Genomic DNA, 107,037 nt, shown 5'->3' with positions numbered 1-107,037 from the left:
TTAGCACTTCGTTTTTCGTTTGTCAAGAACTTTTTTCAAGTTTTTTCAGAGCTTTTCGCTCCGAATCGCTTGATTTCTGTCCTTTTCAAACTCGTTCGTATCTTCCGACGCGAACTCATTTAGTTTACCACACGCCCTCGAGTTTGTCAAGCACTTTTTTCTGATTCTTTCGGAAGTCCGTCCAGGTTCTACCTCGGTCTCTTCCTCAATTTCTCAGTTTTCAGTGCCCTCTCGTGAGGCGCTCAGATAGAATACCAGCTTTCCTCCCTTTTGTCAACACCTTTTTTCCGTTTTTCTTCAACTTTTTTTATAGCTCCAGGTATACACAATATATACCCGGTTTCCTCCGCTAGTTTCCCCAAGATATGCTCTCTTTATACCTGACGGCGCAGCCGTTTGGTCAAAAGCGTCAAAGCAGGCAGCAAAAAGCCGAATATCAGATTGCCAGGCAGGATGATCCAACGGGTGATTTTGTCCAGAAGAAATACGTCAGGAAACAGCAGCAGTGCGCCCAGCAATGCCACAATTACAATAACCACGGTTCCCCACCGGCGGCTTGGTCTGGCAAAGGTACTCTTTACCAGCGAGGCGCATGCGCTGGTAAGGAACGCCAGCAGTGCCAGATCAGAGAGCACCCATAGAGAAATAAAGAGAGATTCCACCCTCTGAAAGGTCCCTTCCACACCGATTCCTTTGACCATCATAAAAAAGGGACTGTCCATCCGTATAGTAAGGCCGGGGCCAAAACTGCCCAGGCACACCAGCTGCAGCGCAGTGAGTACCACGCAGAACACTGCGGCCCAGCGCAAAGCATGTCGGCGGTCTCCCGCTCGGGGACGCACATGTTCACTCATAAAGGCGGCAAAGACTGCATATCCCAGCAGCCCCAGTACGGGCACCGCCCCGGAGAGCACGCCGGGCACATCCTCCACCCAGACAGGCAGCACATTTCTGGGCCGGATCTGAAATGCGCCGAAGAACAGGGCGGCCCCCAGCCCAATGGCCAGCGCCAGGTAGAAGATCTCCCCCACCCGGGCTAGAACCCGTACAGGCTTCAAGGTCAGCCAAAGGGTGACCGCCAGCAGCACCACCATAAAGAGCCCCAACGGGGCGTTGCGGTAGCTGGTGGAAAGAAAGCGCAAGGCCACCAGCCTGGTATTGGCACACAGCAGGAAGATCCCCCACAGCAGATAGAGCACGCACAGGGTCTTGCCCACCGGCCGTCCGAACACCTCCACCAACACCCCCGCCAGGCCCACCGGGGGCTTTCCCTCCGCCGGACGCAGCAGGAAAAAAAGCACCCAACACAACCCCAGCAGCACCGGCAGGGCAGCCAGAGAGGTGAGCCAGGCCGCCGTGCCCGCCGCCTCCGCAGTGCGGCCGGGCAGCAGACGGATTGCTGGTGAGAGCAGCGCAGAAAAAAGGAGCGTCAGCACCTGGCGCATGGAAATGTGATCGTCGGACATGGGGCCACTACCTTTCTTGTATCGTCTCAGCGCGCTTCATAGCTGCGCTGCAGGTCCGCCGTGACGGACACCTCCCAGCTCAGCCCATCCAGCGTATCCCGGCCGGTCAGCTGGTCTTTGAGCCAGGGGCGGACCAGCGCCGCCGTGCGCAGCAGGCCCAGATAGTCAGCATCCAGCTGCCAGGCCAGCTCCAGCGCCGCCCGGATACGCTGGCTCTCCCGCTCCTCCAGGGCCTTCTCCAATGCGGCATGGAGGCTCCGCTCTTCCAGATTGGCCTGTCCTTCGGCCAGGTTGGCGTCCACCCGGCATTCCACACGCAGGCCAGTGAGCGTCCCGTTTTCACATACAGGGCGCACCGAGGTGCGGGCGCCCACCACCCGCAAGGCCGCGGTACCGCCATCGGGCAGAGGGAGCTCCACCACGTCGGCGTCCATGCGGCTTTGAAGCAGATTGATGCCCAAGGCAGCCTCCCCCTCGGCCCAGCCGACCAGCTTTCCATCTTTTAAAATGCCATACCCCACGGCGGTCAGGCTGCTGTCGGCCTGAATGGCAGGCGCAAAGGAAGCACCCTGTTCCGTCAGATCAGAGAGGACTTCGTTCACCGTCCGCGGCATGGACCAGGCCAACAGTCCCGCATCCTGGGCCATGGCTTCCAGCCGCCCTGCGGCCGAACCGTCCTGAGCGGCAGCCTCAATGGCCTGCCGGGCAGTGCCGCCCTGCACCAGATAGAGGGCGGTGTCCAGCCGGGTCTCCACGTCCCGCAGCACATAGTCCAGGCACTCTCCCGCCCCCCGGCCGGCCAGTTCCTCCCCCAGCAGCAGCTGGCCTACATGGCCAAAGTAGAGGTAGGAGGACCCCTCGGCCTGCATGGAGAGCACCGCAGCACTGATGGTCCCGGCCTCGCCGGAGACCACCTGAGCTGCCTGGCCATCCCACTGCCCGCTGGAAGCAGTAACGGCTACCCCCTGCTCTCCGTCGCCGTCCACCCCAAGGGTCTGCATGAGCTGCATGTCCTCGATCTCCCGGGCATAGGGCAGCATCCCGGCATACCGCCGGCATCCGCTGGATGAAAGCATCAGCAACCCGGCCAGCAGCAACACACCTGCCCGCCTCATCGCTGATTCCTCCGGTTGCGGGTGCGCAGGGCCGCAGGGCGCTGCTTAACCTGAGGCAGCGGCTCCCGCAGGACGGCGTGCCCCTCCACCTGCTCACCTGCATTGGCGGCAAAGGGGGTCAGATAGGAGACTCCGAAGCTCTCAATCCCCGCCAGATGGACCACCAAAGCGGCCGCGGCCATGATGGTTCCAAACAGTCCCGCCGCACTGGCGCACAGGGCCAGCAGAAAACGCCAGATCCGCAGGGCCCCTGCCAGTTCCTGAGAGGGCATGGTGTACCCGGCGATACCGGCGATGGCCACCACGATCAGCACCGCTGGCGAGACGATTTTGGCCTCTACCGCAGCCGAACCCACCACCAGTCCGCCGATGATGGAGACGGTCTGGCCGATAGACTGGGGCAGGCGCAGTCCAGCCTCCTGCAAAATTTCAAACGCCAGCAGCAGCACAATTACCTCAAACACCGACCGAAACGGCACGTCCTGCTTGGCCGCAATAATGGACAGGGCCAGTCGTGTCGGGATCATCTCCTGATGGAAGGTGACCATGGCGATATAGAGAGCCGGCAGCAGCAGGGTCCCCAGCATACACACGTAGCGCAGCACCGTCAAAACCGTGGCCAGCATCCAACTGCTGGACTTGTCCTGCGGGGCCCGGAGAAAGTCCCCCAGTACCCCCGGGGCCAGATACCCCAGCGGCAATCCGTCGATCAGGATGCCCACCCGTCCCTCAGCCAGACCGGCGCAGAAACGGTCGGAGCGCTCGGTGTACTGGATGAGCGGAAAGGCGGTAGACACGGCGGGGACAATATATTCCTCAATGTTGCCGGTGGCCAGCACGGCATCAATGTCGATGTCCGCCAGCTGGCCGGTCACCCGCTCTACCAGCGCCGGGTCGGTAATGCCCTCTATATATAAAATGTCCACCATGGTCAGCGACTGCCGTCCCACCGTCTGCTCCTGGATGCGCAGATCGGGAGTCTTGAGATGGCGGCGCACAATGCTGGTGTTGGTGCGCACACTCTCCACAAAGGCGTCCCGGGCCCCCTTGAGCACAGTCTCATTGCTGGGTGCGCTGATGGAGCGCTTTTCCTCGGTTCCCACAAAGAAGGACAGCACCCGGGTCTCCCCTGGAAAGAACAGCAGGCACCACCCCGCTACCAGGTCTGCCGCAGCGGTGTCCAAGGTATCCCGCTCGGCGGCCCACAGATTGTACAGTGCTCCATCCCGCATGCGCTCCATGGCCTGGGCCGCGGTAGGTACGCCGGCCAGCGCTTCATCCTGGGCCAGGGGCCGGAGGATATAGTCGCTGATACGCTCCATCTTTACCATGCTGGCCAAATAACACAGGGTAATTTTGTGAGCCGGGTCACCTCCTACCTGCACCGGTCGCTGGACAAAGTCCACGCAGTCCCGGAAGATCTCCTTCAGCCGCTCCAGTGTCAGCGGCCCGTCAAACCGGGGCTTCTTTCTCGGGTGGGGTGCGTCCGCCTCACGTCGACGGCCGAAGATCCCCATATGCCTCGCCTCCCTGCACGGTCGTTTGGCTGTGCCAACTTTTTGTAGTATGTCCCCCTTTTCCCCGGGCAATACCCGCCGCTTTTTTAAATATACCGGCAGCCGGGCCAGGCAAGGCAAAGCAGATTGGGAGAAATCCGTTTTAAAAAGGGGCTTGACAAACGCCGCCGTCCGTCCTATACTGTAGCAAATTAAACAGACAAACCGATGAAAAAGAGGAGTAGTCCGGTATCAAGGCCTCACAGAGAGCTGCGGGTGGTGGGATCGCGGCAGGCGGCGTCCGGGTGAATGGACTTTGGAGGGCACAGCGAAAGGGAAACCGAGTAGCGAGACGGGGACTCCGCCCGTTATCAGGGGAGCGCGTGTTGGTTGGCATGCGAAAGCGAGTGGGCGTATGGTGATTCCATACGTCAATCCGGGTGGCACCGCAGAGGTTTATGGCCTTTGTCCCAGAGATGAATTTGGGACGAGGGCTTTTTTCATGCCCTCTCCCGCAAAACCAGAACAAAAGGAGTGCATGAACATGACCAAGATCCCCCATCGTTTGTATCTCACCGAGGACCAGATGCCTCAGAAATGGTTCAACCTCCGCTCTGCCATGGCCGAGCAGCCCGACCCCATGCTCCATCCCGGCACCCTCCAGCCCCTGTCGGTGGCCGACCTCTCCCCCATTTTCTGTGAGGAGCTGGCAAAGCAGGAGCTGGACGGAGTCACGGAATATGTGGACATTCCGGAACCCATCCAGGAAGTTTACAAGATGTATCGCCCCTCTCCCCTGATCCGGGCCTATGCTCTGGAAAAGGCGCTGGATACCCCGGCGAAGATTTATTATAAATTTGAGGGCAACAACACCTCCGGCTCCCACAAGCTCAACTCCGCCGTAGCCCAGGCCTATTACGCCAAGATGCAGGGCCTCACCGGCGTCACCACCGAAACCGGGGCCGGCCAGTGGGGTACTGCCCTTAGTGAGGCCTGCTCCTATTTCGGACTGACCTGCGATGTATTTATGGTCAAATGCTCTTATGAGCAGAAGCCGTTCCGCAAGGCCGTGATGAGTGTCTTCGACGCCTCCATCACTCCCTCTCCCTCTCCTACCACTGACATTGGGCGAAAGATCCTGGAAGAAAACCCGGGTACCACCGGCAGCCTGGGCTGTGCCATATCTGAGGCGGTGGAGTCCGCTGTGGGCAGCGGCGGTACCAAACGCTATGTGCTGGGCAGCGTGCTCAACCAGGTGCTGCTCCACCAGTCCATTATCGGCCTGGAAAGCAAGCTGGCCATGGAGCAGCTGGGCGAATACCCCGACGTGGTGGTGGGCTGTGCCGGCGGCGGGTCCAACCTGGGCGGTCTCATCGCTCCCTTTATGGCCGACAAGCTCAAGGGCGTGAAACATCCCCGCATCGTGGCGGTGGAGCCCGCCTCCTGCCCCTCTCTCACCCGCGGCAAGTATGCCTATGACTTCTGCGACACCGGCAAGGTCACCCCCCTGGCCCGGATGTACACCCTGGGCTGCGGGTTCATCCCCTCCGCCAACCACGCCGGCGGCCTGCGGTATCACGGCATGAGCCCCATTCTCTCCAAACTCTACCACGATGGATATATGGAGGCGGTGGCCTACGAACAGACCCGTGTCTTTGAGGCGGCTGTGTTCTTTGCCAAGCATGAGACCATCCTTCCCGCCCCCGAGTCGGCCCACGCCATCCGCGGCGCCATTGACGAGGCCCTCAAGTGCAAGGAAAGCGGCGAGGCCAAAACCATCCTCTTCGGTCTGACCGGCACGGGTTACTTCGACATGACCGCCTACGAAAACTACCTCAGCGGCAAAATGACCGACTATGTCCCCACCGATGCCGACCTGCAGAAGGGCTTTGACTCTCTGCCCGATATCCCCCAGAACCAGGGAATCTAACCGGTAACACGCCAAAAAACTTTTTGTTGCACAACGGTCCCCGACTGGCTATAATAATGGGGACTATAACGACAAAGAGGGTTTTTACCATGGAATTCCGCGCCAATGAGGGAAAAAGCGTCACCATAGAGGTAAACGGCAAGACCTATGCCCGCCACGCCATCCACACCCATTTCGTCCAGGTGGGCGAGAATTACGTCGACCTGGTGGAAAAGTACGTCAAGCCCCTGTGGCAGCCCGGCGACCTGCTCTCCTCCAGCGAGAAGATCATCGGCCTGTGTCAGAAGCGGGTGGTGTACAAAAAAGATATGAAGGTGGGCCGGCTGGCCAGGTTCCTGTCCCGGTTCGCCTCCCACTCCACTGCCGGCATCGGGGTGGACAGTCCCTACAAGATGCAGTTCGCCATCAACGAGCGGGGCGCCCTGTTCGTGATCTGGGCCGCCTTCTGTGCCGGTATCGGCAAGCTCTTCGGCAAGCGGGGCGTCTTTTATGAGATGGTGGGCCAGGAGGTGTCCGGTCTGGACGGCTTCTACGACCACGAGTTCAAGGAGTACGGCGAGTTCGGTATCCGCATCCCCGAAAATCCCGGCAAGGTATGCGACGAGATTGAGGCCGCCACCGGCGTGCAGGCCATGATCGTGGACGCCAATGACCTGAACGTGGAGATCCTGGGCAAGGCCTCCTCCATTACTCTGGATGACGAGACCCTGAAGGGCCTCATCCGGGATAATCCCGCCGGCCAGTCCCGGGAGCTGACCCCCTTTATTCTCATCCGGGAAGTCAAGGAATAACCAAAAAGACCCGCCTTACGGCGGGTCTTTTTGTGTCTTTTGTCCTGTGTGCCCTTGTATTCCCCCGGCACATCCGATATAATTGTGGCACAACCCCATCGCCAGAGTGAGGCTCCCAAATTTTTTAGAGAACAGGAGAGGCAACGACCATGGAACTGAAGAATTTCGACAACATCATCAGCCGCGTCCCCAAGCGGTCGGCCCCCCTGCGGGTGGTGCTGGCCGGGTCCGACGGCGAGAACATGCTGCGCGGCCTGTTCCAGGCCCAGTCGGAGGGATTTGTACAGCCTGTGCTGGTAGGCGACCGTGCCCGCACCATGGTCCAGCTGGAGAAGCTGGGCCTGATCAACGAGCCCTACACCATGGTGGAGACCGCCCCCGGCCACGACGTATCCCAGGCCGCCATCGACGTCATCCGCGCCGGCGGAGGAGATATCCTCATGCGGGGCAATGTGACTACCCGCGACTTTCTCATTCCCGTACTCCACCGGGAGAACGAGCTGCGCACCGACCGGCTCATGAGCCACGTCTCCCTGGCCTCCATCCCGGAGTATCCCAAGCTGCTGGCCCTGTCCGACATGACCATTATTGTCAACCCCAATCCCATGCAGAAGCGTGCCATCATCAAAAACACCGCCGACGCCCTCAAAGCCTTTGGCTACGAGCACCCCAAGCTGGCTCTCATGGCTCTGGGGGAATATGTCACCTTCCACATTCCCGACACCATTGAGGCCCAGCGTCTGGTGGCCGAACAGAAGCAGAAACCTTTTGCAGACTGCGATCTGTGGGGTCCCATCTCCTACGACCTCATTATCTCCAAAGAGGCCTGCCGTTTGAAAAACTATGACTGTCCCTGGTCGGGCGGCGGCTTTGACGGCATTATTGCCCAAAATCTTATTGCCGGCAACACCCTGGTGAAGAGCTGGCTCATCCACGCCCACGCCACCACCTGCGGCGCGGTGGTGGGCGCCAGGGTGCCCATCGCCCTCACCTCGCGCTCCGCCCGGGCGGAGGAGAGTTTTTTGTCTCTGGTTTTCTGCGCCGTACTGGATGCCTGGCACAAGCGCCCGGAGAACCAAGGGATCTGACCGGCATACAAAAAAGCAGCCCCGGCCGATGGCCGGGGCTGCTTTTTACTGTCGGATACCAGGGGCACAGGGAACCTTCTTTTGTACAGGTCGAGCCTCCTGGGCCCGACTCACGGCCTTAACCGTCTCGCACACCACCACCGGCATGACCGCCAGGATCAGCACCACGGTCCACTCCGCCGGACTCATGGGTACCGTGTGGAACACTGCCTGCAGCGGCGGCAGGCACAGCACCGCCAGCTGCATGGCAAGGCCGATGAGGAAGGCCCGGTTCATGGCGGGGTTGGTGAACAAGCCGATGTGCAGCAGGGAGGCCCGCTCACTGCGCACATCAAAGGCATGGAAGAGCTGGGACAGCGTAAGGGTGGCAAAGGCCATCGTGTTGGCCGCGGCGTAGGTCTCCCCCGGGTCGGACAGGACATACTCCCCCAGCACATAGGCCGCCAGGGTGAGTACCCCCACCATGATCCCCTGCCAGGCCAGGCGGAACGCAAAGCCGCCGGCGAAGAGGGATGCATGGGCGTCCCGCGGGGGCTGGTTCATGATTCCATCCTCCACCGGCTCCACTCCCAGTGCCAGGGCGGGCAGCGCATCGGTCACCAGGTTGAGCCACAACAGCTGTACAGGTACCAGGGGCATCTGGTGGAAGTGGAGCACAGTAGCCAGGAAGAGGGTGAGCAGCTCACCGATGTTGCAGGAGAGCAGGTAGTGAATGGCCTTTTTGATGTTGGCATAAATCCCCCGCCCCTGTTCCACCGCAGAGACAATGGTCGCAAAATTGTCGTCGGTTAGGATCATATCCGCCGCGCCTTTGGCCACATCGGTGCCAGAAGCCCCCATGGCACAGCCAATATCGGCGGTCTTAAGGGCAGGCGCGTCGTTGACTCCGTCCCCCGTCATAGCCACTATTTTTCCACGGGCCTGCCAGGCCTGGACAATGCGCATCTTGTGTTCCGGCGATACCCGGGCGTAGACAGAGAATTTCTCAATCTCCTCCTCCAGTACGCCCTGGGGCAGAAAATCCAGGTCCTCTCCGGTGATGGCCAGGTCGCCCGGCCGGAAAATCCCCAGCTCCCGGGCAATGGCCACAGCCGTGAGCTTATGGTCGCCGGTGATCATCACCGGACGGATACCGGCGGCAAAGCACTGCCCTACTGCCCGGCGCACCTCGGGCCGGGGCGGGTCCATCATACCGATGAGTCCCACAAAGGTAAGCTCCTGCTCCAAGGTGTGGCTGTTCAGATCCCGCGGGAGAAAGGCCAGGTCTTTATAGGCTACCCCCAGCACCCGCAGGGCCCGCTCAGCCATGGCCTCATTGCGGGCCGCCACCCGATGGGCCTCCCCGGGGGTCAGCCGGCAGCGGCCGGCCAGTACATCAGGCGCTCCCTTGACCATAACCCGGAAGCCCCCTTCCGGCCGCTGGTGGACGGTGGTCATAAGTTTGCGCTCCGAGTCAAAGGGCAGTTCCGCCCGGCGGGGCAGTTCGGCCTCCAGCTGGTGTTTGTCCAGTCCCTCCCGGGCGGCCAGGTAGACCAGCGCCGCCTCCGTGGGATCACCGGTGCACACCGGCTGGCGCCCCTTCCACTCCAGGTTGGCGTCGCTGCACAGCGCGCCGATGGTAATGGCCAGTTCCCGCTGGCCGGAGCGCAGTGCCCACACGTCCACCACGGTCATACAGTTCTGGGTCAGGGTACCCGTCTTGTCTGAACAGATGACCCCTGCACAGCCCAGGGTCTCCACGGCAGGCAGTTTTTTTACGATGGCCCGCCGCCTGGCCATGCGTGCTACCCCCATAGCCAGCACGATGGAGATAACCGCCGGCAATCCCTCCGGAATGGCGGCCACCGCCAGACTTACAGCGGTCAGAAACATCTCCAGCAGGTCCCGCCCCTGAAGCGCCCCCACGCCAAAGAGTACCGCGCAAATGCACAGGCAAACAAAGGAAAGCGTTTTGGAAATTTCGGTCATCTTTTTTTGCAGCGGGGTACTGTTCTCCTCCTGGTCCAGCAGCAGCCCGGCAATACGCCCCACCTCGGTCTCCATGCCCGTGGCAGTCACCACGCACACCGCCCGCCCCCGGGTCACTACAGTGGAAGCGGCCACCATATTCCGCCGGTCGGCCAGCGGGGTGTCCTCCGGCAAGGGAGCCAGTGCCCCCTTGGTCACCGGCAGGGACTCCCCCGTCAGGGCGCTCTCATCGGTCTGGAGAGAGGCCGCCTCCAGAATACGGGCATCCGCCGGTACCAGGTCTCCCGCCTCCAGGCGGATAATGTCTCCCGGCACCAGCTGGTCAGCTGGGACGCGTTGTATCCGCCCATCCCGCACCACCCGTGCCATGGGCGCGGATAAGTCCCTCAGCGCCTCCAGCGCTTTTTCTGCGCTGTCCTCCTGGGAAATGGAGATCACTGCATTTACCGCCACGATTCCTAGGATGATAAGCGCGTCCAGCCAGTCCTCTCCTCCACTGGCCCACAGCGAAAGTCCAGCCGCCACCAGCAGCACCAGGATCATCGGATCCTTTAATTGTCCCAGCAGACGCAGAGGGAGACTCCTGCGTCTGACCTGCTCCAGCCGGTTGGGACCATACCGCTCCAAGCGGGCTGCGGCCTCCGTCCCAGCCAATCCCCGGTCCTTGTCCGTCTCCAGTTCGCTGAGCACCTGTCGCACTGTACAGGCATGCCATACTGCCATAGTCCTCGCTCCTTGACATCCATAATTTTACTTTTCTGGATATCAGTATAGCAAAGCGCCTGTCCATTTTCAGGGGAAACGTGGCGGTGGCAAAAAGAGACCGGGTTCTCCTATTCCAGCGTACGCAGCCATCGGGACAACTGGCGCAGAAACACTTCATTGCTGGGCCGCGTTCCCGCTTCCGCCAGCGGCCCCATCAATGCACGGTAGCCCTCACCGCCCGCTTGGTGCAGCTTTCCCACCATGGCTCGGATGTTTCGTTCCACGCAGGCATAGCTGGTGTTCTGTACGGTCATAGCCGATATGTATCCCTCTTTTAACGCAATGCGTTCCTCCGGGTCCTGGGACAGAACCGCCGCGGCACAGGCCGCAGCTTCCACTCCCAGTCCCGTTGCCCCCAGCTTTCGCAGATACTCTTCTGCTGCCCGTTCCAGCGGGCCCAGACAGAGGGAACGCAGCAATCCTGGCAAGACTTCAAACCGCAATGGTTTCACCAAATAATAGCTGGCTCCCAGAGATAACACATGCCGGATCACGCCGGGCTGACTGATCTGGGAGGTGACCACTACCACAGGCCGGTACGGCTCGCCCCGCAGAAGCCGCAGCAATTCCAGCCCGTCCATCCCAGGCATGATGAGATCCAGCAGTACCGCATCGGGCCGCTGTTGGCGGATCTGTTCCAACCCTTCCCAGCCATCGGCAGCCACCCCGCACAGACTCAGCCCCTCCAGCGTAGGGATCAGGCCTTCCAGCAACGTGCGGGCGGCCGGATCATCCTCCACCGCCAGTACCCGAATTTCCGGTCTCATCGTGCTATTCCTCCTCCGGCTGCATTTGTCGGACTGCCTCGGCCGCCATTTGCAGCATATGTGCCGCCATTGCCCGGTCCAGTGGGGTCAGCTCACGCAGGAAACGCTCCAAACGATCCAGAGTGGGGTCTTCCGGCAGAGTACCATAAGCCAAATACTCCAGCCCTACATGAAAGATCTGGCTGAGCTCCACAAAGATGGACATGGACATACATTTTTTGCCCTGTTCAATCTCACTGACATATTGCGTGGAGATCCCAAGCCGCTCCGCCAGCTGCTCCCGGCTCATGCCCAACCCGGTCCGGCAGCGCCACACCCGCAGCCCCACTTCCTTTTGCAGCGTCTTTTTCTCCTGCTCTCTCATTGCATCAGCCCCACTTGAAAACTATAGATATAGGTTGACACAACTTTTGATATTTAAAATCAATTATAGTTTCATTTTATTAAACTATAATTAAATGAAATGAAAAACGCCCGCCCCTATTGGGGCGGGCGTTTTTACGGGTTATAACAGAGTTATTCCCCTTCCGCAGCGGGGGTGGCGGAAGGTTCGGTGCTGGGCTCAGTGCTGGGTGCGGCGCTCTCCTCCGCAGCGGGAGTGGCCGTGGCCTGGGCGGCCTCCTCTTCGGCGGCACGCTCCTCCTGCCACTGTTCAATGAGGGCCATCATGTTGTCATAAAACGCTTTGGGGTCCAGCTGCTCATAGGCATCGGTGGTCTTGACCTCGGCCTCGGCCACCCACTGCTCATTGAGCTTGCTCATGGCGTAGTCGGGGTAGACCTCCCGCAGGTCCTCATCATCGGCATCCAGGCGCATGATGATATGGTAGCCAAAGGTGCTCTCGATGGGATCGCTGATCTCTCCCACCGCCAGGGCCATGGCGCCATCTTCGAACTCAGACACCATCTGGCCGGGATAGGACAGATAGCCGTCGGGATAGTACAGGTCTCCATTCTCATCCCGGCTGTCATCGCTGCGCTCATTCATGATCTTGTCAAACTCCGCAGCCGGATCAGCTGCGGCGCGGATCTGAGCTATCAGCTGGTCGGCCTCAGCCTTGACTTCCGCCTTCTGCGCATCTGTGACATCACTGCCGTCCTCATTGGTGGGGAACGCCAGCAGAATATGTTTGGCCCGATAGTAGCCCTGCTCCTCAATAAAGGCGTCCATCTTGGCATCGTCGGGAGCCAGCTCGCCGTCCGCCTCCAGTTTTTCCTGCAGATCGGCAGCCAGATAGGAGGTCTCGTTGAGCTTGCGGAAGCCGGCCTCGGAAATACACTGCTGATCCAGGTACTCCTGCAGCGTCATGCCATAGTACATTTCCATCTGCTCGCCCAGAGCGGCAATCTGCTCATCTGCGTCGGCCTCATCCTCTTCCGTAATGGAGAAGCCTGCCTCCCGAGCGTGGTTGGCCACGGTGGTATAGAGAATGCTGGTGTTCATGGCGTCCTGCTTGAGATACTCGGCCGTAGCAGTCCCGTCAATCTCTTCCTCCCAAGCGGTGTCGTCGCTCAGATAGCCGTCCTGCTTGGCGGTAGAAATGCTGCTCAGCAGCCAGAACAGATACTCATCGGCCGTAACGTCCGTACCGTCCACCGAGAAAAGCACCGTATCGCGGGTAATACCGGCAGCCTGATAGGCCACATCATCGGGGGCCGGGGTAGACTGGGGCTCCTGCGTGCCGCAACCGGCCAGAGCACCCACAAGCAGGGCACCGGACAAACCGGCGCACAGCAGCTTCTTCAACTTCATTCTCACATGTCCTCCTTCTGGTTCTCTCAAAGGGATTCCGTTCTAGTGTACACCTTTTTACTGCTACAGGCAATGAAAATACACATATATTTATTGAAAATTTATATTTGTGTCGTCTCTTCGGGGGCGGTCTTTGCATAATCCTCCACCAGCTTGCGGCCAAATTTCAGGCCATCCTCGCCTTTTTTCAGCCGCAGAGAGAGGTAGGGTTTCTCTCCCGCGGAGAAGAGCAGGCGGGAACGGTATTTATCCATGCCGCACAGCGCGGATACCCGCTGGAGATCAAAGCTGTCCAGATAGAAGTTCAGATTCATCCCCTTCTGATCGATCTGGGAGATGCCATTCCGGGCTGCATCCGCCCGAAGCAGGGCCACCGAAATGAGGTTGTTTACTGTCCGGGGCGGGTCGCCGTACCGGTCGATGAGCTCATCCATCACGTCGTCGGCATCGACCTCAGACCGGATGGCCGCAATGCGGCGATACAAGTCCATCCGCTGCTCAGGAGAGGGCACATAGCGGTCGGGAATGGAGGCGGCCACAGTCAGGTCCGCAGCGCACTCGGTGGGGCGCTGGGGCTTTTCCCCGCGCTCTTCCAGCACCGCCTCCTCCAGCAGCTTGAGGTACATATCGTAGCCCACGCTGAGCAAGAAGCCGCTCTGCTCGGGTCCCAGCACGTTGCCGGCGCCCCGGATCTCCAGGTCGCGCATGGCGATCTTGAAGCCGGAGCCAAATTCCGCAAACTCCCGGATAGCCCCCAGGCGCTTGGAGGCCACCTCGGTCAGCACCTTCCCCCGGCGGTAGGTCAGGTAGGCGTAGGCTCGGCGGGTAGACCGGCCCACCCGGCCCCGGATCTGGTGGAGCTGGGCCAGCCCCATCTTGTCCGCGTCTTCGATAATGAGGGTATTGGCGTTTGCAATATCGATACCGGTCTCGATAATGGTCGTACACACCAGTACGTCCACCTCGCCGTCACTCATGCGGGTCATGACCTCATTGAGCTCCTCCTGGCTCATCTTGCCGTGGGCTACCGCCACCTCCACGTCCTCCCCCAGCATCTCCTTGATCCGGGACGCAGTGCGGGTAATGGTCTCCACCCGGTTGTGGAGGTAATAGACCTGGCCGCCGCGCTCCAGCTCCCGGCGCATGGCGTCGGAGAGCACGCCCCAGTCGTGCTCCAGCACATAGGTCTGCACCGGCTGCCGGTCCAGGGGTGGTTCCTCCAAGGTGGACATATCCCGGATACCGCTGAGGGCCATGTTCAGGGTGCGGGGAATGGGGGTGGCGGACAGGGTGAGCACGTCCACCTGGCGGGAGAGCTCCTTGAGCTTCTCCTTGTGCTGGACGCCGAAACGCTGCTCCTCATCAATGACCAGCAGACCCAAATCCTTGAACTTTACGTCCTTTTGGAACAACCGGTGGGTACCGATCAAAAGGTCAATGCCCCCCTGCTCCAACCGGCGCAGGGTGTCCTTCATCTGAGCGGGGGTACGGAAACGGCTGACCACGTCAATCTCCACCGGATACTTGGCAAAGCGCTGCTTGGCGGACAGATAGTGCTGCCGGGCCAAAACGGTGGTTGGCACCAGGATGGCGGCCTGCTTGCCGTCCAGCACACATTTCATAATCGCCCGGAAGGCTACCTCAGTCTTGCCGTAGCCCACATCGCCGCACAGCAGCCGGTCCATGGGCCGGGGCTGTTCCATATCCTGCTTGATCTCGGCGATGCAGCGCAGTTGGTCGTCGGTCTCGGCGTACTCGAATTCGTCCTCGAACTCCTTCATCCAGGGCGAGTCGGGAGAAAAGGCAAAGCCAGGCTGCCGCTGCCGCTGGGCATAGAGCTGAATAAGCCCCTTGGCCAAATCCTTGACCGCCTTCTTAGCCCGGGTCTTGGCCTTCTCCCAGTCGGTCCCTCCCAATCTGGAGAGCTTTTTGGTCTCCTGGGCATCCTCCCCGGAGCCGATATACTTGCTCACCAGGTCCAGTTGGGTTGCTGGGACATAGAGCACATCGCTACCAGCATAGGCGATCTTGACGAAGTCCTTCTCCACTCCGTCCACCGTCATCTTGGTCATCTCCACAAAGCGTCCCACCCCGTGGTGCTCATGGACCACCAGGTCACCGGGGGACAGGTCGGCGTAGGAGCCCAACTTCTGCCGGTTGGTCACCGGCTTGCTGCGGCGCTTTTTCCCCAGCAGGGACTGCCCCTCGGTGAGCACCGCCAGCCGCCCCACCGGGTACTCCATCCCGGCGGAAATGCCTCCTACGGCGATGACCGCCTTACCATAATCCGGCAGGTCGTGGAGCTGGAAGTCCACGGCGGTGGTCATTTTCTGCTCCCGCAGAAGACTTTGCAGATTCAGGGCCCGCTGTTCACTGCTTACCAGTACCACGGTACGGAATCCCTCGGAGATATAGTGGGCCAGATCGGACACGGCAGTCTCCAGGCTGGCGCCATAGGAGGGCAGCTGCTTGGCCAGCAGGTTGAGCACTGTCCGGGGACGCAGGGGATACTGGGACGCGGTAAAGGCATCCAGGAAGCACACCGGCCACTGCTCCAGCACCTGCCACAGTTCTTCGGGCGTGCGGGCAAAGTCAGCCAGTTCCCCGGCCAACTCTCCCCGCTCCATCAACGCCTTGGCGTCTTCCCCCAACTGCCAGAGGTAGTTTTTCCCCCGCTCGGCCACTCTGGGGCTCTCACTGAAGAGCACCAGCGCATCCTCCGGGAAATAGTCGGCCGCGGTAGCCATCTGGGGATAGATGAGGGCCAGATATCGGTCCATGGCCGGAAAGGACATCTCCTCCGCCAGCCGCTGCCGGTCTTCCTCTAGGGTGGCCGCCAGCGTTTCCCCTCCCTTGCGGCGCCGAGTCCGGGCAATGAGGGCGTCCAGCTTCTCCAGCAGGCCGCCATATCCCCCGGGGGCCAGCTGAGGAAGCACCTCTGCAGCGGGCAGGATCTCCACCATGCCAATGTTCTCCACCCGCCGCTGGCTGTCCGGATCGAACAGCCCCATGGAGTCTACCTCATCTCCAAAAAACTCCAGCCGCACCGGCTTGAGGTGGGCGGGAGAAAACAGATCCAGAATGCCTCCCCTTAGGGCAAACTGCCCCACCCCCTCCACCTGCTCACAACGGGTATAGCCCGCAGCGGTAAGGGTGTCGGCCAATTCGTTGAGGTCGTGGCTCTCCCCCATACGGATCACCTGGGAGGCCTGGGTCAGCAGGGTCTTGGGCATGGTGCGCTGGAGAACGGCCTCCACCGTGCACACCAGCAGCGGGCACTCCCCCGCCGCCAGAGCCCGCAGAACCGAAAGCCGCCGGTGCTCATACTGCCGGGACACCACAGCGGCGTTGTGGAAGGTGAACTCCCGGGCAGACAGCTCGGCCACCTTCTCGCCCGACAGGGCGGCCAGGTCCTTGGCCATTCGCTGGGCCTCTCCCTCGTCGGCACACACCACCACCACCGGCCGCTCCAGCTGTTGATGGAGACCCGCGGCAAAGTGGGCCCGGTGGACCGCCGACAGGCCGGAAAACGCCACGGGACAGGCGCCGTTGTCGATGGCCGCCGTCAGGGCCTGATATTCAGGAATGTCATTGAGGGCGGAGAGCAGTTGTTTCATGGTTCACCTCATCTGGTCCAGTCTCAGTCGCTTTGGCCACCAGGGCCAGGATATCTTCTACTGTGCGGAAACACTCCCGCGGAACCTGGGTGGGATAGAGGATCACTCCCAGATCTTCCAGGCCCTCCAGCAGCTCAATCATGGCTAAGGAGTCCAGCAGGCCCTCTTCCAGCAGATCGGTTCCGGGCCGGAGCACCGCTTCGGTGCCGCAGGCCTGTACCAGCAGGCTCCGGACGGATTCCTCCAGATCCATTATTGTATCATCTCCTCCAGACGTTTCCGGTCGCATTTTCCGTTGTGGGTTAGGGGAATGTGCTTCACCGCCGCCCACTGGGCGGGGATCTTGCAGGGGGGCAGCCGCCGTTCCAGCGCCTGCTTCAGCTGTTGGAGGGACCCGCTCCCCTCCACTACGGCAGTCAAACCGCGCACTGTCCCGGCGCCGTCCCGCCTGGGGAGCACCACCGCCCGCTCCACCCCGGGCATTGACTCCAGGGTCTCCTCGATCTCAGCAAGCTCAATGCGGTACCCCTTATACTTGATCTGCTGGTCCTTCCGGCCTGCCCAGTACAAAAAGCCGTCTTCCACATACCCCAGATCACCGGTGGCGTAGCGCCCTTTAAAGGCAGGAGCCACGCTCTCTCCGGCCAGCACGATCTCTCCCCGCTCCAGGCACACCGATACCGCTCCCTCTCCCACCCGGCCAATGGGTAAGGTCTGGGCGCACATCTCCCGGGAAATGGGGACTGCGGTGACGGCGCAGGTGGCCTCGGTGGGTCCGTAGGCATTGAGCAGGGTACAGCCAGGAAAGCGGTCCAGCAACCGTCGGGCGGCAGCGGGCGGCAGTACCTCTCCGCAGGAAAACACCGTGCGCAGCCCCGGCACTCTGGCAGGCGAAAAACCGGGCTCCGCCAGGCACAGCCGCAAAAAGGTGGGAGTCGCCACCAGCAGAGTCGCCCCACTGCGCTCCAACCGGCGGAAGAGGGCGGGATAGTCTCCCTTCTCCGCCTCTGTCAGAACAGTATGGGTCCCCCCCTGGAACAGACTCAGGTAAAGGTCGGCCACCGACAGGTCGAAGGACCAGGCCGCCTGCCCCACCGCTGTTCCCCGGGCACTCTCTCCCAGACCGGGCAGCGTAAGGGCCCAGCGGAGAAAAGACTCCAGATTGTTCCGGCTGATCCCCACCGGCTTGGGCGCGCCGGTGGTGCCGGAGGTAAAGAGGCAATAGGCCAGCCCCGCCCCGTCCTCTGCCGGCGGAACACTTAGCCCGGAGGAAAAGCCCTCCAAGGCCTCTTCCTCCTCCAGCCACCGGGCGTTCAGTCCCGCCGCCAGCTCCCGCTGCCGCTCCGGCGGCAGGGCGGGGTCCAGCGGCAGATAGGGCCGTCCCGCAATCAGGCAGGCCAGGAAGGCCACAGGAACCCACACCCGGTCCGGGGTTCCCGATAGGGCCACCGGTCCCTCCCCCGCCGCCCGCAAACGGGCGGCCAGGCCCTGGGCCATGGGCCACAGGTCTTTCCACAGGATCTGCTCCTCGCCTGCCGTCAAGGCAGGCCGGTCTCCCAGGGTCAGGCTGTTGGCCCGCACCCGCTCCAGCAAACCGGTCATGGCTCCCCCTCCCGCAGCTGCTCCGGCGGAATGAGCGCCGGGTCAAAGAGCACCTTGGAGTGGTTGTCCAGCAGCAGCTGTTTTTCCACCAGTTTTCCGGTAGCGGCATCCAGACTCAGGCGGTATACCCGGCTCACCCGGTAATAGTCCGCCCCCTCCTTCACGTAATGACTGTCCTCTTCCCGCAGGCGGTAGCGCAGAGGGAAGGGTGCCTCACTGCGCAGCTCTCCGCACAGGTCGTCCTCCTCCAGCCACAGCCGCAGCTGTACCGTCTGCTCGGTATGATTACAAAAGCGGTAATCGATATGGGGATAAAAGATGGAGGTTCCGGTACCAAAGGGAACCCGCCGCCGGTCGTCGGGAAACAGGGCGTCGGAGTGGTGGTGAAGTTCGCTCACCGTCAGGGGGCTGTGAAGCACCAGGTAGTGGATCAGGTTTGCGGCCTGGCACAGCCCACCCCCTATACCCTGGCCCAACCGGCCGCTGGCAATGGTGAGCCCGGGACCAAACCCCCGGCGGGCGGTGGGGTTTCCCACCAGGGCCCAGAAGGAGAAGCTCTCCCCCGGCCGGATCAGAATCCCGTCAATGCACCCGGCGGCCAGCGCCAGATTGACCCGTTTGCTCTGCTGGAGCGCCAGGTCCACACCCGCCAACCGCCGCAGTACCGGGGAACGGTGGCTTTTCACAATTACAGGGAGTGACTGTACCTGCCGCTGTTCGGCCGCCCGAAACCCCTCACGGCGGTCCCGCCACTGTTTGCGGACCCCCTCTTTCCACAGGGAGATACGGTAGCAAACCGGCCCCAACTGGTAAAATTGTATGCGTCTGGCCAAGGTACATCCCTCCCGTCTCGTACAAGCAAAAGAAAGCGGGCAAGCACGCCCGCTTTCTATATCCTATCGACCACACGCTTAAAAAGCAAGTTACGATTTGGCAACAGCCGCCCACGGGTTCAGAGCCGGCGCATCATGCGCCGCTCCCGATAGGTGGTTCCGTCAAAGGTATACTGAATCTCTCCCACGGTTCGAAAGCCCAGCTTTTCGTACATCTGATAGGCCGCTGTATTTTCCAGCTCCACATGAAGATAGAGCTCCTCTACCTTTCTCTCTTCTTTCATAAACTCCAGAAAGCGGAGCACCGCCTCTTTGCCCAGCCCCTGTCCCTGGTACTGTGCGCCGATCATAAACCGGCTCATGCACCAGCCCGGAATTTCGGGGTCATAATCAAACAGGACAAAGCCCACCATCGTGTCATCGGAATAGATGGCCCGGGTGTACAGACCCTCTTCAAACCGGGCCTCCACCAAAGAGCGGGCATTGTCCGCCACAAAGCCGGTCTGGTCCTCTCTTACCTTCAGACAGATGCAGTCTATATAATTGCTTTGATCAATTTTACGAAAAGTAATCATACTTTCCTCAGCCGTTGAATTTGTTCATAGCCTTGTCAGGCCCATCGTGGATGCAGCACTCTGCCGCCTTGCCTGCCCTTTGGATCGCCTCGGCGATGGTCTTGCGGTCCTCCCCGGCAAACTTGCCCAGCACCCAATCGGCCATGTCGTAATCCGGGTGCGGCTTCTGCCCCACGCCGATCTTCACCCGGGGAAACTGATCGGTACCCAGATGCTGAATGATGCTCTTCAGACCATTGTGTCCACCGGCGGAACCGCCCCGGCGCACCCGCAGCTTACCTACAGGAAGGGATACATCATCGGAGATGACCAGTACATGGTCGGCAGGCACTTTGTAAAACCGCGCCGCCTCCCCCACCGCCTCCCCGGACAGGTTCATATAGGTGATGGGCTTCATCAGCAGGACTTTGGCTCCCCCCAGTTCCACCGTCTGGGTCAATGCCCGGTGCTTGAGCTTCTGCACCGGCACCCGCAGCTCCTCCGCCAACTGGTCAATGGCTGCAAAGCCCACATTGTGGCGGGTATCGTCGTACTTGTCCCCCGGATTGCCCAGGCCCACCACCAGCCATTCCACACCGGAGTTCTTATTGGAAAAAAACATCTGTTTCCTCAACGCGACAATGGGGGCGGAGCTGCGCTCCGCCCCTGTCGGCGTGTTCTTTCTTATGAATGATTACACAAACAGCTTGGAGACCGAAATCTCCTCGTAGATGCGCTCGATGGCCTCAGCAAACATGTGGGCCACGGAGAGGTACTTGATCTTGTCGCAGGTCACGCCGTTCTTGGGCGGCACGGTGTCCAGGAAGATGACCTCCTTGATAACACTCTTCTCGATCCGCTCCACCGCGGGACCGGAGAGCACGCCGTGGCTGGCGCAGGCCACCACATCGGTAGCGCCGCCCAGCTCCACCAGAGCCTGGGCCGCACCGCACAGGGATCCGCCGGTATCCACCATGTCGTCAAAGAGGATGACCTTCTTGCCGCGGACATCGCCAATGATGTTCATGACCTCGGAGGAGTTGGCCTTCTGGCGACGCTTGTCCACGATGGCCAGGCCCATGCCCAGCTTCTGGGCGAACGCCCGGGCCCGGGCCACGCTGCCCACGTCGGGGGACACCACGATCACGTCCTCCTCCTGGCCGGCAAAGCGGTCATGGAAGTAGTTGGTGAAGATGGGGTTGCCCAGCAGGTTATCCACCGGGATGTCGAAGAAGCCCTGGATCTGGTTGGCGTGCAGGTCCATGGTCAGCACCCGGTCGGCGCCGGCGCGGGTGATGAGGTTGGCCACCAGCTTGGCAGAGATGGGGTCACGGGGCTTGGTCTTGCGGTCCTGACGGGCATAGCCAAAGTAGGGGACCACGGCGGTGATCCGGCCAGCAGAGGCCCGCTTGAGGGCATCGATCATGATGAGCAGCTCCATCAGGTTGTCGTTGACGGGGGAGCAGGTGGACTGGACCACGAACACATCGGAGCCACGGACGGTCTCATAGATGGAGACAAAGTTCTCCCCATCGGAGAAGGCGCCCACCTCGGCGTTGCCCAGCTCCATGCCCATCTCTCTGCAGATGGCCTCCGCCAGAGCGCGGTTGGAAGTGCCGGAAAAGATCTTGATGTCCTTACCGTGTGAGATCATTCTTGATACATCCTCTCAATTCATACTATATATTTGGTCCCCAAAAGGGGACAGGTTCACCGTTTGCGGCTGCGCCGGCGGGCGGCCCACTGCTTTTTCACGGTCTGACGGGCCCGGGCGATCGCCAAGGAATCGGCGGGCACCTCATCGGTAATGGTACTGCCCGCGGCGGTATATGCCCCGTCTCCCACCCGTACGGGGGCCACCAGGTTGGTGTTGCAGCCAATGAAGGCGTTGTCCCCGATGATGGTGCGGTACTTCTGGGTGCCGTCATAGTTCACTGTCACCGTGCCGCAGCCGAAGTTCACATGGCCGCCCACATCGGAATCACCCACATAGGTCAGGTGAGAGATCTTGGTGCCCTCGCCAATGGTGGAGTTCTTCAGCTCCACAAAGTCGCCCACCTTCACATGGGGCCCCACATGGCAGTGGGGACGAATGTAGGCAAAGGGACCCACCGTGGTGCCGTCCTCCACCGTACTCTCGTTGAGTTGGGAGGCGTTTACCGTGACACCCTCGCCGATGATACAGTCCCGAATCATGGTATTGGGGCCAATCTCGCAGTTGCTGCCAATGACGGTCTCTCCCCGCAGGATGGTGCCGGGCAGCAACAGCGTGCCCTTCCCCACCTGGACTCTGGGCCCCACATAGCAGTTGTTTGGATCCAGAATACGCACACCCGCCTCCAGCAGGCGATGCGCGGAATTGGTGCGGGCCGTGAGCTCGGCCTCCACCCGCGCCTCTGCTCCCGGACGGAGAGAATAGGCGCCCTGGAACCAGATGCTGCGGCCATTGGGTTTCTCTGCCTTGTCCCGCAGAGCCTCTTCCAGGCCCACGCCTTCCCCCAGCGCCTCGGCCAGGGTCTGAGCGTCGATGCGGCATACGCCGGTCTCCCGGCACTCCAGCGGACCGCCCCACTGCTCATCAAACAGCTGCCGGGCGCCCTCATCCGAGAGAAGTACCGGTCTGGTCACCACCAGTGCCCGGCCCTCCAGCTCGTTCAAAAAGGCAACCAGCTGCTCCACCGCGTCCTCGCTGACGCCGGTGACAAATTCCGTCCCCTCCGGGAAACAGGCCTGGGCCTTCTCCCGGTCGTCGGTGTGACAGACCACAAAAAAGCGCTCCACACCGGCCCTGCTCAACGCCTGAGCCAGCCACAGGGCCGCCGGATCAAACAGCAGGTCCTCCAGCATCAGCGAAACGCCGTTCCCCTCCCGGGGCAGGAACACCACTGCTCCAGTCGCGTTCATGATGGAATCACCTCAATGAATTGATTTCATTACAAAACGATTATAACAAAGCCCCGTTAAAATTGCATCGGGATTTTACAAAAAACTGTGTTTTTTTTCGTACCGGACCGTACCAGTCCGTTTTTGACGGGCTCCGCCCGCCTCTGTCCTTCTCACACAGACATTCTTCCTTATGACAAGGCCATCCGTCGCAGAGCCAAGCCCCGCCAAATCTGTAAAACCTCTGCTGTGGCACACAGCTTGTCGGCCAGGCAGACCGCCACCGCCTCCCGGCAGCGCGGGAGGCGGCGTGCCATGGGCCACATGTGGGCCAGGATACAGTTCTCCTCCCGCGGGGAAAGCGCTCCGCACAGGGCGGCAGCATTGGCCAGAGCCGCCAGCGGGTGTGCAAAGCACTGCCGGTAGGAGGGCAGGCTTCTTGGATCATAGAGATAAAGGTCGTGCAGCAGCCCCGCCCGGGCGGCGGTGCGGCCGTCGCCTCCCCATCGCCTGGCCAGCCGGAACGCCACATAGGACACAAACACACTGTGTTCAAAACAGGATACCCCAGGATGATGGCGGATAGCCTTCATGGACTGCACCTGGGCCGACCCCAGCAGGTCGCCTACACAGGCCTGGTAATCCTCCCATTTCTGTCGATCCATCCCTTCCACACCTCCGCCGTGCTTGGATTTGCTCTTATTATACGCCGCTGTCCGGGCCTTGTCACTGGAAATTTGGCGGTTTGATTCCTTCAGAAAAACGTCAGAAAGAATTAAGGACTTTTGCTCAGGCGGCATGTATACTGACTGTACTATCGCACGTAATACAGTTTCCGGAAAGGAGACGATCCCATGATCCAACTTAATTACCGCGACGCCCGTCCCATTTATGAGCAGGTGAAGGACGGACTGCGGCATCTGGTGGTGACGGGAGCGCTCCAGGCGGGAGACAAGCTGCCCTCGGTACGGGCACTGGCCTCCTCCCTGGCCATCAATCCCAACACCATTCAGCGGGCCTATGAGGCATTGGAGCGGGAAGGCTATCTCTACACCGTAGCGGGAAAGGGCTCCTTTGCCGCACCCCAGAGCGACGTGAACGCCGCCCGGCGGACGGCCCTGCTGCTGCAGTTCGATACCGCCGCAGCCGAGCTTTTGTTCCTGGGTGCGACGATTGGAGAGCTGACCGCCCGGCTGGAGACCACCGCCCGAGAGAAGAGAGGAGTGTAACCATGATCGAAGCCAGAAACGTGGTCAAAACCTTTGACGGCTTCCGGGCCCTGGACGGTCTGACCATGACGGTGCCGGCCGGGTCCATCTACGGCCTGGTAGGCCCCAACGGGGCTGGCAAGTCCACCCTGCTGCGTCATGTCACCGGAATCTACCGCCAGGACAGCGGCTCGGTGCTGATTGAGGGCAACCCGGTATACGAAAACCCGGAGGCCAAGGCCCGCATTGCCAGCATTCCGGACGACCTGTACTATTTTCTGTCCGCCTCCACCCGGGATATGATGCGGTTTTTCCGGGGCATTTATCCCCGGTTCGATACCAAGCGGTACGAGGCTCTCAAGGACGTATTCACCACCATCAATGAAAAGCAGAGCATCCGCCGTCTGTCCAAAGGCATGCAAAAGCAGAGCGCTTTCTGGCTGGCCCTTTGCTGCAAGCCGGACATCCTGGTACTGGACGAGCCGGTGGACGGGCTGGACCCGGTGATGCGCCGGCAGGTGTGGAGCCTGCTGATGGGTGACGTGGCCGAGCACGGCACCACCGTGCTGGTGTCCTCCCACAACCTGCGGGAATTGGAGGATGTGTGCGACCATGTGGGTATCCTTTCCCGGGGAAAGGTGCTCATCGAGCGCTCCCTGAGCGCGCTGCAGGAGAATGTGGTGAAGATGCAGGTGGTCTTTCAGGAACGGGAGCTGCCCCAGCTGCCCGAAGACCTGCAGATTCTCCACGTATCCCACGTGGGACGCATCCACACTCTTATCATCCGGGGCAACGCCACCGAGATCACCAACCGGCTGGCGGCTTTTGCTCCCATTCTGCTGGAGGCACTGCCCCTGACGCTGGAGGAAATCTTTATTTATGAGCTGGGAGGTGAGGACTATGCGGTCCGTGACATCGTACTTTAACCCCACCCTGTTCCGCAAAAACCTGGCCCGTTTCTGGCCCATCTGGGGGCTGTACGGACTCATCTGGCTGTTTTTGCTGCCCATCGGCATCCTGCTGGAGAGCGCGGAGGGCTGGACACTGGTCCGGGCCCATGAGCTTCCCCTGCAGTATCTGGAAGAAAACGCCTGGTTCAGCCCGGCGACCTTCACCGCTCTGATCTTTTCCATTCTGGCCGCCATGGCGGTGTTTTCCTACCTCTATAACAGCCGCTCGGTGGGGCTGTTCCACGCCCTGCCTCTGCGGCGGGAGGGGCTGTTCCTCACCAACTACCTGTCGGGGCTGTGTTTTTTCCTGGCGCCTAATCTGATCGTCTTTCTGCTGGCCCTGGCCGCCGAGGCGGCTCAGGGTGCGGTGGTGCTCTACAGTCTGGCCATATGGCTGGTGGTACAGAGCCTGCTGTGTCTGTTTTTCTATTCCTTCGCCGTGTTCTGCGCCATGTTTACCGGCCATATTCTGGCCCTGCCCGTGTTTTACGGCATTCTCAATCTTCTGGCCGCCGCGCTGGCCTCCTTGCTGGAGCGCATGGCCGGAAAGCTGCTCTTCGGCTTTGAGAGCACCGGCTGGCTGGTGGCAATGGCCGACTGGTTTACCCCTCTGCTGCTCTTCTCCAACCGTACGGGGATTACCTATCCGTTGGATGCCAACGGCTCCTATTTGTTTGACAGCGCCCATTATTACGGTCTGGGCTATGTGATCCTCTACGCCTTCTTCGGCCTGGGCCTGGCTGTGCTGGCCCTGCTGGTCTACCGCCGCCGACAGCTGGAACGGGCCGGAGATGTGGTGAGTGTGGGCTGGGTCCGGCCGGTGTTCAAGTACGGCGTGGCCTTCTGCTGCGCGGTGAGCCTGGGCACTGCCCTCCACTCCACCCTCTCTTCCCTGCTGCCCTCGGGAACCTGGCCCCTGTTGGCGCTGATGCTGCTGTGCGGCGCAGTGGGCTACTTCATTGCCGAGATGCTGCTGCGCAAGAGCTTCCGCATCTTCTCCCACAGCTGGAAGGGCTGCGTAGCCTTTCTGTGCTGCCTGGGCGTAGCCATGTGTGTGCTGGAGCTGGATCTGCCCGGTTTTGAGAACCGGGTCCCCGACTCCTCCCAGGTGACCTGCGCCTCCATCTCCCGTGTATACTCTGCCCCCCATGACCGCCTGTGGTACGGCTATTATAAGCTGGACGACCCGGAGGAGCTGGAGGCACTCACGGACCTGCACCGCTCCATCGTGGCACATAAGGCCGAACTGGAAAACGACCCCAATCTGCATAGCGAGGACTGGATCTACAACGATGAGGGGGCAAACGTTCAGACCCAGGGTTCCACCTCCCTGCGCATCTGCTATACCCTGGCCGACGGGAGCGAGCTGATCCGCAGCTATGATCTCCCCCTCACTCCCGAACTGCTGGAGGATCCGGATACCCCCGCCGCCCAGCTCTCGGCGCTCATCAATCAGCCCGGTCTGCTGGAAGAGAGCTACTTCTCCGACGTGGATGAAAACAGCCGGCTCATCGACGCCTCCCTCTGCGATCTCTACGATCCCGACAGTGACAGCTATTATACCGTCTACTTCACGGGAGATACGCTGGAGCGGTTGCTGGAGGCCATCCGGGCTGATCTGGCCGATGGCTCTCTTGGCCGGCGCTATCTGCTGGAGGACCAGCAACGGCTGGATAACTGTTATTACTGTGACCTCTCCCTCACTTTCCTGGCCGAGGGTGCCCCTGTGGATGAGGCCTGCACCATTACTATCACCCCCCAGACCACTGCCACCCGCACCCTGGAAGTGCTCACCCAGTACGGCGGTGTGGAACTCTCTCACATGCTGACGCAGTCCCAGTTTAAAACCCGGACCTCGCAATAACAGCCATATGACACGGAGCAGTTCACAAATGTGGACTGCTCCGTGTCTTTTCCGTTTGTGCAAATCGTTAATTTTTTAACAAAACCAAGGAAATGGACGTTTTACATACGCTCTGTAGTTGCTTTTTCACAAACGGCGAGGTATAATCGGTGGTGAAGTCAGCTTTTTTGTTCCGGAAATTGAAACTACATCTGGAGGTATGCACCATGAAAGAAGTCTATGTTGTTAATTGCTGCCGTACTGCGGTCGGCTCCTTCGGCGGCAGCCTGAAGGATACTCCCGCCTCCGATCTGGGCGCTGTTGTGGTCAAAGAGGCGCTCACCCGCTCCGGGCTGAAGCCTGAGCAGGTGGATGAGCTGATGTTCGGCTGTATCCTCACCGCGGCTCAGGGGCAGAACCCCGCCCGTCAGGTGGGTGTGAAGGCCGGCCTGCCCTACTCCGTTCCCGCCTATACGGTCGGCATGGTGTGTGGCTCCGGTATGAAGAGCGTCATTGAGGGCGCCCGCGCCATTATGGCCGGTGACGCCGACGTGATTGTGGCCGGCGGTACCGAGAACATGTCTGCCGCTCCTTACGCCCTCCCCGCCGAGCGCTGGGGCGCCCGCATGGGCGACAAGAAGGTCGTGGACACCATGATCAAGGACGGCCTGTGGGACGCTTACAACAACTATCATATGGGCACCACCGCCGAGAACATTGCCGACGTGTGGGGCATCACCCGTGAGGAGATGGACGCCTTCGCCGCTTCCTCTCAGCAGAAAACCGAGGCTGCCATGGCCGCCGGCAAGTTTGCGGACGAGATCGTACCCGTTATGATCAAGAAGAAGAAGGAAATGGTGGAGTTCAAGGTGGACGAGTTCCCCCGCGCCGGTGTCACCGCTGAGAGCATTGCCAAGCTGAAGGGCGCCTTCCCCGTTGGTCCCGAGGGCGTGGAGGACGAGATCGTCCACACCTTTGAGCCCACCCAGGTCCACGCTGACGACGCCCGCAAGCACGTCCAGCGCGTCACCGCCGCCAACGCCTCCGGCATCAATGACGGCGCTGCCGCCATCGTGCTGGCCAGCGGCGAAGCTGTGGAGAAATACGGTCTGAAGCCCATGGCCAAGCTGGTCAGCTGGGGCCAGGGCGGTGTCGATCCCAAGATCATGGGCGTGGGCCCCGTGCCCGCCTCCCGTCAGGCCATGACCAAGGCCGGCCTGAAGATCGAGGACATCGACCTGGTGGAGGCCAACGAGGCCTTTGCCGCCCAGTCCATCGCCGTCGCCCGTGAGCTGGGCTTCGATATGGACAAGGTCAACGTCAACGGCGGCGCCATCTCCATCGGCCACCCCGTGGGCGCTTCCGGCGCACGCATCATTGTCACCCTGCTGCATGAGATGGCCAAGCGTCCCGAGGCCAAGCGCGGCCTGGCCACCCTGTGCATCGGCGGCGGCATGGGCGTTGCCACCATCTTTGAGAAGTGCTGAGACACCGTCTCTCACATATCAACTAAACGATAGGAGGAAACACCATTGGCTAAATTTGTTTCCCTGGAAGAGGCTGTGGCGCTCATTCCCGATGGCGCCACCATCATGTGCGGCGGTTTTATGGGCTGCGGCAATGCCCACAAGATTATCGACGCCCTGTCCAAATCCGGCAAGGGCAACTTCACTCTGATCTCCAATGACGCCTCTCAGCCCGGCGGTCCTCTGGGCGAGGATTACTACGGCGTGGCCAAGCTGGTCCACAACGGCCAGATCAGCCACCTGATCGCCACCCACGTGGGCCTCAATCCCGAGGTTGCCGTTCGTATGCATGACGGTTCCATGAAGGTGGATCTCATCCCCCAGGGCTCCCTGGCTGAGATGATCCGGGCCGGCGGCGCCGGTCTGGGCGGCGTGCTCACTCCCACTGGCGTCGGCACCATTGTGGAGGACAACAAGGACTTTGTCCTGGGCAAGGTCACCGTGGACGGCCGCGAGTACCTGCACATGCGCCCGCTGCGGGCCGATGTGGCGATCATCTGCGGTCACAAGATCGACAAGGCCGGCAACGTCTGGTACAAGGGCACCACCCGGAACTTCAGCCTGCCCATGGCTACTGCCGCCGACCTGGTCATCGCCGAGGCCGACGAGGTCGTGGAGATCGGCGAGATTGCGCCGGAGAACGTGCATACCTACGGCGTGTTCGTGGACTACGTTGTGGATGGAGGGAAGGCATAATGGATCGTTCTGAAATCAAGGGCTTTATCGCCAAGCGCGTCGCCAAGGAGCTCAAGGACGGCGATGTGGTCAACCTGGGCATCGGCCTGCCCACCCTGGTCCCCCAGTACCTGCCCGAGGGCGTCCATGTCACTCTCCAGTCCGAGAACGGCATCATTGGTACCGGCACCCTGACCGAGGAGAACAAGGATCCTCTGTACGTCACTGACGCTGGCGGCGCTCCGGCTGCCGTGGCCCCCGGCGGCGTGTTTATCGACTCCTGCTCCTCTTTCGGCCTGATCCGCGGCGGCCATGTGGACGCCACCATCCTGGGCGGCCTGGAAGTGGACGAGGAGGGCTCTCTCTCCAACTGGATCATTCCCGGCAAGAAGGTGCCCGGCATGGGCGGCGCCATGGACCTGCTGGTGGGCGCCAAGCACGTCATCGTGGCCATGGAGCACACTGCCAAGGGCAATCCCAAGATCCTGAAGAAGTGCCGCCTGCCCTACACCGCCGTGCACTGCATCACCAAGATCATCACCGAGATGGGCGTGATGAATGTCACCGACAAGGGCCTTGAGCTGGTGGAGTACAACCCCGAGTTTACTGTGGAGCAGATTCAGGCCGCCACTGAGGCTACCCTGATCATCTCCCCCGATCTCAAGCCCATGTGCTGATTATAAAAAAAGACCTGCGGTTAAAACCGCAGGTCTTTTTTTATGCTTTCCCCACAAACTTGTGGGCCTCATCCACCGCCCGCTCCACGGCATTGAGGATGTTCTCATAGCCGGTGCAGCGGCACAGGTGGCCGGAGATGAGCTTGCGCAGCTCGTCCCGGGTATATCGCTTGCCGGAGCCCACGATCTCCACCGCCGACATGATGATGCCGGGGGTGCAGAAGCCGCACTGGATGGCGGCCTCCTCCACAAAGGCCTTCTGCAGCGGAGTCAGCTCTCCGTTCTCGTTCTGGAGTCCCTCCACGGTGAGGATGGTCTTGCCCTGGGCCCAGACGGACAGGTAGATGCAGGAATCGATGGCTACCCCGTCTACCAGGACCGTACAGGCTCCGCACTCCCCCACCTCACAGCCTTTCTTCACACTGGTGAGGCCCAGCCGCTCCCGCAGGGTGTCCGCCAGGGACTCCCGGGGGTCAATGCCCACTTCCACCGGCTTGTTGTTCACGGTACAGTGCAGAACTTCCATCATACCTGAGCCCCTCCCTTCCGCGCCGCTTCCCGCAGCGCCCGGCCGGACAGCTCCTCCACCAGCTGGAGGCGGAACTCCCGGGACGCCCGCCAACTGGTGCGTGGATTTACGTCCTGGAGGGCGGCCTTGCCGATGTCCTCGATGGCCTGCCCAATGGGCAGGCCGGACACCGCCGCCTCGGCGGCGGGTGAGCGCATGGGTACCGGCCCGGCCACGCCGAAGGCCAGCTTGACAGTCTCGGCGGTCTGCTTGTCTGCGCTCAGCTTTACCAGGCAGCTCACCCCCAGGGTGGCAATGTCCATAGCGCTGCGCTGGGCGTACTTGATGTAGTGGCCGGTAAAGCCCGCATAGCTTTCCCGGGGAATGATGATTTTTACCAGCAGCTCGTCGTGGGCCAGGTCCACCTTGCCCACCCCCTTGTACCACTGGGAGATGGGCACCCGCCGCTCTCCCGCCGGGCCCCGGACCACCATGACAGCGTCCAGCGCCATGAGGGTGGAGGCTGAGTCGGCGGAGGTGATGCCGTTGCACACGTTGCCGCCGATGGTGCCCGCCGCACGCAGCTGAGGTCCGCCGGCCTGGTCGGTGGCCTCCCCCAATACGGGGACACTCTGGCGGATCACGTCGCTGAAGGTCACGTCCCGGAAGGTAGACAGGGGGCCGATCTCCACATCGCCGTTGTCCGCCAGGGCGATGCTCTTCAGCTCCTCCCCCAGCTCGTGGATGGACACCAGGGAACAGCCGGCCAGTTTACCCTCCCGGATCTTGATGAGTACGTCGGTGCCGCCGGCGATAACCACAGCAGCAGGATCGGCCTGAAGGGCCCGGATGGCATCCGCCACCGATGTGGCCGAGTAAATGGAACCAATATCATACATGGCCGATCAGCCCTCCTTTTGTAAATTCCTCCACCAGCTTCTGGGGGGACAGGGGCAGGGTATTCACCGCCACGCCGGTGGCATTGAGCACCGCGTTGCGGATGGCAGGAGCCACCGGGATCACCGGCGGCTCGCCCAGGGCCTTGTTGCCGAAGGGACCGGAGGGGTCGTCGGTCTCCACAAACAGAGCGGTCAGGTCCGGGTGGTCCATGGAGGTAGGCATCTTGTAGTCCAGCAGGTTGCCGTTAAGCAGCCGGCCGGTTTTGGGATCAAACTTCATCTCCTCGGTGAGGGCATAGCCGATGCCCATGCTCATGCCGCCGTGGACCTGGGCCGCCGCCAGGGCGGGGTTAATGAGCCTGCCCGAGTCGTGGACGTTGATCATCCGCAGTACCTTTACCTTTCCCAGGGGAATATCCACCTCCACCTCGGCAAAGCAGCAGCCGAAGGCGAAGGTATTTTCCTTGCAGTGGTTGGTGCCCTCGGCGGTGATGTGGACACTGTGCTCCAGGGAGTAGAAGGCGGTGGTGGCCAGCTCCTCCAGGGAGATGAGCCGCTCCCCCGCGCCGTTGGTGACAAACCGCTCCGAAATGGTCAGATCCTTTGCCTCTGGGAAGAGCTCGGCGGCGTAGTCGAGCAGCTTCTGGCGGAACTCCAGGCCCACCTTTTTGATGGCCTTGCCGGTGACATAGGTCTGCCGGGAGGCATAGGCCCCGGTGTCAAAGGGGGCGGTGTCGGTGTCCTGGAAGGAGACGATATGCACATCCTCCGTGGGGATGCCGATGGCCTCGGCGGCCATCTGGGAGAAGACGGTGTCGCCCCCCTGTCCAATCTCGGTGGCTCCCAGGTGGAGCTGCACCGTGCCGTCCTGGTTGAGCACCAGCCGGGCGGAGGCCGTTTCCAGGGAAATGGGATACACGCCGGTCTTATAGGAGAAGCAGGCCATGCCCACGCCCCGGCGCACCGGGCCGGTCTGGTCTTTGTAGCGCGCCCGCAGCTCCTCCCAGCCGATGGCCTGGGCCCCCTTCTGGATGCACTCTTTCAGGCCGGTGGAGTGGCAAGTGATGCCGTTGAAGGGATCTACATACCCCAGGGGCATGAGGTTCTTCAGCCGGAACGCGATGGGGTCCAGCTCCATTGCCCGGGCAATGTCCTCCATCATGCACTCCACGGCAAAGTTGCACTGGGGGATGCCGTATCCCCGCATGGCGCCAGGGGCGGGCCGGTTGGTGTACACCGTGTAGGCGGTGGAGTGGTGACCGATCCGGTCCAGATAGAGCTGGCGGAACCCAGTGACCGAGTTGGCCACGATGGAGTGGCCGTGGGAGGCGTAGCCCCCCTGGTTGGAAATGGCGGTGCAGGACCGTGCCATCAGGTTCCCATCCCGGTCCACCGCCGCCGCCACGTCGAAGGAGATGGGGTGGCGGGAGCGGGTATTCTGGAAGGTCTCTTCCCGGGAAATATCCAGCCGGACACACCTGCCCCCCACCTGAGTGGTGAGCCAGGCATTGAGGGGCTCGTAGAGCACCTCCTGCTTGTTGCCGAAGCCGCCGCCGATGTAGGGCTTCACCACCCGGATCTTTCCCCAGCCAATACCCAGCGCCTGGCCGATGACCCGGCGGACGATGTGGGGAATCTGGGTGGAGGTAACCACGTGGATGCGCCCGGCCTCCATCCATGCAAAGGAGACCGGGTTTTCAATGTGGCAGTGCTGGACCTGTTGGGTCTCATACCGGCCCCGGAACTGGAAAAAGTCCGGGCTGTCCAGCACCTGCTCCACCGTTTCGAACCGGTCGTCCGAGATGGAGGTACGCAGGTCCATTTTGGCCAGGATATTATCCGGATGTTCCGCGTGGATGGGAGTCGCGCCCTCGGCCATGGCCTGCTCCGGCTCCAGCAGGACGGGATACTCCTCATACTCCACCCGGATGAGCTTCAATGCCCGGCGGGCGGTGATGGCGTCCTCGGCCACCACAGCCGCAATGTCATCCCCGTAGATCCGCACCCGGCGGTTGAGGAGCTTCCGGTCAGCCACGTCCTGATGGGCCTTTTCTACGCTCCAGGGGTGACCGGGGGTGGGATACTGAATATCCGGCACGTCAAAACAGGTCAATACCTTCACCACGCCCGGCAGGGCCTGAGCGGCGGAGATATCCATTGCCTTGACCCAGCCGTTGGCAATGGTGCTGTGGAGCACCGCCGCCTCCAGCACCGGGCGGGGGCAGAGATCATCGGTATATTTGGCCCGTCCGGTCACCTTATCGGCCCCGTCCACCCGGGGAATGCTTCGCCCGACTTCCATAGGGGCACCTCCTTTTCCTCGTTTGAACCAGTATAGCGCATTGTGTAAAAAAAAGAAAGGGACATCTGTTCCAACCTTCTTTTTTGTTTGATATGCCGACAATCGGTTTGATTTCGCTTGATTTATTCCCGCCATGTGCTATCATGAGAGCAAGGCAATCCAACGTAAGGAGGCTAAGCTATGATCGATCTGACCCTGTGCCGGGAACAGCTGGAGCACAACATCGGCAAGGCCCGGGAATGTGGAGTGGTTATCCCCACCTTCGAGAATATGAAGCACCCGGAGACCGTGCCGGAGGTCATCCGCGCCCGGCTGAATGGGGTGGGTCTGTGGGACGTGGACCCGCTGAACCTGTTCCGCATCACCTGGAAGAACGAGCCCGTGCCCTCCGGCGGTCTCTACCGCAGCGTGCCCAATTACATCGAACTTCCCCCCGCCCTCACCGGCGTTCCCGCCCGCATCATTGCCCTGGTGGGCAAGTGGTTCCCCACCGGCTGCCACAAGGTGGGCGCCTCCTTCGGGTGTCTGGTGCCCCGGCTGGTTACCGGCCAGTTCGACGCCACTTGGCAGCGGGCGGTGTGGCCCTCCACCGGCAATTACTGCCGGGGCGGCGCCTTCAACTCCAAGCTGCTGGGGGTCCGGTCGGTGGCCATCCTCCCCGCCGGCATGAGCCGGGAGCGGTTCGACTGGCTGCGCCAGATCGCCGGGGAGATCATCGCCACGCCCGGGTCGGAGTCCAACGTAAAGGAGATCTTTGACAAGACCAACGAGCTACGGCGAGAGCCAGACTGTATGATCTTCAACCAGTTTGAGGAGATGGGCAACCACCTGTGGCACTACCAGGTCACCGGCAGCGCCATTGCTGAGACCTTTGAGGCCATACGCCGCCCGGGTGACCGGTTGGCGGGTGCCTGCTTTACCTCCGGCTCCGCCGGCACCATCGGCTGCGGGGACTACCTCAAAGAGGTCTATCCCCAGATGAAGCTGGCGGTGGGTGAGGCCCTCCAGTGCCCCACCATCCTGGAAAACGGCTTTGGCGACCACCGCATCGAGGGCATCGGCGACAAGCACATCCCCTGGATCCACAATGTAAAGAACACCGACATGGTCATCGACATCGACGACAATGACCCGCTGACCCTGCTGCGGCTGTTCAATGAGCCGGCGGGCCGGGCCTGCCTGAAGGAGGCCGGCGTGGCGGAGGAGGTGCTGGACCAGCTCCCCCTGCTGGGCATTTCGGGCATCGCCAACGTGCTGTGCTGCGTGAAGCTGGCCAAGTACTACGAACTCACGGAACATGACGTGGTGTGTACCGTGCTCACCGACTCCTCCGACATGTACCGCTCCCGTCTGGCTGAGATGGCGGAAAAGCACGGTCCCTACTCCGACCGTGCCGCCGCGGTGGACTACGCCCTGCGCCTGCTGGGCCAGGACACCGACCACATGGCGGAGCTGGGTTACCGCGACCGCAAGCGGGTGCACAACCTGAAGTACTACACCTGGGTGGAACAGCAGGGCAAGGACCCTGAGGCGCTGGATGCGCTGTGGTATGGCACCACCTGGCAGGACGTACACCGGCAGGCCGACGCCCTGGATGAACTCATCCGCTCCTTTAACGAAGCCACCGGCGTGCTGGCCGGACTGTGAGGTTCGAATTATGCGGTACGTTCTGGGCGCCAAGTGCGTCAAATGCGGCAAAGAGTATGCCGCCGTCCCCGACCTCACCACCTGCACCTGCGGGGGCATTCTGGATATTCAGTACGACTACGCCGCCATCCGGCGGGACTTCTCACCCAAGGACCTGGCAGCCTGTTCCGACTGGTCCATGTGGCGCTACCGGCCCTTCCTGCCGGTGGAAGAGCGCTCCTCCCCGCCCCCGCTGCGGGTGGGCTGGTCCCCCCTCTACCGGGCTGACCGGCTGGCGGGAGAACTGGGGCTGAACACCCTGTACATCAAAGACGACGGTCTCAACCCCACCGCCTCGCTGAAGGACCGGGCCTCCGCCCTGGCCGTGGTCAAGGCCCGGGAGGCGGGGGCAGACACCATCGCCTGCTCCTCCACCGGCAACGCCGCCTCCTCCCTAGCGGGGAACGCGGCGGCGGCAGGGCTGGCCACCTACATTTTTGTGCCCGCTCGCGCTCCCAAGGGGAAGGTAGCCCAACTGCGCATTTTCGGCTCCACCGTCATCAGCGTGGACGGCTCCTATGAGGACACCTTTGAGCTGTCCAAAGCCGCCATCGGCCGCTGGGGCTGGTACAACCGCAACGCCGCCATCAACCCCTACCTCTCGGAAGGGAAAAAGACGGTGACCCTGGAGATTCTGGAGCAGCTGCACTGGCAGGCGCCCGACTATATTGCCCTGTCCGTGGGGGATGGGTGCACCATCGCCGGGGCCTGGAAGGGGCTCAAGGATCTGTACGCCGCTGGGTTTATCGACAAGCTGCCCCGGCTCATCGCCGTTCAGGCGGAGGGCTGCTGCCCCCTGAACCGGGCCATTCAGACCGGACAGCCCTGGCAGCCCATGGAGGAAAATACCCTGGCCGACTCCATCGCTGTAGGCGTGCCCCGCAACCCGGATAAGGCCCTCCATGCCATCCGGGAATCCCACGGCGTAGCGGTGAATGTCTCTGATGAGGAGATCCTTTCCGCCATGCGACTGCTGGGCCGCACCCAGGGGGTGTTTGGGGAGCCTGCCGGGGTGACCGGCACCGCCGGTGTGAAAAAGGCCCTGGAGCTAGGGCTCATCTCCCCGGACAGCACGGTGGTGAGCATCGTCACCGGCAACGGTCTGAAGGACGTACAAAACGGCATCAAGGCCGCCGGAGAGCCCATGCTGGTCAAGCCGGACATGGACGCGCTGCTGGAGGCCTTTGCCCGCCGGGGCATCTGTCCCGCAACTTCAACAAGAAAGGAAACCGCACATGAATGACCACGCCGCCAAGGTGGGCGTCTGGGCCTACCTTCTCTTTACCGTAGCCAGCTTCCTGCTGGCCCTCTACCTGCTGCTCACGGGCGGCTACCGCTACAACCTCTCCCTGATAGGCCTGCCTATCTGGATGGGCTATACCGCCTTCACTATCGTCAAGAGCGTGGCCGATCTCATCGGCGCGCAGAACCGCACGGCCAACTTCACCCGTATGTTGGGCCGCTGGACCGATACCTTCGGTAAGCGGGGTCAGGCCCTGCTGCTGCTGGCCTTCATGACCGCCTCCACCGGTGTGATCAAGCTGGCCGTGCCGCTGGTGCTGCTGCAGCTGGGCCTCCAGTTCGCCTGAGCCGTGGCGGGAAAGGAGCCTTTGCCATGTCTATCCTTATTCAAAACGGCACCCTGCTCTGCCCCAACGGGCCGGTGAAGGCCGACCTGCGGGTGGAGGGGGAAACGATTGTCCAGATTGGCCCCTCCCTTCCCGTGGGGGACAGCCGGGTCATCGACGCCGCGGGCAAGCTGGTCTTCCCCGGCTTTATCGACACCCATACCCACTTTGAGATGAACAAGGGCACCATCCGGGAGACCGCCGACAACTGGACCACCGGTACCCGGGCTGCCCTGGCCGGCGGCACCACCTGCGTACTGGACTTTGCCGAGCCCCAGCGTGGGGCCTCCCTCCAGTCGGCGCTGGAGGAGTGGCACAGCCGGGCCGATGGCCACGCCAGCTGCCACTACGGTTTCCACATGACCATCAAGGACTGGGACAGCCGCATTTTGGAGGAAATTCCCCGGATGACCCAGCAGGGGGTCACCTCCTACAAGGTCTACCTAGCCTACGCCAACATCCGGGTAAGCGACGGTGTGGCCTATGAGGTCATTAAGGCAGTGGGCAAAGAAGGGGGCATTGTTGGCTGCCACTGTGAAAACGGCGACCTCATCGACGCCGCCGTGGCCGAGCTGAAAGCCGCCGGCAAACGCTCCCCCGCCAGCCACCCCCTGTCCCACACCGCCGCTATGGAGGCCGAGGCCGTCACCCGCTGGCTGGCTCTGGCCGAGCAGGCGGGGTATCCGGTGAACGTGGTCCACCTGTCTACCCGGCGCGGTCTGGAGGCCGCCCGGGCCGCCCGCAGGCGGGGCCAGAAGGTGTATCTGGAGACTTGTCCCCAGTATCTCACCCTCACCGAGGAGAAGTACCGCCTGCCCGGCTTTGAGGGCGCCAAGTACGTCTGCGCCCCTCCCCTGCGTCCTCAGTCCGATGTGGATGCCCTGTGGCAGGCCCTGGAGGGCGGCGAGATCGACACCATCGGCACCGACCACTGCTCTTTCCGCTATGAGCCCACCAAGATGCTGGGCAAGGACGACTTCTCCGCCATCCCCGGGGGCATCCCGGGCACGGAGCACCGCCCTGCTCTGCTGTACACCTATGGGGTGAAATCCGGGCGCATCACTGCCCACCAGATGATGCTGGCTCTGTCCCAGCGCCCCGCCCAGCTGTTCGGCATGTTCCCTCAAAAGGGAGCCCTGGCGGTTGGGAGCGACGCGGACCTCGTCATTTTTGACCCCAACCACCTCTGGACCATCACGGCCGGGGAGCAGTACCAGAACGTGGACTATACCCCCTATGAGGGGCTGGAGATGGCGGGCCGGACCGACACCGTGCTCCTCAGCGGCCAGGTGGCTGTGGAAGACGGCCGGGTGACCGCCGAGGGGCTGGGACGTTACGTCCACCGGGGGCCCGCCGGGTTCTGGCGATGAAGCTGGGTGCCATCCTCATGGCCTCGGGGGCCGGGCGGCGCTTTGGGGGCAACAAGCTGCTGCGTGAAGTGGAGGGAATCCCCCTCTACCGCCGGGCCATGAACGCCCTGGCCGGAGCCGGTCTGGACCGGGTTGCGGTCTGTTCTCCCTACACCGAAATCCTGTCAGCTGGGGAAAACTGCGGTTTTCTCCCCCTGTTTAACGCCGGCGCAGCGGAGGGGATCTCCGCCTCCATCCGCCTGGGTATGACCGCCATGGAGGGCATGGACGGTGTGCTCTTCGCCGTGTGTGACCAGCCTTTTTTGACCACAAACAGTATTATTCATCTATTGAATTCCTTTCAGCAATCAAAAACCGCCATCTGCGCCCTGTCCTGGCAGGGACAAAAGGGTAATCCGGTGGTATTCCCCGCAGATCTCTTCGGAGAGCTGTCCGCTCTCGCCGGGGACACCGGCGGCGGTGCAGTGATCCGCCGCCACCCGGACCGGCTGGTTCTGGTGGAGGCCTTTTCCCCAAAGGAGCTCTCCGATGTGGATAAACCGGAGGACCTGCATGCATAACAAAACCGGGCGTCTCCCGCTGGGAGGCGCCCGGTTTTTCTGTTCAGTCCAGGGGAAAGGTCTCGCCCAAAAGGGTCAGTGCCGTCAGATTCTTTAGGTCTATTGGAGTTTCATAGCTCCAAATGCCGCAGCTCAGTCCGGTATCAGCATTGAAGTTCATATAGTCCAGGGGCACGCCGGCCGTCTCTCCCGCCCGGTCCGTGACCCAGACCGGGAACCAGTTTTTATCCCCATCCCGGAAAAAGACGGCAATGTTCATGCCCGAGACCTCGATGCGCTCCACGTAGAATCCGTCCGCCAGGGTACGGCCCACCTGTATGATTTTCTGTTCCGCTGCCTTCAGCTCCACCGGCAGGGTCCACGTTCCCTCGATGGTCTCCTCCGGGCCCCGGTAGGGACCATACACCCGGATGAACGCGATGTCTGCCACGTCCGCCTGGGTGATCCCTTCAATCAGGCTGTCCACGCCCCTCGCCACGGCGGTCTGAGCTTTGGTGGTCCCTATCTGTTCCCCAGCAGCGTTATAGGGCACCGCCAGCAGAGCATCGTTCGAGTAGCCCTCTGCCAGGGTCAAACGAATGTGGAAGTTTCCTTCCCCGTCAAAGCCCATAGAGGAGATGGACACTACGTCCGTATCCGGGCTGGTCTGTGGGTTTTGGCCCGCCTTTAGCACCACTTCTCCCTCCGCCGTGGTCTCCGTTTCCAGAGGCTTCTCCGGCACTACGGGCTCAAAGCGGCCGTCCCAGAGCATATAATAGGCCGGGTCGATCTCCAACACCTCCAGCTCCACGGGCTGGCTGGTGTCCACGCCCTCTACGCTGGTCTCCATCAGAAGGGTGCCGCTGTCGGCGTCGTAGGAGACCACGTGACTGCCCAGGGCGACCCCACCCAACGTGGTCCCCTTCAGCCAGGCATGCACCCGGGTGTGGTCGTTGAACCGTCCGCCCTTTTGGTCGGTGAGGGTATAGTACACCCTGGCGGTATAGCCGTCGCTGACGGCGCTGAGCAGCTCCAGCCGGATGCCCTGACCGGTGGCAGTCCCCTCTACCTCCCGGGCAAAGGGAGCATAGGGCCCCAGGTGTGCCTCCAGCGTCTGCCACAGGCTGGGCCCGGCAGCCAGGGCCGACACGGCCAGCGCCGCGCACAATACGACGGTGGCCACCGCCCGGCGGCCCGGCCGATAATGGGTCGGTTCCCGGGTCTCCGGCAGGCCCTGCTTGGCCTGCTCCACCATCCAGCGCAGGCGGGCCATCTGCTCCGGATTGGGCCCTATGGCGTTCAGCTCCTGTTTATATTCCTGCTTCCACATCGCCCGCTCCCCCTTTCAGCATCTGACTCAGCAACAGCCTGCCCCGCCGCAGCCAAGTGCGCACAGTGGCCTCCTTCTTTCCCATTACCCGGGCAATCTGGGCGGTGGTCAGCTCCTCATAGTAGTAAAGGTGCACCGGCACCCGGTACTTCTCCGGCAGCGCCAGCACTGCCTCCAACACGCCACATTCCGCCGGTTCCGGGGCGGACAAGTCCTCGCTGAGGGGCAAATCGTGCCGCCGCCATGGCGTCCGGTACAGGTCCGCTACGCACCCCAGGGCCACGTGGATCAGCCAGGCTTTGGCGTGCTCCTCGCTCTCCAGCACCGGGCGGCGGCGCACCAGGCGCAGAAAGGTCTCCTGCATCACGTCCTCCGCATCGGCCCGGCTGCCCGTGCGGGCAAACGCCAGGCGATACACCGCCGGACCATACCGTCCGGCCAGATCCCCCGGATCGTACTCCAAAGCCATCGTCTCATCCCCTTTCTGCCCTTTATCCGCAGCAGCAGGCAAAAATGTTTCACTGTTTCTTCTTTTTATTTGTAATGTAATTCTACTTTACAGCATTTTCCCGTTTTGTCGAAGCCGTTGGAACGGAGGCGAGCCTCAGCCTAGGGCGATGGGAGTCCCACCGACGGTAATGTAGTCAATGGTCTCCAGCGTGATGGGCTCATCAAATCGCCAGACCTCCCAGCGCGTCCCGTCCCGGTCCTGGGTCGCCATCAGGCTCACCGACTGCAACGCAGCGCCATCCTTGCAGAATACCTCCACCGGTTGTATTTGCTCCAGAGGTTCTGCGGCATCTCCTACCACCGTTACCCCTAGGCAGGAGATACGTACCTCCCGCGCATAGCCGTCCGTCTGATTGGGATCCAGGGCGATTACCCGCTCACGGGCCCGCTCCAGTTCCAGTGGAAGGACCCATTCTCCCCGCAGCGCAGGCTCGCCCGAGGAGCAGGACGCATTGACCGCCAGAGTATGGACTTCGGACAACTGCTCAGGGCCGATCTCTTCCAGCACACACTCCCAGCCGTCCTCCAGCGCCAGTGTGCGGCAGCTACTCAGCGGTGTACCGTCCCGGTCCATAGGGATCACTGTCATTCCCTCGCATTGCCGGTCTGAGTCCCACCGCAGCCGGACATGGAGACAGCCGTCCCGGCCAAACCCTATGGAGCTGATGCTGTAATCCGGAGCGTCCGGGTTCGTCTGTGGATTCTGGCCGGGCAGAAGCACCTCTTCCAGTCCATCCCCGGTGCTCTCCAGTGTCTGTGTCGTTTCAGGCGGCGCAAACAGCGTCTCCTCCTCCCAGTGTTCCGCAGGGTCAATACTGGTAAGCACCAGTTCCAGCCCATCCTTGGGCAGCTCCTCCGTGTCCTGCTCCAGCTCCAGCAGCAGAGTGTGGCTCTCCTCCTCCCATTCCAAGGTGTGGCAGGAGACTGCGATCTCGTCCTCCGCATCGTTGCGCAGCCGGGCACGTACGGTGGTATGGTCATTGAGCCGGTCGCCCTCCAGATCTGTCAGGGTCGCATAGACCCGGAACCCGGCACCGTCGGCAATACCGCTTTGCAGCTCAACACGGATGCCCTGCTCCACCGCAGTGCCCTCCATAGGCTGAACATAAGGTGCAAAGCCGCCCAGATGCTGTTCCAGCTGCGCCCACAGCGTGGGACCAGCCGCCAGGGCGGACACAGCCAGCACGGCGCACAACCCCACCGCTGCCACGGCCCGCCGCCGCCCCTGCCAACTGCGGCGCGGCGGAAGCTTGTCAGCCTCCAGCAAAGCATTCAGCCGCTCCAGCGCTGCCTGACCGGGCATAAGGCCATCCATTTCCCGCCTATAGTCGTTCTGAAACATTGTCGTCCTCCTCCAGATATTGCCGCAGCAATGCCCGAGCCCGGAACAGCCGGGACTTTACCGTACCCTCACTCTTGCCCAGTATGGAAGCGATCTCTGCTATGCTCAGTTCCTCATAGTAATACAGATGCACTACGATACGGTACTTGGGTGGCAGTGCCAGCACCGCTTCCACCACGCCCCCTTCCTCCCGCTCGGGAGCAGGCAGCGTATCGGGCAGCGGCTGTTCTCTCCGCCGCCGGGAGAGCCGAAACAGATCATTGGTGCAGTTGATTGCCACACGCAGCAACCAGGCTTTGGCATGCTCCTGACTGTCAAAGTCCGGTCGGGCACGCAGCAGGCGGACAAAAACCTCCTGCATCACGTCCTCCGCGTCGATCTGACTGCCCGTGCGGGCATAGGCCAGGCGGAAGATGGTCTTGGCATACTGCCGGGCCAGTTCCGCCGGGTCGTTCCACGCTTGGTTCAACTCCGCCCCCTCCTTTCTCTTTCTTATACGCTCCAGAAGGCGGTTTGGTTTCCTGTTTCAGACAAAAAAGCCGCCGGGCGGCTGCCCGGCGGCTTTTTTTACACGTTTATGGTCTCTTCCGCGGCGGCGCGGAACACCGCTTCCACATCCGCTTTCTCCGCGTGCCCCTCGTGGAGCTTAACGCCGTCCACATAATAACAGGGGACATAGTAGTAATCAAAGGTGTCCGCATAGGCGGCCTCCGCCGCCTCATCCACCACCCGTAGGGGGATTTCCCTCCACTGAGGGTGCTCCTCCAACAACTCCTGCTGATAGCGCAGGGCCAGCCGGCAGTGGGGACAATTCTTCAGCACAAACAGCTGGATCGGTTTCATCGCTGCACCTCAAATTCCACGTCGATCTTCCCGCCGCACACCATGCCCAGCTCCTCGGCGGCGTGGGACAGATCGTAGTGTTTGCGCATCCGGGTCCCGCCATTCATCCACAGCTCCACAGCCTGCTGCTGGGCCAGATATTCCACCTCGCCGCCGCCGATGGTGCCCTCACAGGAGCCATCCGGATGCACCAGCATCCAGGTTCCCACACCTCGGGGGGCGGAACCATGTTTTTCTACAATGGTGCACAGTACTCCCGGCCCCTTCGGCGGAGGAACTGCGCCGGGCCCCAGAGCGGCCCGCACCTGGATGAGCTGGGCGGCGATGGCCACAGCGATCTCCGCCGGGCTCTGGGCTCCGATATCCAGACCGATGGGAGAGTACACTCCGTCCAGCACCTGCTGGTCAAAGCCCTCCTCCCGCAGGGACTTCATAACGGTGGCCACCTTGGTCTTGCTGCCGATCATGCCTGCGTAGGCGTACTGGCCCCGCAGCACGTGCTCCAGGCAGTCCCGGTCGTGGGCATGGCCCCGGCTGAGGATGACATAGTAGTCGCTGCTCCGGCTGCCCAGCTGGTCCAAAGCCTCCAGGAAGGGCATGCACAGCACTTCCCGTGCCATAGGGAAGCGCTCCCGGTTTGCAAAGTCCGCCCGGTCATCGATGACAAAGAGTTCAAAGTCCAGCCGCTGGGCGATCCAGGCCACCTGCAGGGATACGTGGCCGCCGCCGCACAGGATCAGTCGCTCCATATGCCCGCTCTCCTTCCGAAATATAAAAGTCCTTCCAATACGCCCCCGGCAATGGCCCGGGCCTTGTCCGACACGGTAAAGCAGTGGCGCACCTCACAGCGGGGATCGATGTCCCCCGCTTTCATCCCGGCGGTGACCTCCAATCCCGCCGGGAGCATTCCCCGGACAATACCGGTAATCTGGGCAGCTACCTCAGCCGTACCCACCCGGGCCACCACCTCGCCCTGCTCCACCTTCTGGCCGATCCGGGCCACCGGCTCGAATACGCCGCTGGCCGGAGCGCGGATGATGCGTCCCTCGGTGCAGCCGCCCACCTCACCGGGCACCCCGGTGTTGGGCATGGCCGCGCCCTGGGTGATAAGACGGCCCAGATCGTGGCCCCGCATGGTCTCGATCACCCCATGGCAGTCTACCCCGGCGGTAAACCCCGGCCCCAGGGCCAACACGACGGGGGCATCCGTAATGGCGGTACCCAGGTTGCGTTTGGCCATAACGGCATCCACCACCGCATCGAAGGGCATGTCCCTCAATACATGAGCCTCCGGATCACATAATACAGGGACCTCTCCCCGCTGCAGCACCAGCCGGGCCTCTCCGGCATCGGCCGCCCGGCAGGCCTGTACCCCTTCCACCAGGGCGCCGCCGTCGTACATGCACTGGCTGAAAGCCACCGTACGGCGTACGGCAGTGGGCCGGGCCAGGTCGGTCATGACCACCCGGAACCCCGCCCGGTGCAGCCGCACCGCGGTGCCGGTAGCCAGATCGCCCGCACCTTTGATCAAAATAAGCATCGTCCGCCTCGCTCCTCTTCCGTATAATAGGTAATGGCGCTCTGGATTCCCTGCTGGGCCAGCAGCGCACGAATCTGCCGGGCGTAATCCGCCCGCTGGGGCTCTTCCGTCTTGTTGAGCAGACAGCGGAAGGCCATCTCCTCCGCCACTCCTTTACGCCCTCCCTGGGGGCTGGCTAAAATCTCCGCCACATCCCAGGGGGTAATGAGGTCGGTGAGCTGCCGGTGGAGCAGTGCGCACACCAGCTCCGGCCGGTGGCATACCTCTCCGATGGATTCGCCTACGCTGTCCATACCGGCCACTGCCACCACCGCCCGGGCCTCAGGTGGAATAACCGGCTCATGGGCAGCGGGCACCTTCAGCGGCCGTGTACGGGCTCCGTCGGCCTCCACCACTACTACATCCGCCGCCGCCAGGCAGGGGGCAAGCGCCTCGGTCCCGGTGAGCTTACCCTCTTTCCCTATCCAGCCCACGGTAATGACGCCGCGGCGCTCCAGCAGGGCCCGCAGGCGGTTGGGGTCCGCCTCGTCTGTACAGAGCAGCCCTGGATGGGGCAGGATGTGAGTGGTGGTGGTGATGATCACCGTCCTTCCCGCGTCCCTGGCCTGCCGCGCCAGGGCGTAGAGAGTGGATGACTTACCTCCCGCACCCACCAGGGCCACCACCCGGTGGCGGTCCATATCCAGCGCCAGCGTTTCCCAGATGCCCATATGCTCAGCCTCCCATCAGATGCTCCAGCAAAATCTTTACGCCGATACCGATGAGCACCAGGCCGCCAGCCAGCTCCGCCCGGCGCTGGAACAGCCGCCCCAGCCGCCGGCCCGCCAGGCCGCCCACCACCGACAGAACAAAGGCCACCACGCCAATTACTGCGGCAGAGAGCAAAACATCCACCCGCATAAAAGCCATGGACACCCCCACAGCCAGCGCGTCAATACTGGTGGCAATGGCCAGCAGGCACAGCCGCCGGGCAGACAGGTCAGCCGGTGCCTCATCCTCCTCTCCGCCGCGCAGCGCCTCCCAGGCCATTTTCCCACCGATGGCAGCCAGCAGGGCGAAGGCCACCCAGTGGTCCACCGCCTGTATGTACTGGCTCACGCCCGCGCCCAGCACCCAGCCGATCAACGGCATGGCAAACTGAAACGCACCGAACCACAGACCCATCTTGACCGCCTGGCGTCCGCCGAAACCGGGGATGGAAATTCCGCTGGAAACCGAGACGGCAAAGGCATCCAAGGCCAGACTGACGGCAATGAGGAAAATCTCAATCAACTGTAATCACCTGTCACACAAAATTCAAATAAGCTGAAACAAATTATAGCATACGCACACAGGATATGCTATAACAAATAGAGAGATACCAACGAGACAGGAGGTCTTCATGGATCACGAATGCTATATGCGTCAGGCACTGGAGCTGGCCCGTCAGGCTATGGCTGAGGGCGAAGTGCCCGTGGGGTGCGTCATCGTCCGGGACGGCGTAGTGGTGGGACAGGGCCGCAACCGGCGGGAAACCGGGTACACCGCTTTGGGCCACGCAGAGATTGAAGCCATCCACCAGGCCTGTCAGACCCTGGGGGGCTGGCGGCTGGCCGGGTGCTCTCTCTACGTCACGCTGGAGCCCTGCCCCATGTGTGCCGGCGCTATTATCAACGCCCGTATTCCCGCTCTTTACTATGGAGCCAAGGACGACAAGGCCGGCTGCTGCGGGTCGGTCCTCAACCTCTTTGAAGAGCGTTTTAATCACCATCCCCGGATCTACAGCGGCATTCTTGGACAGGAGTGCGCCCAACTGCTCCAGAATTTTTTTCTAAATTTGCGCTGATTTAATTCTTTTGTAACAAACAGCGCTAGGTTTGTTAACATCCCTTTGCTATTATCATTTCCAGCAAGAGACAATGCTTCTTTTCATTCTATCCTCCAATCATAAGAAACGGGCAGCGGGTGAGCTCCGCTGCCCTGTTTCTTTGACCTCAACTTTACATAATATCCGAGATATTTAAAACTTCTGTAACACAACCTGTTTTATTCGTTAACATTTCTCGGTTATCATAACACTTGCAAGAGACAGTTTCTTTTCATTTCATTCATTGTATCCTCTTTCCTTCGACAGGGGCCGGACGTCAGGAGCAGGCGTCCGGTCCCCGTCGTTCTCTGCCCATTAAAAAGCCCTGGAACCAGATGGTTCCAGGGCTTTTGCAATTTACCGCAGGAGCTTACCGCTCCTCCCGGAAGTAGGCCAATCCCAGACTGGCCGGGGGCTGCTGCTCCCGATTGTTGCGCAGAGAAGTAAGCACCAGCACCACCACCGTTACCACGTAGGGCAGGATTTTGTAGAGCTGGGTGGGGAAAAAGGGCAGTACCAAGCGCAGATAGAGGATCATCAGTCCGCCGAAGAGTACCGATCCCCACAGGGCGCGGTAGGGGCTCCACAGGCAGAAGATGACCAGCGCCACGGCCAGCCAGCCCTCGCCGGACAGTCCTTCATGGTTCCACACGCAGCCGGCGGTGGTCATGATATACACCATGCCGCCCACAGCGGACAAGCCGCCCCCGATGATGGTGGAAAGGTACTTGTATCGAGTCACCGGGATACCGGCGGCATCGGCGGTGGCGGGAGACTCGCCCACCGCACGCAGATAGAGGCCTGAGCGGCTGCGATTGAGGTAAAGTCCCATTACCACCGCCACCACGATGGCCAGATAGACAAAGATGTTGTAGCTGAACACCAGCTGGCCCACCACAGGGATGTCCTGAAGGGCCTTGGGGAAGGGAGAATTCTGGAAGTAGCCCTTCAGCTCGTTGCTGACGGCCACAAAGCCCCCCTCCTTCACCCGCATCAGCTCGCCTACATACTGGCCCACGCCGGTGCCGAAGATTGCCAGGGCCAGACCGGTGACATTCTGGTTGGCCCGGAGGGTAATGGTAAGAAACGCGTAGATGAGTGCACCCAGGGCACCGGCGGCAAAGGCTGCCAGGATGGCCAGCACCACGGCCAGGGGACCGGACACCGCCGTACCCACGGCCTTTTCATAGTAGAACGCCGCGCCCAGACCCAGGGCGCCGCCCATGAACATCATGCCTTCCACGCCCAGGTTCAGGTTGCCGGATTTCTCCGACAAAATTTCACCCACGGTGCCGAAGAGCAGGGGCGCGCCGGTGATAACAGCGGCAGTGATCAGCGCAATAACCGGATTCATTCCCCTACCTCCTTCTGGTTCTTCCGGCTGCTGTGGGAGAAAATGAGCCGGTAGTTGATAAAGAATTCACACCCCAGCATGAAGAACAGCAGCACGCCGGTGATGACGTCCGAGATGGAAGCGGGTACCTGCATCTTGGTCTGCAGCGTATCCGCGCCCTTCTGGAGCACCGCCAGCATAGCAGAGATGCCCACCATGGCAAAGGGATTAAGCTGGGCCAGCCAGGCCACGGTAATGGCGGTAAAGCCCACTCCGGCGGCCACGCCGTCGTACAGCGTGTTGTTGGCGCCCGACACCAGCATGAAGCCCACGATGCCCGAAATAGCGCCCGAGAGGAACATGGTACGCATGATGATGAAGGGCACATTCATACCGGCATAGCGGGCGGTGTTCTCGCTCTCGCCCACCACGGCGATCTCGTAGCCCTGCTTGGTGTACTTCATGTACCAGAACATGACGAACACCAGCACCAGAACAATGATCCATCCGCAGTACACCCCCGCCACTTTGGGCAGGCAGGCGTTGGCCTCAAACTGGGCGATCTGCTGGCTGCCCCGGGGCATCTTTTCCCAGGGGCCGCCCTGCAGGTACTTGACAAAGCCGATGATGATGTAGTTCATCATCAGGGTGAACAGAGTCTCGTTAGTTCCCCAGCGGGCCTTGAAAAAGGCAGGAATGAGCGCCCAGATACCACCGCCGATGGCGCCGGCCACAAACATGAGCAGCAGCAGAGGGACCTGGGGCAGCTTATCTGCCCAGTACAGGGCAAAGTAGGTGGCGCACATGGCGCCGGCGGTAATCTGTCCCTCAGCGCCGATGTTCCAAAAACGCATTTTAAAGCAAGGGGCGATGGCCAGAGCCGTACCCAGCAGAGGAATGAAGTTTTTCACCGTCTGCCGGATGGCACTGGTCTTGCCCAGCGAGCCGGTGAGGATGGTGGCATACCCCTCCAGGGGGTTGTTGCCCGAAAGGAGCATCACCAGCCCCCCCACCACCAGAGCCAGCAGGATCGCGGCAATCCGGATGGCCCATTGGGCGCCGGGATTCATGTGCTCCCGCTTGGCCAGCCGGACCAGTGGGGTCCGGTGGGATGATGTGTTGTGCATCACGCGTTCTCCTTTCCGCCGCCCACGCGGGTCATGTACAGGCCAATCTCTTCCTTGGTGGCCGTACGGCCGTCCACGATACCGGAGACCTTGCCGCCGCACAGCACCAGGATGCGGTCACACAGCTCCAGCAGCACATCCAGATCCTCGCCTACCAGCACCACAGCCACACCCTTCATCTTCTGCTGGTTGAGCAGATGGTAAATGGTGTAGGAGGAGTTGATGTCCAGACCGCGCACCGGATAGGCGGTCATAAGTACGGTGGGGTTGGAGTCGATCTCGCGGCCCACCAGCACTTTCTGTACGTTGCCGCCGGACAGGCGGCGCACCGGGGTAGCCACCCCAGGGGTGACGATCTCCAGCTCCTGAATCAGGCGCTGAGCCAGAGCCTTGGGGGATTTGCGGTCCACCATGGGTCCGGGGTGGGCTTTGTAGGTCTTGAGCATCATGTTGTCTACCATGTTCATGCTGCCCACCAGGCCCATGCCCAAGCGGTCCTCCGGTACAAAGGCCAGGTTGACCCCGATCTTCTGGATCTGGCTGGGGGTCTTGCCCAGCAGCTCTTCCCCGTTGCGGTCCACCGGCACATGCTGGCCGGCAATCTCGCTGTTGGGGTGGGGCGGATAGTAAAGCACACTGCCCTTCTCTGTCCCCTGAAGCCCGGCCACCGCCTCCAGCAGTTCCTTCTGGCCGGAGCCGGCAATACCGGCAATGCCCAGGATTTCCCCGCCGAAGGCCTGGAAACTCACGCTGTCCAGCGTGCAGACCCCTTCCGGGCTGCGGCAGGTCAGATCCTTTACCTCCAGGCGCAGATCCCGGTACTTGGCCTCAGGCCGGTCGATGTTCAGACTCACCGCCCGGCCCACCATCATCTCAGTGAGGGCCTGGGGATCGGTGTCGGCGGTATTGACCGTTCCGATGTACTTGCCCTTGCGCAGCACCGCCACCTGGTCGGAGATCTCCATTACCTCGTGGAGCTTGTGGGTGATGATGACGATGGCCTTCCCGTCGGCCTTCATGTTGCGCAGCACGGCAAAGAGCTTGTCGGTCTCCTGAGGGGTAAGCACCGCAGTGGGCTCGTCCAGGATCAGGATATCGGCCCCCCGATAGAGCACCTTGACGATCTCCACCGTCTGCTTCTCCGATACGGACATGTCATAGACCTTTTTGTTGGGATCGATGTCAAATCCATAACGCTCGCTGATCTCCCGCACTTTGGCGGCCACAGCCTTTTTGTCAAACTTGCCCTTTTCGTCCAGACCCAGCACGATGTTCTCCGCGGCGGTAAACACGTCCACCAGCTTAAAGTGCTGGTGGATCATGCCGATCCCCAGATCAAAGGCGTCCTTGGGAGAGCGGATGGTGACTTCCCGTCCTCCTACATAAATGTGCCCTGCGTCCGGGAAGTAGATGCCGGAGATCATGTTCATCAGCGTGGTCTTACCGCTGCCGTTCTCTCCCAGCAGGGAGAGGATCTCGCCCCGCTTCACCTCCAGGTCGATGCCGTCGTTGGCCACCACGGTCCCAAACCGTTTGGTGATGCCCTGGAGCCGAATGGCGCTTACATTCTCCAAGCCACTCATCCTTTCTCTGTCGCTGTAACCGTTGTCTCACGGTTGGATTATAGCAAATTTCCCCTCTCCCGTAAATCGACCAACGGGAAAAAAGATGGAAAATCTCCCGTTTCCCGGGAAACTCCTTACGCAAAATGCCCGTCCGGCCGGACGGGCATTTTGCACGCGGGAGGCGTGCCTCTTCAGGCTTACTCCACAGTGATGCCGTCAATGACCCAGCAGAACTGGGGGGCGGACAGGCCGCCGCTGGCCACATCGGACTCCACATAGTGCTCACCCTCGGCCAGGCTCCAGGCGCTGCCGTCAAAGGTGTTGGTGCCGGTCATAGGACCAGTGAAGACATACATGCCGCCGGCCAGATCTTCCTCGGCTTTGGCAATAGCCTCGGCAGTGCCGGGGGCAGCCACGGCCTCGTTCAGGGTGGTCATGGTCACAGCACCGGAAGCAATGTCATTCGACCAGTCCTGGGCAATCTCCTCGCCGTTGGCGATGCAGGTGATGGCGTACTCCATGTAGATGGACCAGTCCACACGAGTGGAGATGATGGCGGACTCGGGAGCTACGGAGGTAACGTCGGCGGTATAACCCACATAGTAGGCGCCGTTGGACTGAGCGGTGGTGGCGGCGGCGGAGCCGTCGGTGTAGTTGGAGATGACCTTGCAGCCCTCATCGCACAGAGCCTGGGCGGCGTTGGCTTCCTCGGTCAGGTTGCCCCAGGAGTTGATGTACTTGACCTTCACGCCCACGGTGGGACACACGCTCTTGGCGCCCAGGTAGAGGGAGGTCAGCATGGACAGAGGCTCGGGATAGGGGAAGGAGGAAACGTAGCCGATGTAAGCGTTGTCCTCGGTAAGAGTACCATCCTCAATGAGCTGATTGAGCTTCATGCCAGCGGCCACGCCCGCCACATAGCTGCCCTGGTGGAGCTTGGCAAAGGCGTTGTGGGTGTTATCCAGGTCATCCACGGCGGACTGCTGGTTGGTGCAGGAGACAAACTGGACCTCCGGATAGTCGGGAGCCACCTTCAGCATGAAGTCCTCCAGGCCATAGGAGTTATTGATGATGAGCTGGCAGCCCTCGTCGGCCAGTTCGATGTTGGCGTCCTCGGCGGTGGAGTCCTCACCGATGTTGTACTTGATGACCCACTCCACATTGATGCCGTCCTCAGCCAGCTTCTCGGTGGCCAGCTTGGTGGACTCGATGAAGTTGTAGGTGTAGCCCTGGTCGTTCTCATCGCCGTTGCAGATGAGGCCCACCTTCACGGTCTTGCCCTCGGCGGGGGTGGTCTCCTCGCTGGCGGCAGGGGTGGTCTCGGTACCAGCGGGGGTGGTCTCGCCGGCGTCGCTGCTGCCGCAGGAGGTCAGCGCAAAGGTCATGGCGCCCGCCAGCAGCAGGCTCAGCAGTCTCTTCTTCATTGGAATGCACTCTCTTTCTTTTTCAATTATGGTTTTAAACAAGCGCTGAGAGGAGGACCTTGCGGTCCTCCTCCCGGCACGCTGTGCAGGGATTACTCCTCGGTAATGCCGTCAATGATCCAGGCAAACTGAGGCGCGGACAGGCCGCCCTCCTGGCTCAGGTCGGACTCGGCAAAATACTCGCCCTCGCCGATGCTCCAGGTTACGCTGGGATCCCAGTGGTCATGACCGGACAGGGGGCCGGCAAAGACGTGCATACCACCGGCCAGGTCGGACTCGGCCTTCTCAATGGCCTCCTGGGTGCCGGGGGCGGCAATGGCTTCGTTCAGCTGAGTGAGCACCACAGCGCCGTCGGCCATGTTGTCGGTCCAGTCCTGATCAAAGTTCTCGCCGTTGGCCACAGCGGAGATGGCGTATTCCATGTACACAGACCAGTCAATGCGGGTGGAAATGAGGCTTGCCTCGGGAGCCACGCCGGTCATATCGTTGTTGTAACCGCAGTGGAAGGCGCCGGCCTCCTGGGCTGCGGTGGCGGGGGTGGTATTATCGGAGTGCTGGGAGATGAGCACGCAGCCCTCGTCACACAGAGCACGGGCGGCATTGGCCTCCTCCGTGGCATCCGACCAGGAGTTGACGTACTTGACCTTCATGGTCACACTGGGGCACACGCTCTTGGCGCCCAGATAGAACGCAGTAAAGCCGGAGATAACCTCAGCGTAGGGGAAAGCGCCCACATAACCGATAACGGCCTCGTCAGCGGTAATGGTACCCTCGTCAATGAGCTGCTGGACCTTCATACCAGCCACCACGCCGGCCAGGTAGCGGCCCTCATAGATGTTGGCAAAGGCGTTGTGGGTGTTATCCAGGCTGTCCACGGCAGACTGCTGATTGGTGCAGGCCACAAACTGGATCTCGGGGTAGTCGGCGGCCACCTTCAGCATATAGTCCTCAAAGCCGTAAGAGGTGTTGAAGATGAGCTGGCAGCCCTCGTCGGCCAGTTCGATGTTGGCATCCTCGCAGGTGGAGTCCTCACCGATGTTGTACTTGACCACCCACTCCACGTTGATCCCCTCGGCCGCCAGGGCCTCGGTAGCAGCCTCCTGGCCGCGGATGAAGTTATAGGTGTAGCCCTGGTCATTCTCGTCACCGATGCAGATCATGCCTACCTTGACGGTCTTGGTCTCGCCGGCGGGAGCAGTTTCGCCGGTAGCGGCAGTCTCATCGGCGGGCGTGGTTTCGCCGGTGTTGTCGCTGGTGTTGCCGCAGGAAGCCAGAGTAAACGTCATGGCGCCCGCCAGGAGCAGTGCAAGCAGTCTTTTCTTCATGTCAGTTCCTCCTTGTATCATACAAAATTGTTGTTACAGCAAGGTACTTCTATTCAAAACGGCTGCCTGAGAGGGGAAATGTCTCCCCTTGCTCACAGACGGGCGCCATGGGCGCATTGTCTTTCTCATCCGCTCATCACGGAGGGTATCCTCCGCCTGCGGCAGCCGGTCTCGCTTTGTTTGCTCAGATATTACGTACGCTCAGTCGCAGAACTCCACACCGTGTTCCACGCTCATATCCTTGATGCGGGCCAGAGATTCCACCCGTACACCCATGCCGCGGATCAGATCGCCGCCGGGCTGGAAGGCCTTCTCCACCGCGATGCCGGCGCCCACCAGGGTGGCGCCCGCGTCCTGCACCAGCTTGATCAGCCCCTGCAGGGCGCTGCCATTGGCCAGGAAATCGTCAATGATGAGCACCCGGTCCTCCGGACGCAGGAACTCCTTGGACACAATGATATCATATACCTTCCCGTGGGTGAAGGACTCCACCTTGGAGGTGTACACATCCCCGTCGATGTTGCGGCTCTTGCTCTTCTTGGCAAAAATCACAGGGCAATCAAAAAACTGCGCAGCCACACACGCGATCCCGATCCCCGATGCCTCGATGGTCAAAATCTTAGTGACTCCGCAGTCTCCATACAGGCGCAAAAACTCCTTTCCCATCTCCAGAAACAGTCTGATGTCCATCTGATGGTTCAGAAAGCTGTCCACCTTGAGCACGCCGCCCTCGCGAATTTTTCCGTCGGTGCGGATGCGCTCCTCCAGCAGCTTCATACCCCCGCCTCCTCGTTCACAAAAAATTCATTTCTATTGTATCTAATTTTACAGACCAGTGCAACCGACCATATTCTATCAAAAATCGTCTCTTTCGTCACCTGTTTTTAGAAATTTTATACGGAGCGTGGTCAAATTTTCCTTTTCCAGGGGCAGAGGCGGTTGGGATTGTGCTTTTTTTCGTTTTTTGATACAATAGCGGCAGACTGGAAGCAGTTGTTTTTATACAAAGGAGGTCTTTCCGATGAAACGTCAATTGTGCGCGGCGGCGCTGGCCACGGCGCTGCTACTGTGTGCCTCCCCCATCTCTCCCACTGCTCAGGCCGCCTTTTCCGACACGGAGGGCAGCTGGGCCGCCGAGATCATCGACAAGGTGGAATCCTATGGGCTGATGGAGGGCTATACCGATGGTACCTTTGGAGTCGGCAAGGACATTACCCGCGGGGAATTCGTCACCATTCTGTGCCGCATGTTCGATTGGGATCTGGTGACGCCCCAGGCTCCGTCTTACATCGACTGCGCTGCCTCCAAGTGGTGCTACTCCTATGTGGAAACCGCCCGGGCCCACAACGTGATGGATCCCTCCGGCGCGTTCCGCCCCGATGACTACATCAGCCGGGAAGAGATGGCCATTATGCTGGTGCGGGCTCTGGGATATGACACTCTGGCCCAGGATCTGGGGGAACTCAGCCTTCCCTTTGACGACGTGGAGCGCAACCAGGGGTACATCGCGATTGCCTATGATATCGGCATGATTACCGGAGTGGCAGGGCCTGACGGTTCACTGAAGTTTCTGCCCACCACCTCCGCCAAGCGTGAGGAAGCCGCGGCCATGCTGGTGCGGGTGTATGAACGCTATACCTCCAGGGTAGAATGGCTGCATGGATTTTACGCGTTCTCTTCCTATTCCCAGATCGCCCTGACCCGGGAAATGGACGCCGTCAGCTTGGGCTGGGCCCGGATGGAGTATACTGCGGATGGTCCAACCCTCAACTCCACCTCCTCCGGCGGCAACGAATGGGTAAAACCCTCCGACTCCACGCTCGCCACCAGCTACTTTGAGCAGAACCAGGTCCCCTATAACCTAAATGTATATGCCTCTGCCGCCGACTCCATCACCCTGTCCGACGGTACCACCACCTCCACCGTGGCCGCCGTGGTATCCACCCCTCAGGCCCGGACTCAGGCAGTCAACGCGCTGGTGGATGCCGCGTCGGACTACGCAGGGCTCACCATAGATTTTGAGGCTTTGAAAGGGGATACCCTCAAAGCCGACTACGTCACCTTTATGGAAGAGCTGCGCACGGCTCTGCCGGAGAATAAAACGCTGTATGTCTGCGTCCAGCCCGACACCTGGTATACCGGCTTTGACTACCATGGGCTGGGCGAGGTGTGTGACAAGGTGATCCTCATGGCCCACGACTATCAGTGGACCTCCATCCCCACCTCTTATCTGGGCACCGCCAACACCGATTCCCCCGTCACCCCCTTCCCCCAGATCTACGAGGCTCTGCGGGACATTACCGATCCCGTCACCGGTGTGTCCGACGTGAGCAAGGTGGCCCTGGCTATTTCCTTCGGCACTGCCGGCTTCCACATTGACGCCGATGGCCGGCTGCTGGACACCACCATTTATCACCCCGCGCAGGACACCCTTACCGCCCGCCTGGCTCAGGCGGATACCCAAGTGACTTACAGCGAACACTACCGCAACCCCTATGCCATCTATACCACAGAGGACGGAGAGCGCTACAAGGTCTGGTATGAAAACGAGCAGAGCGTACTGGATAAGATTGAACTGGCCCGGATGTTCGGCATCACCGGCGTGTCCCTCTGGCGGCTTGGAAATATCCCAACCGCAACGGGGTATGACGTTTGGAGCGCCGTGGAAAGCGCCCGCTGAGGAGGATCATTATGAAAAAGCTGGTGGGTAAAGACCTGCTCCAGGATGTGCTGCTGATGACCTTGGGCACTGCGTTGGTGTCCATCGGTGTATACTTCTTCAAGTTTCCCAACAACTTCTCCATGGGCGGCGTATCCGGTATGGCGGTCCTGTTGGGTAAGCTTATCCCACAGCTGTCCCCATCCACCTTCAACTCCATCATCAACCTGTTGTTTCTGGTGCTGGGCTTTCTGCTGCTGGACAAGGGGTTTGGATTTCGGACCGTATACTGTTCCCTGCTTTACGCGGGGCTGGTGCAGCTGTTTGAGGTCATTTGCCCATTGAACGGCCCTCTTACCGACCAGCTGATGCTGGAGCTGCTCTTCGCTGTCATCCTCCCCGCCATCGGTTCGGCCATTCTCTTTAATATTGGTGCCTCCTCCGGCGGTACCGACATTGCCGCCATGATCCTGAAAAAGTACTCTGGCATGGACGTTGGCCGGGCGCTGCTGGTCTCCGACGTAGCCATTGCCGCCGCCGCTCTGGTGGTATTCAATGTGCAGTCTGGCCTGTGTTCCCTGCTTGGCCTTGCCCTCAAGTCGGTGCTGGTGGACAGCGCCATCGAGTCGTTCAACCGCCGCAAGGCCTTTTTCGTCATTACGTCCCACCCTGAGCAGGTGTGTGACTACGTCACCCACACCCTGGTCCGGGGCGCCACCGTGTGGCAGGCCCAGGGCGCATACACCCATGAAATTCATCATGTCGTGCTCACCGTTCTCTCCCGCGGCCAGGCAGTGATGCTCCGCCGCCACCTTAAGGAGATGGATCCCCACGCATTCCTGATTGTGGCCAACTCCAGTGAGATTTTTGGTAAAGGGTTTTTGAGAGCCTAATTTTTAAAACCACCGGCTTTTTAAAAAGCCGGTGGTTTCCTTTTATTGGAAAATATTTCCCAGCCTCCTGCCTTCGACCAACTTTGCGGAAAAATATGGTAATCTATACTTGTCCCACTTGTTGATCCACAAAGGAGGTCTGACCGATGTCCCTGTTGCGCCGTAAAGGTCTGTTTGAACAAAATAAAGTGTTGTTTCTCCCCGTCTCCGCCCTTTCTCCCAATCCCGACCAACCCCGGACCCACTTTTCCCGGGAAGGATTGGAGGAGCTGGCCGCCAGTATCAAGGAACACGGCGTGCTTCAGCCTCTGTCGGTCCGGCGGGCAAACGGCGGATATGAGCTGGTTTCAGGCGAACGCCGTCTACGGGCCGCCCGGATGGCGGGGCTTTCTGAGGTCCCCTGTATTGTGGTGAGTGTAGACAGTGAAGGTTCCTCCCTGCTGGCTCTGGTGGAAAATCTTCAGCGGCGGGACCTGGATTTTGTGGAAGAGGCCACCGCCCTGGCCAAACTGATTCAGCTCTACCACCTCTCGCAAGAGGAGGCTGCCAAACGCATCGGCAAATCCCAGTCCGCCGTGGCCAACAAACTGCGGCTGCTTCGTCTGGCGCCCGATGCCCTTGCTCTGCTGCGCACCCATGGCTGTACCGAGCGGCATGCCCGCGCCCTGCTGCGGTTGGAACAGCCGGAGCTGCAATGCTCCGCCGCTGCGTTTGTGGTAGAGCACGGTCTTACCGTAGCCCAAACGGAGGAATACGTAGAGTCTCTGTTAATGCCTCCGGTCAAAAAATCCTCCAACAAACCTACCTTTCTTATTAAAGATGTCCGCTTGTTTCTGAATACTGTGACCCGTGGGCTATCCCTGATGAAGCGGGCAGGCGTCAATGCCAACTGTAAACGTCAGGAGACCAATGACTCCATTTTACTTACCATTACGATCCCAAAATAAGACCCTCCCCTCCCCCCATACCGGATGGGCGTGGAACGTTTCACGTGAAACATTCCGCGCCCATCCGGTTTTTCGGCTTTTTTGGTTGAATTACGTCTACCAGCGCTATATAATAAAGACTGACCGTTTTGGGACCAATCAAAGAAGGCAGGTTTGTTATGGCAAAAACCATTGCAATCGTGAATCAAAAGGGTGGGGTAGGTAAAACTACCACCTGTGTTAACCTGGCCGCTTCTCTGAAGCGTCTGGGCTGCCGGGTATTGGTGTGTGACTTTGATCCCCAGGCCAACACCACTTCCGGCTTTGGTGTGGACAAGACCAGTTCCCCCAACATCTACGATGTTTTGCTCAATGGAACGGAAACCAGCCGGGCGATCTTGTCCACCACTTACGGTGACGTGCTCCCCTCCAGCAAGGGATTAGCCGGCGCCACCATTGAAATGATCGCTCTCGATCGGCGGGAATACCGTCTGCGCGAAGCTTTGGAACAGGTAGCGGAGCAGTATGATTATATTTTCATCGACTGTCCTCCTTCCCTGGAATTGCTTACCCTCAACGCTCTGTGCGCGGCTGATACCGTACTGGTTCCCGTACAATGTGAGTACTATGCTCTGGAAGGACTCAGCGATCTGTTGTCTACCATCCGCATTGTCAAGCGTTCCCTGAACCCGGCCATTGCGCTGGAGGGCGTGGTGCTTACAATGTATGATGGACGCACCAATCTGTCTATGCAGGTGGCTGAAGAAGTCAAACGCCACTTCCCCGGCCAGGTGTACGCTACTGTCATTCCCCGTAACGTACGCCTGTCAGAGGCGCCCAGTTACGGGAAACCCGTCTGCGCCTACGATCCCTATTCCCGGGGAGCTGAGGCATACGACGCTCTGGCGCAGGAACTGATGGAACAAAATCAGCCCGCTGCAGCGGCGGGCGGAAAGGATTGATACCATGGCATTGGAACGCGGTCTGGGCAAGGGTCTAGGCGCACTGCTGGGCGATGCGGCGCTCCAGTCTCAAGAGGGCGGTTCCCTCTCTCTCCCTATATCCAAGGTAGAGCCCGGCCTGAAACAACCCCGCAAACGCTTTGATGAGGAATCACTCCATGACTTGGCCGACTCGATTCGGATGCACGGAGTGATCCAGCCTCTGACCGTCCGTCGTCTCTCCTCGGGATACTACCAAATCATTGCCGGAGAGCGCCGCTGGCGGGCCGCCAAATTGGCCGGCTTAAGTGAAATTCCCGCCGTTATCATTGAGGCCGACGACCGCAAGGTCATGGAATTGGGCCTTATTGAAAATCTCCAGCGGGAGGACTTAAATCCCATTGAAGAGGCCAACGGCTATAAAGTTCTAATTGACGAATATGGCCTGACCCAAGAAGAAGTGTCCCAGCGGGTGGGCAAATCCCGCCCTGCTGTGGCCAATGCACTGCGGCTGCTGGCTCTGCCCGATCCGGTGCATCAACTGCTGGAAGAAGGCAAGCTCTCAGCTGGTCACGCCCGGGCTCTGCTGTCGGTGCCCAGTGGTGAACTGCAGAAGAAGCTGGCCCAGAAAATCATTGCCGAGGACCTGAGTGTCCGCCAGACTGAAGCTCTTGCCAAGCGTCTGGCCGCCGGTGAGGCCGCCGCCGCTCAGCCCGCCGCCTCCACCGGTCCGGACCTGTCCATCTATCTGCGGGACGCGGAAAAAACGCTGGCCACTCGATTTGGCCGTAAAGTTCACATCGTCAACGGCAAAAAGAAAGGGAAAATTGAACTGGAATACTATAACACTGAGGATCTGAATACCCTCCTTGAGCTGCTGGAGCAGCTCCCATCCACTGGGAAGGGAGGGAATCTTTCATGAGTACGGAACCGGAAAAGCAGGAGCCCGGCCATTTACAGCACGCGGCCGAGCATGAACGTCCACCTCATAAGCACAATTCTGTGCTGTTTTATCTGGTCATCCTTTTTGCAGCAGCTTTTCTGCTGCTGCTGATGTCCTTTCTGATGCAGCAGCGTACCAACCAGGAGGCTCTGGACAATCTGCAGGAGACTTCCAACTCCGCAGTGGAATCGCTGGAAAACAAGCTGAAGGAAAATGAGACCCTGAAGCAGGAAAACCAGGAGCTGAAGGATCAGCTGGCAGACCTCCAGGAACAGGTCGATACCCTGGAGCAGACCAATGAACAGCTCTCTGATGAATTGGAAAACAGCAGTCTGGCTATGCAGTGGTTTTGGCAGATTGATGACTACTACGCTCGTGGTTATTACACCAAAGCCCGGGAATTGATCGAAACATTTGAAGAGCAGGGTCTGCAACAGTATCTGCCCACGGAAAACACCACTGGCACCGACCGCTTCTCCCCCGCTCAGCGCTATGAGGAGATTAAAGAAGCGCTGGACTAATGTTTCACGTGAAACCAAACAAGATCAAATAACAATTATGAGGTGAATACACCATGTTGGATATCAAGTTTGTCCGAGAGAATCCTGAGGCCGTCAAGGAAAACATCAAAAAGAAATTCCAGGATGCAAAGCTTCCTTTGGTGGATGAAGTCATTGCCCTGGACCTGGAAAACCGCAAGACCATCCAGGAGGCACAGGACCTGCGGGCCGCCCGCAACAGCAAATCCAAGCAGGTGGGCATGCTTATGGGTCAGGCCAAAAAGGATCCCTCCAAGCTGGCCGAGGCCGAAGCTCTGAAGGCTGAAGTCAAGGCAGATGCCGACCGTCTGGCCTATTTGGAGGGCCGTGAGACCGAGCTGGCCGAGCAGATCCGCCACATTATGCTCCAGATCCCCAACATCATTGATCCCTCTGTGCCCATTGGTCCCGATGACTCCTGCAACGTGGAAGTCCAGCGCTTCGGTGAGCCCGTAGTACCCGACTTTGAGATCCCCTATCACACCCAGATCATGGAGTCCTTTGACGGCATCGACATGGATTCTGCCGGCCGTGTCTCCGGCTCCGGTTTTTACTACCTGATGGGTGATATTGCCCGCCTCCATGAGGCGGTCCTGGCCTACGCCCGGGACTTTATGATGGATAAGGGCTTTACCTTCTGTATCCCCCCCTTCATGATCCACGGCAACGTGGTGGAGGGTGTCATGTCCCAGACCGAAATGGACGCCATGATGTACAAGATCGAGGGCGAGGATCTGTACCTTATCGGTACCAGCGAGCACTCCATGATCGGCAAGTTTATTGACCAGATCATCCCCGAGAACAAGCTGCCCCAGACCCTTACCTCCTACTCCCCCTGTTTCCGCAAGGAGAAGGGCGCCCACGGCATTGAGGAGCGCGGCGTATACCGCATCCACCAGTTTGAGAAGCAGGAGATGGTGGTGGTCTGCAAGCCCGAAGACTCCATGAAGTGGTATGAGCAGATGTGGCGCTACTCGGTGGAGCTCTTCCGCTCCCTGGATATCCCCGTCCGTCAGCTGGAGTGCTGCTCCGGCGACCTGGCCGATTTGAAAGTCAAATCCTGCGACATTGAAGCCTGGTCTCCCCGCCAGCAGAAGTATTTTGAGGTGTGCTCCTGCTCCAACCTGGGCGACGCCCAGGCCCGCCGCCTGAAAATGCGGGTTAAGGGTGAGAAGGGCATGTACCTGCCCCACACCCTGAACAACACCGTAGTGGCGCCTCCCCGTATGCTCATCGCCTTCCTGGAGAACAATCTTCAGGCCGACGGCAGCGTAAAGATCCCCGCTCCTCTGCGTCCTTACATGGGCGGCAAGGAAGTTCTGATTCCCAAAGAGGCTTAATGGGAAGCAGCTTTTGTTGCTTCTGCTCCCGACTGTGCTGCTGCTGGGCGGTTGTGCCACCCAGCAGCAGCACCGGAGGCGACCATCTCTCAGGAGATGATTGATATCATCCATGAGAAATATGAACTAGAGCCTCCCCCCTCCCCTTCTTCTCCCATCACCCAGGGTGACTGGGGTGTTAGTATTAAAACATCCCCATCTGTGGAGGTATAAACCAAGCGATAAAGGAGTATCCATGTCTGCAAAAGAGAAAACCACCGGCTTTCTGGCCGAGTTTCGCAAATTCATTGCACGGGGCAATGTGATGGACCTGGCCGTCGGCGTCATCATCGGCGGAGCGTTCCAATCCATTGTCAACTCGCTGGTCAATGACATTATCAACCCCATCCTTGGCATCTTTGCCGGAGAAAACCAGGCTCTGGGCGGTCTGGCTTTTGATTTGCCCGGCGGTGGCCAGCTGATGCTGGGCAGTTTCCTCAACGCCGTGATCAACTTTTTCCTCATGGCATTTGTGGTCTTCCTGCTGGTGAAAGGCCTGAACACCTTCCATCGTAAGAAGGAGGCTGCCCCTGCCGCTCCCCCCAAGCCCTCTGCAGAAGAGCTACTGCTTACCGAGATCCGTGATTTGCTGCGGGAGCAGCGCGGCGGGGATGCTGAAAAGTAATGCCCCATACAGGCATAAAATTCCTGAATCTGGAATTTAAAAGGTGCCCTGAAACGAACCAGAAGGAGCAAACTTATGTCCCAAACCGAACACAAACCCGACCCCTCCCGTGAGGAATCACCTCAAGAACCGGTCACCTATGCCTCCCCCAAAAAGCGGGTGTTGGCCTGGGTCGGAGTTGTATATATGCTGGCCTTTGTGGGGTTGAACATCTACCCCTTTTTTACCGGCGGACGCTATCTCAACGGTGTTGCACCGCTGCTGTTCTGTCCAGGTGCAGCGGGCCTGCTCGTCCTGTCTGTGATGGACCTGCGGGATCCGGACTGTATCCCTTCCCGAAAGGCCTGCATGGCGCTGCTGGCCATAGCGTGCGTAGTGATCTTTATCGCGGGGCTGGTATTGGGGATTCCTCCCCTGCTGGCCGGACTGGGAGGTTGAGACAATGAAAGAGCGCATTGCCCAAGGTCTTACCGCTCTGGGCCTCACCCCGCCGCCCCAGGCGGCAGAGCAGCTGGCTGAATACGGTCGGCTGCTGTTGGAGCAAAACCAGGTCATGAATTTGACCGCCATCACGCAACCCGATCAGGTGGCCGATCTGCACTTTCTGGACTGCGCCGCGCTGTTGACCATGGGCGAGGATTTCCGATGCAAGCGGCTTATCGATGTGGGTACCGGGGCGGGTTTTCCTGGCCTGCCTCTGAAGATTCTGGAGCCCACCCTGGAGCTTACCCTGCTGGACAGTTTGGGCAAACGAGTATCCTGGCTGGAGCGCATCAGCGGCCAGCTTGGACTGGAGCAGGTCACCTGTCTGCATGCCCGGGCCGAAGAACAGGCCCTGGAACCGGATTACCGGGACAGCTTTGACTACGCCACCTCTCGGGCCGTGGCTTCTCTGGAATTGCTGTGTGAGTTATGTTTGCCCTATGTGAAAGTGGGAGGCAAATTTCTGGCCATGAAGAGCGTGGACAGCGGTGAGGAAGTAAACCGGGCTGCCCGGGGTATCTCCATCCTGGGCGGACGGCTGCTCCCCGCTTTCGATTACGAAATCCCCGGTACCGGCGTGCGGCACCGGGTCGTAGCGGTGGAAAAAGTCTCCCCCACCCCAAAGGGTTATCCCAGGCGCTGGGCAAAAATGCAAAAAGCGCCCCTTTAAATTGTATTTCCGCCCCATTTGGCGCAAAAAAATGATTGCTTCCCTGTCGGAAGTGTGATATGTTATTTAGTGTTGAGAAACAGGAGGTAACTATGTCCACTGCAATTGTGATCACCTCTGGAAAGGGCGGCACGGGAAAAACCTCCCTGACCGGCGGTGTGGCCTCCTGTCTGGCCGCGCTGGGGCGCCAGGTTTTGTGCATTGATATGGACATCGGCTTGCGCAACCTGGATCTGACCCTGGGAATGAGCGACCGGGCGCTGATGGATTTTACCGATGTGCTTTCCGGCCGCTGTACGCTGGAGCGGGCCGCTGTATCCCATCCGGTGATTCAGGGGCTGAGCCTCATCACCGCGCCGGTACGTCTGCCACAGGAACCGCTGAGTGAACAGGCCATGCGGGAGCTCATCCGGCAGGCCAAGCAGCGATATGACTATATTTTGATGGATTCCCCCGCCGGTTTGGGGGAAGGGTTCCGGCTGGCCTGCTGTGGGGCTGACCGGGTCGTGGTGGTCTCCACCACCGATGCCTCTGCTCTGCGGGATGCCCAGCGCACGGTGACCATCCTGCGGGAGGAGTTGCCCCGTATTCATCTGGTGGTCAACCGGGTACAGCCCAAGCTGCTGCGCCGCCTGCACACCACCATTGACGACGCCATGGATGCCGCCGGCCTTCCCCTGCTGGGTGTCGTCCCGGAAGATCCGCAGGTCATGCTGTGCGCCAACCAGGGCCAGCCCCTGATCGTCCGCACCAGCCGGGGAGCCGCCATTGCCTATCTGAACATTGCCCGGCGTCTGCTGGGACAGCGGGTACCGGTGATGAAGCTGCGTTGATCTTTTACCTTTGTCCTTATGTTAGAGAAAAGAGGTAGCACAAAATGAACATCGCGTTGATGAGCCACGATCACAAAAAAGAGCTGATGGTACAGTTCTGTATCGCCTATTGCGGCATTCTGTCCAAGCATACGATCTGCGCCACCAACACGACAGGACGTCTGGTCTCGGAGGCCACCGGCCTGCCGGTACAGCTGTTCCTCTCCCATGAGCATGGCGGCAGCCAGCAGATCGGCGCCCGCATTGCCTACAATGAGATTGACATGGTGCTCTTTTTCTCCGATCCTCAGTCCAATGACCTGGATGCCGATCTGAAATACATCACTCAGCTGTGCGATCAGTATAACATCCCCATTGCCACCAATGTGGCCACGGCGGAAATGCTGATCCACGGTCTGGAGCGGGGCGATCTGGACTGGCGCGACATTATCAACCCCAAAACCAAGCCTTTTACGGCATAATCCTTCCCTTTTGATCTGAACAGCGGGCGGCCCCGGAGGCTGCCCGCTGTTTTTTGAAAGGAGAACCGCTATGAAACGCACCCACATCCTGGTTGGTACAGCGGGAGCTGCAACGCTGGTGCTGTTGGTCGTACTGTTGGTGCAGTCCTTTTCTCTGCGCACGCAGATCGAACAGCTGCGCAGTGACGTGGACCGGACATACCAGCAAAATCAATCCCTGGAGCAGACGGTGAACCGCCTGCAAAGCGAGCTGAAAAGCCAGCTGAAACAGCAAGGCAGCCTGTTTGCCCAATCAGAAGCAACACTGCGCTACGACGGCGGACAGCTGAAGCTGGAGGTCTCCGTCCTGCCGAAAGAGGTGCGGGAAGGAGAGCTGATTACCCTCACCGCGGGGACCGCCTCCACCGCTATGGTCCAACAGCCTGACGGGAGCTACCGGGCCAGCCTTACCCTGCCACTGAGCCAGGAGGAAGTAACCCCTACCGTTACCCTTCGCTCCGCTGCTGGCGTGCGGCAGGAGGTACTGGATTCCCTCTGGACCGGCGATGTGCTGGAAGTCTCCGGTACCTCGGCCTACGGTCAAACCGGCGGAGGTCTGAGCGTCTACCTGGGCCTGGAACCGGACGGAACCCTCTCCGTACCCGGCGACGTGGAAACACTCACCCTGCGTGTACTGGACGGCGACGGCAATGAGCTTGGGCTGGCAACTATGGTCCCCTCCGATCCCCCGGAAAGCGAACCTTTGACCGAAGAAGGCCTGTTCTGGTATGCCGCCGATGTGAGCGCCTACACACAAGGCGAGCACTCCAGTCTCTCTTTCTGGGCCGAACTGAGCCTGGACGGCGGTCTCACCCTGTATGACCTTAATCCGATCGTCACCTGGTCCCAGCACCCCGGCAGCAGCTCCGGAACCTCCGGAAGCTGTTCCCTGCGGCCCCAAGTGCAAGAATAGGTTGACTTTTTCCCGTTTTTGGGATAATATCGTAAGGCAAAAACCGCACTGACGGGGCAAGTACCGCCCACACCGCCGCAGCAGAGAAGGACGCCACCGGCTGAAAGCGTCCGCGGCAGGCGCGCGGGAGACGGCCCTACCAGCGGGCCCGGAGACGGGCGCGGTCCCCTTCCCGCAACAGAAGGTCTGAGGGAGCGTACTCCGCTCCGAACATGGGTGGCACCACGAAAGCAGGCGCTTTCGTCCCGTGACGTGGGACGAAAGCGCCTTTTTTGCGCCCTTCTCTCCCCTATATTATGTTAACAAAGGAGCGTTCTTATGGCTCAGATCAAACCCAGAACATTATCCGGTTTTATGGAGCTGCTGCCCGCCCGTCAGGTGCAGTTTGACCGGATGGTGGACATCCTGCGCAGCAGCTATTCCCTCTACGGCTTCACCCCCCTGGACACGCCGGCCATCGAGGCCAGCGAGGTCCTGCTGGCCAAGGGCGGCGGCGAGACCGAAAAACAGATCTACCGCTTTACCAAGGGGGACACCGACCTGTCCCTGCGCTTTGACCTGACGGTCCCCCTGGCCAAGTACGTGGCCCTGCACCAGAACGAGCTGACCTTCCCCTTCCGCCGGTTCCAGATCGCCAAGGTCTACCGGGGAGAGCGGGCTCAGAAGGGCCGCTACCGGGAGTTCTACCAGGCGGACATCGACGTCATCGGCGACGGCAGCCTGGACATCACCAACGAGGCTGAGATCCCCTCCATCATCTACAAAACCTTCACCGCCCTGGGTCTGAAACGCTTTAAGATCCGGGTGAACAACCGCAAGGTCCTCAACGGTCTGTTTGCTCTCCTGGGTCTGGAAGAGCAGGCCGGAGATGTGATGCGCACCATCGACAAACTGGAAAAGATCGGCCCTGAGAAGGTCAAGGCCATCCTGGTGGACGACTTTGCCGTCCCCGCCGACACCGCCGACACCCTGCTCTCCCTGCTGGCGGCGGAAGACCCCATGGCCGCACTGGAGCCTTTGCGCGGGAAGAATGAACTCTTTGACCTGGGTGTGGAAGAGCTGACCACGGTGGTGAAGTATATGGCTGCCTACGGCGTGCCCCAGGATCACTTCATGGTGGACCTCACCATTGCCCGTGGCCTGGACTACTACACCGGCACGGTATACGAAACCGTCATGCTGGACCATCCGGAGGTGGGTTCCATCTGCTCCGGCGGCCGGTATGATAACTTGGCGGAATATTATACCGATAAACAACTCCCTGGAGTCGGCATTTCCATCGGCCTGACCCGTCTCTTCTCCGTCCTGGAGGCCCAGGGCTATCTGAACGACGCGCTCATCACCGCCCCGGCGGACGTGCTGGTACTGCCCATGACAGAGGATCTGGCCCCTGCTATCGCCTTTGCCACCACCCTGCGGGAGGCCGGTATCCGCACCCAGCTCCACTGTGAGAAAAAGAAATTCAAGCAAAAGCTGTCCTATGCGGACAAGCTGGGCATCCCCTACGCCGCTTTCCTGGGCGAGGACGAGATCCAGCAGGGCAAGGTGACCGTAAAGGACCTGACCTCCGGAGAGCAGCAGACCGTGACGGCGGATGAGGCGGTTGCCCTGGTACGCTCCGGCCTGGCTGCCCGGGCCGGCGGCGCCCCCATCCGGGAGCCCCAGAACTGAGCGGCGGAACTTTCCCCCTTCCCTGCCGTCTAAAGCACCACAACACTGACAGGAGGAAGTTTTCCCATGAAACGACTGCTCGCTCTGGCCCTCTCCGCGGCCCTGCTGCTGGGTTCCGCCGCCGCCCTCTCCCCGGAAGAGGCCTTTCCCAACCAAAACATCTACCCCGGATTTATCGATGTGGCGGAGGACGCCTGGTACGCCGATGCCGCAAAGGTGTGCTATGAGGTAGGACTGATGCAGGGCACCGGCCAGGCGTTTGCCCCTAACCAAATCCTCACCGTGGGCGAGGTGGCCGCCATCGCCGCCCGCATGAAGGAAGCCATCACCGGAGAGGCGATTCTCTTGGTGGATTCCACTCTGCCCTGGTACACCTCCTACGTGGAGTACCTGGAGCGCTCGGGTGTTACCGTCCCCGACCCCGTCCAGCAGGCCACCCGGCAGCAGTTTGTCACCCTGCTGGCCGCTGTGGTACCCGCCGATATGCTCTCCCCCATTAACACCATTACCTCCCTGCCTGACACTACCGATCCCGACGTGCTGGCCTTCTACAATGCCGGCATCCTCACCGGTGTGGACAGCTGGGGCACCTTCGCCCCCGACAAGACCCTCACCCGGGCGGAGACTGCCGCCATGGTGGCCCGGGTGGCCCGGCCCGAGCTGCGGCAACGCTTTGCTCCCGCGGACTACGCCCCGTTTACTGCTGCCAACCTAAAGCCCTCCGACGTTCTGTTTACCAATGGCACCACCGCCGGACAGTATCTCCCCTATGTGCAGGAGCTCATCAACGGCCTGGAGGCCGACTGTGCCGCCCAGGGTATGGAGTTCAACTGGTTCAACACCGTGGACGGTGTGGAGTTCCTGGACTACGTGAAGGACACCGCCCTGGCCCACTTTGGAGTCACCGCCAAGGACGGTACCGAAGTGTACAAAAACTTTGACGTGCAGGTGTATTACAGCCGTTACCTGGATCTGAAGGGCAATCATTGATTTCAATTTGTTATATTTAATTTTCTAATTACTATTTGGAGTTGATTTTAGATGGATAACGTGCGTACCCACTATCGCACCCACTCCTGTGGGGAGCTCCGGATGGAGCATGTGGGCCAGACCGTCACTCTGGCGGGTTTCCTGGAGAATTTCCGTGAGGTAGGCGCCAACCTGGGCTTTCTGGTGCTGCGGGACTTCTACGGAACCACTCAGGTAGTGGCCGAGACCGAGGAGATGGTCAAGACCATCAAAGCCCTGAACAAGGAGTCCACCATTGCCGTCACCGGCGTGGTGCGGGAGCGGGACAGCAAGAACCCCAAGCTGCCCACCGGCGACATTGAGGTGGTACCTCAGAGCATCGAGGTACTGGGCCGCTGCCGCCACAACGAGCTGCCCTTCCAGATCAACCGCAGCCGGGAGGCCGATGAGTCTCAGCGGCTGAAGTACCGCTATCTGGACCTGCGCAATCCGGCGGTGAAGAACAACATCATCCTCCGCTCCCAGGTGGTGGCTGCTCTCCGCGCCGCCATGATCGACCACGGCTTTATGGAGATCACCACCCCCATCCTGACCGCCTCCTCCCCCGAGGGCGCCCGGGACTACCTGGTACCCAGCCGGAAGCACCCCGGCAAGTTCTACGCTCTGCCCCAGGCTCCCCAGCAGTTCAAGCAGCTGTTGATGGCCTCCGGCTTCGACAAGTACTTCCAGATCGCCCCCTGCTTCCGGGACGAGGACGCCCGCGGCGACCGCTCCCCCGGCGAGTTCTACCAGCTGGACATGGAGATGGCCTTTGCCGGACAGGAGGACGTATTCGCCATTCTGGAGGATGTGCTGCCCCCCATCTTTGCCAAGTTTGGCACCTATAATGTGGCCTCTGAGGCCCCCTTCCAGCGCATCTCCTACCTGGAGGCCATGGACAAGTACGGTTCCGACAAGCCCGACCTGCGCATTGACCTGATCGTGCAGGACGCCACCCAGGTACTGGGCGGCTGCGGCTTCGGTCCCTTTGAGGGCAACACCGTCAAGGCCGTGGTGGTGACCGGCTTTGAGGGCACCCGCAAGCAGATCGACAAGCTGTGCGCCGACGTGGAGGTCCAGGCGGGCGAAAAGGCCTACTGGTTCCGCTACGACGAAAATGGTGAGATCGTGGGCGGTATTGCCAAGTTCGTCCAGCCCATCAAGGACGCCGTTGTGGAGGCCCTGGGCCTGGAGAAGGGCTGCTTCGTAGGCCTCACCGCCGGCAAGCTGCTCTCCGCTCAGAAGACCGCCGGCGTGCTCCGCTCCAAGCTGGGCGCCTTCTGCCCCAACCACATGGACAAGGAGCGCTATGCGTTCTGCTGGATTGTAGACTTCCCCATGTATGAGATCGGTGAGGAGTCCGGTGAGCTGGAGTTCTGCCACAACCCCTTCTCCATGCCCAACGGCGGCCTGGAGATTCTGAAGAAAGCCGCTGCCGGCGAGGTAGACCCCCTCACCATCACCGCCTTCCAGTACGATCTGGTGTGCAACGGCGTGGAGCTGTCCTCCGGCGCCGTACGGAACCATGACCCCGAGATCATGATCGAGGCCTTCCAGCTGGTGCGGCTGGGCGAGGACGACGTAAAGGCCAAGTTCCCCGCTATGTACAACGCTTTCACCTACGGCGCGCCCCCGCACGCGGGCATTGCCCCCGGCGTGGACCGCATGGTCATGCTGCTGGCCGGGGAGGACTCCATCCGGGAGATCATCCCCTTCCCCATGAACAAAAACGCCCAGGACCTGATGATGGGCGCCCCCGGCTTTGTCACCCAGGCGCAGCTGGACGAGCTGAATATTGTCTGCACCAAGAAGGAAGAGGACGGCGAGTAATCGCTCCCTCAGTGGATATCGCAAGATCCCCCGGCCAAAGTGGCCGGGGGATCCTTTTTTATTTTTTGTAAAAACATTGTTAAAAAATGCACAATATTGTCCAATCCGACCCAGAAAATTGTTAAAAAAATATCATACTGGTTTTTAGGTATTTCTCCGTTGACTTTTCCGGAAAGGGTGCTATACTGAAGCTGAACTCACCAGTATATTTACTGATGCGTCCATAACTTCAAATTTTTTGAAAGGTCGTGTCATCATGGAAAAGCTCACTCAGCAGCAGTATGGTCTGTACATCAATGGCAAATGGGTGCCTGCCAGCGACGGCGCTACCTTTACCACCCGCTGCCCGGCCAATGGCGAGGTGCTGGCCACCTGTGCTCAGGCCACCAAGGAGGACGTGGACACTGCCGTCAACGCCGCCTGGGAAGCCTTTAAGTCCTGGAAGAACGTCACCACCAATGAGCGGGCCGCCATTCTGAACAAGGTGGCCGATATCATCGAGCAGAACGCGGAACACCTGGCCATGGTGGAGTCCATGGACAACGGCAAGCCCATCCGGGAGACCATGGCCATTGATATTCCCTATTCCGTCCGCCACTTCCGCTACTTTGCCGGGTGCATCATGGCCGAGGAGGGCTCGGCCAACATTCTGGACGGCACCACCCTCTCCCTGATTCTGCGGGAGCCCATCGGCGTGGTGGGTCAGATTGTCCCCTGGAACTTCCCCTTCCTGATGGCCGCGTGGAAGCTGGCTCCCGTGCTGGCCGCCGGCTGCTGCACCGTGTTCAAGCCCTCCAGCGACACTCCCCTGAGCGTGCTGGAGCTGGCCCGCCTGACCCAGGACGTGATCCCCGCCGGCGTGTTCAACGTCATCACCGGCTCGGGCTCCAAGGCCGGCCAGTACATCCTGGACCACCCCGGCTTCCGCAAGCTGGCCTTCACCGGCTCCACCGAGGTGGGCCGCAACGTGGCCCTTGCGGCGGCACAGCGCCTGATTCCCTCCACTCTGGAGCTGGGCGGCAAGAGCGCCAACATCTATTTCGACGACTGCAAGTGGGATATGGCCATGGACGGCGTCCAGCTGGGCATCCTGTTCAATCAGGGCCAGGTGTGCTGCGCCGGCTCCCGGGTCTTCGTGCAGGACACCATCTATGACAAGTTTATTGAGGAGGCCGCCAAGCGCTTCAACGCCGTTAAGGTGGGCATGCCCTGGGAGGCCGACACCCAGATGGGCGCTCAGATCAATGAGAACCAAGTGAAAAAGATCCTGCAGTACATCGAGATCGGCAAGCAGGAGGGCGCCAAGGTGGCCTGCGGCGGCGAGCGCGCCACGGAGGGCGAGCTGGCCCGCGGCTGCTTCATGAAGCCCACCCTGCTGGTAGATGTGGACAACAAGATGCGGGTGGCTCAGGAGGAGATCTTCGGGCCCGTGGCCTGTGTCATCAAGTTCCACGACGAGGACGAGGTCATCGCCATGGCCAACGACAGCGAGTACGGCCTGGGCGGCGCCGTCTGGACCCGGGACATCAACCGGGCCATCCGGGTATCCCGGAGCATTGAGACGGGCCGTATGTGGGTGAACACCTATAACTCCATCCCCGAGGGCGCTCCCTTCGGCGGCTACAAGGCCTCCGGCATCGGCCGTGAGACTCACAAGGTCATTCTGGAACACTACACTCAGATGAAGAACATCATGATCAACCTGTCCGAGGCCCCCTCTGGTTTCTATCCCGAGAAGTAAATAGTTTCAGCAAAAGTCCGGCGCGGTGTTCCGCGCCGGACCTTTTTTATTCTCTTGTGAAACATTTTCCGTCCGGATAGGATATTGAAGGTGAAATGCATTTCAAGGAGACGCGCCATGATGACAGACCAACAGTTTACTCTCCTGGCCCAGCGGTATATGGACACCATCTTTCGTCTGGCGTTCCACTACACCAAAAGCCAGGCGGAGGCGGACGACATCACCCAGGAAGTCCTGTTGAAGCTCTACCGGGCAAATAAGGCATTTGAGAACGAAGAACATATCAAATACTGGCTGCTGCGGGTGACCATCAACGCCTGCAAAAAGGCGGTGCGGTCCCCCTGGCGGCGGATGGAGCCCATGGAGGACCACACCGCCGCCATCCCCTTTCCCAGCCCGGAGCACAGCGAACTGATGGAGGCGGTGCTGGCCCTGCCCGCCAAGTACCGTGTGCCCATCTACCTGCACTACTATGAGGACTACTCCTGTGACGAGGTGGCCGCCCTCCTCCATATCCCAGGCGCCACGGTCCGTACCCGCCTGCGGCGGGCCCGGGCCATGCTGAAAACCGATCTTCAGGAGGCTGAGGAAGATGTTTGACAAGAAACGGTATCGGGAGGCCGTGTCCTCCCTCCACGCCTCCGGGGAGATCCTGCAGGAGGTCAAAGCTATGACAAACCAGACCAGAAAACCCTTCCGGCTGTCCCGGGTCATTGCCCTGGCCGCAGCTGTCGCCGCCCTGTGTACGGCGACTGCCGTGGCTGCGGTGGGCTTCATCCGCTATGAAAATCCGGCCAATCTGCTCCGGGCCTTCTTTGGGGAGAACGTGGACTCCCATGAGGGCATCGTGGAATACGACGAAACCGGCAAACTCATTACCAACATTCCCGCTTGGGAGCGGCTCCCCCTGGACAAGAGCGTGGCCCAGGAGTTGGTGGCTCCCTATCTCTTCGCCGTAGGCGAGCAGGCGGTGTACAGGGACTACACCCTGACAGTGGAGGCCGGGCTGTACGATCCCAGCGTGGGAGCAGGCCTGCTCTACTGCAAGGTGGAACACCCCGACGGGGTGAGCGGGTATGAGGTATTTGCCGACGGGGAGCTGTGGTGGCCGGAGGACGCCCCGATATTTACCATGACCACCTCCGGCAGCAGAACCTATCTGGACACCGCCTCCACCACCGACACGGAACTCTGGCTGTGTACCTACTTCATCACAGATGAGTCCAGCCTCCCGGTGTCCATCGGCGACGGCCAGAACCGGCTGGATATGGCCACGGTGACGGTGGCACTGCCGGAGGATGGTGGCCCGGCCAGCGTGGAGCTGGCGGAGGGTGCCATTACCCTCTCTCCTATTGGCATCCGCATCGACGGGGCGGCCCTGGGTCTTCCGGAGGACAATGGCATCCAACAGGTGGTGCTCCACTACGCCGACGGCTCGGACTACGTGCTTCTGGACGAGGAATCCTTTGTCTCCAACCGCACTTACGCCCTCCAGGATCAGGGGGTGTACACCTACACCTTCAACCGGATCGTGGATACAACGGCGCTGGCGTCAGTGACCGTTGAGGGAACGGATTACCTCCTGCCGAAATGAGAGCAGGGAAAAACCCGGCCGCATGTGCGGCCGGGTTTTGAATGGGAAGGAAATTTATTACCCTTCCTGCCAGGTAATCCGTAATTTGGTGTCCAGAGGAAATTCCAGCAGCTTGTCTCCCGCCCGGCGCTCCTCCGTCAGGGCCACGGCAGTCAGGGCGCAGTTGTCGTAGGTCTTGTAATAATAGGTGCCGGTATCTGTATTGATGCAGCAGGAATAGCGGGTGATGTCCCACTTTCCCTCCGGGGTGCGCACCGCCCCCCGTGGCATGGCCACCGTATCCAACAGGTGAAAAAATTGGCTGACGCTGCTCTCCTCGCTGCTGTCACAGGCGGAGTTCCGCTTGCAGAACGCCGAGCGGACATACCGGGAGGCAGGAGACCAGTCCCCCGGCAGGCCCACCGCCCCCATACCCTGGCCAAAGGGAGGCAGGTCCAGGGATGGGTCCAGGCAGTTGTCCGGCTGGGCGGCGGACAGGCCCCGGTACTGAACTAGATTGGTCCGGTGAAAGGGAAAGGGCGGGTTGTTGGTGAGCACGCCCACCGGGTCAGGATACACCTTGATCCCATCTGCCATCGGCTCTGCCACAAAGGCCCCGTGCTTGTCGGCGATGTGCCAGTGGAGGGGGGCCAGGGGCAGGTTGGGCTGGAAGGGCACTCCCAGCAAGGGGATCCGCTTCATTTGCTCCGCCGCCGCCTCCGCCGTTTCGCAGGTACCAAGCAGAAAGGGGATTAGCTCCCAGGGGGCCAGCGCCTTTTCCTCTCCCCTATCCGGCGGATAATATGCGTTGCCTGGGAAATTGAGCCCGGCCATGTAGACCCCGGACTCATTCACCCCCTCAGCGTACAGAGGATAGTCCCCCGCCACGCTGGCCATACCGATGATGGCCTGGTGCCGTTCCAGCGTGGGCATCCGGCGGAAGGCCAGCGGAAACGCCCGGGGGGTGATGACTACCCGCTCGCCAAAGGCGTCTTCCAGATCCAGGTTGCGCCCCACATAGGTATCCCGGGTAGTCAGAACCATACTGGTACACATAGCAAAACCTCCTTTTTCCTTTAGTCTTTGCATTTTTATTTTATTTTTTCGTCAAAGAGAGGCAGGGACAGGCACACTGGTGCCTGTCCCTGCGTTGTGTTTATTCTTCGTCCAGCTTCAACACGGCCATGAAGGCCTCCGTGGGGATCTGCACCGTTCCCAGGGAGCGCATCTTCTTCTTGCCCTCTTTCTGTTTTTCCAGCAGCTTCTTTTTCCGGGTAATGTCGCCGCCGTAGCACTTGGCCAGAACGTCTTTACGCATGGCCTTGACCGTCTCTCGGGCAATGATCTTACCGCCGATCGCAGCCTGGACCGGTACTTCAAAGAGCTGGCGCGGAATGTTTTCCTTGAGTTTTTCGCACAGCCGCCTGGCCCGGGGATAGGCCTTCTCCCGGTGGGCGATGAAGCTCAGCGCGTCCACCTGGTCGCCGTTGAGCAGCATATCCACCTTTACCAGCTCTGATGTCTCATACTTGTCCAGCTCATAGTCCAGCGAGGCATAGCCCTTGGTGCGGGCCTTCAGGGTATCGAAGAAATCATAGATGATCTCGCCCAGGGGCATGGAGTAGTGCAGCTCCACCAGGTTGGTGTCCAGGTATTGCATATCCTTGAACTCGCCCCGCCGCTCCTGGCACATGGGCATGATGTTGCCCACATAGTCCGGGGGCGTAACGATGGATACCTTGGCATAAGGCTCCTCCGCCATCTGGATGTTGGCCGGGTCGGGGTAGTTGTGGGGGTTATCCACCATGACCACGGTGCCGTCGGTCTTGGTAATGCGGTAGATCACCGAAGGAAGCGTGGTAATGAGGTCCAGATCAAACTCCCGCTCCAGACGCTCCTGGATGATCTCCATATGGAGCATCCCAAGAAATCCGCAGCGGAATCCAAACCCCAGCGCCGCGGAGGACTCCGGCTCAAAGGACAGAGAGGCATCGTTGAGCTGGAGCTTCTCCAGCGCGTCCCGCAGATCGGGATATTTGCTGCCGTCCTCGGTATAGATGCCGCAGTAGACCATAGCCCGGGCGGGCCGGTAGCCGGGCAGAGGCTCAGCCGCAGGCCGCTCCGCTCCGGTAATGGTATCGCCTACCTGGGTATCCTTTACATTTTTGATGGAGGCGGTGAAATAGCCTACCTCTCCCGCAATCAGTTCCTGGCAGCTCTCCATCCCCAGAGGCAGCAGGTGGCCGCACTCCAGCACCTGATAGGTAGCCCCCGAAGCCATCAGTTTCACGTTCATGCCGGTCTTGATGGTTCCCTCCATCACCCGGAAGTAGACGATGACGCCCCGGTAAGCATCGTACTGGCTGTCAAAGATCAGGGCCTTCAGAGGCGCCGCCGGATCACCCGTGGGCGCGGGGACGTTCTTTACGATATCTTCCAGTACCGCCGGGATATTGATGCCCACCTTGGCGGAGATCTCGGGGGCGTCCTGGGCGGGGATGCCGATGACGTTTTCGATCTCGTCCTTCACCCGCTGGGGATCGGCGGCGGGCAGGTCGATCTTGTTGATGACCGGCAGGATCTCCAGATCATGCTCCATGGCCAGATAGGTGTTGGCCAGAGTCTGGGCCTCAATCCCCTGGGCCGCGTCCACAATGAGCACCGCGCCCTCGCAGGCGGCCAGGGACCGGCTTACCTCATAGTTGAAGTCCACGTGGCCCGGGGTGTCGATGAGATTGAGCTCATAGGTGCTGCCGTCCTGGGCCTGGTAATTGAGCTTGACGGCCCGGGCCTTGATGGTAATACCCCGTTCCCGCTCCAGGTCCATGTTGTCCAGCAGCTGGGACTCCATCTCCCGCTGGGAGACGGCGTTGCACTGCTCGATCAGCCGGTCGGACAGAGTGGATTTACCGTGGTCAATGTGGGCAATGATAGAAAAATTACGAATTTTGGATTGATCGGTCACGCAGGCTCCTCCCTTCAGCGTTCCTGGTTCTGCACTTCCATACGGCGGTTCACCCGCTCACCGGTATTGTGGATGATCTGCAGCAGGGACTGGTACAGTCCCGGGTAGTTCTCCATCAGCGCGTCGTTGTGCATGGGCGGGAACGAGCCCTTCTCCTTGGCATGGGCGGCCAGGGCGTCCACATACTGGGCTTCGGTGCAGATCATATCCGCCGTAGGCACCCCTGACATGAACTGTCGGGCAGGTACGGAGAAAAAGTCCTCGTTCTTGCTGCCGTCCGCCCGGTACAGGTGGCGGAACAGCTTGTAGATGGCCGTACCCAGATAATTGGCCGCGGCGGTAATGGCGTCCTTCCGGCCGGTTTTGCCCAGCAGGTCAAACAGTACCCCAATGGAGTTGACCAGCAGTTTTTTGTTCAGCGTGGCCATGATGCTGCCATGGAGCACATTGTCCTTTTCCGCGGAATAGTCGTACAGCTCTTCGGCGGCGATGGTGGTCCCGTCCCGGGACAGGGTACGTCCCAGCAGGAAATCGGCCGACACATTATAATAGTTGCAGGCCCGGATTACAAATGCCAGACCCGGTTCGCGCACGCCGTTTTCATAGTGGGACAGTAGAGCCTGACTGATCCCCAGATCTTTGGCTGCCGCGCGCTGGGAGATGCCTTTTTCCTGGCGGAGCAGGGAGAGACAGCGGGAGAAATCGGAACTCATAACACACTTCGACCTCCATTGAGTTCAAAACAGTAGGTATAGTATAAAATCCAAAATACAAAAAGTAAAGTGTATTTTTTCACAATCTTATTGCTTTTAGGCATTGAGGTTCTAAGAAACTTTGGTGTATAATAGCCTTGACGCCGGGATACCGGCACACCGGCCTATTATTTGTGATGGAGGATGATACCAATGGCCATTCATATGTTCCAGCAGCTCATCGATACCCTGAAAAAAAGCCCCAAGCGTATCGTGTTCACCGAGGGCACCGACCCCCGTATTCTGGAGGCCAGCGCCCGCCTGCTCTCCGGTACTTTTCTGACCCCTGTGCTCATCGGCAAGGAGGATGAGGTTCACGCCGCTGCGGAAGCGGCCGGCTTCAACATCCGCGGTGCTGAGATCATGCATCCTTCCACTTATGCCGACATGGACAAGATGGTAGACGCCATGGTGGAACTGCGTAAGGGCAAGATGACCGCCGACGACTGCCGCGCCGCCCTGCAGCATGGCAACTACTTTGGCACCATGCTGGTCAAGATGGGTGTGGCTGACTGCCTGCTGGGCGGCGCCACCTACTCCACTGCCGACACCGTCCGTCCCGCGCTGCAGCTGATCAAGACCAAGCCCGGCAACAAGATCGTCTCCTCCTGCTTCATCATGGTCCGTGAGGGCGTGGGCGACAACACCGTGCTGGCCATGGGCGACTGCGCCATCAACATCGATCCCAATGAGGACGAGCTGGTGGAGATCGGTCTGGAGTGCGCCAAGTGCGCCAAGATCTTCGGCATCGACCCCAAGGTGGCCTATCTGAGCTACTCCACCCACGGCTCCGGCAAGGGTGATACCGTGGACAAGATGCGCAATGCCTGTGCCAAGGCCAAGGCCGCTGCGCCCGATCTGGCCATCGACGGCGAGATGCAGTTTGACGCCGCCGTCTCCCCCACGGTGGGCCAGCTGAAGTTCCCCGGCTCTTCCGTGGCCGGCTACGCCAACACCTTCATTTTCCCCAACATCAACGCCGGCAACATTGGCTACAAGATCGCCCAGCGTCTGGGCGGCTTTGACGCCTACGGCCCCATCCTGCTGGGTCTTAACGCCCCCATCAACGACCTCTCCCGGGGCTGTAACGCTCAGGAGGTCTACTCCATGGCCATCATCACTGCCGCGCTGGCCTGATCAAACATTTGTCAGTAGTTTGCCAGGATTGGAGCACCCCTTCGGGTGCTCCAATCTTTTTGTTTGTAAATAATTCGCTTTGGAAGTATTGTCAGTTTTTTCGCTTTGTTTTTTGCTTTTTCCACAAAATTATATATTTGATTCAAAGTAGCATTGACTAATTTCACTATAGCATTCTATTATAAGGGTACGTTGATAAAACGTTGTACTTATTGGGACCAAATGCGCCGTTGGGGACGCTTTGGAAATAGAATGGAGTATGGAGGCAGATCAAAATGAAGCGGAACCTTTCCCTTTTGCTCGCCGCTGGTATGGTCCTCTCCCTGGGCGTGGCACCCGCACAGGCCAGTGAACCTGCCGCCGACACCGGAAACACACTCTCTTGGGATATGGCAGAGGAGATCCTCACCCATATCAGCGACCCCAAATTCCCGGACTATTCCGTCAGCGTCGTGGACTACGGTGCCGTTCCCAACGACGACAAGCTGGACACCGCAGCCATTCAGAAGGCCATTGACGAGGTCAGTGAAAAGGGCGGCGGCAAGGTGATCGTCCCCTCGGGCACCTTTGACGTAGGCGCCATTGAACTTAAGAGCAATGTCAACCTCTGCCTGGAGTCGGAGGACTCCCTGCTGCGCTACACCACGGACATCAACGAAGAAAACTATCCCGTGGTATACAGCCACTGGGAGGCCACTCCTATTTATAACTACAGTGCCCTGATCTACGCCAAAGACGCGGAAAACATCGCCCTCACCGGCAAGGGCACCTTGGATGGCCAGGCTTCCGACACCGTCTGGTGGAACTGGAAGGACGGCGCCTATGGTTCCCAGTCCGCCGGTCAGGAGCTCACCCGGGAACAGAACAACAATGGCGTGCCGGTGGATGAGCGTATCTATGGCGACGGCTGGTATCTGCGTCCCAATTTCATCCAGACCATCAACTGTGAAAATGTCCTCTTTGAAGGCGTTACCCTGCTCAACTCTCCCATGTGGCAGGTTAACCCCGTACTGTGCACCAATGTTACCGTCCGTGGCATGACTCTGCGGGCCCACGGCTCCAACACCGACTGTGTAGACCCCGAGAGCTGCAACTACGTGCTCATCGAGGAAAATTCCTTTGACAGCGGCGACGATTGCATCGCCATCAAGTCCGGCCGCGACCGGGACGGTCGTGAGCTGAATACTCCCTGCCAGAACATCATCATCCGCAACAACATAATGGCGGATGGCCATGGCGGCATTGCCATGGGCAGCGAGATGTCGGGCAGCATTTACAATGTGTTTGCCACCGACAACCACTTTGACAGCCCCAACCTGACCTATCCCCTGCGCCTGAAGACCAACGCCAAGCGCGGCGGCGAGATTGCCAATGTCTACCTGCGCAACTCCACCATCGCCAATGTGGACGAGGCTACCATCCACGGTACCATGCTCTATGCCGAGGGCAGCAATGGTGATTACATCCCCTCCTTCCGCAACATCGTCATCGAGAACGTAAAGACCACCGGCGGCCTGTACGGCATCTATCTGGAAGCATTCGAGGAGTCTCCCATTACTGGTCTGGTACTGCGCAACGTACAGATTGACGGCGTAAAGTATCCCATCCGCGCCATGAACTGGGGCGACGATGTGGTGATGGACAATGTCACCATCAACGGCGAGGCCTATCCCAGACCCACGGAGGCCCGCATCCTGGGTGTACCCACTCCGGGTGCACAGATTGAAGGTACCGCGCTGCTCATCGGCGCCGATGCCGACACCCTCACTTATCGCTGGGAAATGGCCGACACCCGGGACGGCAGCTACACCAGCATCGGTGACGGCAAGACCCTCCAGGTACCCGCGGATGCCGCCGGCAAATATCTGCGCCTGGTGGCTACCGATACCAACGGCGCTTCCGCTGAGAGCATCCCCTATGAGGTGCTGACCTCCGCCTCCGTGGACGGTATTCCTGCCGACAGCTTTGTTTCCACCGCCGCTGCCCGCCTGGCCTCCAAGGGCGTGCTGGACACCTCCGCTTCCATCGACCCCAAGGCCCCTGTCACCCGGATTGAACTGGCCCGGATGCTGGCCCGCATGTGGGATCTGACCGCTCCTGAGGGCGACGTGGAACTGACCGACATGGACAAGAGCTCGGCCGACTATCAAATCGCTGCCGCCGTGGTGGAGCAGGAGATGATGGAGACCAAGGACGGCGCCTTTGATCCCAACGGCACCCTTACCCGCGAGGAAATGGCCACTGTGGCCATGATGAGCTGCGGCGTATCCTACGCCAACGCCTCCCACACCTATGACACCACTTATGCCGACGGCGAGACCATCGATCAGGATTACCTCACCGATGTAGAGCGCGGCACCACCCTTGGCTTCTGGAAGGGCACCAGCACGGGGGTCTTCTCTCCCAAGCTGACCATGACCTATGAAATGACCATCGCCGTGCTGGACCGCGTATCTGATTTTGCCGGCAAGTAACCCTATGCGTTCTTCTTCCTTTCCTTTTCCTCCACTTTAAGCGATTTCCCCCGGCATCATTGTGATGCCGGGGGAAATCATTTGTAACAAAACCGGTTTCTTTCCTGAAAAAAGTCTTAAAATCCGTGGTTTTTTAACTAAGGCTTGACTTTTAAGGAAGAAACGTGTATTATTGCACTTGTAACCATTTGTAACTTTTCGTTTCCGACTGTTACTACTCGGCCCATCAGGGCCTTCTTTTACGCCAGAATAAACAAATGGGAGGTTATCCCAAGTGGATGAGATCTTACATACCCCAAAGGAGGAGCTGTCCGGGTCTACCGGTCTGCTGATGAAGCTGCAGGCGGGAGCAGATGCACTGCGTGCCCGGGCACAGCGCATCCAGCACTGGGCAGATACCGCTACTGCCGGCGGCGGGCGCCTCATCAGCCCCATCCATCTCTTTGCCGCAGCAGCGGTGATCGGTGTGGCCGCAGTGGTGGGCACCGTATACACTCCCAGCTACGTGGTGGAACTGGATGGCGTTGCCTTGGGCACTGTGCGCGACCCCCAGGTCTTTGAACAGGTCGTGGACCGGGTGGAAAGCCGGGCCACCAGCATTCTGGGATATGACTATACCATCGACGGGGATGTAAGCTATTCCTTTGCTCTGACAGAGCGGGATGCTCTGACCGCTACCGCGGAATTTGAGACCTATCTCTTCGACCAGATCGGTGAGGTGATGAAGAGCTATGTACTCACCGTGGATGGCCAGGTCATCGGCGCGGCTCAGGATCGGGAAACCCTGACCTCCGTTCTGGATCAGGTCAAGGCAGCTTATGTGGATGAAAATACCATTTCGTCGGAGTTTACGTCTGCAGTGTATATCACCCATGAGTATACCTCTTCCGACACCAACCAGGATACAGCCTCCATGCTGGCCGCTTTGACCGCCAATACAAATGGCCAGACCACCTATGAGGTGCAGCAGGGCGATACCTTTATGCAGATTGCTCTGGACAACGGCATGACCGTCTCTGAGATGGAAGCCCTCAACCCCGATGTGGATATCAACATGATTTACATCGGCCAGCTGCTCAACGTCAAGGAAGAGATTCCTTTCCTGTCGGTAAAGACGGTGGATAACGTCACCTATACCGAATCCATTGCCTGCCCGGTCACCGAGGTGGAGGACAGCACCATGTACCAGGGAGAAACCAAGGTACTGGAAGAGGGCGTGCCCGGTGAACAGATCGTCAACGCCAATATCTCCTATCTTAACGGTGTGGAGCAGGAGCGTGAGGTTCTCTCCACTCAGGTCACCCGAGAAGCTACCAATAAAGTCATTGCTGTCGGCACCAAGGAGCGCCCCTCCTGGCTGCCCACCGGTTCCTTTATCTGGCCGGTATACGGCAATATTACTTCTTATTTTGGATACCGTTCCATTTTTGGCTCCTACAGCTATCATGGCGGCATTGACATCGCCGCTTCCTATGGCACCAGTATCGCGGCCGCTGACGGCGGTACCGTGGTCTTTGCCGGTCGGGCCACCGGCAGCATGTGGAGCTACGGCAACCTGGTCATCGTGGACCACGGCAACGGGAAGCAGACCTATTACGGCCACTGCTCCAGCGTGCTGGTCTCTGCAGGCGATAAGGTCTATCAGGGCCAGGCCATTGCCCGGGTAGGTTCTACCGGTCGTTCCACCGGAAATCACTGCCATTTTGAGGTAAAGATCAACGGTACATCGGTAAACCCCCTGTCCTATCTCCCCTGACGTAACTACAAAAAGGAAGGACGGCATAGCCAAAGCTATGCCGTCCTTTTTATTTTGCCCGCTCGGACCTATTTCCTTTGGCTAACGTCCGAGGCTTTACCGACCAAACAATGATATTCATAACAGCAACGATCACAAGGACGGCCAACATACCGGCCCAGAATCCCAGATTGATCCCACACCATTCGTTTCTTCCAAACCACGCGATCCAGAGCGCATTCCAATTCATTTTCGCACCTCCTTACAACAACTCGCCATGGCGGCGGACATAGGCTTTTTTCAGACTGGTGGCCAGTGCCATATACAGCAGAATGCAGGGAACCAAATAGAAGAAATATTGCATAGGCAGGGCCACAAAGCCCAGCATTTTCCCCAGCGGAGTAAAGGGAATGACCGTAAGCACGGCGATGCCCGTCATGGTAAGCAGCGTAACCGGCGCGGATGCCCGGCTCTGAAGGAAAGGAAGCTTGGGCGTGCGGATCATATGGATAACCAATGTCTGGCTCCACATAGACTCAACAAACCAGCCGGCCTGAAACAGGCCAATGTATTTTTCCTGTACCGCGGCCAGCTCCGCACCGCTGAAACAGCTGGACAGGTCATTGAACAGCACTCCGCCTGAAACAAACAGGGGGCAAAACACAAAATATAGGAACAGATAGGTGGTAAAGTCAAAGATCGAGCTGGTGGGCCCAATCCAAAGCATAAAGCTGCCAACGCTTGACGCATCCCATTTTCGCGGAAGGGCAATAAATTCCTCATCTACATTGTCCCAGGGAATGGCGGTACAGGACAGATCATAAATCAGATTGAGGAAGATCAGGTGTACGCTCATCATGGGCAAAAACGGCAACAGCGCGGAGGCTGCAAGCACAGAAAACATGTTTCCAAAATTGGAGGAGGCCGTCATTTTAATGTACTTGATCATATTGGCATAGGTCTTGCGCCCTTCCACAATTCCCTGCTCCAAAACCATAAGGTCTTTTTCCAGCAGAATAATATCTGCCGATTCCTTTGCCACATCAACGGCAGTATCCACCGAGATGCCGATGTCTGCCGCTTTCATGGCGGCGGCATCATTGATACCATCGCCCATAAATCCAACGGTATGTCCGTTTTTACGCAGGATGGAAACCACTCTGGTCTTCTGGTCAGGCGTCAGCTTTGCAAAGACGTCGGTGATCTCCGCCGCTGCCGCAAGCTCCGCGTCACTCATGGCGTCCAGATCCGAACCCAGCAGCATGTTGCGTACCTTCATTCCCACCTGCCTGCAGATGGTGCGGGTGACCTTGTCGTTGTCTCCCGTCAGGAGTTTGGTGGTCACTCCATGGTTTTTCAGCGTCCGGATCGCACCGGCTGCGGATTCCTTGGGCGGGTCGAGAAACGCAAGGTAACCCAACAGCACCATATCGCACTCATCCTTTACGCTGAACGCCTCCACCGGCGACGGATTGCTCTTCTGCGCAATGGCCAAAACCCGAAATCCCTTGTCGTTCAGCCCGTCCACCGTCTGTAGAATGCGGCGGCGAACTGCATCTGACAGCGGCTGAACCTCCCCGTCACATTCTGCAAACGTGCAGATGGACAGCATCTCCTCCACTGCTCCCTTGGTAACCATCTGTGTTTTTCCCGCCTTATCCTGGACCACGGTGGTCAGGCGGCGGCGGGAAAAATCAAAGGGAATCTCGTCCACCTTCGTATAGGTCTCAGACAGATCCATCAGCCTGGGGTCGGCGGCCTCTTCCTCCTCGGTCTTGTGGATGATGGCAACATCCATCAGATTTTTATATCCCGTCTGAAAATAACTGTTGAGGTAGGCATGGCGCAGTACCCGGGTATCATCCACTCCATTTACATTCAGGTGATATTCCAGTACCACCTTATCCTGGGTCAACGTACCGGTCTTATCGGTGCAGAGAATGTCAATCGCCCCAAAATTCTGAATGGAATTCAGGTTCTTTACAATGGTCTGTTTCTTACTCATGGAAACGGCGCCTTTGGCCAAACAGGTCGTCACGATCATAGGCAGCATTTCGGGCGTCAGTCCCACGGCAATGGAAATGCCAAACAAAAACGCCTCCAGCCAGTCGCCCTTAGTAATTCCATTGACAAAGAAGACCAGCGGGACCATTACCAACATAAACCGGATCAATACCCAGGAAACCGCGTTGACTCCCTTGGTAAAGCTGGTCTCCACCGCCTCCTGCGCCACGGCCGAGGCCATGGAACCAAACAGGGTATGGTCGCCCACACAGATGACCACGGCGGTGGCACTGCCCGAAATCACATTGCTGCCCATAAAGGCAATGTTAGTATACTCCGTGACACTCTGCATGTGCGCATTCACCAGAGGCGTTTTTTCCACCGGTTCGCTTTCTCCCGTCAGGCTGGATTGGCTGATAAACAGGTCTTTTGCCTCCACAATACGGACATCGGCAGGGATCATATCTCCGGCAGACAGGTGGATGATATCCCCTACCACCAGATCGTCCATAGGGATCTCGGCCTTTTCCAGCCCTCTGCGGGTTACGGTACAGGTGGTGGTGATCATGGCAAGCAGCTTTTCCGCGGCGTTTCCACTTCTGGACTCCTGTACAAACCGCAGCGTGCCCGAAATCAGCACCATCGTGAGAATAATGATAACGGTCAGGCAGTCAAAATCCTCAGGTGTACTCCCAAACAGAGAAAAACAGGGAAACACTATATCGGTCGTGGCAGATACCAGTGCCAGACAGCACAAGATCGCTGTGAATGGATTTATAAACGCCTCCGCCAAACGCCTGGGGAGCGGCTTTTTCTTCTCATGGGTCACTTTATTGTTGCCGTATTTGGCACGACTTGCGGAAATCTCCTCCACATCCAAACCGTGGAGCGAAGTATGCAGATAGTTCAATACCTGCTTGATGGGATTGGTCGCCGCAAAGTGAATGCGGCTGTTCTGCCCATCACGGACGATGGTTTTCTCAGATGCCTGACGCTGAGACATCCATAGTGTCTTTTTGTTCATAATCCTTACCTCCTGTGATCAGATCCAGGCAGGCAAAGCGGAAGGAGAAATATGGATGCACCACGTTTCTTCGTCCTGTTTGCCATCCTGGTGCACTTGTGTCACAATCCATGTTTCTCCACCTCCTTATTTTTAAACTATCTATCATAAACCGCAGTGCGGATTATTGTCTCTGATAACGCCCGCGGGTTGAAATGTACCAAAGATCCGCGCCAGCCGCCAGCATCCATACGACCATTGCAGGAAGAAATCCGTACCGGGCAAAACCACCCCAGCACCCCTTCAGTAAAAACAAAAGGCCGTTGCACAGGATCATTCCTCCCACATTCCGGCAGAGCGGACCTATATTTATACGCTCCCGCTCGGTTATGGACATCTTTTTCCATGCCGAGAGGTGGACGTGTCCTTTCCCGCTTGCAAACAGAATGCCCCCTGCACAGAAAAGGGCCCCCAAGAAAATGCAGATATAGTCCATCACTTCACTTCCTTTCCATGTTTCCGGCGTCCTACCGCCTTTCTGCCTTCCCCGTTCTGGATCAACTGCCGGAAGGCAAAGGTGTTATTCAGGCTTCGTTTTATTCGGCCTGGATCAGTATATAAAAAAAGCAAGGTCCATCCTATGGTAGAAACCTTGCAATTTCCTTGCGATTTGGCAAGAAATAAGGCTGACAGGCCCTCAGGGCCTGTCAGCCTTTTCGTTTTCTAGTTACCTATTTTTTGCCATTCAGCTCCGGCGCAGGATCTCATCCAGCAGACGGTGGGCTGCCTCCTCCTTGCTCATCAAGGGCAGCTCCAGCTGATCGGTGGGGGTAATGAGGGTGAGCAGGTTGGTCGCCACCCCAAAGCCCGCTCCCGGCTGCTTGAGGTTGTTGGCCGCGATCATATCCAGATGCTTCTTCTCCAGCTTCTTGCGGGAGTTTTCCACCATGTCCCGGGTCTCCATGGAAAATCCGCATAAAAACTGCCCCGGACGCCGGTGCTCTCCCAGCCAGGCCAAAATATCCCGGGTACGTTCCAGGGGGATGGACAGCTCTCCGTCCCCTTTCTTTACCTTGTCCTGGGCCACTTGTGCCGGGCGGTAATCGGCCACGGCTGCGGCCTTGATGATAATGTCCTGGGCTTCACTGCGCCCAGTGACGGCTTCAAACATATCCTGGGCAGTCACCACGTCTACCACGTTCACATAGGCAGGCTTTTTCAGCGCCGTGGGACCGGTGACCAGAGTCACCTCCGCCCCCCGGGCCGCTGCCGCCCGCGCAATGGCATAGCCCATCTTGCCGGTGGAATGGTTGGTAAGGCAGCGTACAGGGTCCAGAGCCTCCTGGGTGGGGCCGGCGGTGACCAGTACCTTCTTGCCTGCCAGGTCCTTTTCGTGGCTGATGGCATGCAGAACCGTTTCCAGCAGATCCTCCGGCTCAGGCATTTTTCCCCTGCCTACCGCGCCGCAGGCCAGCCGCCCGCTGGCCGGCTCCACGATCTCCCAGCCGTACCGCCGCAGAATCTCCAGGTTGTCCTGGGTCACCGGGTTTTCATACATCCGGGTGTTCATGGCCGGGGCGGCAATCTTGGGGCAGTCACAGGCCAGTACGGTGGTGGTAAGCATATCGTCAGCCAGCCCGTGAGCCAGTTTGGCCAGTACGTTGGCGGTGGCCGGAGCCACCAGCACCAGGTCCGCCTGGTCGGCCAGGGCCACGTGCTCCACCTGGAATTGGTAGTTGCGGTCAAAGGTGTCCACGCTCACCCGGTTGCCGGTCAGCGACTCAAAGGTATGGGGCCCGATGAATTCCGTGGCATTTTTGGTCATGATCACGTGGACGTTGCAGCCCTGCTTTACCAGTGCGGAAGCCAGGCTGGCCGATTTATAGCACGCAATGCCGCCGGTGACACCCAGCAGCACGGTCTTTCCCTTCAGCATGCGGTTTTCCCTCGCTTTTTCTGATTTTCTCTCAGTATAACAGAGCCAAACGCTTTTTTCCACTCTCCCGGCTCGGCTTGTGGAAAAATAATTTGCCTTTTCCCCGCGCTTTGATTATAATGTTTCATGGCTGAGCGCAGGCCGCAGGCCGCTGTACTCCTGTGGAGACGGCAGGCCCCTTCCGACCGGAGCAAAGCCCATACATCACGCGCTGTATCCCGCCCGGCGGGAACGGCAGCAGGAGGTAATTTCATATGAAAACCGCACAGACCCGCGCCCAACGCACCAAACAGGTGCAGGACCTGGCCATTCTGGCCATGTTTACCGCAATCATTTTTTTGCTCACCTTCACTCCCCTGGGGCTCATTGACCTGCCGGTCATCAAAGCCACCATCCTGCACGTGCCGGTCATCATCGGCTCCATTCTGCTTGGGCCCAAGAAGGGTGCCTTCCTGGGCGGTATGTTTGGCCTGTCCAGCCTGATTAAAAATACCCTGGTGCCCGGACTGTCTTCGTTTGTCTTTTCTCCCCTCATCCCTGTCCCCGGCCTGGACCGGGGCAGCCCCTGGGCCCTGTTCATCTGCTTTGTTCCCCGCATCCTGGTGGGCGTGACCCCCTGGCTGGTTTACACGCTCTTTAAGCATCTGCCCGGTAAGCGCAACGCCGGCGTGCAGGCCAGCACCATGGTGGTGGCCGCCATCGTGGGTGCATTGACCAACACCGCGCTGGTCATGGGCTCTATCGGTATCATCTTCACCGAAGCCTATGCCGCCGCTCAGGGTATCCCCGCTGAAGCCATTACCGGCTTTATTATGGGTATTGTGGCCACCAACGGCATCCCTGAGTCCATTGTGGCCGCTGTCGTTACTCCTGCGGTGTGCGTACCTCTGATCCGCGCTCTGAAGCTGGAGAAGACCCCCGCTCCCGCCGGACAGCCTGCCTGAGTTATGCTGCTGACCATCGACATTGGCAACACCACCATTGCTCTGGGCGCCTTTGAGGGAGAGCGGTTGGCCTTTGTCCGCCGCCTGCCCAGCGACCGGGATATGGATGCCGGAGCCTGCGCCCGAAGGCTTCTGGAACAGCTGGCCCTGGAGAACGCAGGGCCTCAGGATCTGGAGGGGGCTGTGCTCTGCTCCGTGGTACCTGCACTGACCGCCGTGGTAAACCGGGCGGTGGAACAGCTCACCGGCCGGACTCCGCTGGTGGTGGCCCGGCCGGAAGATGCAGGTCTTCGGATCGGCAATTACGACCAGAGCAATCTGGGTATGGACCGGGTGGTGGACTGCGCCGCCGCCCTGGCCCGCTGGAAGCCTCCCCTGGCCGTCTTTGATATGGGTACCGCCACTACCCTCTCGGTGCTGGATGAGGCAGGTGTGTTTCAGGGCGGGATGATTTTGCCCGGTCTGCGCCTGTCGGTGGATGCCCTCAGCGCCCGGGCCGCCCAACTGCCACCCATCAGCTTTGAGCCCCCCGCCGGACTCATCGGTACCGACACCGTCTCCTGTATGCAATACGGAGCTCTGTACGGGGCCGCTGCCACCGTGGAGGGCATCGCCGCCCGTTTGGAGGAACAGCTGGGCAGTGCTCTTACTGTCGTGCTGACCGGCGGATTGGGCCGGCATATCCTGCCCCTGCTCCGCCGTCCGGTGGAGTATGAACCCCAGTTACAGCTATTGGGGCTGCGTGCGATCTATCTGCACGCACAGAATAAGCAATAAAAAAGACGCGCCTTTATGGCGCGTCTTTTTTATTGCTCCTGGCGCTGCCGCTTCAGGTAGCGTACTTTTTTATGCCGGTACCACACACAGTTGAATACGTTTCCCAGGATCAGCACATTGCCACACAGGTAGAGCCACACCAGTAAGATGATGACCGAAGCCAGGGACCCATACACCATGGAGTAGCGGGAGGAGAGACCGATAAACCAGGAAAAAAGCATGGAGGCCGCCACCAGTGCCATTGCCGCCAAAAAAGCCCCCGTAAGCACCGGCGGCCGGGGCTTTCCCCTAGGGGCGGCCACCCGATAGACCAGCAGCACAAAAAGGAATACCAACAGAAACAGCAGCAGGAAGCGGAACCACCGCCACTCCCAGGGCAATACCGCCGCCTCCAGATGCAGCCGGCTCTCTACCAGCCGGAACAGCCAGTCGCCTGTGAGCAGCACGATGAGGGACAGGTAGATGGTCACCAGCAGCAGCGCGGAGAAAGCCGCGCTGGCCGCAATGGTCCAGATCCCCCGGTAACTCCGGCGCCCATAGATCTCTCCCATAATACGCATCAGCGAACGGAAGGCCGCCGAAGCCGAAAGGAGCGTGGCCGCGGCCCCTGCGGCCAGCAGGGCCGGGGACTGGTTGTCGCTGATATAGCGCAGATACTCCTCCAGTATTCCAATGCTTTCCCGGGGCACGAAGGGCCCCAGGGCATCCAGAATCGCAGTAGCCTGCAGATCCAGCAGACTGATAAAGGCATTGATACAGATAAGGATCGGGAAAAAGGTCAAGATCAAAAAATAGGCCAGCTCCGCTGCCGACCGGGAGACATGGCGCGAGAAGTAGATCTCCACCATCTCTCTCAAAAAACGCACCGGCGCCGCCGTCCACAACCGTTTCACAGCCGCCCTCCTCCCGTCGCTCTCATTGTATCCCCTTTTGCCTGAAAAAAAACGAAAAAGACCGTCTGCTATGCAGACGGTCTTTTGGGGTTCGACCTTTAGGCCAGCTTGTTGAGCTTGATGGTCATGGCGCTCTTCTTGTGAGCGGCATTGTTCTTGTGCAGCAGACCCTTGACCACAGCCTTGTCGACCGCCTTGACGGCCACCTTGTAAGCGCCCTCGGCCTCGCTGCGGTTGCCTTCGACCACCGCGGCCTCAAACTTCTTGATGTCGGTCTTCAGCGCGGACTTAGCGGCCTTGTTCTGCGCAGCCTTGGTGGCGTTCACCAGGACACGCTTCTTGGCAGACTTAATATTCGGCAAACCAAACACCTCCTCCGATGACGATAATCGTTATTTACACAGTTTGCCCGTGCAGATTTACATTTTAACAGCAAGTTTCAAAAATTGCAACTGTTTTTTCAAATTTTTTTCACTTTTTTTGTATATGAAGGCCCTTCTCGCAAAAAATAGAGCTGAAAGGCCGTCCTTATACCATATCTTGGGGCGGCAGAGGAGGCCATCATGCGCAGACCAAGGACCGACCTGGCCATTGAGGCCGCCCAGCTCTGGCGAGAGGGTGCCGGAGAAGCCGCCCGCCTGCCCGGGGTAACATCCGGGGAGCGCCAGCGGGAGGGCTACGCCGTCACCACAGTGGAGATACTGGACCAGCAGGGCGCCCAGGCGCTGGGTAAACCGCCAGGCCGCTATGTGACATTGGAGCTGGACGCTCTGGAACGGCGGGAGGCAGATGCTTTTGGGCGGGCGGTACGGGCCCTGGCTGCTGAGCTGAAGCCCCTGCTCCCATCCGCTCCCGATGCACCCGCCCTGGTGGTGGGGCTGGGCAACCGGGCCATTACCCCGGACAACCTGGGCCCTAAGGCCGCAGATTATACCCTGGTGACCCGCCACTTGGTGGAACAAGTCCCGGAGCACTTCGGCTCCTTCCGCCCGGTGGCCGCCCTGGCCGCGGGTGTACTGGGTACCACCGGCGTGGAGAGCGGCGAGCTGGTCCGGGCGGTGGTGGACAAGATCCACCCGGCCTGTGTGCTGGCGGTGGACGCGCTGGCCGCCCGCAGCCTGAAGCGCATCTGCCGTACCGTCCAGCTGTCCGATACCGGCATTACCCCCGGCTCAGGGGTTGGCAACGCCCGCTTCGCCCTGGATGCGCAGAACCTTGGCGTACCCGTCATCGCCATTGGTGCACCCACGGTGGTGGACGCCGTCACCCTTACCTGCGACGTGCTGGCCGAGGCCGGCCGGGAGGAGTTGGACCCTTCCGCCCTTCAGGGCGCGGGAGAGGGATTGGTGGTCACTCCCAAAGACATCGACACCCAGGTCCACGACCTGAGCAAGGTCATTGGCTACGGCATCAACCTGGCCCTCCAGTCTGGACTGAGCATTGAGGATGTAGACCTGCTGCTGAGCTGAGCGCACATTTCAGGGAAAGAAAACTGGGTCTTGCGCCCCCTTTCCCTTGACGCAGAGGGGAAAAGGTGATAGAATACACCGGAAATCAGCACAGGCCACGACCGGGAAGAGTACGCGGAGACCCGGACCGCAGAGAGGAGCCGTTTTGGTGGAAGGCTCCCGAAGGTCCCGCAGAAGGCACCCGTGAGCCGCGGGGAGGCAATGCCCCGCCGGTCCCCGCCGTTACCGGGTCAGAGTGCGGAGCGTCTGCTCCGAATTCAGGTGGCACCACGGAGTTTTCTTCGCCCTGAGCCTTATGGCTCGGGGCGTTTTTTTCTTGGCGAATAAATGGGTAAAGGAGCATATACGATGAAAAACACCGAAAAGACCATGGAAAAGATCGTAGCCCTGTGCAAGGGCCGCGGCTTTGTCTATCCCGGCAGCGAGATTTACGGCGGCCTGGCCAACTCCTGGGACTATGGCCCCCTGGGTGTGGAGCTGAAGAACAACGTCAAGCGTGCCTGGTGGAAGAAGTTTGTCCAGGAGAACCCCTACAACGTGGGGCTGGACGCTGCCATTCTTATGAACCCTGAAGTGTGGGTGGCTTCCGGCCACGTGTCTACCTTCAACGATCCCCTCATCGACTGCAAGGCCTGTAAGATGCGCCACCGGGCCGACAAGCTCATTGAGGATTGGTGCGCCGAGCAGGGCCGCACCGACGTAAACGTGGAGGCCATGACCAACGACGAACTGGTGGCCTTCATCCGGGACAACGGCGTTACCTGCCCCGGCTGCGGCAAGTCCGACTTCACCGACATCCGCAAGTTCAACCTGATGTTTAAGACCCACCAGGGCGTCACCGAGGACAGCAGCACCGAGGTCTACCTGCGGCCTGAGACCGCCCAGGGCATCTTCGTCAACTTCCCCGCCATCCAGCGTACCACCCGCAAGAAGCTGCCCTTCGGCGTGTGCCAGGTGGGCAAGAGCTTCCGCAACGAGATCACCCCGGGCAACTTCATCTTCCGCATCCGGGAGTTTGAGCAGATGGAGCTGGAATTCTTCTGCCAGCCCGGCACCGATCTGGAGTGGTTCTCCTACTGGCGTGAATTCTGCCACAAGTGGCTCAACGACCTGGGCATCTCCGATGAAGACCTGCGCCTGCGGGATCATGAGCCGGAGGAGCTGGCCTTCTACTCCAAGGCCACTACCGACTTTGAGTTCATGTTCCCCTTCGGCTGGGGCGAGCTGTGGGGCGTGGCCGACCGTACCGATTATGACCTCAAGCAGCACCAGGAGCACTCCGGCAAGGATCTGACCTACTTCGACCAGGAGAAGAACGAGCACTATATCCCCTACGTCATCGAGCCTTCCCTGGGCGCCGACCGCGTGACCCTGGCCTTCCTGGTGGAAGCCTACGACGAGGAAGTGGTGGGCCAGGACAAGAAGGGCAACGACGACATCCGCACCGTTATGCGCTTCCACCCCGCCCTGGCGCCCTTCAAGTGCGCCGTGCTGCCCCTGAGCAAGAAGGAGGTCCTCTCCGGTCCCGCCCAGCAGCTGCGGGACGAGCTGGCCAAGGAGTTCATGGTGGACTATGATGACGCCGGCTCCATCGGCAAGCGCTACCGCCGTCAGGACGAGATCGGCACCCCCTTCTGCATCACCCTGGATTTCCAGACCGTGGGCGACGAGACCACCCCCGCCGACGGCTGCGTCACCATCCGGGAGCGTGACTCCATGCAGCAGGTGCGTATCCCCATGAGCGAGGTCAAGGACTACATCGCCCAGCGCATCCGCTTTTAAAAAAACACCGGATCTCCGCCATATGGCGGAGATCCGGTGTTTTTTATGTGGGCTTGGCTGGCGCTGCCATGCCGTCGCTTTTTTGCCCTGCGATAGGCCGGACTTGCAGGGCCTGCCGCTTTTTGCTATACTCAAACAAATCTTCCACACCGGGAGGCGATTTTGTGGAAAACACGCCCCTTTATGACGCACTGCGGTCCTTTGCCGCTACCGATCCATTGCGCATGCATATGCCCGGCCACAAGGGCCGACCTCTCCCAGCCCCCGAGCTGGCAGGGCTGGCAAATATCGACTTTACCGAGTTGCCCCCCACTGGAGACCTGTTTGACGGAGGCGGAGCCATTGAACAGGCCGAGCAGCTATGGGCAGAGGTGTTTGGCATGCCTCATTGCCTGTTTCTCACCGGCGGTTCCACCCAAGGAGTGCTCTCCGCCCTCACTCTGGCCTGCCGGCCGGGGGATGGGGTCCTGCTGGACCGGGGCTGTCACCGCTCGGCCTACAACGCCCTGGCCTTGATGGATCTGCATCCGATATATCTGGAACGCCCCTGGTTGACTGAAGCCGGGATTACCGGTCCCATTGACCCGGCTGAGGTGGAACGGCAGTTGGACTGTCACCCAGAAATTCATACGCTCTGCATTACTTCACCAACTTATTACGGTGTATTATCAGATCTTCCCGCCTTGGCAGCGGTCATGCACCGCCGGGGCGGCTATCTGGTGGTAGACGCCGCCCACGGAGCCCATCTGCCTTTTTTAGGCGACACCTCGCTGGCCGCCGCTGATCTGGCGGTGGTATCCACCCATAAGACCCTACCCGCCCCGGGGCAGACCGCGCTGCTGCTCTCCGGCCCCGCTTTTTCCCAGGCCGACCTGCGCCGGGTGGGGAGTCTCTACGGATCGTCCAGCCCATCCTACCCCATGATGGCCGCTCTGGATGTGTGCCGGGCGCATATGCTGGAAAAGGGGGCTGCCGCCTACCGTGACACGGCAAAGGAGGTGGACCGGCTGCGGCAGGACTATCCTTCCCTCACCCCGGCGGATGCGCCGCTGGATCCCACCCGCTTCGTGCTGCGCTGTGCCGATGGCTTTACCGCCCAGGCACGACTGGAAGAACTGGGGGTGTGGCCCGAGATGGCCGACGTGGGGCACGTTGTTTTTATTCCCACCTGTGCCGACACCCGGGCAGACTTCGCCCGCCTGCGGGCTGCTCTGGATCTTCTTCTCCCCGGCGTGCCCAGGCTCCTGCCGCCTCCTCCCCCGCTGCCTGTCTCCGTCTGCTCCCCCCGGCAGGCCCTCTTTGCCCCCCGGACCCATGTGCCTTTGTCCGCTGCAGAGGGACGAACGGCTGCTCAAGCCATTGCCCCCTACCCACCCGGGATACCAATTGTGGCTCCAGGAGAGCAAATTGAGAAAAAAACTATCGCATATTTGTATGAGATAGGTTATAATAGATGGGAAGACATTCCGGTTCTTTCATCCGCCGGTTGTGTGTCGTGCGGAGATGGAGGAACGTCTTTTCCTTGAGGAGGGATAAGAATGAAACTGGTCCTTGCGATCATTAATCACGACGACGCCAATACCGTCACCCAGGCACTGACCAAAAAGGGCTTTTCGTCCACCAAGCTGGCTACCACCGGCGGCTTTCTGATGGCTGGTAACGTCACCATTCTCATCGGTGTGGATGAGGAAAAGGTGCAGACGGTGATCGACATCATCCGTGAGCACTCCCACAGCCGCAAGCAGATGATCCCCACCACCACCGAAATGAGTTATGGCTACTATCCCAGTATGCCTGTGGAGGTCGTGGTAGGCGGCGCCACCATCTTTGTGGTGGACATCGAGCGGTTTGAACGGGTCTGATTTTTTATGGATCTGACCCGTCTGGCCGGTAACCGGGCGCTGAAGCGGCAGCTGGAACTGGAGAGCGCCCGGCGCGGCCTTTCCCATGCATATTTGCTCAGCGGTCCGCCGGGGTCCGGAAAACGGACCCTGGCGGGTCTGCTTTCGGCCGCTCTGGTGTGCACCGGCACAGCCGGGGACAAGCCCTGCTTTACCTGCCCGGGCTGCCGCAAGGCCATGGCGGGTATTCATCCCGATGTTATCCGCGCCGGCGGCGAGGGATCGGAACTCACTGTAGCTCAGATCCGTGCTCTGCGTTCGGACGCCTACATCCGGCCCAACGAAGCACCCCGCAAGGTCTACATTTTGGAGCAGGCGCAGAGCATGAATCCCAGCGCTCAGAACGCCATGCTCAAACTCTTGGAGGAAGGTCCGCCCTACGCAGCCTTTCTGCTGCTGGCCGACAATGCCGCTGCCCTGCTTCCCACCGTACGTTCCCGGTGCGAAGTGCTTACCCTCTCCCCCGTCACCCAGGGAGAGGCAGAGGCCTGGCTGGCCGCGCAGTATCCCGACCGCTCCGAAGCGGAGCGCCGCTCGGCCGCTCAGCGCTGCGAGGGTCTGCTGGGCCGGGCCGTGGACCAGCTGGAGGGCCGGGAGAGTCGGGACCAACAGGCCCTCGACGGCGCGCTGGAACTGATCCGGCGTTTGGCCGCCGGAGATGAGCTCGCTCTGCTGGAACACTGTGTTTCCCTGGAAAAGTGGGATCGGGACCGGTTCTGCGCCCTGTTGGACGAGGGTATCCTGCTGCTGCGGGACGCTCTGGTATGCGCTGCAGGCGCTCTGCATGAAACCGATCCAAACCGCCGCGCCGCGGCGGAGCAGGCGGCATCCGCCCTCCCCTCCCGCACCCTTATCCGGGCAGTGGGCGTGCTGGAGCAGCTGCGTACCGCCTGCGGTTTTTACGTGGGCACAGGCCATCTGGCCGGCTGGCTGGGTGCGGCCCTGTCCACGTTGTGATCCAACGCGATTCGAATCGGAGGATTTCTATGACAGAGATCATCGCCGTCCGCTTTAAAAACGGAGGCAAGGAATACTATTTTGATCCTCAGGGACAGACGGTGGCTCCTGGGGATGGGGTCATCATTGAGACCTCCCGTGGTCTGGAATACGGTGAGTGTTCCCAAGGCAATACCATGGTAGAGGATGAGTCCGTCGTCCAGCCCCTGCGCCCGCTGGTGCGTCTGGCCACCCCCCAGGACCTGCAGACTGTGGAGCGCAACCGGGAGAAAGAGACCCGGGCCTTTACCATCTGTCAGGAAAAAATCGCCGCCCACGGTCTGGACATGAAGCTGGTACGGGTGGAATACAGCTTTGACGGCAGCAAGATTCTTTTCTTCTTTACCTCTGACGGACGGGTGGATTTTCGCGCCCTGGTCAAGGATCTGGCGGGCGTGTTTCACGCCCGTATCGAACTGCGGCAGATTGGTGTGCGGGATGAGGCCAAAATGCTGGGTGGATTGGGAATTTGCGGCCGCCCCTTCTGCTGTGCCTCTTTTCTGGAGGAATTTCAGCCTGTATCCATTAAAATGGCCAAGACTCAGAACCTCTCTCTCAACCCCACAAAGATCTCGGGCACCTGTGGGCGGTTGATGTGCTGCCTGAAGTACGAGCAGGAAGCCTATGAAGACGCGGTCCATCGCATGCCCAAAAATGAGTCCTTTGTAGAGACGCCGGAAGGCGTGGGCACGGTATGCCAGGTCAACCTGCTGCGAGAGACCGTGAAAGTACGCTTGGAAGATCAGCCGGATGAGTCCCCCAAGTGTTTCCATAACTGTGAGCTGTGCGTGGTGCGCAATGGTAAGGGAAAGCGGCCGGAAGGCTATGTGGCACCGCCTCCGGAAGAGTTGGCCAAGCTGCGTAAGGTCACCCCGGTGGAGGAACCCGGACAGCGCCTGTCCGGCAGCTTGGAAGCGGCCCTCAATCAGCTGGAAGTGGCCGCACCCGAAGCTGCACCGGAAAAGGCAGCGGAAGGGAGCGGAAAATCCCGCCGCAGCCGCAACCGCAGCCGTGGCGGAAACAAAAGTGGCGGGGAATCATCTCCCCGAAAGCCTGCCGAGGAAGGAAAAGCCGTTCCGCCGCCCCGGCCCAAGCAGAAGGGAGAGGCTAAGCCTCCCCGTCCGGAGAAGCCCAAACAGCCCCCCAAGCCTCAGCAGAATCCACAGCCGGCCCCCGCACCGGAGGGAGCTTCCGCTGCGCCTGCCGGTGAAAAGAAACGTCCCCGCCGCCGCTATCGTGGAAAGCCAAAGGGGGACAAGCCTCAGCAACCCCCGCAGCAGTCTTAATGTACACGGGCGGCCTTCCAATCGAAGGCCGCCCGTATGTTTTAATCAGGAGGAAATGCCATATGACCGAATGGGATAAAATGGTAGCTGGCCTGTCCTATGACGCCGGTGATCCACAGCTCACTGCTTTGCGCTTGCGGGCGGCTCGGCTGTGTCATCAATTGAATCTGCTTTCTCCGGACCAGGACAGTGAGCGTCAGGCCCTGCTGCAGGAGTTGCTGGGGCATACCGGAGAGCATTTTACCATCAACCCCGGCTTTCAGTGTGATTACGGAGCAAATATTACGTTAGGCGAACGCTTTTACGCCAATTACAACTGTGTTATTCTCGACTGTGCCCCGGTCACCTTTGGCAACGACGTTCTGGTTGGCCCCAACTGTGGATTTTATACCGCCGGCCACCCCCTGGATGCCTCTATCCGCCGCAAAGGTGTGGAATTTGCCCATCCCATTACCGTGGGCAGCGATGTATGGTTCGGCGGCGGGGTATCGGTTCTGCCCGGAGTCACCATTGGCGACGGGGCCGTTATCGGCGCGGGCAGCGTAGTTACCCGGGATGTACCGGCGTATACTCTGGCTGCCGGTAACCCCTGCCGCATACTCCGCCCACTTTCCAACTGATTACAAAGAAGAGATCCCCCGGAACAGAAGTCTGTTCCGGGGGATCTTTGTTTCACTTATCGGTACTTGCGGCTCTCCGCCACTGCCAGCTCATCGCAGCGATTGTTAAACGGGTTGTCCGCATGGCCCTTGACCCAGTGAAGGTGGACGGTGTGGCGTTCACACAGCCCCAGCAGACGGTCCCACAGATCGGGATTGAGAGCCGGTTTTTTGTCGCCCTTTACCCAGCCTCTGGCCTTCCAGCTTTTGGCCCAACCCTTCTGCAGCGCGTCAATGACGTATTTGGAGTCGGAATAGAGCTCCACCACGCAGGGCTCCTTCAACGCCTCCAGCGCGGTAATAACTCCCGTAAGCTCCATGCGGTTGTTGGTGGTATGGGCCTCGCCGCCGGAGAGTTCCTTTTTAAATTCCCCGTACTGCAAAATAGCCCCCCATCCCCCCGGGCCGGGATTGCCGGAACAGGCTCCGTCGGTATAGATGGTCACTGTTTTCATGGGTTCTCCTTTTTTCCACATGATATGCCGGATCTGTGGAAAACTCAAAGCTCCTTGAGAATTTCCTGCCGCTTCTGGTCGTACTCCTCTTGGGTAATCAGCCGCTGATCATACAGGGTCTGGAGCTGGCGCAGACGCTGCTGGGGATCCGACGGGGCGCCTGACTGCTCCGCGGCCTCATCCTCAATGTGGATCTCCGGACCCACATATCCTTTGCCAAAGGCCTGATAAAAGTTCATAGCGGTGATACCAACAGCCACAAGGGTCCAGAAAATGCCGAACAGACCGGCCATGGGGATGGCCACAAACAGGCCGATCCCCACAAAGATACACCCCACCACGCCGCCAAAGACGGCCTGGCTCTTGCTGGGACGGTAGGTCACCCGTTTCCGGCGCATGGCTTACTCCTCCTGTCCGCTGTTTTCCACAGCCAGCTCCTCTGCTGTGGATTCTTCCTCATTCTCACGGTCGGTAAGGGCCATGGAGATCACCTGATCTCCCTCCTCCTTGAAGCGCATGACGATGACGCCCTGGGTGGAACGGCCGGCAATGCGGATGTTGTCCACATGGGTGCGGATCAGGGTGCCGCCCTGAGTGACCAGCAGCAGGTCCTCATTGCCGTCCACCACCTTGATGCCCACCACCTTGCCGGTCTTTTCGGTGACCAGGTAGTTGCGGATGCCAATGCCGCCCCGGTTGGTAATGCGGTACTCCTCCACCGGGGTGCGCTTGCCATAGCCGTTCTCCGTGATGGACAGGACACAGCGGCCGGCGGTGGCCCGGGCGGCTCCCACCACGTAGTCACCCTCCCGCAGGCGGATGCCGCGCACGCCCACGGCGGTACGACCCATGGGCCGCACATCGTTCTCATCAAAGCAGACGGCCTGTCCGTCGTGGGTGGCAATGATGACCTTCTTTGTGCCATCGGTCTCCCGGACGGCAATGAGCTCGTCCCCTTCTTCCAGCGTGAGCACCCGCAGGCCGTTGTTGCGCAGGTTTTTCAGTGCAGTCACAGCCAGGCGCTTCACTGTGCCGTTGCGGGTAAACATCATCAGGAAACGATCCGGGTTCTCCACGTCCCGGGTGTGGATCATGGCGGTTACCTTTTCCCCCTGCTCCACCTGGAGGATGTTGATGAGGTTGGTGCCCTTGGCGGTGCGGCCAGACTCGGGGATCTGATAGCCCTTCTTGCGGAACACCCGGCCCTTGTCGGTGAAGAAAAGGATATAGTCATGGGTGGAGGCAGTGAACACCGTGTTCACATAGTCCTCCTCCTTGGTGGCCATGCCCTTCTTCCCCATGCCGCCCTTGGACTGGGCGGCGTACTCGCTGGCGGCGGTGCGCTTGATATAGCCCCCGTCGGTGAGGGTAAAGACGCACTCCTCCTCCTCAATGAGGTCCTCGATGTCGATCTCATCCTCCACGTCCTGGATCTCGGTGACACGGTCGTCGCCGTACTTGTCCCGGATGGCGGTGAGCTCGTCCTTGAGCACCCCGCGGAGCATGGACTCATTGGCCAGCAGCTCCTGGAAGTAGGCGATGCGGGCCTCCAGCTCCTTGTACTCATTCTCCAGCTTCTCCCGGTCCAGGCCCTGCAGCGCCTTAAGGCGCATGTCCAGGATGGCCTGGGCCTGGACCTCATCCAGACCAAAGCGGGCGCACAGGCGCTCCTTGGCGTCGTCATAGCTCTCCCGGATGATGCGGATAACCTCGTCGATGTTGTCCTGGGCAATGAGCAGACCTTCCAGCAGATGGGCCCGCTCCTGGGCCTTCTTCAGGTCGTACCGGGTACGGCGGACGATGACCTGCTCCTGATAGGCGATGTACTCGTCCAGAATGTGCCGCAGAGAGAGGATGCGGGGCTGGAGCTTACCGCCCGACTCCACCAGGGCCAGCATGTTGATGGCAAAGGTGGTCTGCAGCTGGGTCTGGGCAAACAGACGGTTGAGCACGACCTGGGGATTGGCGTCCCGCTTGAGCTCAATGACGATGCGCATGCCGTTGCGGTCGGACTCGTCCCGGATATCGGAAATACCCTCCAGGCGCTTGTCCTCCACCTGGTCGGCCATGCTCTTGATGAGCATGCGCTTGTTGACCTGGTAAGGGATCTCGGTAACGATGATACGGGTGCGGTCTTTGCCGAATTCCTCAAACTCGGTACGGGCCCGCACACACACACGGCCGCGGCCTGTGGCGTAGGCCGCCCGGATGCCGGAACGGCCCATGATGATCCCCCGGGTGGGGAAATCGGGCCCCTTTACGTGTTCCATCAGGTCGCTGAGCTCAGCTTCTGGGTTATCCAGCACACAGATGGTGGCGTTGATGACCTCCCGCAGGTTGTGGGGCGGAATGTTGGTGGCCATACCCACGGCGATGCCGCTGGAGCCGTTGACCAGCAGGTTGGGGAAGCGGCTGGGCAGCACCTTGGGCTCCTTGCGGGTCTCGTCAAAGTTGGGGTCCCAGTCCACCGTGTCCTTCTCGATGTCCCGGAGCATCTCGTCGGAGATCTTGGACAGCCTGGCCTCGGTGTAACGGTAGGCAGCCGGGGGATCGCCGTCGATGGAACCGAAGTTGCCGTGGCCGTCCACCAGCATATAGCGCATGGAGAAGTCCTGGGCCAGGCGCACCAGAGCGTCGTACACGCTCTGATCACCGTGTGGATGGTAGCGGCCCAGCACGTCGCCCACGCAGGTGGCCGACTTCTTAAAGGGCTTGTCGGCGGTCAGGTTGTCCTCGTACATAGCATAGAGGATGCGCCGGTGAACCGGCTTCAAACCATCCCGCACATCGGGCAGGGCACGGCCCACGATGACGCTCATGGCGTATTCGATATAGGATTTCTCCATCTCCGGTACCAGAGGAGAGGTCACGATATGCTGGTTTGGAAAGCGGATCTCCTCCGGATCGTATTGGGGTTTTTTAGACATTGGTAATATTGCCTCCTTCAGTGGGAGCTGTATCAAAAACAGGGATCACTCTGCTTGTTCCCATTAGTAGTCCAGATTCACCGCATACTTGGCGTTTTTCTCGATAAATTCTTTGCGGGGCTCCACCTTTTCTCCCATAAGCACGGTAAAGGTGGCGTCAGCCGCCACGGCGTCGTCCAGCTCAATGCGGCGCAGAGTACGCTTCTCCGGGTCCATGGTGGTCTCCCACAGCTCGTGGGGGTTCATCTCGCCCAGGCCCTTAAAGCGGGAAATATCGATCTTGGCGTTGGGATTGTCCCCACGCATCTCGGCAGAGACGGCATCCCGCTCCTCATCGGAGAAGGCCACCCGGGTGGTCTTGCCGCGGGTCAGCTTGTAGAGGGGGGGCACGGCGGAGTAGACGTAGCCGTGCTCAATGAGAGGCCGCATAAAGCGGAAGAAGAAGGTCAGCAGCAGAGTACGGATGTGGGCACCGTCCACATCGGCATCGGCCATGATGACCACCTTGTGGTAACGCAGCTTGGACAGATCAAAGTCGTCCCCAATGCCCGCCCCCAGCGCGGCAATGACGGGCTGGAGCTTGTCGTTGCCATACACCTTGTCGGCCCGGGCCTTCTCCACGTTGAGCATCTTGCCCCACAGGGGGAGAATGGCCTGGAAGCGGGAATCCCGGCCCTGGGTGGCCGAGCCGCCGGCGGAGTCACCCTCGACGATGTAGAGCTCAGTGAGCTCGGGGTTGACCTCGTTGCAGTCCCGCAGCTTATCCGGCATGGCGGCGCCGCCCAGGGCGGTCTTGCGGCGGATGGACTCCCGGGCCTTGCGGGCAGCCTCCCGGGCCCGGTTGGCCATCAGGGCCTTTTCCAGAATAGCCTTGCCTACTGCGGGGTTTTCCTCCAGATACTCAGAGAGCTTATCGGAGACAATGTTGTTTACCAGGGTGCGGATCTCGCTGTTGCCCAGCTTTGCCTTGGTCTGACCTTCAAACTGGGCCTCGGTCAGCTTGACGGAAATGACGCAGGCGATGCCCTCCCGGCAATCCTCACCCGACACCTTTTCATCGTCTTTCAGCAGCTTCATCTTCTTGCCGTAACTGTTGAGCACCGTGGTCAGCGCACGCTTAAAGCCCTCCTCGTGCATACCGCCCTCAGGGGTGTGCACGTTGTTGGCAAAGGAGACAATGGTCTCATTGTAGCCGTCGTTGTACTGGAAGGCCACCTCCGCCATGGCGTCATCCTTCATACCGGACATATACACCACATCCGTGTGGATCAGATCCTTGGAGCGGTTGATATAGGATACAAATTCCCGGATACCGCCGGCATAGTGCATGGTGTCCCGCTGTTCTTTTCCAGGCCGGGCATCGATGGTGTGGATGCGCAGTCCGGCATTGAGGAAGGCCTCCTCCCGCATGCGGGTATGAAGGGTATCGTAGTTATATTCGGTGACCTCAAACATCTCCGGATCCGGCTTAAAGGTAACCTCGGTACCGTGGCGGTCGGTATCCCCCACCACCTGCATGCTCTGGGTCACCTTGCCCCGGGAAAATTTCATCTCATAGATTTTGCCGTCCTTATGAACCCGGACCTCCAGCCACTCGCTGAGGGCGTTGACCACGCTGGCGCCCACGCCGTGGAGTCCGCCGGACACCTTGTAGCCGCCGCCGCCAAACTTGCCGCCGGCGTGCAGAATGGTAAACACGACTTCCAGCGCGGGCAGGCCGGTCTGGGGCTGGATATCCACGGGGATGCCGCGGCCGTTGTCGATGACAGTAATGATATCTCCCTCGCCGATCTGTACCGTGATCTCGTCACAGTAGCCCGCCAGGGCCTCATCGATGGAGTTATCCACAATTTCGTACACCAGGTGGTGCAGGCCGCTCTCCGACGTGGAGCCGATGTACATGCCCGGGCGCTTACGGACGGCCTCCAGACCCTCCAGCACCTGGATCTCGGACCCGCCGTATTCATGGTCCACCTGGGTGGTGCTCAGTTCTTTTTCTTCGTGCAACTCAGACATAACAACCTCCGCTTATTCTCATCGGCGCTGGGTGTGGCGCCTGGGAACGGGGCCTCCCGTGCCCACGCGCCGCACGCAGCGTTCGCTTGGAATGGTTCTTTCCACTCTTGATCCCTTATTCAAAGCTATTGTTTTCCGCCCGCCGCAGCAGGGTGGACGTAGACAACTGGGACAGATAGACCACGGGCGCCTCCGCCCCGTGGCGGCACAGAACAAAGGATTTGGGCAGATCTTCCCATACATTGACCACCTGCCCGGCCCGCTCCGCCCGCTCCAGAAAGGCGCGGGTCAGGCGGGAGGAGCTGGTATTGTCCAGGTCAAATATCCCCAGCACATCCCGGTAGGGTACTACAACTCCCTGTCCCAAATGCAGATACATGTGATCAGTCCCTCCTGTCGCGCACCACTTTGGGGCTCCACAGGTACTTCCACAGCCGCCAGCCCAGCAGCATCCCAACCAGCAGGCACACCGTCGGAAGGCCGGGTACAAACAGCAGCTGGGTTACCGGGGAGTGCTCCGCTTCCCACACCTGCAGCCGCAGCATGGTAACCAAGGCGGCCAGCAGAACTGCCAATACCGGTGGCAGCAAGCGCCACAGCCGGTGTTTCGGCCAGCGACATACGCTGTATTCCGCCACCACCCCAAGAAGCAGGGGCAGCACACAAAAAATTCCTAGAATAATGGGCATGTTTTTTACTCCTCCGGAACCAGCGCACCGCCGTGGATATGGAAGGTCCGGCCCCGCTGCAGTGTATCCAGCCCCGTTTCCTCACAGCAGGTGATAAATACCTGTCCTCCGTTGATGCGCTGGAGCACGAATTCCTGCCGGCGCTGGTCCAGCTCGCTGAGCACATCGTCCAGCAGCAGCACCGGCCACTCCCCCGTGTCCCGCTGAAACAACTCCCGGGAGGCCAGTTTGAGAGACAGGGCGGCCGTCCGTGTTTGGCCTTGAGAAGCAAAGCTTTTGGCGTTCATACCGTTGAGCTGTACGGTAAGATCGTCTTTGTGGGGACCGGACAGGCATTGTCTGGCCTCCAGCTCCGCCTTTCGGTGGGTCCGCTGGTGTTCCAGCAGCTGCTCCAAAATGGTCCGGACGGAAGCCAGGGGATCGGTAACAGTACGCACGGTCTCATACCCCAGCTCCAGTTCTTCCCGTCCGCCGGAAAAATCCTGGTGAATGAGGGGCGCCGTCTCGGACAGGCGCTTGATAAAATAGGCCCGGTAATGGATGAGCACGGCCCCCGTCTGCGCCATACGCAGATTGAATTCCTCCAGGGTGTCCAGCAGCGACGGATGCTCCTCCCAATCCCGAAGGATGCGGGTCTTGTGTTCATACACGCGGCGGTACTCAGCCAGGGCCTCGGCATACCGGGGCCGCAGCTGACAGATGCACTCGTCCAGAAACCGGCGGCGCACCGCCGCTCCCTCCCGGATAAGATGCAGGTCTTCCGGGCAGAAAAGTACGGTATTGAGGATCCCTGACAGCTCGGCAGCGGACTTGAGCCGTACCCCGTTGGCATACAGCTGCCGCCGCACCCCACGGCCCAGCCGGACTTCCAGCTGAAAGTCCCGGTCTCTTGAAAATACGCCGGCCCGGATGCGGGCATGGTCGGCGTCAAAGCCGATGAGTTCCCGGTCGTACCGTGCCCGGTGGGAAGAGGCGGTGGACAGATAGGCCACCGCCTCCAGCAGATTGGTCTTCCCCTGGGCATTTTCTCCGTAGATCACATTGATCCCTGGGTCAAACTCTCCCTCAAAGCGGGCATAGTTACGGAACTGGTCCAGTTCCACCCGTTGGACAATCATACGACATCCAGCCGCAATCCATCCAGAGTAACGGAATCTCCAGGGCGGATCTTCTTGCCCCGCATGGTACACACCGTGCCGTTGACCGATACCTCGCCCGCCTGAATGCGCTCCTTGGCCTCACCGCCGGTCTCTACCAGCCCTTCAAATTTCAGCAGGGCCTCCAACTTGATATATTCTGTCGTGATCTTAACTTGACTGCTCTGCATAGTTACTCCTTCTCTTCCAGCAGGGACTCAAACAAATGGTAGACTTCCGGCAGGGCCTTTTTCAGCGCCACCGGCCGGGCTTTGGCCCGGTCGTAGAAAAAGTGGCCTGAAGTCCCTTCTGTGCGCAATTCGCCGGTCTTTGCGTCGGTCATACGGTAGCTCAGTTCCAGCTTGGCCGGCGAAAGTTTGGTGATACGAATGGAAATGGCCACAGTATCCCCAAAGCGAACCATGGAGCGGTAACGGCAGGACACGTCGGTCACTGCAAAGTCAATACCCGCGTCCACGGCCCGGTAATATCCCCAGCCGATTTGGTCCATGAAGTCGGTGCGGGCCTCCTCCATCCAGTGGATGTAGTTTCCATGGTAAATGATGCCCATTCCGTCGGTTTCGTAAAATTGCGCACGGCGCAGATACGGTTTAATTTCCACCTTATTCCCCCGCCTTCAGCCGTACAGGCAGCACCATGTAGAGGAAGTTTTCCACACCCTCTGTGGGCAAAATGACGCAGGGGGATACTCCGGTCGTCAGCTCCAGACGGACCTTGTCGGCCGGAGCGGCCTTGAGGGCGTCCATCAGATAGCGGTTGTTAAAGCCGATTTCCAGCCCACCTCCGTCGCCCTGGATGGGGCACTCGTCATAGGCGTCACCAATGGCGGTTTTAGTGGAGATTTTCAGCAGATTTTGGTCAAATACGCACCGAAGAGGGCTTTTTAGTTTGTCGCTGATGATGAGGCTGACCCGGTCGATGGAGGCCAGAAGAGCCCGGGTTTCTCCCTCGACGTGGATGGTGTTGTTGCGGGGAATGGCCTGCCGGTAGGCCAAAAATTCACCTTCCAGCCGGCGGGAGACCAGCATGGTATCCCCCATTTTGAACATCACATGACGGGCGCCCTGGGTGATGGAGGCCGGCTCGTCGCTGTCGGCGCAAATTTTTTCCACCTCGGACAGGGCTGCGCCGGGGACCACGAAGGAGAAGCTCTCCGCCCCTTCCTTTTTGTCGATGGCTTCATGCCGCAGAGCCAGACGGTAGCCGTCCACCGAGACGATGGTCAGACCTTCGTTGTCCACCTCAAACAGGGAGCCGGTGTGGATGGGGCGGCTTTCGTTGTCGCTGACGGCAAACAGGGTCTGGCCGATCATGGCTTTCAGAGCCGATTGGGGCAGATGGAGAGAGTTTTGGTATTCAACAGTGGGTAATTCTGGAAATTCCTCCGGGTCGGTGCCCAGAATGTTGAATTCACTCATACCGCACTTGATGTTTACCATATATTGTTCCGCTTTGAACGTGACAATGTCGTCGGGCAGTTTGCGGATGATTTCGCCGAAAAGCCGGGCACCCAGCACTAAAGTTCCCTTTTCCTGGATATCAGCGGGAACAATGGTGCGGATGCCGGTTTCCAGGTTGTAACCGGTTAAGCGCAGGTCGTTGCCGGCTTCCAGTAAAATTCCTTCCAGAGCGGGGATGGAGCTCTTTGGAGACACAGCTCTGGAAGTGGTGGAAATGGCGGCCTGTAGCAGCGCTTTTTCGCAGGAAAATTTCATGGATCGGTGACCTCCGTTTTCTAGGATTGGCAGAAGATACTGAGGAGAGGAGGGTATAAAGTTCGTAATAGTAGGCCGTAGGGGAAAATAATGTGGAAAAGTGTCGCAACTGCTAGAGCGGCAGCGGAAAGCGTTTCCACAGGCATTGGGGAAAAAAGGAGCGCTGTCCACACCGCAGGAAATGGTCACAAAGTTATCCACATAATAATGTCCACAACTGCACAAAACTCGGTGGAAAAGTGGATAACTTTCAGTTATTCGTAACGGGCGTTGATGTTGGCGTTGATGTCCTTGATAACCTCAGCAATTTCGGGGCTTTGTTTGGTGAGTTTCTCCACCCGGTCGATGGAGTGCATTACGGTGGTGTGGTCCCGGTTGTCGAATTCCTTGCCGATCTCCTTCAGGGACAGATTGGTCATGCGGCGGATCTGGTACATGGCGATCTGGCGGGCCAGGGCGGTGTCCTTGGTACGGCCTTGGCCGCGCAGCGCGTCGGCGTCGATGTTGTAGAATTTGCTGACCTCATCGATGATGATATCGGGCGAGGGAAGAAAATCGGCCTTGTCCTTGAACATGTCCCGTACGGCCCGGGTGACGGTGTCCACGTCCACGCTC

Annotated in this window: 100 protein-coding genes and 1 other annotated feature (1 of these 101 running past the window's edge); of the genes, 46 read left to right on the top strand and 54 right to left on the bottom strand. The window is 59.9% G+C overall.

What is annotated here, in order from left to right; translation table 11 throughout:
* Window positions 1-374 precede the first annotated feature (374 nt).
* The 3 genes from WMO45_RS09185 to WMO45_RS09175 are packed head-to-tail and all read right to left on the bottom strand — an operon-like array spanning window position 375 to window position 4,098.
* On the bottom strand, window positions 375-1,466 hold the full coding sequence (locus WMO45_RS09185) for a GerAB/ArcD/ProY family transporter (RefSeq protein WP_349140375.1): 1,092 nt from the start codon (window positions 1,464-1,466) through the stop codon (window positions 375-377).
* 26 nt (window positions 1,467-1,492) lie between these two features.
* The gene (locus tag WMO45_RS09180; protein ID WP_349140373.1) at window positions 1,493-2,581 is read right to left on the bottom strand and encodes a Ger(x)C family spore germination protein; all 1,089 of its coding nucleotides are present in this window, start codon (window positions 2,579-2,581) and stop codon (window positions 1,493-1,495) included.
* Window positions 2,578-4,098 (bottom strand): spore germination protein, encoded by a 1,521-nt coding sequence (locus tag WMO45_RS09175; protein ID WP_349140371.1) that lies wholly within the window; start codon window positions 4,096-4,098, stop codon window positions 2,578-2,580. The genes WMO45_RS09180 and WMO45_RS09175 overlap by 4 nt, the downstream gene beginning before the upstream one ends.
* A 523-nt stretch (window positions 4,099-4,621) precedes the next feature.
* Between WMO45_RS09175 and WMO45_RS09170 the strand changes: the two genes are divergently transcribed.
* The 3 genes from WMO45_RS09170 to WMO45_RS09160 all read left to right on the top strand — a co-directional run bounded on the left by WMO45_RS09170 (window position 4,622) and on the right by WMO45_RS09160 (window position 7,886).
* Entirely contained in the window at window positions 4,622-6,007 is a 1,386-nt protein-coding gene (locus tag WMO45_RS09170) for a TrpB-like pyridoxal phosphate-dependent enzyme (protein WP_349140370.1), read from the top strand.
* Window positions 6,008-6,096: 89 nt separating this feature from the next.
* Entirely contained in the window at window positions 6,097-6,798 is a 702-nt protein-coding gene (locus tag WMO45_RS09165; RefSeq protein WP_349140368.1) for a F420-0--gamma-glutamyl ligase, read from the top strand.
* A gap of 149 nt (window positions 6,799-6,947) precedes the next feature.
* The gene (locus WMO45_RS09160) at window positions 6,948-7,886 is read left to right on the top strand and encodes a phosphate acyltransferase (protein ID WP_349140367.1); all 939 of its coding nucleotides are present in this window, start codon (window positions 6,948-6,950) and stop codon (window positions 7,884-7,886) included.
* 45 nt (window positions 7,887-7,931) lie between these two features.
* Here WMO45_RS09160 and WMO45_RS09155 read toward each other — a convergent pair whose 3' ends face one another.
* From WMO45_RS09155 to WMO45_RS09095, 13 genes are all read right to left on the bottom strand, one after another.
* Window positions 7,932-10,577: a cation-translocating P-type ATPase gene (locus WMO45_RS09155; protein ID WP_349140366.1), complete on the bottom strand. Its 2,646-nt coding sequence runs from the start codon at window positions 10,575-10,577 to the stop codon at window positions 7,932-7,934.
* A 110-nt stretch (window positions 10,578-10,687) separates the two neighbouring features.
* Complete coding sequence (locus WMO45_RS09150) at window positions 10,688-11,386, bottom strand: response regulator (protein WP_349140365.1); 699 nt, start codon at window positions 11,384-11,386, stop codon at window positions 10,688-10,690.
* A gap of 4 nt (window positions 11,387-11,390) precedes the next feature.
* On the bottom strand, window positions 11,391-11,750 hold the full coding sequence (locus WMO45_RS09145; RefSeq protein WP_349140364.1) for a helix-turn-helix domain-containing protein: 360 nt from the start codon (window positions 11,748-11,750) through the stop codon (window positions 11,391-11,393).
* Between the two features lie 152 nt (window positions 11,751-11,902).
* Entirely contained in the window at window positions 11,903-13,138 is a 1,236-nt protein-coding gene (locus tag WMO45_RS09140) for a peptidylprolyl isomerase (protein WP_349140363.1), read from the bottom strand.
* A gap of 101 nt (window positions 13,139-13,239) precedes the next feature.
* Window positions 13,240-16,755 (bottom strand): transcription-repair coupling factor, encoded by a 3,516-nt coding sequence (mfd, locus tag WMO45_RS09135; protein ID WP_349140362.1) that lies wholly within the window; start codon window positions 16,753-16,755, stop codon window positions 13,240-13,242.
* Window positions 16,727-17,008, bottom strand: a complete 282-nt coding sequence (locus tag WMO45_RS09130; RefSeq protein ID WP_349140361.1) for a phosphopantetheine-binding protein — start codon at window positions 17,006-17,008, stop codon at window positions 16,727-16,729. Before WMO45_RS09130 ends, mfd begins: the two co-directional genes overlap by 29 nt.
* Entirely contained in the window at window positions 17,008-18,357 is a 1,350-nt protein-coding gene (locus tag WMO45_RS09125) for an AMP-binding protein (RefSeq protein WP_349140360.1), read from the bottom strand. Before WMO45_RS09125 ends, WMO45_RS09130 begins: the two co-directional genes overlap by 1 nt.
* Window positions 18,354-19,190: a VanW family protein gene (locus WMO45_RS09120; protein WP_349140359.1), complete on the bottom strand. Its 837-nt coding sequence runs from the start codon at window positions 19,188-19,190 to the stop codon at window positions 18,354-18,356. Before WMO45_RS09120 ends, WMO45_RS09125 begins: the two co-directional genes overlap by 4 nt.
* Window positions 19,191-19,309: 119 nt before the next feature.
* Window positions 19,310-19,765: a GNAT family N-acetyltransferase gene (locus WMO45_RS09115; protein WP_349140358.1), complete on the bottom strand. Its 456-nt coding sequence runs from the start codon at window positions 19,763-19,765 to the stop codon at window positions 19,310-19,312.
* A 7-nt stretch (window positions 19,766-19,772) separates the two neighbouring features.
* Window positions 19,773-20,366, bottom strand: a complete 594-nt coding sequence (pth, locus tag WMO45_RS09110; protein ID WP_349140356.1) for an aminoacyl-tRNA hydrolase — start codon at window positions 20,364-20,366, stop codon at window positions 19,773-19,775.
* Window positions 20,367-20,438: 72 nt separating this feature from the next.
* On the bottom strand, window positions 20,439-21,398 hold the full coding sequence (locus WMO45_RS09105) for a ribose-phosphate pyrophosphokinase (protein WP_349140355.1): 960 nt from the start codon (window positions 21,396-21,398) through the stop codon (window positions 20,439-20,441).
* Window positions 21,399-21,454: 56 nt separating this feature from the next.
* On the bottom strand, window positions 21,455-22,648 hold the full coding sequence (locus WMO45_RS09100; protein ID WP_349140353.1) for a DapH/DapD/GlmU-related protein: 1,194 nt from the start codon (window positions 22,646-22,648) through the stop codon (window positions 21,455-21,457).
* Between the two features lie 170 nt (window positions 22,649-22,818).
* The gene (locus tag WMO45_RS09095) at window positions 22,819-23,292 is read right to left on the bottom strand and encodes an HD domain-containing protein (RefSeq protein WP_349140352.1); all 474 of its coding nucleotides are present in this window, start codon (window positions 23,290-23,292) and stop codon (window positions 22,819-22,821) included.
* Window positions 23,293-23,481: 189 nt separating this feature from the next.
* On the opposite strand from WMO45_RS09095, the gene WMO45_RS09090 reads away from it, so the two are divergent.
* From WMO45_RS09090 to WMO45_RS09065, 6 genes are all read left to right on the top strand, one after another.
* Window positions 23,482-23,856 carry a GntR family transcriptional regulator gene (locus WMO45_RS09090; protein ID WP_349140351.1) on the top strand — a complete coding sequence of 125 codons (375 nt, stop codon included), beginning with the start codon at window positions 23,482-23,484 and terminating at the stop codon, window positions 23,854-23,856.
* Window positions 23,857-23,858: 2 nt separating this feature from the next.
* Window positions 23,859-24,761, top strand: a complete 903-nt coding sequence (locus WMO45_RS09085) for an ABC transporter ATP-binding protein (RefSeq protein ID WP_349140350.1) — start codon at window positions 23,859-23,861, stop codon at window positions 24,759-24,761.
* Entirely contained in the window at window positions 24,736-26,649 is a 1,914-nt protein-coding gene (locus tag WMO45_RS09080; protein WP_349140349.1) for an ABC transporter permease, read from the top strand. Before WMO45_RS09085 ends, WMO45_RS09080 begins: the two co-directional genes overlap by 26 nt.
* Before the next feature lie 206 nt (window positions 26,650-26,855).
* Window positions 26,856-28,115 carry an acetyl-CoA C-acetyltransferase gene (locus WMO45_RS09075; RefSeq protein ID WP_349140348.1) on the top strand — a complete coding sequence of 420 codons (1,260 nt, stop codon included), beginning with the start codon at window positions 26,856-26,858 and terminating at the stop codon, window positions 28,113-28,115.
* Window positions 28,116-28,160: 45 nt separating this feature from the next.
* Window positions 28,161-28,850 (top strand): CoA transferase subunit A, encoded by a 690-nt coding sequence (locus WMO45_RS09070; protein ID WP_349140347.1) that lies wholly within the window; start codon window positions 28,161-28,163, stop codon window positions 28,848-28,850.
* Window positions 28,850-29,506, top strand: a complete 657-nt coding sequence (locus WMO45_RS09065) for a 3-oxoacid CoA-transferase subunit B (protein WP_349140346.1) — start codon at window positions 28,850-28,852, stop codon at window positions 29,504-29,506. Before WMO45_RS09070 ends, WMO45_RS09065 begins: the two co-directional genes overlap by 1 nt.
* A 40-nt stretch (window positions 29,507-29,546) precedes the next feature.
* Here WMO45_RS09065 and xdhC read toward each other — a convergent pair whose 3' ends face one another.
* From xdhC to xdhA, 3 genes are read right to left on the bottom strand one after another with little or no spacing between them, the layout of a single operon-like run.
* The gene (gene xdhC / locus WMO45_RS09060; RefSeq protein ID WP_349140345.1) at window positions 29,547-30,035 is read right to left on the bottom strand and encodes a xanthine dehydrogenase subunit XdhC; all 489 of its coding nucleotides are present in this window, start codon (window positions 30,033-30,035) and stop codon (window positions 29,547-29,549) included.
* On the bottom strand, window positions 30,032-30,913 hold the full coding sequence (gene xdhB, locus WMO45_RS09055; protein ID WP_349140344.1) for a xanthine dehydrogenase subunit XdhB: 882 nt from the start codon (window positions 30,911-30,913) through the stop codon (window positions 30,032-30,034). Before xdhB ends, xdhC begins: the two co-directional genes overlap by 4 nt.
* Window positions 30,906-33,215: a xanthine dehydrogenase subunit XdhA gene (gene xdhA / locus WMO45_RS09050; RefSeq protein WP_349140343.1), complete on the bottom strand. Its 2,310-nt coding sequence runs from the start codon at window positions 33,213-33,215 to the stop codon at window positions 30,906-30,908. Before xdhA ends, xdhB begins: the two co-directional genes overlap by 8 nt.
* Before the next feature lie 180 nt (window positions 33,216-33,395).
* On the opposite strand from xdhA, the gene WMO45_RS09045 reads away from it, so the two are divergent.
* From WMO45_RS09045 to WMO45_RS09025, 5 genes are read left to right on the top strand one after another with little or no spacing between them, the layout of a single operon-like run.
* Window positions 33,396-34,862, top strand: a complete 1,467-nt coding sequence (locus tag WMO45_RS09045; RefSeq protein ID WP_349140342.1) for a pyridoxal-phosphate dependent enzyme — start codon at window positions 33,396-33,398, stop codon at window positions 34,860-34,862.
* A 10-nt stretch (window positions 34,863-34,872) separates the two neighbouring features.
* Window positions 34,873-36,144: a threonine synthase gene (locus WMO45_RS09040; protein WP_349140341.1), complete on the top strand. Its 1,272-nt coding sequence runs from the start codon at window positions 34,873-34,875 to the stop codon at window positions 36,142-36,144.
* Complete coding sequence (locus WMO45_RS09035; RefSeq protein ID WP_349140340.1) at window positions 36,137-36,490, top strand: hypothetical protein; 354 nt, start codon at window positions 36,137-36,139, stop codon at window positions 36,488-36,490. Before WMO45_RS09040 ends, WMO45_RS09035 begins: the two co-directional genes overlap by 8 nt.
* A 26-nt stretch (window positions 36,491-36,516) precedes the next feature.
* Complete coding sequence (gene hydA / locus WMO45_RS09030) at window positions 36,517-37,899, top strand: dihydropyrimidinase (protein WP_349140339.1); 1,383 nt, start codon at window positions 36,517-36,519, stop codon at window positions 37,897-37,899.
* Window positions 37,896-38,459: a nucleotidyltransferase family protein gene (locus tag WMO45_RS09025; protein WP_349140338.1), complete on the top strand. Its 564-nt coding sequence runs from the start codon at window positions 37,896-37,898 to the stop codon at window positions 38,457-38,459. The genes hydA and WMO45_RS09025 overlap by 4 nt, the downstream gene beginning before the upstream one ends.
* Before the next feature lie 43 nt (window positions 38,460-38,502).
* Here WMO45_RS09025 and WMO45_RS09020 read toward each other — a convergent pair whose 3' ends face one another.
* From WMO45_RS09020 to WMO45_RS08980, 9 genes are all read right to left on the bottom strand, one after another.
* The gene (locus WMO45_RS09020) at window positions 38,503-39,768 is read right to left on the bottom strand and encodes a hypothetical protein (protein ID WP_349140337.1); all 1,266 of its coding nucleotides are present in this window, start codon (window positions 39,766-39,768) and stop codon (window positions 38,503-38,505) included.
* Window positions 39,749-40,237, bottom strand: a complete 489-nt coding sequence (locus tag WMO45_RS09015; RefSeq protein WP_349140336.1) for an RNA polymerase sigma factor — start codon at window positions 40,235-40,237, stop codon at window positions 39,749-39,751. The genes WMO45_RS09020 and WMO45_RS09015 overlap by 20 nt, the downstream gene beginning before the upstream one ends.
* A gap of 135 nt (window positions 40,238-40,372) precedes the next feature.
* On the bottom strand, window positions 40,373-41,620 hold the full coding sequence (locus tag WMO45_RS09010; RefSeq protein WP_349140335.1) for a hypothetical protein: 1,248 nt from the start codon (window positions 41,618-41,620) through the stop codon (window positions 40,373-40,375).
* On the bottom strand, window positions 41,601-42,089 hold the full coding sequence (locus WMO45_RS09005; protein ID WP_349140334.1) for an RNA polymerase sigma factor: 489 nt from the start codon (window positions 42,087-42,089) through the stop codon (window positions 41,601-41,603). Before WMO45_RS09005 ends, WMO45_RS09010 begins: the two co-directional genes overlap by 20 nt.
* A 98-nt stretch (window positions 42,090-42,187) precedes the next feature.
* Window positions 42,188-42,463 carry a thioredoxin gene (locus tag WMO45_RS09000; protein WP_349140332.1) on the bottom strand — a complete coding sequence of 92 codons (276 nt, stop codon included), beginning with the start codon at window positions 42,461-42,463 and terminating at the stop codon, window positions 42,188-42,190.
* Complete coding sequence (locus WMO45_RS08995; RefSeq protein ID WP_349140331.1) at window positions 42,460-43,212, bottom strand: XdhC family protein; 753 nt, start codon at window positions 43,210-43,212, stop codon at window positions 42,460-42,462. Before WMO45_RS08995 ends, WMO45_RS09000 begins: the two co-directional genes overlap by 4 nt.
* Entirely contained in the window at window positions 43,200-44,003 is an 804-nt protein-coding gene (gene yqeB / locus WMO45_RS08990; protein ID WP_349140329.1) for a selenium-dependent molybdenum cofactor biosynthesis protein YqeB, read from the bottom strand. The genes WMO45_RS08995 and yqeB overlap by 13 nt, the downstream gene beginning before the upstream one ends.
* Window positions 43,991-44,713 carry a selenium cofactor biosynthesis protein YqeC gene (gene yqeC / locus WMO45_RS08985; RefSeq protein ID WP_349140327.1) on the bottom strand — a complete coding sequence of 241 codons (723 nt, stop codon included), beginning with the start codon at window positions 44,711-44,713 and terminating at the stop codon, window positions 43,991-43,993. The genes yqeB and yqeC overlap by 13 nt, the downstream gene beginning before the upstream one ends.
* Window positions 44,714-44,717: 4 nt before the next feature.
* Window positions 44,718-45,275, bottom strand: a complete 558-nt coding sequence (locus tag WMO45_RS08980; RefSeq protein WP_349140325.1) for a manganese efflux pump MntP — start codon at window positions 45,273-45,275, stop codon at window positions 44,718-44,720.
* Window positions 45,276-45,384: 109 nt separating this feature from the next.
* Between WMO45_RS08980 and WMO45_RS08975 the strand changes: the two genes are divergently transcribed.
* Complete coding sequence (locus WMO45_RS08975; protein WP_349140323.1) at window positions 45,385-45,828, top strand: nucleoside deaminase; 444 nt, start codon at window positions 45,385-45,387, stop codon at window positions 45,826-45,828.
* A gap of 391 nt (window positions 45,829-46,219) precedes the next feature.
* On the opposite strand, the gene WMO45_RS08970 is transcribed toward WMO45_RS08975, so the two are convergent.
* From WMO45_RS08970 to WMO45_RS08945, 6 genes are all read right to left on the bottom strand, one after another.
* Window positions 46,220-47,203 (bottom strand): ABC transporter permease, encoded by a 984-nt coding sequence (locus tag WMO45_RS08970; protein ID WP_349140321.1) that lies wholly within the window; start codon window positions 47,201-47,203, stop codon window positions 46,220-46,222.
* On the bottom strand, window positions 47,200-48,309 hold the full coding sequence (locus tag WMO45_RS08965; protein WP_349140319.1) for an ABC transporter permease: 1,110 nt from the start codon (window positions 48,307-48,309) through the stop codon (window positions 47,200-47,202). Before WMO45_RS08965 ends, WMO45_RS08970 begins: the two co-directional genes overlap by 4 nt.
* Window positions 48,309-49,883: an ABC transporter ATP-binding protein gene (locus WMO45_RS08960; RefSeq protein ID WP_435387684.1), complete on the bottom strand. Its 1,575-nt coding sequence runs from the start codon at window positions 49,881-49,883 to the stop codon at window positions 48,309-48,311. Before WMO45_RS08960 ends, WMO45_RS08965 begins: the two co-directional genes overlap by 1 nt.
* A 188-nt stretch (window positions 49,884-50,071) precedes the next feature.
* Window positions 50,072-51,298: a BMP family ABC transporter substrate-binding protein gene (locus WMO45_RS08955; protein WP_349140316.1), complete on the bottom strand. Its 1,227-nt coding sequence runs from the start codon at window positions 51,296-51,298 to the stop codon at window positions 50,072-50,074.
* A gap of 92 nt (window positions 51,299-51,390) precedes the next feature.
* A complete protein-coding gene (locus tag WMO45_RS08950) occupies window positions 51,391-52,623 on the bottom strand; it encodes a BMP family ABC transporter substrate-binding protein (RefSeq protein WP_349140314.1) in 1,233 nt (410 codons plus the stop codon).
* A 201-nt stretch (window positions 52,624-52,824) separates the two neighbouring features.
* Complete coding sequence (locus tag WMO45_RS08945; RefSeq protein ID WP_349140312.1) at window positions 52,825-53,400, bottom strand: xanthine phosphoribosyltransferase; 576 nt, start codon at window positions 53,398-53,400, stop codon at window positions 52,825-52,827.
* A gap of 244 nt (window positions 53,401-53,644) precedes the next feature.
* Between WMO45_RS08945 and WMO45_RS08940 the strand changes: the two genes are divergently transcribed.
* The 19 genes from WMO45_RS08940 (at window position 53,645) to WMO45_RS08850 (ending at window position 72,771) form a co-directional block, all read left to right on the top strand.
* Window positions 53,645-55,303, top strand: a complete 1,659-nt coding sequence (locus tag WMO45_RS08940; RefSeq protein WP_349140310.1) for an S-layer homology domain-containing protein — start codon at window positions 53,645-53,647, stop codon at window positions 55,301-55,303.
* Window positions 55,304-55,314: 11 nt separating this feature from the next.
* Window positions 55,315-56,175, top strand: coding sequence for a YitT family protein (locus WMO45_RS08935; RefSeq protein WP_349140308.1), 861 nt, complete (start codon window positions 55,315-55,317; stop codon window positions 56,173-56,175).
* A 146-nt stretch (window positions 56,176-56,321) separates the two neighbouring features.
* Window positions 56,322-57,122, top strand: coding sequence for a ParB/RepB/Spo0J family partition protein (locus tag WMO45_RS08930; protein ID WP_349140306.1), 801 nt, complete (start codon window positions 56,322-56,324; stop codon window positions 57,120-57,122).
* Window positions 57,123-57,280: 158 nt separating this feature from the next.
* A complete protein-coding gene (locus WMO45_RS08925) occupies window positions 57,281-58,063 on the top strand; it encodes a ParA family protein (protein ID WP_349140305.1) in 783 nt (260 codons plus the stop codon).
* 4 nt (window positions 58,064-58,067) lie between these two features.
* Complete coding sequence (locus WMO45_RS08920) at window positions 58,068-58,964, top strand: ParB/RepB/Spo0J family partition protein (protein WP_349140303.1); 897 nt, start codon at window positions 58,068-58,070, stop codon at window positions 58,962-58,964.
* Window positions 58,961-59,506 (top strand): SH3 domain-containing protein, encoded by a 546-nt coding sequence (locus WMO45_RS08915; protein WP_349140302.1) that lies wholly within the window; start codon window positions 58,961-58,963, stop codon window positions 59,504-59,506. Before WMO45_RS08920 ends, WMO45_RS08915 begins: the two co-directional genes overlap by 4 nt.
* A 53-nt stretch (window positions 59,507-59,559) precedes the next feature.
* A complete protein-coding gene (serS, locus tag WMO45_RS08910) occupies window positions 59,560-60,864 on the top strand; it encodes a serine--tRNA ligase (RefSeq protein ID WP_349140301.1) in 1,305 nt (434 codons plus the stop codon).
* 235 nt (window positions 60,865-61,099) lie between these two features.
* Entirely contained in the window at window positions 61,100-61,528 is a 429-nt protein-coding gene (mscL, locus tag WMO45_RS08905; RefSeq protein WP_349140300.1) for a large conductance mechanosensitive channel protein MscL, read from the top strand.
* Between the two features lie 75 nt (window positions 61,529-61,603).
* Window positions 61,604-61,966, top strand: coding sequence for a hypothetical protein (locus tag WMO45_RS08900; protein ID WP_349140299.1), 363 nt, complete (start codon window positions 61,604-61,606; stop codon window positions 61,964-61,966).
* Window positions 61,967-61,970: 4 nt separating this feature from the next.
* Window positions 61,971-62,681, top strand: a complete 711-nt coding sequence (gene rsmG / locus WMO45_RS08895) for a 16S rRNA (guanine(527)-N(7))-methyltransferase RsmG (protein ID WP_349140298.1) — start codon at window positions 61,971-61,973, stop codon at window positions 62,679-62,681.
* Window positions 62,682-62,773: 92 nt separating this feature from the next.
* Complete coding sequence (minD, locus tag WMO45_RS08890) at window positions 62,774-63,514, top strand: septum site-determining protein MinD (RefSeq protein WP_349140297.1); 741 nt, start codon at window positions 62,774-62,776, stop codon at window positions 63,512-63,514.
* A gap of 44 nt (window positions 63,515-63,558) precedes the next feature.
* Entirely contained in the window at window positions 63,559-63,975 is a 417-nt protein-coding gene (locus WMO45_RS08885; RefSeq protein WP_349140296.1) for a methylglyoxal synthase, read from the top strand.
* A gap of 70 nt (window positions 63,976-64,045) precedes the next feature.
* Entirely contained in the window at window positions 64,046-64,927 is an 882-nt protein-coding gene (locus WMO45_RS08880; RefSeq protein ID WP_349140295.1) for a hypothetical protein, read from the top strand.
* 318 nt (window positions 64,928-65,245) lie between these two features.
* Window positions 65,246-66,598 (top strand): histidine--tRNA ligase, encoded by a 1,353-nt coding sequence (hisS, locus tag WMO45_RS08875; protein ID WP_349140294.1) that lies wholly within the window; start codon window positions 65,246-65,248, stop codon window positions 66,596-66,598.
* Window positions 66,599-66,664: 66 nt separating this feature from the next.
* Window positions 66,665-67,588 carry an S-layer homology domain-containing protein gene (locus tag WMO45_RS08870; RefSeq protein ID WP_349140293.1) on the top strand — a complete coding sequence of 308 codons (924 nt, stop codon included), beginning with the start codon at window positions 66,665-66,667 and terminating at the stop codon, window positions 67,586-67,588.
* A 51-nt stretch (window positions 67,589-67,639) separates the two neighbouring features.
* Complete coding sequence (gene aspS / locus WMO45_RS08865; protein WP_349140291.1) at window positions 67,640-69,436, top strand: aspartate--tRNA ligase; 1,797 nt, start codon at window positions 67,640-67,642, stop codon at window positions 69,434-69,436.
* 256 nt (window positions 69,437-69,692) lie between these two features.
* Window positions 69,693-71,177, top strand: coding sequence for an aldehyde dehydrogenase family protein (locus tag WMO45_RS08860; protein WP_349140289.1), 1,485 nt, complete (start codon window positions 69,693-69,695; stop codon window positions 71,175-71,177).
* 117 nt (window positions 71,178-71,294) lie between these two features.
* Window positions 71,295-71,777, top strand: coding sequence for a sigma-70 family RNA polymerase sigma factor (locus tag WMO45_RS08855; protein WP_349140288.1), 483 nt, complete (start codon window positions 71,295-71,297; stop codon window positions 71,775-71,777).
* Window positions 71,770-72,771: a hypothetical protein gene (locus WMO45_RS08850; RefSeq protein WP_349140287.1), complete on the top strand. Its 1,002-nt coding sequence runs from the start codon at window positions 71,770-71,772 to the stop codon at window positions 72,769-72,771. The genes WMO45_RS08855 and WMO45_RS08850 overlap by 8 nt, the downstream gene beginning before the upstream one ends.
* A gap of 57 nt (window positions 72,772-72,828) precedes the next feature.
* Here the strand turns inward: WMO45_RS08850 and bsh are convergent, their stop codons facing one another.
* The 3 genes from bsh to WMO45_RS08835 form a co-directional block, all read right to left on the bottom strand.
* On the bottom strand, window positions 72,829-73,806 hold the full coding sequence (gene bsh / locus WMO45_RS08845) for a choloylglycine hydrolase (RefSeq protein WP_349140286.1): 978 nt from the start codon (window positions 73,804-73,806) through the stop codon (window positions 72,829-72,831).
* A gap of 100 nt (window positions 73,807-73,906) precedes the next feature.
* Window positions 73,907-75,715 (bottom strand): translation elongation factor 4, encoded by a 1,809-nt coding sequence (lepA, locus tag WMO45_RS08840; RefSeq protein WP_349140284.1) that lies wholly within the window; start codon window positions 75,713-75,715, stop codon window positions 73,907-73,909.
* Between the two features lie 14 nt (window positions 75,716-75,729).
* The gene (locus tag WMO45_RS08835; RefSeq protein WP_349140283.1) at window positions 75,730-76,428 is read right to left on the bottom strand and encodes a helix-turn-helix domain-containing protein; all 699 of its coding nucleotides are present in this window, start codon (window positions 76,426-76,428) and stop codon (window positions 75,730-75,732) included.
* A 192-nt stretch (window positions 76,429-76,620) separates the two neighbouring features.
* On the opposite strand from WMO45_RS08835, the gene pta reads away from it, so the two are divergent.
* The 3 genes from pta to WMO45_RS08820 all read left to right on the top strand — a co-directional run bounded on the left by pta (window position 76,621) and on the right by WMO45_RS08820 (window position 81,834).
* On the top strand, window positions 76,621-77,604 hold the full coding sequence (gene pta, locus WMO45_RS08830; RefSeq protein ID WP_349140282.1) for a phosphate acetyltransferase: 984 nt from the start codon (window positions 76,621-76,623) through the stop codon (window positions 77,602-77,604).
* 275 nt (window positions 77,605-77,879) lie between these two features.
* Window positions 77,880-80,078, top strand: a complete 2,199-nt coding sequence (locus WMO45_RS08825; protein ID WP_349140281.1) for a glycoside hydrolase family 28 protein — start codon at window positions 77,880-77,882, stop codon at window positions 80,076-80,078.
* A gap of 274 nt (window positions 80,079-80,352) precedes the next feature.
* Entirely contained in the window at window positions 80,353-81,834 is a 1,482-nt protein-coding gene (locus WMO45_RS08820) for a peptidoglycan DD-metalloendopeptidase family protein (protein ID WP_349140280.1), read from the top strand.
* Between the two features lie 49 nt (window positions 81,835-81,883).
* Here the strand turns inward: WMO45_RS08820 and WMO45_RS08815 are convergent, their stop codons facing one another.
* The 4 genes from WMO45_RS08815 to coaBC all read right to left on the bottom strand — a co-directional run bounded on the left by WMO45_RS08815 (window position 81,884) and on the right by coaBC (window position 86,756).
* Entirely contained in the window at window positions 81,884-82,063 is a 180-nt protein-coding gene (locus WMO45_RS08815) for a hypothetical protein (RefSeq protein ID WP_349140279.1), read from the bottom strand.
* A 12-nt stretch (window positions 82,064-82,075) separates the two neighbouring features.
* Window positions 82,076-84,841 (bottom strand): magnesium-translocating P-type ATPase, encoded by a 2,766-nt coding sequence (gene mgtA, locus WMO45_RS08810; RefSeq protein ID WP_349140278.1) that lies wholly within the window; start codon window positions 84,839-84,841, stop codon window positions 82,076-82,078.
* Window positions 84,842-85,004: 163 nt separating this feature from the next.
* Window positions 85,005-85,316, bottom strand: a complete 312-nt coding sequence (locus WMO45_RS08805; RefSeq protein ID WP_349140277.1) for a DUF3784 domain-containing protein — start codon at window positions 85,314-85,316, stop codon at window positions 85,005-85,007.
* A gap of 249 nt (window positions 85,317-85,565) precedes the next feature.
* Window positions 85,566-86,756, bottom strand: a complete 1,191-nt coding sequence (gene coaBC, locus WMO45_RS08800; RefSeq protein ID WP_349140276.1) for a bifunctional phosphopantothenoylcysteine decarboxylase/phosphopantothenate--cysteine ligase CoaBC — start codon at window positions 86,754-86,756, stop codon at window positions 85,566-85,568.
* Between the two features lie 254 nt (window positions 86,757-87,010).
* Between coaBC and WMO45_RS08795 the strand changes: the two genes are divergently transcribed.
* Together WMO45_RS08795 and WMO45_RS08790 are read left to right on the top strand one after the other, a co-directional pair.
* Window positions 87,011-87,700, top strand: a complete 690-nt coding sequence (locus tag WMO45_RS08795; protein WP_349140275.1) for an ECF transporter S component — start codon at window positions 87,011-87,013, stop codon at window positions 87,698-87,700.
* Window positions 87,701-87,703: 3 nt separating this feature from the next.
* On the top strand, window positions 87,704-88,477 hold the full coding sequence (locus WMO45_RS08790) for a type III pantothenate kinase (protein ID WP_349140273.1): 774 nt from the start codon (window positions 87,704-87,706) through the stop codon (window positions 88,475-88,477).
* Between the two features lie 29 nt (window positions 88,478-88,506).
* Here WMO45_RS08790 and WMO45_RS08785 read toward each other — a convergent pair whose 3' ends face one another.
* The gene (locus WMO45_RS08785) at window positions 88,507-89,370 is read right to left on the bottom strand and encodes a YihY/virulence factor BrkB family protein (RefSeq protein ID WP_349140272.1); all 864 of its coding nucleotides are present in this window, start codon (window positions 89,368-89,370) and stop codon (window positions 88,507-88,509) included.
* A gap of 98 nt (window positions 89,371-89,468) precedes the next feature.
* Entirely contained in the window at window positions 89,469-89,732 is a 264-nt protein-coding gene (gene rpsT, locus WMO45_RS08780; protein WP_349140271.1) for a 30S ribosomal protein S20, read from the bottom strand.
* Between the two features lie 201 nt (window positions 89,733-89,933).
* Between rpsT and gpr the strand changes: the two genes are divergently transcribed.
* The 7 genes from gpr (at window position 89,934) to WMO45_RS08745 (ending at window position 97,424) form a co-directional block, all read left to right on the top strand.
* Entirely contained in the window at window positions 89,934-90,839 is a 906-nt protein-coding gene (gpr, locus tag WMO45_RS08775) for a GPR endopeptidase (protein WP_349140270.1), read from the top strand.
* An 88-nt stretch (window positions 90,840-90,927) separates the two neighbouring features.
* Window positions 90,928-91,131 (top strand) — a binding site (T-box leader).
* 56 nt (window positions 91,132-91,187) lie between these two features.
* Window positions 91,188-92,621: a glycine--tRNA ligase gene (locus WMO45_RS08770; protein WP_349140269.1), complete on the top strand. Its 1,434-nt coding sequence runs from the start codon at window positions 91,188-91,190 to the stop codon at window positions 92,619-92,621.
* 164 nt (window positions 92,622-92,785) lie between these two features.
* Complete coding sequence (locus WMO45_RS08765) at window positions 92,786-94,147, top strand: aminotransferase class I/II-fold pyridoxal phosphate-dependent enzyme (RefSeq protein WP_349140268.1); 1,362 nt, start codon at window positions 92,786-92,788, stop codon at window positions 94,145-94,147.
* 12 nt (window positions 94,148-94,159) lie between these two features.
* On the top strand, window positions 94,160-94,483 hold the full coding sequence (locus tag WMO45_RS08760) for a cyclic-di-AMP receptor (protein WP_349140267.1): 324 nt from the start codon (window positions 94,160-94,162) through the stop codon (window positions 94,481-94,483).
* A 6-nt stretch (window positions 94,484-94,489) separates the two neighbouring features.
* Entirely contained in the window at window positions 94,490-95,479 is a 990-nt protein-coding gene (locus WMO45_RS08755) for a DNA polymerase III subunit (protein ID WP_349140266.1), read from the top strand.
* 29 nt (window positions 95,480-95,508) lie between these two features.
* A complete protein-coding gene (locus tag WMO45_RS08750) occupies window positions 95,509-96,804 on the top strand; it encodes a PSP1 domain-containing protein (protein ID WP_349140264.1) in 1,296 nt (431 codons plus the stop codon).
* A gap of 62 nt (window positions 96,805-96,866) precedes the next feature.
* The gene (locus tag WMO45_RS08745; protein WP_349140262.1) at window positions 96,867-97,424 is read left to right on the top strand and encodes a sugar O-acetyltransferase; all 558 of its coding nucleotides are present in this window, start codon (window positions 96,867-96,869) and stop codon (window positions 97,422-97,424) included.
* 56 nt (window positions 97,425-97,480) lie between these two features.
* Here WMO45_RS08745 and rnhA read toward each other — a convergent pair whose 3' ends face one another.
* The 11 genes from rnhA to dnaA form a co-directional block, all read right to left on the bottom strand.
* Complete coding sequence (rnhA, locus tag WMO45_RS08740; RefSeq protein ID WP_349140261.1) at window positions 97,481-97,918, bottom strand: ribonuclease HI; 438 nt, start codon at window positions 97,916-97,918, stop codon at window positions 97,481-97,483.
* Window positions 97,919-97,962: 44 nt separating this feature from the next.
* The gene (locus WMO45_RS08735; RefSeq protein ID WP_349140260.1) at window positions 97,963-98,316 is read right to left on the bottom strand and encodes an SHOCT domain-containing protein; all 354 of its coding nucleotides are present in this window, start codon (window positions 98,314-98,316) and stop codon (window positions 97,963-97,965) included.
* Window positions 98,317-98,319: 3 nt separating this feature from the next.
* A complete protein-coding gene (gene gyrA, locus WMO45_RS08730) occupies window positions 98,320-100,845 on the bottom strand; it encodes a DNA gyrase subunit A (RefSeq protein WP_349140259.1) in 2,526 nt (841 codons plus the stop codon).
* A gap of 63 nt (window positions 100,846-100,908) precedes the next feature.
* Window positions 100,909-102,861 (bottom strand): DNA topoisomerase (ATP-hydrolyzing) subunit B, encoded by a 1,953-nt coding sequence (gene gyrB, locus WMO45_RS08725; protein ID WP_349140258.1) that lies wholly within the window; start codon window positions 102,859-102,861, stop codon window positions 100,909-100,911.
* A gap of 115 nt (window positions 102,862-102,976) precedes the next feature.
* Window positions 102,977-103,240, bottom strand: a complete 264-nt coding sequence (gene remB / locus WMO45_RS08720; protein WP_349140257.1) for an extracellular matrix regulator RemB — start codon at window positions 103,238-103,240, stop codon at window positions 102,977-102,979.
* A 4-nt stretch (window positions 103,241-103,244) separates the two neighbouring features.
* Entirely contained in the window at window positions 103,245-103,550 is a 306-nt protein-coding gene (locus tag WMO45_RS08715) for a Tat pathway signal protein (protein ID WP_349140256.1), read from the bottom strand.
* 5 nt (window positions 103,551-103,555) lie between these two features.
* The gene (recF, locus tag WMO45_RS08710) at window positions 103,556-104,668 is read right to left on the bottom strand and encodes a DNA replication/repair protein RecF (RefSeq protein ID WP_349140255.1); all 1,113 of its coding nucleotides are present in this window, start codon (window positions 104,666-104,668) and stop codon (window positions 103,556-103,558) included.
* Complete coding sequence (locus tag WMO45_RS08705) at window positions 104,665-104,877, bottom strand: RNA-binding S4 domain-containing protein (RefSeq protein WP_349140254.1); 213 nt, start codon at window positions 104,875-104,877, stop codon at window positions 104,665-104,667. The genes recF and WMO45_RS08705 overlap by 4 nt, the downstream gene beginning before the upstream one ends.
* A gap of 2 nt (window positions 104,878-104,879) precedes the next feature.
* Window positions 104,880-105,308 carry an acyl-CoA thioesterase gene (locus tag WMO45_RS08700; protein ID WP_349140251.1) on the bottom strand — a complete coding sequence of 143 codons (429 nt, stop codon included), beginning with the start codon at window positions 105,306-105,308 and terminating at the stop codon, window positions 104,880-104,882.
* Between the two features lies 1 nt (window position 105,309).
* Window positions 105,310-106,422: a DNA polymerase III subunit beta gene (dnaN, locus tag WMO45_RS08695; protein WP_349140249.1), complete on the bottom strand. Its 1,113-nt coding sequence runs from the start codon at window positions 106,420-106,422 to the stop codon at window positions 105,310-105,312.
* Between the two features lie 254 nt (window positions 106,423-106,676).
* A protein-coding gene (gene dnaA / locus WMO45_RS08690; protein WP_349140248.1) for a chromosomal replication initiator protein DnaA crosses the window boundary here: on the bottom strand, window positions 106,677-107,037 show its 3' end. The gene runs 956 nt beyond the window's last position; the window shows 361 of its 1,317 coding nt (coding positions 957-1,317); the start codon falls outside the window, past its right edge — the gene reads right to left on this strand; its stop codon occupies window positions 106,677-106,679.

The sequence above is a fragment of the Flavonifractor hominis genome, assembly GCF_040095835.1.
Classification (GTDB): Bacteria; Bacillota; Clostridia; order Oscillospirales; family Oscillospiraceae; genus Flavonifractor; species Flavonifractor hominis.
Note: the sequence above shows the minus strand (reverse complement) of the source record. Positions and strands in the feature narration are given on the sequence as shown.

Coding starts and splice junctions, on each gene's coding strand:
- serS (WP_349140301.1), top strand. CDS start 59,560: ATGTTGGATATCAAGTTTGTCCGAGAGAATCCTGAGGCCGTCAAGGAA.
- WMO45_RS09080 (WP_349140349.1), top strand. CDS start 24,736: ATGCGGTCCGTGACATCGTACTTTAACCCCACCCTGTTCCGCAAAAAC.
- WMO45_RS08945 (WP_349140312.1), bottom strand. CDS start 53,400: ATGAAGCTGCTGGAGGAGCGCATCCGCACCGACGGAAAAATTCGCGAG.
- bsh (WP_349140286.1), bottom strand. CDS start 73,806: ATGTGTACCAGTATGGTTCTGACTACCCGGGATACCTATGTGGGGCGC.
- WMO45_RS09105 (WP_349140355.1), bottom strand. CDS start 21,398: ATGATCTCACACGGTAAGGACATCAAGATCTTTTCCGGCACTTCCAAC.
- gyrB (WP_349140258.1), bottom strand. CDS start 102,861: ATGTCTGAGTTGCACGAAGAAAAAGAACTGAGCACCACCCAGGTGGAC.
- WMO45_RS09085 (WP_349140350.1), top strand. CDS start 23,859: ATGATCGAAGCCAGAAACGTGGTCAAAACCTTTGACGGCTTCCGGGCC.
- WMO45_RS09125 (WP_349140360.1), bottom strand. CDS start 18,357: ATGACCGGTTTGCTGGAGCGGGTGCGGGCCAACAGCCTGACCCTGGGA.
- WMO45_RS09015 (WP_349140336.1), bottom strand. CDS start 40,237: ATGGCTTTGGAGTACGATCCGGGGGATCTGGCCGGACGGTATGGTCCG.
- gpr (WP_349140270.1), top strand. CDS start 89,934: ATGCGCAGACCAAGGACCGACCTGGCCATTGAGGCCGCCCAGCTCTGG.
- WMO45_RS08955 (WP_349140316.1), bottom strand. CDS start 51,298: ATGAAGAAGAGACTGCTGAGCCTGCTGCTGGCGGGCGCCATGACCTTT.
- WMO45_RS08750 (WP_349140264.1), top strand. CDS start 95,509: ATGACAGAGATCATCGCCGTCCGCTTTAAAAACGGAGGCAAGGAATAC.
- WMO45_RS09010 (WP_349140335.1), bottom strand. CDS start 41,620: ATGTTTCAGAACGACTATAGGCGGGAAATGGATGGCCTTATGCCCGGT.
- WMO45_RS08755 (WP_349140266.1), top strand. CDS start 94,490: ATGGATCTGACCCGTCTGGCCGGTAACCGGGCGCTGAAGCGGCAGCTG.
- WMO45_RS09020 (WP_349140337.1), bottom strand. CDS start 39,768: ATGTGGAAGCAGGAATATAAACAGGAGCTGAACGCCATAGGGCCCAAT.
- pta (WP_349140282.1), top strand. CDS start 76,621: ATGGCCATTCATATGTTCCAGCAGCTCATCGATACCCTGAAAAAAAGC.
- remB (WP_349140257.1), bottom strand. CDS start 103,240: ATGTATCTGCATTTGGGACAGGGAGTTGTAGTACCCTACCGGGATGTG.
- pth (WP_349140356.1), bottom strand. CDS start 20,366: ATGTTTTTTTCCAATAAGAACTCCGGTGTGGAATGGCTGGTGGTGGGC.
- WMO45_RS09035 (WP_349140340.1), top strand. CDS start 36,137: ATGAATGACCACGCCGCCAAGGTGGGCGTCTGGGCCTACCTTCTCTTT.
- WMO45_RS08860 (WP_349140289.1), top strand. CDS start 69,693: ATGGAAAAGCTCACTCAGCAGCAGTATGGTCTGTACATCAATGGCAAA.
- WMO45_RS09175 (WP_349140371.1), bottom strand. CDS start 4,098: ATGGGGATCTTCGGCCGTCGACGTGAGGCGGACGCACCCCACCCGAGA.
- WMO45_RS09090 (WP_349140351.1), top strand. CDS start 23,482: ATGATCCAACTTAATTACCGCGACGCCCGTCCCATTTATGAGCAGGTG.
- WMO45_RS09185 (WP_349140375.1), bottom strand. CDS start 1,466: ATGTCCGACGATCACATTTCCATGCGCCAGGTGCTGACGCTCCTTTTT.
- WMO45_RS09160 (WP_349140367.1), top strand. CDS start 6,948: ATGGAACTGAAGAATTTCGACAACATCATCAGCCGCGTCCCCAAGCGG.
- WMO45_RS09145 (WP_349140364.1), bottom strand. CDS start 11,750: ATGAGAGAGCAGGAGAAAAAGACGCTGCAAAAGGAAGTGGGGCTGCGG.
- WMO45_RS08970 (WP_349140321.1), bottom strand. CDS start 47,203: ATGAATCCGGTTATTGCGCTGATCACTGCCGCTGTTATCACCGGCGCG.
- WMO45_RS09000 (WP_349140332.1), bottom strand. CDS start 42,463: ATGAAACCGATCCAGCTGTTTGTGCTGAAGAATTGTCCCCACTGCCGG.
- WMO45_RS09025 (WP_349140338.1), top strand. CDS start 37,896: ATGAAGCTGGGTGCCATCCTCATGGCCTCGGGGGCCGGGCGGCGCTTT.
- WMO45_RS08745 (WP_349140262.1), top strand. CDS start 96,867: ATGACCGAATGGGATAAAATGGTAGCTGGCCTGTCCTATGACGCCGGT.
- WMO45_RS09040 (WP_349140341.1), top strand. CDS start 34,873: ATGCGGTACGTTCTGGGCGCCAAGTGCGTCAAATGCGGCAAAGAGTAT.
- WMO45_RS08705 (WP_349140254.1), bottom strand. CDS start 104,877: ATGCAGAGCAGTCAAGTTAAGATCACGACAGAATATATCAAGTTGGAG.
- WMO45_RS08815 (WP_349140279.1), bottom strand. CDS start 82,063: ATGAATTGGAATGCGCTCTGGATCGCGTGGTTTGGAAGAAACGAATGG.
- mgtA (WP_349140278.1), bottom strand. CDS start 84,841: ATGAACAAAAAGACACTATGGATGTCTCAGCGTCAGGCATCTGAGAAA.
- WMO45_RS08965 (WP_349140319.1), bottom strand. CDS start 48,309: ATGCACAACACATCATCCCACCGGACCCCACTGGTCCGGCTGGCCAAG.
- WMO45_RS09180 (WP_349140373.1), bottom strand. CDS start 2,581: ATGAGGCGGGCAGGTGTGTTGCTGCTGGCCGGGTTGCTGATGCTTTCA.
- mscL (WP_349140300.1), top strand. CDS start 61,100: ATGTCTGCAAAAGAGAAAACCACCGGCTTTCTGGCCGAGTTTCGCAAA.
- WMO45_RS08855 (WP_349140288.1), top strand. CDS start 71,295: ATGATGACAGACCAACAGTTTACTCTCCTGGCCCAGCGGTATATGGAC.
- WMO45_RS08790 (WP_349140273.1), top strand. CDS start 87,704: ATGCTGCTGACCATCGACATTGGCAACACCACCATTGCTCTGGGCGCC.
- WMO45_RS09170 (WP_349140370.1), top strand. CDS start 4,622: ATGACCAAGATCCCCCATCGTTTGTATCTCACCGAGGACCAGATGCCT.
- WMO45_RS08935 (WP_349140308.1), top strand. CDS start 55,315: ATGAAAAAGCTGGTGGGTAAAGACCTGCTCCAGGATGTGCTGCTGATG.
- WMO45_RS08975 (WP_349140323.1), top strand. CDS start 45,385: ATGGATCACGAATGCTATATGCGTCAGGCACTGGAGCTGGCCCGTCAG.
- minD (WP_349140297.1), top strand. CDS start 62,774: ATGTCCACTGCAATTGTGATCACCTCTGGAAAGGGCGGCACGGGAAAA.
- WMO45_RS08795 (WP_349140275.1), top strand. CDS start 87,011: ATGAAAACCGCACAGACCCGCGCCCAACGCACCAAACAGGTGCAGGAC.
- WMO45_RS08995 (WP_349140331.1), bottom strand. CDS start 43,212: ATGGAGCGACTGATCCTGTGCGGCGGCGGCCACGTATCCCTGCAGGTG.
- dnaN (WP_349140249.1), bottom strand. CDS start 106,422: ATGAAATTTTCCTGCGAAAAAGCGCTGCTACAGGCCGCCATTTCCACC.
- WMO45_RS09155 (WP_349140366.1), bottom strand. CDS start 10,577: ATGGCAGTATGGCATGCCTGTACAGTGCGACAGGTGCTCAGCGAACTG.
- xdhC (WP_349140345.1), bottom strand. CDS start 30,035: ATGATGGAAGTTCTGCACTGTACCGTGAACAACAAGCCGGTGGAAGTG.
- WMO45_RS08925 (WP_349140305.1), top strand. CDS start 57,281: ATGGCAAAAACCATTGCAATCGTGAATCAAAAGGGTGGGGTAGGTAAA.
- WMO45_RS08900 (WP_349140299.1), top strand. CDS start 61,604: ATGTCCCAAACCGAACACAAACCCGACCCCTCCCGTGAGGAATCACCT.
- yqeB (WP_349140329.1), bottom strand. CDS start 44,003: ATGCTTATTTTGATCAAAGGTGCGGGCGATCTGGCTACCGGCACCGCG.
- hydA (WP_349140339.1), top strand. CDS start 36,517: ATGTCTATCCTTATTCAAAACGGCACCCTGCTCTGCCCCAACGGGCCG.
- WMO45_RS08805 (WP_349140277.1), bottom strand. CDS start 85,316: ATGGACTATATCTGCATTTTCTTGGGGGCCCTTTTCTGTGCAGGGGGC.
- WMO45_RS09115 (WP_349140358.1), bottom strand. CDS start 19,765: ATGATTACTTTTCGTAAAATTGATCAAAGCAATTATATAGACTGCATC.
- WMO45_RS08760 (WP_349140267.1), top strand. CDS start 94,160: ATGAAACTGGTCCTTGCGATCATTAATCACGACGACGCCAATACCGTC.
- gyrA (WP_349140259.1), bottom strand. CDS start 100,845: ATGTCTAAAAAACCCCAATACGATCCGGAGGAGATCCGCTTTCCAAAC.
- WMO45_RS08885 (WP_349140296.1), top strand. CDS start 63,559: ATGAACATCGCGTTGATGAGCCACGATCACAAAAAAGAGCTGATGGTA.
- WMO45_RS09065 (WP_349140346.1), top strand. CDS start 28,850: ATGGATCGTTCTGAAATCAAGGGCTTTATCGCCAAGCGCGTCGCCAAG.
- WMO45_RS08915 (WP_349140302.1), top strand. CDS start 58,961: ATGAGTACGGAACCGGAAAAGCAGGAGCCCGGCCATTTACAGCACGCG.
- WMO45_RS09045 (WP_349140342.1), top strand. CDS start 33,396: ATGATCGATCTGACCCTGTGCCGGGAACAGCTGGAGCACAACATCGGC.
- WMO45_RS08850 (WP_349140287.1), top strand. CDS start 71,770: ATGTTTGACAAGAAACGGTATCGGGAGGCCGTGTCCTCCCTCCACGCC.
- WMO45_RS09150 (WP_349140365.1), bottom strand. CDS start 11,386: ATGAGACCGGAAATTCGGGTACTGGCGGTGGAGGATGATCCGGCCGCC.
- WMO45_RS08950 (WP_349140314.1), bottom strand. CDS start 52,623: ATGAAGAAAAGACTGCTTGCACTGCTCCTGGCGGGCGCCATGACGTTT.
- WMO45_RS09130 (WP_349140361.1), bottom strand. CDS start 17,008: ATGGATCTGGAGGAATCCGTCCGGAGCCTGCTGGTACAGGCCTGCGGC.
- yqeC (WP_349140327.1), bottom strand. CDS start 44,713: ATGGGCATCTGGGAAACGCTGGCGCTGGATATGGACCGCCACCGGGTG.
- WMO45_RS08835 (WP_349140283.1), bottom strand. CDS start 76,428: ATGAGTTCCGATTTCTCCCGCTGTCTCTCCCTGCTCCGCCAGGAAAAA.
- recF (WP_349140255.1), bottom strand. CDS start 104,668: ATGATTGTCCAACGGGTGGAACTGGACCAGTTCCGTAACTATGCCCGC.
- WMO45_RS09100 (WP_349140353.1), bottom strand. CDS start 22,648: ATGAACGCGACTGGAGCAGTGGTGTTCCTGCCCCGGGAGGGGAACGGC.
- WMO45_RS09095 (WP_349140352.1), bottom strand. CDS start 23,292: ATGGATCGACAGAAATGGGAGGATTACCAGGCCTGTGTAGGCGACCTG.
- WMO45_RS08930 (WP_349140306.1), top strand. CDS start 56,322: ATGTCCCTGTTGCGCCGTAAAGGTCTGTTTGAACAAAATAAAGTGTTG.
- WMO45_RS08735 (WP_349140260.1), bottom strand. CDS start 98,316: ATGCGCCGGAAACGGGTGACCTACCGTCCCAGCAAGAGCCAGGCCGTC.
- WMO45_RS08920 (WP_349140303.1), top strand. CDS start 58,068: ATGGCATTGGAACGCGGTCTGGGCAAGGGTCTAGGCGCACTGCTGGGC.
- WMO45_RS09075 (WP_349140348.1), top strand. CDS start 26,856: ATGAAAGAAGTCTATGTTGTTAATTGCTGCCGTACTGCGGTCGGCTCC.
- rsmG (WP_349140298.1), top strand. CDS start 61,971: ATGAAAGAGCGCATTGCCCAAGGTCTTACCGCTCTGGGCCTCACCCCG.
- coaBC (WP_349140276.1), bottom strand. CDS start 86,756: ATGCTGAAGGGAAAGACCGTGCTGCTGGGTGTCACCGGCGGCATTGCG.
- WMO45_RS08940 (WP_349140310.1), top strand. CDS start 53,645: ATGAAACGTCAATTGTGCGCGGCGGCGCTGGCCACGGCGCTGCTACTG.
- hisS (WP_349140294.1), top strand. CDS start 65,246: ATGGCTCAGATCAAACCCAGAACATTATCCGGTTTTATGGAGCTGCTG.
- WMO45_RS08825 (WP_349140281.1), top strand. CDS start 77,880: ATGAAGCGGAACCTTTCCCTTTTGCTCGCCGCTGGTATGGTCCTCTCC.
- rnhA (WP_349140261.1), bottom strand. CDS start 97,918: ATGAAAACAGTGACCATCTATACCGACGGAGCCTGTTCCGGCAATCCC.
- aspS (WP_349140291.1), top strand. CDS start 67,640: ATGGATAACGTGCGTACCCACTATCGCACCCACTCCTGTGGGGAGCTC.
- WMO45_RS08715 (WP_349140256.1), bottom strand. CDS start 103,550: ATGCCCATTATTCTAGGAATTTTTTGTGTGCTGCCCCTGCTTCTTGGG.
- xdhB (WP_349140344.1), bottom strand. CDS start 30,913: ATGTATGATATTGGTTCCATTTACTCGGCCACATCGGTGGCGGATGCC.
- WMO45_RS09140 (WP_349140363.1), bottom strand. CDS start 13,138: ATGAAGTTGAAGAAGCTGCTGTGCGCCGGTTTGTCCGGTGCCCTGCTT.
- mfd (WP_349140362.1), bottom strand. CDS start 16,755: ATGAAACAACTGCTCTCCGCCCTCAATGACATTCCTGAATATCAGGCC.
- WMO45_RS08770 (WP_349140269.1), top strand. CDS start 91,188: ATGAAAAACACCGAAAAGACCATGGAAAAGATCGTAGCCCTGTGCAAG.
- xdhA (WP_349140343.1), bottom strand. CDS start 33,215: ATGGAAGTCGGGCGAAGCATTCCCCGGGTGGACGGGGCCGATAAGGTG.
- WMO45_RS09165 (WP_349140368.1), top strand. CDS start 6,097: ATGGAATTCCGCGCCAATGAGGGAAAAAGCGTCACCATAGAGGTAAAC.
- WMO45_RS08880 (WP_349140295.1), top strand. CDS start 64,046: ATGAAACGCACCCACATCCTGGTTGGTACAGCGGGAGCTGCAACGCTG.
- WMO45_RS08870 (WP_349140293.1), top strand. CDS start 66,665: ATGAAACGACTGCTCGCTCTGGCCCTCTCCGCGGCCCTGCTGCTGGGT.